The sequence below is a fragment of the uncultured Desulfovibrio sp. genome, assembly GCF_902477725.1.
Lineage (GTDB): Bacteria > Desulfobacterota > Desulfovibrionia > Desulfovibrionales > Desulfovibrionaceae > Desulfovibrio.
In genome coordinates this window covers 1-115,343 of sequence record NZ_CABSIF010000008.1, presented here as the reverse complement: position 1 = coordinate 115,343, position 115,343 = coordinate 1, and the positions used below count along the sequence as shown (strand labels likewise).

92 protein-coding genes, 3 tRNA genes, 1 other RNA gene and 2 pseudogenes (1 of these 98 running past the window's edge) are annotated in these 115,343 nt (G+C 57.0%); 55 read left to right on the top strand and 43 right to left on the bottom strand.

What is annotated here, in order from left to right; all coding sequences use genetic code 11:
- Positions 1-798, top strand: the 3' portion of a protein-coding gene (locus tag RDK48_RS09210) for an NADH-quinone oxidoreductase subunit N (RefSeq protein WP_298997416.1). 627 nt of this gene lie to the left of the window's left edge; the window shows 798 of its 1,425 coding nt (coding positions 628-1,425); the start codon falls outside the window, past its left edge; it ends in the stop codon at positions 796-798.
- An 86-nt stretch (positions 799-884) separates the two neighbouring features.
- On the opposite strand, the gene RDK48_RS09205 is transcribed toward RDK48_RS09210, so the two are convergent.
- The gene (locus RDK48_RS09205) at positions 885-1,712 is read right to left on the bottom strand and encodes a nitroreductase family protein (protein ID WP_298997419.1); all 828 of its coding nucleotides are present in this window, start codon (positions 1,710-1,712) and stop codon (positions 885-887) included.
- A 20-nt stretch (positions 1,713-1,732) separates the two neighbouring features.
- Entirely contained in the window at positions 1,733-2,071 is a 339-nt protein-coding gene (locus tag RDK48_RS09200) for a nuclear transport factor 2 family protein (protein WP_298997420.1), read from the bottom strand.
- 90 nt (positions 2,072-2,161) lie between these two features.
- On the opposite strand from RDK48_RS09200, the gene RDK48_RS09195 reads away from it, so the two are divergent.
- Positions 2,162-3,091 carry a YafY family protein gene (locus RDK48_RS09195; protein ID WP_298997422.1) on the top strand — a complete coding sequence of 310 codons (930 nt, stop codon included), beginning with the start codon at positions 2,162-2,164 and terminating at the stop codon, positions 3,089-3,091.
- A 43-nt stretch (positions 3,092-3,134) separates the two neighbouring features.
- Here RDK48_RS09195 and RDK48_RS09190 read toward each other — a convergent pair whose 3' ends face one another.
- The 6 genes from RDK48_RS09190 to RDK48_RS09165 form a co-directional block, all read right to left on the bottom strand.
- Positions 3,135-4,424, bottom strand: a complete 1,290-nt coding sequence (locus tag RDK48_RS09190) for a type II toxin-antitoxin system HipA family toxin (protein WP_298997425.1) — start codon at positions 4,422-4,424, stop codon at positions 3,135-3,137.
- A gap of 12 nt (positions 4,425-4,436) precedes the next feature.
- Positions 4,437-4,781, bottom strand: a complete 345-nt coding sequence (locus tag RDK48_RS09185; RefSeq protein ID WP_298997429.1) for a helix-turn-helix domain-containing protein — start codon at positions 4,779-4,781, stop codon at positions 4,437-4,439.
- A gap of 84 nt (positions 4,782-4,865) precedes the next feature.
- Entirely contained in the window at positions 4,866-5,516 is a 651-nt protein-coding gene (gene catA / locus RDK48_RS09180; RefSeq protein ID WP_298997432.1) for a type A chloramphenicol O-acetyltransferase, read from the bottom strand.
- 69 nt (positions 5,517-5,585) lie between these two features.
- Positions 5,586-7,652: a DUF2207 domain-containing protein gene (locus RDK48_RS09175; protein ID WP_298997434.1), complete on the bottom strand. Its 2,067-nt coding sequence runs from the start codon at positions 7,650-7,652 to the stop codon at positions 5,586-5,588.
- A gap of 54 nt (positions 7,653-7,706) precedes the next feature.
- The gene (locus RDK48_RS09170; protein ID WP_298997437.1) at positions 7,707-8,003 is read right to left on the bottom strand and encodes a hypothetical protein; all 297 of its coding nucleotides are present in this window, start codon (positions 8,001-8,003) and stop codon (positions 7,707-7,709) included.
- Positions 7,987-8,550: a LemA family protein gene (locus RDK48_RS09165; protein WP_298997439.1), complete on the bottom strand. Its 564-nt coding sequence runs from the start codon at positions 8,548-8,550 to the stop codon at positions 7,987-7,989. The genes RDK48_RS09170 and RDK48_RS09165 overlap by 17 nt, the downstream gene beginning before the upstream one ends.
- 369 nt (positions 8,551-8,919) lie before the next feature.
- Here RDK48_RS09165 and RDK48_RS09160 point away from each other — a divergent pair, with 369 nt between their 5' ends.
- Positions 8,920-9,870 (top strand): hypothetical protein, encoded by a 951-nt coding sequence (locus RDK48_RS09160; protein WP_298997441.1) that lies wholly within the window; start codon positions 8,920-8,922, stop codon positions 9,868-9,870.
- Between the two features lie 64 nt (positions 9,871-9,934).
- Positions 9,935-10,867, top strand: coding sequence for a hypothetical protein (locus tag RDK48_RS09155; protein ID WP_298997443.1), 933 nt, complete (start codon positions 9,935-9,937; stop codon positions 10,865-10,867).
- Between the two features lie 174 nt (positions 10,868-11,041).
- On the opposite strand, the gene RDK48_RS09150 is transcribed toward RDK48_RS09155, so the two are convergent.
- On the bottom strand, positions 11,042-11,209 hold the full coding sequence (locus tag RDK48_RS09150; RefSeq protein ID WP_192111807.1) for a hypothetical protein: 168 nt from the start codon (positions 11,207-11,209) through the stop codon (positions 11,042-11,044).
- Between the two features lie 119 nt (positions 11,210-11,328).
- On the opposite strand from RDK48_RS09150, the gene fabG reads away from it, so the two are divergent.
- From fabG to RDK48_RS09055, 19 genes are all read left to right on the top strand, one after another.
- Positions 11,329-12,057 carry a 3-oxoacyl-ACP reductase FabG gene (gene fabG, locus RDK48_RS09145; RefSeq protein WP_298997446.1) on the top strand — a complete coding sequence of 243 codons (729 nt, stop codon included), beginning with the start codon at positions 11,329-11,331 and terminating at the stop codon, positions 12,055-12,057.
- A 6-nt stretch (positions 12,058-12,063) separates the two neighbouring features.
- Positions 12,064-13,278: a beta-ketoacyl synthase gene (locus tag RDK48_RS09140; RefSeq protein WP_298997448.1), complete on the top strand. Its 1,215-nt coding sequence runs from the start codon at positions 12,064-12,066 to the stop codon at positions 13,276-13,278.
- Complete coding sequence (locus RDK48_RS09135) at positions 13,278-14,735, top strand: NAD(P)/FAD-dependent oxidoreductase (protein WP_298997450.1); 1,458 nt, start codon at positions 13,278-13,280, stop codon at positions 14,733-14,735. Before RDK48_RS09140 ends, RDK48_RS09135 begins: the two co-directional genes overlap by 1 nt.
- Positions 14,717-15,958, top strand: a complete 1,242-nt coding sequence (locus RDK48_RS09130) for a beta-ketoacyl synthase (protein ID WP_298997452.1) — start codon at positions 14,717-14,719, stop codon at positions 15,956-15,958. Before RDK48_RS09135 ends, RDK48_RS09130 begins: the two co-directional genes overlap by 19 nt.
- Positions 15,955-16,224: an acyl carrier protein gene (locus tag RDK48_RS09125; RefSeq protein WP_298997454.1), complete on the top strand. Its 270-nt coding sequence runs from the start codon at positions 15,955-15,957 to the stop codon at positions 16,222-16,224. Before RDK48_RS09130 ends, RDK48_RS09125 begins: the two co-directional genes overlap by 4 nt.
- Positions 16,172-16,960 carry a lysophospholipid acyltransferase family protein gene (locus RDK48_RS09120; protein ID WP_308587904.1) on the top strand — a complete coding sequence of 263 codons (789 nt, stop codon included), beginning with the start codon at positions 16,172-16,174 and terminating at the stop codon, positions 16,958-16,960. Before RDK48_RS09125 ends, RDK48_RS09120 begins: the two co-directional genes overlap by 53 nt.
- Positions 16,961-16,965: 5 nt before the next feature.
- On the top strand, positions 16,966-17,382 hold the full coding sequence (locus RDK48_RS09115) for a hypothetical protein (RefSeq protein ID WP_298997456.1): 417 nt from the start codon (positions 16,966-16,968) through the stop codon (positions 17,380-17,382).
- Entirely contained in the window at positions 17,372-17,809 is a 438-nt protein-coding gene (locus RDK48_RS09110) for a 3-hydroxyacyl-ACP dehydratase (RefSeq protein WP_298997458.1), read from the top strand. The genes RDK48_RS09115 and RDK48_RS09110 overlap by 11 nt, the downstream gene beginning before the upstream one ends.
- Positions 17,809-18,537 (top strand): outer membrane lipoprotein carrier protein LolA, encoded by a 729-nt coding sequence (locus tag RDK48_RS09105; RefSeq protein ID WP_298997461.1) that lies wholly within the window; start codon positions 17,809-17,811, stop codon positions 18,535-18,537. Before RDK48_RS09110 ends, RDK48_RS09105 begins: the two co-directional genes overlap by 1 nt.
- Positions 18,538-18,712: 175 nt before the next feature.
- Entirely contained in the window at positions 18,713-20,896 is a 2,184-nt protein-coding gene (locus RDK48_RS09100; RefSeq protein ID WP_298997464.1) for a hypothetical protein, read from the top strand.
- Positions 20,893-21,444 carry a hypothetical protein gene (locus tag RDK48_RS09095; RefSeq protein WP_298997467.1) on the top strand — a complete coding sequence of 184 codons (552 nt, stop codon included), beginning with the start codon at positions 20,893-20,895 and terminating at the stop codon, positions 21,442-21,444. Before RDK48_RS09100 ends, RDK48_RS09095 begins: the two co-directional genes overlap by 4 nt.
- The gene (locus tag RDK48_RS09090) at positions 21,441-21,806 is read left to right on the top strand and encodes a hypothetical protein (RefSeq protein ID WP_298997470.1); all 366 of its coding nucleotides are present in this window, start codon (positions 21,441-21,443) and stop codon (positions 21,804-21,806) included. Before RDK48_RS09095 ends, RDK48_RS09090 begins: the two co-directional genes overlap by 4 nt.
- A complete protein-coding gene (locus RDK48_RS09085) occupies positions 21,803-22,285 on the top strand; it encodes a thioesterase family protein (RefSeq protein WP_298997473.1) in 483 nt (160 codons plus the stop codon). The genes RDK48_RS09090 and RDK48_RS09085 overlap by 4 nt, the downstream gene beginning before the upstream one ends.
- A complete protein-coding gene (locus RDK48_RS09080) occupies positions 22,273-23,460 on the top strand; it encodes a DUF2062 domain-containing protein (RefSeq protein WP_298997476.1) in 1,188 nt (395 codons plus the stop codon). Before RDK48_RS09085 ends, RDK48_RS09080 begins: the two co-directional genes overlap by 13 nt.
- On the top strand, positions 23,450-24,352 hold the full coding sequence (locus RDK48_RS09075; RefSeq protein ID WP_298997479.1) for a lysophospholipid acyltransferase family protein: 903 nt from the start codon (positions 23,450-23,452) through the stop codon (positions 24,350-24,352). The genes RDK48_RS09080 and RDK48_RS09075 overlap by 11 nt, the downstream gene beginning before the upstream one ends.
- Entirely contained in the window at positions 24,349-24,621 is a 273-nt protein-coding gene (locus tag RDK48_RS09070; protein ID WP_298997482.1) for a phosphopantetheine-binding protein, read from the top strand. Before RDK48_RS09075 ends, RDK48_RS09070 begins: the two co-directional genes overlap by 4 nt.
- Positions 24,622-24,629: 8 nt before the next feature.
- Positions 24,630-25,847, top strand: a complete 1,218-nt coding sequence (locus tag RDK48_RS09065; RefSeq protein WP_298997485.1) for a beta-ketoacyl-[acyl-carrier-protein] synthase family protein — start codon at positions 24,630-24,632, stop codon at positions 25,845-25,847.
- Positions 25,844-26,719 (top strand): beta-ketoacyl synthase chain length factor, encoded by an 876-nt coding sequence (locus RDK48_RS09060; RefSeq protein WP_298997488.1) that lies wholly within the window; start codon positions 25,844-25,846, stop codon positions 26,717-26,719. The genes RDK48_RS09065 and RDK48_RS09060 overlap by 4 nt, the downstream gene beginning before the upstream one ends.
- Positions 26,719-27,930: an AMP-binding protein gene (locus tag RDK48_RS09055; protein WP_298997491.1), complete on the top strand. Its 1,212-nt coding sequence runs from the start codon at positions 26,719-26,721 to the stop codon at positions 27,928-27,930. The genes RDK48_RS09060 and RDK48_RS09055 overlap by 1 nt, the downstream gene beginning before the upstream one ends.
- 78 nt (positions 27,931-28,008) lie before the next feature.
- Here RDK48_RS09055 and RDK48_RS09050 read toward each other — a convergent pair whose 3' ends face one another.
- The 8 genes from RDK48_RS09050 to rdgC form a co-directional block, all read right to left on the bottom strand.
- Positions 28,009-28,995 (bottom strand): hypothetical protein, encoded by a 987-nt coding sequence (locus tag RDK48_RS09050; RefSeq protein ID WP_298997494.1) that lies wholly within the window; start codon positions 28,993-28,995, stop codon positions 28,009-28,011.
- A gap of 179 nt (positions 28,996-29,174) precedes the next feature.
- Positions 29,175-29,554, bottom strand: a transfer-messenger RNA (tmRNA) gene (gene ssrA / locus RDK48_RS09045).
- Between the two features lie 47 nt (positions 29,555-29,601).
- Entirely contained in the window at positions 29,602-30,138 is a 537-nt protein-coding gene (locus RDK48_RS09040; RefSeq protein ID WP_298997497.1) for a hypothetical protein, read from the bottom strand.
- A 229-nt stretch (positions 30,139-30,367) separates the two neighbouring features.
- Positions 30,368-31,972 (bottom strand): DNA repair protein RecN, encoded by a 1,605-nt coding sequence (locus RDK48_RS09035; RefSeq protein ID WP_298997500.1) that lies wholly within the window; start codon positions 31,970-31,972, stop codon positions 30,368-30,370.
- 79 nt (positions 31,973-32,051) lie between these two features.
- Positions 32,052-32,888, bottom strand: coding sequence for an ABC transporter permease (locus tag RDK48_RS09030; protein WP_298997503.1), 837 nt, complete (start codon positions 32,886-32,888; stop codon positions 32,052-32,054).
- Positions 32,888-33,919 carry an ABC transporter permease gene (locus RDK48_RS09025; RefSeq protein ID WP_298997506.1) on the bottom strand — a complete coding sequence of 344 codons (1,032 nt, stop codon included), beginning with the start codon at positions 33,917-33,919 and terminating at the stop codon, positions 32,888-32,890. Before RDK48_RS09025 ends, RDK48_RS09030 begins: the two co-directional genes overlap by 1 nt.
- Before the next feature lie 9 nt (positions 33,920-33,928).
- Complete coding sequence (locus RDK48_RS09020; RefSeq protein WP_298997509.1) at positions 33,929-34,456, bottom strand: hypothetical protein; 528 nt, start codon at positions 34,454-34,456, stop codon at positions 33,929-33,931.
- An 18-nt stretch (positions 34,457-34,474) separates the two neighbouring features.
- Complete coding sequence (rdgC, locus tag RDK48_RS09015) at positions 34,475-35,098, bottom strand: recombination-associated protein RdgC (protein WP_298997511.1); 624 nt, start codon at positions 35,096-35,098, stop codon at positions 34,475-34,477.
- Positions 35,099-35,671: 573 nt separating this feature from the next.
- Between rdgC and RDK48_RS09010 the strand changes: the two genes are divergently transcribed.
- Entirely contained in the window at positions 35,672-36,739 is a 1,068-nt protein-coding gene (locus RDK48_RS09010; protein WP_308587901.1) for a pseudouridine synthase, read from the top strand.
- Positions 36,740-36,956: 217 nt separating this feature from the next.
- Here RDK48_RS09010 and pgm read toward each other — a convergent pair whose 3' ends face one another.
- From pgm to RDK48_RS08990, 4 genes are all read right to left on the bottom strand, one after another.
- Positions 36,957-38,606, bottom strand: a complete 1,650-nt coding sequence (gene pgm / locus RDK48_RS09005; protein ID WP_298997515.1) for a phosphoglucomutase (alpha-D-glucose-1,6-bisphosphate-dependent) — start codon at positions 38,604-38,606, stop codon at positions 36,957-36,959.
- Between the two features lie 105 nt (positions 38,607-38,711).
- Positions 38,712-39,737, bottom strand: a complete 1,026-nt coding sequence (locus RDK48_RS09000) for a glycosyltransferase (RefSeq protein ID WP_298997518.1) — start codon at positions 39,735-39,737, stop codon at positions 38,712-38,714.
- A 52-nt stretch (positions 39,738-39,789) separates the two neighbouring features.
- Positions 39,790-41,217: a DegQ family serine endoprotease gene (locus RDK48_RS08995; protein WP_298997521.1), complete on the bottom strand. Its 1,428-nt coding sequence runs from the start codon at positions 41,215-41,217 to the stop codon at positions 39,790-39,792.
- 14 nt (positions 41,218-41,231) lie between these two features.
- Entirely contained in the window at positions 41,232-42,701 is a 1,470-nt protein-coding gene (locus RDK48_RS08990; RefSeq protein WP_298997527.1) for a 30S ribosomal protein S1, read from the bottom strand.
- 669 nt (positions 42,702-43,370) lie between these two features.
- On the opposite strand from RDK48_RS08990, the gene RDK48_RS08985 reads away from it, so the two are divergent.
- Together RDK48_RS08985 and RDK48_RS08980 are read left to right on the top strand one after the other, a co-directional pair.
- Positions 43,371-44,657 (top strand): dicarboxylate/amino acid:cation symporter, encoded by a 1,287-nt coding sequence (locus tag RDK48_RS08985; RefSeq protein ID WP_298997529.1) that lies wholly within the window; start codon positions 43,371-43,373, stop codon positions 44,655-44,657.
- A 209-nt stretch (positions 44,658-44,866) separates the two neighbouring features.
- The gene (locus RDK48_RS08980; protein ID WP_298997532.1) at positions 44,867-45,694 is read left to right on the top strand and encodes a class I SAM-dependent methyltransferase; all 828 of its coding nucleotides are present in this window, start codon (positions 44,867-44,869) and stop codon (positions 45,692-45,694) included.
- A 68-nt stretch (positions 45,695-45,762) separates the two neighbouring features.
- On the opposite strand, the gene RDK48_RS14965 is transcribed toward RDK48_RS08980, so the two are convergent.
- The 5 genes from RDK48_RS14965 to RDK48_RS08960 form a co-directional block, all read right to left on the bottom strand.
- Positions 45,763-46,122, bottom strand: a complete 360-nt coding sequence (locus tag RDK48_RS14965; protein WP_374042257.1) for a GNAT family N-acetyltransferase — start codon at positions 46,120-46,122, stop codon at positions 45,763-45,765.
- On the bottom strand, positions 46,016-46,765 hold the full coding sequence (locus tag RDK48_RS14960) for a hypothetical protein (protein ID WP_374042256.1): 750 nt from the start codon (positions 46,763-46,765) through the stop codon (positions 46,016-46,018). The genes RDK48_RS14965 and RDK48_RS14960 overlap by 107 nt, the downstream gene beginning before the upstream one ends.
- Positions 46,766-47,224: 459 nt before the next feature.
- Positions 47,225-47,626 (bottom strand): RidA family protein, encoded by a 402-nt coding sequence (locus tag RDK48_RS08970; RefSeq protein WP_298993717.1) that lies wholly within the window; start codon positions 47,624-47,626, stop codon positions 47,225-47,227.
- Positions 47,627-47,897: 271 nt separating this feature from the next.
- Positions 47,898-47,974 (bottom strand) — tRNA-Met (locus RDK48_RS08965).
- A gap of 65 nt (positions 47,975-48,039) precedes the next feature.
- Positions 48,040-48,837 (bottom strand): undecaprenyl-diphosphate phosphatase, encoded by a 798-nt coding sequence (locus tag RDK48_RS08960; RefSeq protein ID WP_291444680.1) that lies wholly within the window; start codon positions 48,835-48,837, stop codon positions 48,040-48,042.
- Positions 48,838-48,950: 113 nt separating this feature from the next.
- Here RDK48_RS08960 and RDK48_RS08955 point away from each other — a divergent pair, with 113 nt between their 5' ends.
- On the top strand, positions 48,951-49,142 hold the full coding sequence (locus tag RDK48_RS08955) for a hypothetical protein (protein ID WP_298993723.1): 192 nt from the start codon (positions 48,951-48,953) through the stop codon (positions 49,140-49,142).
- Between the two features lie 99 nt (positions 49,143-49,241).
- Here RDK48_RS08955 and metG read toward each other — a convergent pair whose 3' ends face one another.
- Positions 49,242-51,239, bottom strand: a complete 1,998-nt coding sequence (gene metG / locus RDK48_RS08950) for a methionine--tRNA ligase (protein WP_298993725.1) — start codon at positions 51,237-51,239, stop codon at positions 49,242-49,244.
- 23 nt (positions 51,240-51,262) lie between these two features.
- Positions 51,263-52,333: a regulatory iron-sulfur-containing complex subunit RicT gene (locus RDK48_RS08945; protein WP_298993727.1), complete on the bottom strand. Its 1,071-nt coding sequence runs from the start codon at positions 52,331-52,333 to the stop codon at positions 51,263-51,265.
- Between the two features lie 183 nt (positions 52,334-52,516).
- On the opposite strand from RDK48_RS08945, the gene RDK48_RS08940 reads away from it, so the two are divergent.
- From RDK48_RS08940 to RDK48_RS08920, 5 genes are all read left to right on the top strand, one after another.
- Complete coding sequence (locus tag RDK48_RS08940; protein ID WP_298993729.1) at positions 52,517-53,077, top strand: HD domain-containing protein; 561 nt, start codon at positions 52,517-52,519, stop codon at positions 53,075-53,077.
- Between the two features lie 24 nt (positions 53,078-53,101).
- Entirely contained in the window at positions 53,102-54,406 is a 1,305-nt protein-coding gene (locus RDK48_RS08935) for an ATP-dependent 6-phosphofructokinase (RefSeq protein ID WP_298993730.1), read from the top strand.
- An 8-nt stretch (positions 54,407-54,414) separates the two neighbouring features.
- Positions 54,415-57,744, top strand: coding sequence for an exodeoxyribonuclease V subunit beta (locus tag RDK48_RS08930; RefSeq protein ID WP_298993732.1), 3,330 nt, complete (start codon positions 54,415-54,417; stop codon positions 57,742-57,744).
- Positions 57,741-60,752 (top strand): PD-(D/E)XK nuclease family protein, encoded by a 3,012-nt coding sequence (locus RDK48_RS08925; RefSeq protein WP_298993734.1) that lies wholly within the window; start codon positions 57,741-57,743, stop codon positions 60,750-60,752. The genes RDK48_RS08930 and RDK48_RS08925 overlap by 4 nt, the downstream gene beginning before the upstream one ends.
- Positions 60,753-60,894: 142 nt before the next feature.
- A complete protein-coding gene (locus tag RDK48_RS08920; protein WP_298993735.1) occupies positions 60,895-62,049 on the top strand; it encodes a nitronate monooxygenase family protein in 1,155 nt (384 codons plus the stop codon).
- A gap of 112 nt (positions 62,050-62,161) precedes the next feature.
- Here the strand turns inward: RDK48_RS08920 and RDK48_RS08915 are convergent, their stop codons facing one another.
- The 4 genes from RDK48_RS08915 to RDK48_RS08900 form a co-directional block, all read right to left on the bottom strand.
- Positions 62,162-62,530, bottom strand: a complete 369-nt coding sequence (locus tag RDK48_RS08915) for a pyrimidine dimer DNA glycosylase/endonuclease V (RefSeq protein ID WP_308587916.1) — start codon at positions 62,528-62,530, stop codon at positions 62,162-62,164.
- 141 nt (positions 62,531-62,671) lie between these two features.
- Positions 62,672-66,247 (bottom strand): PEP/pyruvate-binding domain-containing protein, encoded by a 3,576-nt coding sequence (locus tag RDK48_RS08910; protein WP_298993737.1) that lies wholly within the window; start codon positions 66,245-66,247, stop codon positions 62,672-62,674.
- A 97-nt stretch (positions 66,248-66,344) separates the two neighbouring features.
- Positions 66,345-70,046 (bottom strand): pyruvate carboxylase, encoded by a 3,702-nt coding sequence (locus RDK48_RS08905; protein WP_298993738.1) that lies wholly within the window; start codon positions 70,044-70,046, stop codon positions 66,345-66,347.
- Between the two features lie 132 nt (positions 70,047-70,178).
- Positions 70,179-70,997 carry a biotin--[acetyl-CoA-carboxylase] ligase gene (locus RDK48_RS08900; RefSeq protein WP_298993739.1) on the bottom strand — a complete coding sequence of 273 codons (819 nt, stop codon included), beginning with the start codon at positions 70,995-70,997 and terminating at the stop codon, positions 70,179-70,181.
- A gap of 25 nt (positions 70,998-71,022) precedes the next feature.
- On the opposite strand from RDK48_RS08900, the gene RDK48_RS08895 reads away from it, so the two are divergent.
- Positions 71,023-72,111 carry a polynucleotide adenylyltransferase gene (locus tag RDK48_RS08895; RefSeq protein ID WP_298993740.1) on the top strand — a complete coding sequence of 363 codons (1,089 nt, stop codon included), beginning with the start codon at positions 71,023-71,025 and terminating at the stop codon, positions 72,109-72,111.
- A gap of 35 nt (positions 72,112-72,146) precedes the next feature.
- Here RDK48_RS08895 and ybeY read toward each other — a convergent pair whose 3' ends face one another.
- The 3 genes from ybeY to RDK48_RS08880 are packed head-to-tail and all read right to left on the bottom strand — an operon-like array spanning position 72,147 to position 76,015.
- Positions 72,147-72,608 carry an rRNA maturation RNase YbeY gene (gene ybeY, locus RDK48_RS08890; RefSeq protein ID WP_298993741.1) on the bottom strand — a complete coding sequence of 154 codons (462 nt, stop codon included), beginning with the start codon at positions 72,606-72,608 and terminating at the stop codon, positions 72,147-72,149.
- Between the two features lie 7 nt (positions 72,609-72,615).
- The gene (locus RDK48_RS08885; protein ID WP_374042255.1) at positions 72,616-75,051 is read right to left on the bottom strand and encodes an HD family phosphohydrolase; all 2,436 of its coding nucleotides are present in this window, start codon (positions 75,049-75,051) and stop codon (positions 72,616-72,618) included.
- The gene (locus RDK48_RS08880) at positions 75,017-76,015 is read right to left on the bottom strand and encodes a PhoH family protein (protein ID WP_298993743.1); all 999 of its coding nucleotides are present in this window, start codon (positions 76,013-76,015) and stop codon (positions 75,017-75,019) included. Before RDK48_RS08880 ends, RDK48_RS08885 begins: the two co-directional genes overlap by 35 nt.
- Positions 76,016-76,199: 184 nt before the next feature.
- On the opposite strand from RDK48_RS08880, the gene RDK48_RS08875 reads away from it, so the two are divergent.
- Entirely contained in the window at positions 76,200-77,153 is a 954-nt protein-coding gene (locus RDK48_RS08875; RefSeq protein ID WP_298993744.1) for a hypothetical protein, read from the top strand.
- Between the two features lie 101 nt (positions 77,154-77,254).
- Here the strand turns inward: RDK48_RS08875 and RDK48_RS08870 are convergent, their stop codons facing one another.
- The 4 genes from RDK48_RS08870 to RDK48_RS08855 form a co-directional block, all read right to left on the bottom strand.
- Positions 77,255-78,037, bottom strand: a complete 783-nt coding sequence (locus tag RDK48_RS08870; protein ID WP_298993745.1) for a S26 family signal peptidase — start codon at positions 78,035-78,037, stop codon at positions 77,255-77,257.
- Between the two features lie 208 nt (positions 78,038-78,245).
- Complete coding sequence (gene gatB / locus RDK48_RS08865) at positions 78,246-79,679, bottom strand: Asp-tRNA(Asn)/Glu-tRNA(Gln) amidotransferase subunit GatB (RefSeq protein ID WP_298993746.1); 1,434 nt, start codon at positions 79,677-79,679, stop codon at positions 78,246-78,248.
- 123 nt (positions 79,680-79,802) lie between these two features.
- Positions 79,803-81,545, bottom strand: coding sequence for an ARMT1-like domain-containing protein (locus tag RDK48_RS08860; RefSeq protein ID WP_298993747.1), 1,743 nt, complete (start codon positions 81,543-81,545; stop codon positions 79,803-79,805).
- A complete protein-coding gene (locus tag RDK48_RS08855) occupies positions 81,542-82,417 on the bottom strand; it encodes an NAD(+)/NADH kinase (protein ID WP_298993748.1) in 876 nt (291 codons plus the stop codon). Before RDK48_RS08855 ends, RDK48_RS08860 begins: the two co-directional genes overlap by 4 nt.
- A 117-nt stretch (positions 82,418-82,534) precedes the next feature.
- Here RDK48_RS08855 and RDK48_RS08850 point away from each other — a divergent pair, with 117 nt between their 5' ends.
- The 18 genes from RDK48_RS08850 (at position 82,535) to RDK48_RS08765 (ending at position 107,494) form a co-directional block, all read left to right on the top strand.
- Positions 82,535-83,164, top strand: coding sequence for an SIS domain-containing protein (locus RDK48_RS08850; RefSeq protein ID WP_298993749.1), 630 nt, complete (start codon positions 82,535-82,537; stop codon positions 83,162-83,164).
- Positions 83,165-83,166: 2 nt separating this feature from the next.
- The gene (locus RDK48_RS08845) at positions 83,167-83,400 is read left to right on the top strand and encodes a zinc ribbon domain-containing protein (RefSeq protein WP_298993750.1); all 234 of its coding nucleotides are present in this window, start codon (positions 83,167-83,169) and stop codon (positions 83,398-83,400) included.
- A 9-nt stretch (positions 83,401-83,409) separates the two neighbouring features.
- Positions 83,410-84,339, top strand: a complete 930-nt coding sequence (gene hemC, locus RDK48_RS08840; RefSeq protein ID WP_298993752.1) for a hydroxymethylbilane synthase — start codon at positions 83,410-83,412, stop codon at positions 84,337-84,339.
- 9 nt (positions 84,340-84,348) lie between these two features.
- Positions 84,349-86,781, top strand: coding sequence for a Lon protease family protein (locus RDK48_RS08835; protein ID WP_298993754.1), 2,433 nt, complete (start codon positions 84,349-84,351; stop codon positions 86,779-86,781).
- A gap of 269 nt (positions 86,782-87,050) precedes the next feature.
- A complete protein-coding gene (locus RDK48_RS08830) occupies positions 87,051-87,626 on the top strand; it encodes a TetR/AcrR family transcriptional regulator (protein ID WP_298993805.1) in 576 nt (191 codons plus the stop codon).
- A 230-nt stretch (positions 87,627-87,856) separates the two neighbouring features.
- Complete coding sequence (locus RDK48_RS08825) at positions 87,857-88,819, top strand: hypothetical protein (protein ID WP_298993756.1); 963 nt, start codon at positions 87,857-87,859, stop codon at positions 88,817-88,819.
- A gap of 79 nt (positions 88,820-88,898) precedes the next feature.
- Positions 88,899-90,032, top strand: coding sequence for a S1C family serine protease (locus tag RDK48_RS08820; RefSeq protein WP_298993758.1), 1,134 nt, complete (start codon positions 88,899-88,901; stop codon positions 90,030-90,032).
- The gene (locus RDK48_RS08815) at positions 90,029-91,390 is read left to right on the top strand and encodes an SrfA family protein (RefSeq protein WP_298993760.1); all 1,362 of its coding nucleotides are present in this window, start codon (positions 90,029-90,031) and stop codon (positions 91,388-91,390) included. Before RDK48_RS08820 ends, RDK48_RS08815 begins: the two co-directional genes overlap by 4 nt.
- 2 nt (positions 91,391-91,392) lie before the next feature.
- Entirely contained in the window at positions 91,393-94,542 is a 3,150-nt protein-coding gene (locus tag RDK48_RS08810; protein ID WP_298993762.1) for a virulence factor SrfB, read from the top strand.
- 27 nt (positions 94,543-94,569) lie between these two features.
- Entirely contained in the window at positions 94,570-97,179 is a 2,610-nt protein-coding gene (locus RDK48_RS08805) for a virulence factor SrfC family protein (RefSeq protein ID WP_298993764.1), read from the top strand.
- A gap of 3 nt (positions 97,180-97,182) precedes the next feature.
- Complete coding sequence (locus RDK48_RS08800; RefSeq protein WP_298993767.1) at positions 97,183-98,280, top strand: sel1 repeat family protein; 1,098 nt, start codon at positions 97,183-97,185, stop codon at positions 98,278-98,280.
- Between the two features lie 55 nt (positions 98,281-98,335).
- On the top strand, positions 98,336-100,315 hold the full coding sequence (locus RDK48_RS08795) for a vWA domain-containing protein (protein WP_298993769.1): 1,980 nt from the start codon (positions 98,336-98,338) through the stop codon (positions 100,313-100,315).
- A gap of 198 nt (positions 100,316-100,513) precedes the next feature.
- Positions 100,514-101,329: an ABC transporter ATP-binding protein gene (locus RDK48_RS08790; RefSeq protein WP_298993772.1), complete on the top strand. Its 816-nt coding sequence runs from the start codon at positions 100,514-100,516 to the stop codon at positions 101,327-101,329.
- Between the two features lie 2 nt (positions 101,330-101,331).
- Entirely contained in the window at positions 101,332-102,591 is a 1,260-nt protein-coding gene (locus RDK48_RS08785; RefSeq protein WP_298993775.1) for an FtsX-like permease family protein, read from the top strand.
- Positions 102,581-104,296 carry an SUMF1/EgtB/PvdO family nonheme iron enzyme gene (locus RDK48_RS08780; RefSeq protein ID WP_022660154.1) on the top strand — a complete coding sequence of 572 codons (1,716 nt, stop codon included), beginning with the start codon at positions 102,581-102,583 and terminating at the stop codon, positions 104,294-104,296. The genes RDK48_RS08785 and RDK48_RS08780 overlap by 11 nt, the downstream gene beginning before the upstream one ends.
- A gap of 17 nt (positions 104,297-104,313) precedes the next feature.
- Entirely contained in the window at positions 104,314-105,219 is a 906-nt protein-coding gene (locus RDK48_RS08775) for an NAD(P)-dependent oxidoreductase (RefSeq protein WP_209817353.1), read from the top strand.
- A gap of 116 nt (positions 105,220-105,335) precedes the next feature.
- Complete coding sequence (locus RDK48_RS08770; protein ID WP_298993781.1) at positions 105,336-107,363, top strand: alpha-amylase family glycosyl hydrolase; 2,028 nt, start codon at positions 105,336-105,338, stop codon at positions 107,361-107,363.
- Between the two features lie 54 nt (positions 107,364-107,417).
- A tRNA-Pro gene (locus RDK48_RS08765) sits at positions 107,418-107,494 on the top strand.
- Positions 107,495-107,577: 83 nt separating this feature from the next.
- Here the strand turns inward: RDK48_RS08765 and RDK48_RS08760 are convergent.
- The 3 genes from RDK48_RS08760 to RDK48_RS08750 form a co-directional block, all read right to left on the bottom strand.
- Positions 107,578-108,042: a DinB family protein gene (locus tag RDK48_RS08760; protein WP_298993784.1), complete on the bottom strand. Its 465-nt coding sequence runs from the start codon at positions 108,040-108,042 to the stop codon at positions 107,578-107,580.
- 162 nt (positions 108,043-108,204) lie between these two features.
- Positions 108,205-108,885 carry an outer membrane protein gene (locus RDK48_RS08755; RefSeq protein WP_298993786.1) on the bottom strand — a complete coding sequence of 227 codons (681 nt, stop codon included), beginning with the start codon at positions 108,883-108,885 and terminating at the stop codon, positions 108,205-108,207.
- A gap of 238 nt (positions 108,886-109,123) precedes the next feature.
- Positions 109,124-109,200 (bottom strand) — tRNA-Pro (locus RDK48_RS08750).
- 392 nt (positions 109,201-109,592) lie between these two features.
- Between RDK48_RS08750 and RDK48_RS08745 the strand changes: the two genes are divergently transcribed.
- On the top strand, positions 109,593-109,979 hold the full coding sequence (locus RDK48_RS08745) for a DUF488 domain-containing protein (protein ID WP_298993788.1): 387 nt from the start codon (positions 109,593-109,595) through the stop codon (positions 109,977-109,979).
- 314 nt (positions 109,980-110,293) lie between these two features.
- Here RDK48_RS08745 and RDK48_RS08740 read toward each other — a convergent pair whose 3' ends face one another.
- Positions 110,294-111,895: a diguanylate cyclase gene (locus RDK48_RS08740; RefSeq protein ID WP_374042259.1), complete on the bottom strand. Its 1,602-nt coding sequence runs from the start codon at positions 111,893-111,895 to the stop codon at positions 110,294-110,296.
- A gap of 1,804 nt (positions 111,896-113,699) precedes the next feature.
- Between RDK48_RS08740 and RDK48_RS14955 the strand changes: the two are divergent.
- Both RDK48_RS14955 and RDK48_RS08730 read left to right on the top strand, forming a co-directional pair.
- Positions 113,700-114,476 (top strand): annotated as a pseudogene (locus tag RDK48_RS14955) (methyl-accepting chemotaxis protein); the annotation flags it as partial.
- A 364-nt stretch (positions 114,477-114,840) separates the two neighbouring features.
- Positions 114,841-115,343 (top strand): annotated as a pseudogene (locus tag RDK48_RS08730) (MCP four helix bundle domain-containing protein); the annotation flags it as partial.

Below are 115,343 nucleotides of genomic sequence, written 5' to 3'. Positions count from 1 at the left end.
GGTATGTTCTTCAAGCTGGCGGTGTTTCCCTTCCACTTCTGGGCGCCGGATGTGTACCAGGGCGCATCCAACGACACCACGGCCTTTATCGCCTCCATACCCAAGATTGTGGCCGTGGCCGTGCTGGCGCGGTTCTGCGCCATGGCATATCCGGGCGAGGGGCACGTGGCGCTGCTGCTGACCGGGCTTTCCATAGCGTCCATGTGCTACGGCAACCTCACGGCGCTGGTGCAGACAGACGTCAAGCGTATGCTTAGTTTTTCAGGCATTGCGCATGCCGGGTACATACTTATGGGTATGGCGACCCTGCAAGGCTGGGGCATTGCCACGGCGCTCTATTATGCCACAGGCTATCTGTTTATGATGCTGGCGGCATTTCTGGTGCTGTGCGTGGTTTCGCCCGATGGGCGAAACCTGAGCGTCAAGGATCTGAACGGCCTTTCGCGGCGATCGCCCATGCTGGCCTTTGTGCTGGGCGTGAGCATGTTTGCACTGGCGGGCATTCCGCCCTTTGTGGGCTTTATGGGCAAGTTCATGCTGCTGACGGGCGCGTGGCGGGCTGGGCATACGGCCCTGGTTATCATTGCCGCCATCAACACAGCCATTGGCATCTACTACTATTTGCAGGTGGTGCGCGCCGTGTATACCGAGGCCGCGCAGCATGATGCGGAACCCATTGTGCCGCACGCTGGCGCGCGTATGGCGGGCATATGCCTTGTGGGGCTGGTTCTGGCCCTTGGCATTGCGCCTGAAAGCATGATCCGGCTGGCTACAGAAGCCGTGCTTGCCGCATGGTAGACTAGCAGATAAGCACGTAGCAGTGCAGAAAAACAAAAGTCAGTGCAACCGTTGTGGTCAGCACTGACTTTTGTTTTTCTGCTGCCCTACAAGGAAACGTGCCTGATTTTCGCGGCATCGTCGCGTTGCACCGTGCGGTGATAGCGAACCGCCGGATACCCAAAAAGCATTGCATAAAAAGGTGTTTCTGTATCCAGACCGAGAATGGGACGCAATTCTGGAGCGGCATCAACTGCAAATTTCAGGAATCCGCACCATGTTGTACCCAATCCGCTGCATTGGGCGAGCAATTCAAAATATGCCAGAGCCAGAGAAATATCTTGCAGAGGTGTGCTTGCGGTCGCTGCCGCAGAGACAACAAGCAAGTGCGGCGCGCCTCTAAAAATTTCATCTACTCCCTGTTGCCGATAGGCTGCCACAGCCGCCGATAAAAAATCTGGCATCAACTCATTGCATTCTATTTTGTTCTCAATTGATTCAATCACCCTGATGCGTAGTTTTTGCATTACACTGCGGTCATCTACCACAGCAAAACTCAAGGTGCGATCATTACAGCCTGTTGGTGTATTTGCCAGCGTGGCGAGAAGATCATCAATCATTCTGGCTGGTACATTTTCCGTACTGTACTGGCGCACACTGCGCCGTCCCCGCAACAGTGTGTGCATCTGGATTGCTGCGGGTATTTTTTCTGCGCTCAGTTCAATGCTGTTCTCTGCCTTGAGGCCAAAGATGCTTACAGCCCCCGTCGGGCATACGGCCAGGCAATGCTGACATTCAAGGCAGTTTGCCTCCAGTATGGGCGAAACCCACGGCAAACCGCCAGAGATGGAAATTATATGGCGAGGACAGTCGTCTATGCATGCATTGCACTGGACGCACTTTTGTGGATCAACTGTAAAATGTAACTTTTTCATGGCTATGTCCTTTGATGCGGCTATACTGGCAGGATGTTGATATTTTGTATCAACCCGTGTTCGACAATGAATTCATAAGAAAATTTTTGCGGACTCCCTGGGAAATTGCCTTTTGTCAGCGTTATGACATTTGTGCTTTCTGCGGTGGAAGTTGCATCAATAACAGTGGTGCAAAGATCAAATTTTTCCTTTGAATCTGTAACAAAGGCTTTGATGGCGTTTATTCCGCTAATTTCATTGTTTTCGGCCGGGTCAAAGAGCACAGCCGTGCTGGCAAGGCAACTGTCCAGTTTTTCAGTGTCGGCAGAGTTCATTGTTTCCATAAATATTTCCACGGGTTTTGGCATGCTGGTATTCATAGCAACCTCCATTATTTTGTTGAAATTTATATCTAGCAGAGTAAACATGACAGCGTTATGCCATGTTTTTCGGGCACAATGGAGGCCAGAGTGAAAATTGACCGTCTTTTGTCCATTGTAATGATTTTGCTGGAAAAGAAAAAAGTAAGCGCCTCAGAGCTTGCCCAGACGTTTGAAGTATCTGTGCGAACCATTTATCGCGATGTTGATACAATAAATCAGGCGGGTTTGCCCGTGGTCACGTACCCCGGTGCAAAGGGGGGCATCGGCATTCTTGAAAGCTACAAGGCGGAAAAGCGTTTCTTCACGTCGCAGGATGTGACCATGATCCTGATGGGGCTGGGCAGTATTCGCACGTCTTATTCAAGTGCCGAGGTGGCAGGAGCAATTGCAAAAATTAAAGGGCTTGTTCCTGAGGCAGAGCGCAAGGCAATTGAATTGCAGGCAGGACAGGTATCAATTGATTTGACTCCCTGGAGCAAAAATCATGCTGGTATGGCAGCTCTTGTAAAAATTCAGCAGGCCCTGAAGGATAATAGGCTATTGGAGTTTGGTTATAATGACCGTAAAGGCCAGCGGAGCGCCCGACGCGTAGAACCATACAAACTGATTCTTAAAAGAAGGAGCTGGTATCTTGGGGGATATTGCCTGATGCGTGGGGGCATGCGTCTTTTTAAAGTTTCACGTATGGCTGAAACAAAACTGTGCGAGGAATCGTTCTCTCCGCGCACTGTTACTACAGAAGATTTTATTGTTCGAAATTTTGACGATGCAGAATGTATGGATGGAATAATACGGATATCTGCAAGAGCCAGAGAGACAATTGTGGAACTGTTTGGTGATGCAGCGCTTGAGCAGGAGAATGAAAATACGTGGCTGGCCCGTATTCCATTAACTGACAATGATCAGGGGCACAGTTTTGTTGCCAGCCTTGGCTGCGATGCAGAAGTGCTCGCCCCTGAATGCATCAGGGAAAGAATGAAAGAGTATTTCAGAAAAGCCCTGAGCGTCTATTGTTAACGTAAGCCTTTACCAGCCCGCTCATTTTTATTCCAATGCTGTGTTATGGCGTTGCTGTATCCGGCAGCAGGGCGAGGGCGTAGCAGTTGCGCAGATCGGCAAGGTTGCGCTGCGGCACCCCGGCGCTCAGGAGCAGGGCTTCCCAGTTTTGCCTGATCGTCCCCTTTGTTTCTTCAACAATCATCTGCGCTTCATCGGGAGCAATGCCAAAGTGCCGGGCCGAGGCAAGCACATTGCTCATGGCGGAGCTGCGGCCCTCCGGCCCCACGCTCAGGTGCAAGGCCCGTGGGGCATCGTCCATCACAGGCTGCGGCACCACATCATACGCCGGTGAGAGCCGCCAGCCGGATCGGCCATTATGGTCAGTCATGTGCAGAAAACCGTGGTTCCGCAAATGGTCATCAGAGTTGTTGCAGAGGGTATTGAAGACCATGCGTTGATACAGCTCGCGGATATCATTGCGCGTGGCCTCGGCGCTGTAAAAATCCCGCCGCATGGCAGTGACAATGTCGGCGTAGGCGGCATGCGCCTCCGGCCCTGCTGCGCCGATGAGGGTCATGGCTGAAACAAAGGGCAGGCGGTGCAGGGCGCCGCTGCGAATTTGGCGGTCAAAACGCTCAACCAGAAGGATATCGCGGTTGCCCAGAACCGTAATCCGATTCGTTTCCGGCACGTTGATACCGCACTTTCCTGCAAGGAGCATATTGGCATGCTCTATGCGGCAAGTGGGCCAGGCTTCACGTTCCTTGCTGAATTTTGCAATCCAGAATTTGCCGTCCTGCTCAAACGAGGCCTTGGGCCTTGCCCCGCCGATGGAAGAACCGCGCACAAAAAAGCGTCTGTACTGCGGGTTGAGCTCGTCTGCCTGATCCACATTGTCCGTAGCCAGCAGCATGCCCTGAAGGTCAAGTTCTGCGCCGGGGAGGCTCTGCGCCCAGGGCGGCACATCGGTAAAGGGGGCGGCATCGGGCGCGCTGCTGAAACCGAGCGCGCCGATTCTGTCCGGCCCGGCGTAGAGCATGTAGTCAAATTCGCCAAGGTGGGTGCCTGAGGCTTCGGCGGCGATATCAAGAACGTGACGGCCCCAGTCGTCAGGGCAGGCATCGCGCAGCCCATTAAAGAGCGCACCGCCCAGCGGGCCTTCGTAGGTGTGTTCCCGTTGCAGGGGCAAGGCAACAGGGTCAACGGCTACCGCGTCAGGCCGCTCCAGATAGCGGTTGGAATACTCAAAGAGGCATTGGCTGAACCGGCCATCCTGAACATAGCGCAGGCGTCCGGCAACGACAAAGCTGCCTCCAAGGTGCATATGCACATACGCCACGCGGGTTGTCATGACCAGTCTCCCTTAAAAGTCGTAGGAAATTTTGTCCTTCCCGCCCGTCGCCTTGCCCTCAAGCCGCCTGCGTTCGTGGGCAAGGCCGATCATGTCCGTTTCCATGGCGGCCACGCTGTCCAGGTCGTTTTCAAGCCCGAGGGTGAGCAGGGCAGTCACAAGGGTGCCAAGGCTTGTTCCCGGTGTGCCGCTCTCCAGCCTTTGCAGGGAGCCAACAGAAACCATCATGAGCTTGGCCATTTCGTGCAGTGTCAGACCCCGGCGCTTTCGCGCCAGTTTGATTCTGCGGCCCAGATCTTCAAGTTTTGCCAGAACCTTGGGTGGCAGGGCGGCTGTAGAAGCTGATGATTTACTCATAAATAGTATTTTATTGCCATTTTTTATTAATATATAGACAAATAAAAAATGGTCAAGGAGGAAAATCCGGGTCGTTCAATCTGGTCACAGCCAATCGCTGAAGTTCTGGGACAGGCCTTGCACGGCATCTATAAATTTCCCCACATGATAGCCATCGCATACAGCGTGATGGACTTGGATAGAAAGCGGCATGTGCATTTTCCCGTTTTGTTCCAGATAGCGACCGATTGTAAAAATGGGCGGAAGGTATGTTCCCTCTCCGTAAATATTCAGATTGAAGCCGGTGAAGCTGTGCCAGGGAAAGGATGAAACCGTGAACAGATTTTCAGGCATGTTATTTTGAGGAAAAAGCGTGTCAGAGTTGCCATATTTTTCCATGTCGTGAATGCAGTTGTCATAAAAGTTGCTGAAGTTACTATCAAATGGCGTGAATATGCTGCTGAAAGTTTCAGTTTTTTTGTTTAAAATTGTGTAACTCGGGCTTGTTGATTCCCAGTAACCAAGCTCGCCATGAGTATTTATAGCCATCCTGAATTCTTGAAAATTATTAACTGCCCGCGAAAGTATGTATATTTGAGCAGGGTATGCCTTAATTCCACGAAGCTTCAATTCTTTTACAAATGAATCAATTTCTATATTTACTGTGATGCTGTAAGTGCAGCGGACAGTATGAACGTAGTGCTGATAATAAGATTTTCTTTTCCAGGTGTCCAAATCGATTACAGTAAATGACATGAAAAACAGTCCTTTTGCTATTGCTTGCTCGTCACGAAAGTACGCAAGCCCTGAGTAGTTTTTTGCCGTTCACAGGCCGCCGCCTCCACCCCCGCCAGAGCCGCTGCCCGCGCCGCCCCCGCCGGAGCTGAAACCACTGGCGGATGAAGATTCGGCAGATGCGGAGGAGGCGCTTACGGCGCTGCCAAAACCATTGGAAAAGTCGCTCCAGCCGCCATGCCCGTGCACAAGGGCGACATCAACGCCGGAGTCTTCCAGCGCCGCTGCCTGAAGTTGGTCGGCAAACCTGTTGCACCACGTTTTTTCCAGCCCCAGCACCAGTGCATAGGGCAGCAGACGGCGGAAAACCTCGGGCGTGTCTTCGGGCTTTTCGTCCTGCGCGCTTACCTGCTCCATGCGTGGCAGTTCCGCAGTGCGCATGTACATGGCAAGGCCATCAATTTCGTCCAATACCTGGCGCGCTGCGGGGCTTGGAGCCTTGATGACGGCTGTGAACGCAATGGACGTGATGATCATGAGCAGAAGAAGCAACCACCCAAGATCGTAAAAATAAAACTGAAGACCAACCGCAGTTATCCCGGCCAGGGGCAAAACCATAAGCCCCAGAGTTACCAGCAAGGATTTTGTCTGCTGCCGCATCAGCAGCAGGGGGAGCGCCAGCGCTGCGCAAAAGGCCAAGCAAACCGCGAGCAGCAGCAGAATCAGCGGCATTTGCGAGCCATCAGGGGTAAGCAAGGCAGGGTCAACTTCCCAAAAGCTCGCCGCAAAGGCCAGCGGTAGCACCAAAAACCAGCCAAGCACCGCAACCCAGGTGTTCAGCCGCCATGCGCCCTTAAAGTTTTGCTTAAGGTTTGCCCTGGCGGCGTTGAAAATACTGCGGACATCTTCATCTTTGGGGCGCAGCAAGAGTTTTTCACCCTTACCCGCACAGCGCGCAAGCTCGCGGTACACGGTCTGTTCTTCTGCGGAAAGCTCCCCTTTGCGCCCGTTTGATGCTGCGGTCAGTTCCAGCGCGTAGGTTTTAGCGTCTGCCTTGCTGATGCGGCACAGCCCCTTGAACGCCAGAGCCAGAAACGTGGCGGCAAGCCCCCGGCCAGAGATGCGGGCCGACTTGTAGAAAAACTCCACCGCCAGCGGCGAAAGCACTTGCGGCGTAGCCTCAGCAGCAGATTTTTTGCTCCATTGAGCGGCCTTTGGCGGGTAATAGCGGGGGAATATGGCACCCTTGGGCGGGTCAATGCCAAGGCGCTGCCAAAGCAGAAAATAATAAAGAAACACAGCGCAAAAAGCCAGGCACTGCGCAGGCAGTAAGGGATTATCGTACAGCACTTCAAAGAGCAGCCCTCGCTCCCTGATAGCGAGCTCCTCTTCTTGTCGGGCCAGCTCCAAGGCCTCTTCTTCCCGTTGCTGCTGCAATGCAAGCGGAAACACCGGGTCGGCAATGCTCTGCCTGTCAAAGGCTACAGCCACCGTAAACTGGGTGTCCGGCTCAAGGGTCCTGGCAAGGGTAAAAGCCGCTTCGTTGGCTTGCGTTCTGTCGATTGAAATGCCGTTTGTATCTTTGGAGCCAGCCGGCCCGGCCCACGCGGCGGTTTGCCGCACGGCTACGCCCTTGGGCAGAATGACGCGGCACGAAGCGTTAAGGATCGGGAAGCCCCACACGCCAGTGGCGTTCCAGTTGAGCTCTCCGTTGGATTCGTAAAAGCGCAGGTGCAGGGATGTGTCGTATTCCAGCACAAAGCGGTGCTGCCCCGTGGAGAGCGGCTCCTTGCCGCGCATGAGCACCCGAATGTAATCGCCCCTGATTTCGGTTTCGACCGGGTTGAGGGGCACTCCGTCAATGCTTGCGGATGTAACGGTGAAAGGAACCGTACCACTGTAGTTTGCCGGGCCGGAATAGAGCAGAGGAAGCTCGCGATATATGCCTTTTTTAATCTGATTGCCTTCCGCATGCACAACAATTGCTTCTCGCACGTGCATGCTGCCGTCTTGATGGATTGTAACGGTGGAGGCGAAACTCTCTATGCGTTCCTGCCCGTATGCAGCAAAGCACATGGCATGGATGCAGAGCAGCAGGGCGCATACGGTCAGTACCATGCGGCGTGTAAAACAACTGCTGGCATAGGGCGTATGCATTGGCTTCATCCTTGCGCAGGCGGTTTGTGAGGATTGCCGTGACGTGGACAGTGGTTAAAAAAGCAGGTCTGGCAGGCTCAAGGCCGCCAGACCCACAGAGCCGAGCAAGCCCATGAACGCCAGGGCCATCCGCGCAAAATTGCCGCGTATATAGCACCGCCGCGCATACCACAGCCAGATCAGCCCTGCGGCAAGATTACAGCCAAGCAAGGCATCTGACCGCCGCGCCATTATCAGTACGCCGGAGCACCAAAGCTGCAAGGCCGCCATCAGGGCGGCAGCTATGAAGCACAGGGCCTGCCGCCACAAGCGGACGCCCAGCCCGTCTTGCCTGTTATTGTGCACCAACATCAGGAACCACCCGTTCTGCTGGTGAATCAAGTTCAAAATAAGTGACAGGGGCAAAGTGGAAAAATCCGGCAACCAGATTGCCGGGGAACTGGCGGACGCGGTCGTTCTGTTCCCTTGCTGCGCCGTTGTAGTAGCGGCGGGCCATCTGGATTTCGTCTTCCAGCGTTGCAAGGCTTTGCTGCAACTGGCGATAGTTTTCGCTGGCCTTAAGCTCCGGGTAGGCTTCCGCAATGGCAAAGAGTTTGCCCAGCGCGCCGGAAAGCAGATTCTCCGCCTTGGCCTGTGCCGCAACATCACCCTGTGCGGAGAGGCTGCGGGCGCGCGCAGCGCTCACTTCTTCAAACAGGCCCTTTTCGTGGCTGGCGTACTGCCTGACGGCGCTGACCAGATTGGGCACCAGATCGTGCCGCCGCTTAAGTTGCACATCAATGCTGCTCCAGGCTTCCTCCACCATGTTTTTGCCGCGCACCAGGGCATTGTAAAGGGCTACAATGACCGCAAACACAACCACAGCGGCCCCTATGGCGATCAAAATGCCGGTGCTCATACGAACTCCTTGGATTTGTTGGGTACATGCGCAGGCTCATGAAGCCGCGTGTTGCGCACGGCCTCGGTTTGCATGGCTACGGGCCAGTTAATGCTGTCATAAAAACTGGCATATGTGCGATATTCGGTCAATGCTTCTGCGCCGTCAGCCCTGCAGGATTTTGCGTATTCTGGTGAATTTTGGCCGCCTTGCCGTCTTCAGGCCAAAACATCCAAAGACATTTATGCACAGGTACGTTACGAAGGTAAGGAAGTGGAAAGGGAAAATCAGGCCGAAATCACCAATAAAATTCCGGGGGATTGCGACATGGGTTTTTTGAGGGTTTCCAACGTATGTGCGCATGATGGCTCTGCTTGTGTCGGCTGGGGAATGCCCCGGAGTGCGATTTTTTTTTCATGGTTGCAGGCTGCCGCGAAACCTGCGCTTGTGTTGCTGTGCCTGCTGCTGTGGCCCGGGCTTTCGGCTTATGCGGCTCCCCGTTCTGTGGGGGATTGGGTGGTCGAGGTGCCCGCAGGCTGGAAAACACAGGAGGAGGGGAATCAGGTACTGCTCAGCTCTCCAAAAGAAGACTGCTATGTGACAATGCTTGAAAAGGATTGCTTTAACGGCGATCTGGATCTGCTTGCAAAAGCTTCCGCCAGCACAACCGGCGGCAACGACTTGCGCACTCTGGGTGAAGGCAAGGGGGTTGTTTTTGCGGACAAGATTGCGCGGTACTGGGTTGGCCTTGCGGACGACAAGTATATGGAAGTCTCTGTTGGGCATGCCTGCCGAGGTGCGGGGCCGATTGTAAAAAGCCTGAAAATTTCCCCAAAGGCCAAGACTGCAGCGCCTCTGAGCAAACTGCTGGCAGTAGCGCAAGGTCCTGAAAATACCAAGTGGCTTGTGACTGGCGATCGTCCTGACGATGCAAAGCCCGTGGAACCCGCAGACCCTACAGGCGACAGGCCTGATTTTGCGGCCCTGGCAGACCCTGCTGCCCCCGCCCCAGCTCCGCAGGAAAACCCCATCCCTGAAGGCTGGCGTACTACGCACACCGGCCAGTGGACAATCTACGACAAGCCGGACGAAAAAGTGTGGTACGCTGTTGGCCTGTATCCGCTCAAAAAAGTAGAAAACGGGCAGTGGGGCACATATCTCATTGATCTTGCCCGCAAGCTGAAGGGCATCAATATCACCACTGGCGAAGGCACCGTTGATTTTACTACCCGCGAAGGCGGCATCGGCACTGTGCTGACCAATGACGCCAACACGGTTGTTGAACTGTACTACCCCGAAGACGATGCCAACCTGGCGGAGCTACGCGAAGCGCTGCACTGATAAGCAGGGCATTGAGCGTGTGAGGCAGGCATCAGCTCTTAAATGCATCACAAGGAGTCTTTGCATGTACTTGCTGAAACAATGGGTTGCTGGCGTGGCGGCCCTGCTGTTTTTTTTGCCGTCGACGGGGTTTGCGGCGGGGATAGTGCTGAAAAACAGCATGAGTTCTGACGTCAAGGCCGTTTTTTGCGTGGGCAACAATGGGGATAAAAAGCCTGTTGTTGACGGCTTGGCAAAAAAGTCATCCAAGACGGTAAGCCCGGCCAAATTTCCTGAGCATGATTGCACGCGTATTGGCGTGACCATGCAAAACGGCATGGGCTGGCAGTATTATTACGAGCCGGAACCCGGTTCAGCCAAGGAAATTGAATTTGCAATGGATGCCGCAGGCCGTAACGAAAACCGCAAGTATCCCTCCATGCTCATTACCATGCCCGATGGTGAGGCTTATGTGGCCCCGGCGGGTGTGCCCATGTTCATGCTAGTGCAGCTGATGCGCAAGGGAATGGACGTGGCCCGCTGGAAGGAATTTGCCATGCCCGGCTCTGAAGGGCTTAAAGAGCCTGGCGCTTATGTGGTGTGCTTTGCCGATCAGTCGTGGAGCCTCGCGGGCAAAGGCATGAAGTTTGACGGCAAGGGCGGCGAACTGGAAACGGTAACGCTGTCTGCGCCCTTTGCCAATACAACCATCGGGGCCATGTTTGAAGAACTGAAAAAGAATGAATGGCTGCCGCTGGTTCTTGAAGCCGGAGGCCAGACAAGCGTATTTGGCGTGCAGGGCGCGGCCCTTGCCCCCAAGGGAAAAACTGTGGACTGCCCCCAAACCAGTGACGGCATGTGGCAGGCCCTTGAAATCCTGTTTGTGAGCGGCACAGAAAATGCGGATAAGCCCGTGCGTATCGTGCTTGGCAGCGAAGGGCTGCGGTTTGCCATGAACCTTGATCTGGATGCCGCACTGGCGGAGATAAGCCTTACGCGGGTGCCAGCAGGGAAGTAATGGGCAGATGTTGAAGCTTTGCTTGAAAGAATAAACAAAAGCGTGGCTTATATGTCTGATAAGGGCGTATAAGCCACGTTGATTTTTTTCGATGTTGCCAGCCATGCAGAACGTCATGCTTGCTGAATTATTTTCCTCAACACGTTGTGCGGTGTTGCAAATAAACATAGCAAACTAGTCTGCTTTTTTCTGTTCACCCTTGTAGCCGTCATTATAGCCCTGCTGAACAGCATCAACCTTTCTTTCAATTTTTGCAGATGCTTTGCCAGCAGTTCTGCCAACCCAACTGCATCCGCTGGAAAAGAAAAAAAGCGCAATCAAGGCTGTTGCAAGAATCCGCATGATAAATTCCATCCTAAATTGAGAGTTGTCCTAAAAGAGTCTCTTGTATATTGTGCGGCTGTCCAATCTGGTGCCTTTTTAATAAATAAAGGCATGCAAACATGCAAGCAGGGGAGCAAATGCAAACTTCGCCCATAGCTCTGGTAACGGGCGCAAGCAAGGGAATTGGCAAGGCCATTGCCCTTGGCTTGGCCGCCGATGGTTTTGATATCTGGCTGAACTACCGCAACGACCACGATGCCGCAGAAGCCGTGCGCGATGCCATTGAGGCTCTGGGCCGTCAATGCGCGTTGCTGCCCTTTGACGTGGCGGACAAAGATGCGGTGGGAGCCGCCCTTGATCCACTGCTGGCGGCGGAAACTCCCTTTGCCCTGATCAACAACGCGGGCTTTGCCCGCGATACCGTCTTTGGCCTTATGTCCGAAGAGCAGTGGGATTCCGTCATCGGTGTGCACCTCAACGGATTTTTCCATGTATCGCGCAAGGTTGTGCCGCAGATGCAGCGTGCGCGCGTAGGGCGCGTTATAAATATTGCTTCTACCTCAGGGCAAGCTGGCATGGCCGGGCAGGTGAACTATTCCACAGCCAAGGCTGGTCTTATCGGTGCCACACGCGCCCTTGCCCGCGAGCTTGGGCGCCGCAACGTGCTTGTTAATGCCGTGGCCCCTGGCTTTATCAGCACCGAAATGACGGCCGGGCTGCCAGTGGATGAATATATGAAAAGCGTGCCCCTTGGCAGACCGGGTTTGCCGGAAGAAGTGGCGGGCTGCGTGCGATTTTTGTGTTCCAACTTGTCGTCCTACGTTACCGGACAGGTGCTGTCTGTTAACGGCGGACTGTACATGTGAGACCCGATGCGGCGAGTTGTCATAACTGGCGTGGGGCTTGTATCCGTTCTGGGCGTTAGCCGCGAGCAGATCGCCAATGCGTTGTATAATGGAATTTCGGGCATAGTTGCCGACCCGCAGCGGCTGGAGCATGGCTTTCACAGCCCGCTTACAGGGCGTATAGACGGTTTTGATTGCGCGCGCCATATTAACAAGAAGCAGCGCAAAAGCATGCCGGATTTTGCCATTCAGGCGCATGCGGCAACGCTGGATGCCCTGGATCAGGCCGGGCTGGCACCCGAAGACCTGCGCTCAGACAGGTGCGGCCTTGTTTTTGGCAATGATTCCACGGTGCAGTCTGTAGTTGACCAGCAGGCGGCGCTTCAGGAGGCTGGCTGCACTTCCGGCATGGGCAGCGGCCATGTTTTTCGTTGCATGAATTCCACCATCACCATGAATCTCAACGTGCTGCTTGGCAATACCGGCCCAAGCTGGACGGTAAGCGCCGCCTGCGCCAGCGGGGCATATGCCATCGGTCAGGCGGCAGACCAGATTCGCCTTGGGCGGCTTGACCGTGTGGTCTGCGGCGCTGCGCAAGAAGTGAACTGGCCGTCTGTCTGCTCCTTTGACGGCCTTGGGGCTTTTTCTGCGCGTACCCCCGCGGAGGCGGCCTCCCGCCCTTTTGACAAGGGCAGGGATGGGCTGGTGCCAAGCGGCGGCGCTGCGGCCCTGCTGCTGGAAGATTACGATACGGCCCACAGGCGCAATGCCTGCATTCTGGCAGAAGTGCTGGGCTTTGGTTGCAGCGCGGACGGCGAGACCCTTTCCGTTCCCAGCCGCACAGGGCTTGCGCGCGCCATGCGTATGGCTCTGGCGGAAGGCGGGCTGAGTACTGCTGATGTGGATATTGTCAACGCGCATGCCACATCCACCCCTCAGGGCGATGCGGCGGAGGCAGCCAATCTGCGGGCCGTTTTCGGCGCTGACTGCCCCGATGTCATGGCGCTGAAAAGCCTCACAGGGCATGAACTGTGGATGTCTGGCGCGTCGCAGGTGGCCTACGCCGTCATTATGGCGCAGGCGGGCTTTACGGCTGCTACCATAAATTATGAAGAGCCGGACGAAGATACCGCTGGCATTCCCGTGCTTGTCCGCAGGCTGGAGCAACCCCCGCGCGTCGTGCTGAATAATGCCGCGGGCTTTGGCGGCAGCAACGCCAGTATAGTGTTGAGGCTCGGCTGATGCGCTGCGTGGTCGCAGGCAGCGGCATTACCGGCCTGACTGCCGCCTTGCTGCTGGCGCGTCAGGGCCACGATGTTGCCGTGGTGGAGGCTGGCCCGCGCGTTGCCCCGCTGCTGCGTGGTTTTTGGCGCGAAGGCCTGTATTTTGATACGGGATTTCACTGCGGCGGCGGTCTGCATGCCGGTGGCGTTTTGCGCCGCTGGCTGCGGGCGCTGGGTGTAGAAAAGCATTTGCGGCAGATCACGACCAGCCGCACGGAGGTCTTTCACTTTGCCGACGGCAAGGTGTTTCAGCTCCCGGCAGGGCAAGCGGCGGTAACAGAAGCTGTTGAGCGGCAATTCCCCGGTGCCGGGCCAGCCATGAAGGCTTTTCTGCACCATATGGATACTGAACTGGGGCACTCCCCGTACCTGAATCCTTCTGTGTGGTCAGAACCGTCATTTGCGCTCCACAGCGTGGGCAGCGTGGCCCAGTATGCTGCATCTGCGGGTTTTCCTCCTCACTTGCGGGCCATGCTCGGCACCCGGTGCCTTTTGTACGGCGTGCGGCCCGAAGAATCCTCGCTTGAAGAATATTCCCTTGTGGCGGGGCCGTATTTTCAGTCCAGCGGCTCGTGGCAGGGTGGTGGGCTGGCTCTGGTTGAGGCGCTTCTGACGGGCCTCGGCGAACTTGGGGTCACTGTGCGCTGCAACGCTGCCGTTGCGGGTATAGAGGCGGACAAGGCGCAAGGCGTGCGCGGCGTGGCATTAGGTGATGGTTCCCGCCTTGCCTGCGAGCGCTGCTTCTTTACCGGGCATCCCTCGCAGCTTGAGGGGCTGATTCCCAAGGGCCTCATGCGTCCGGCCTACCTGCACCGCATAAATGAGCTACCGGAAACACGTTCCGCCATGCTGCTGTTTGCAGAAACACGCGATTGCCTGAATGAAAACGAAAGCATCTATCTGCTGCCGGAGCCTTCAGCGGAAGAATTGTTCCCGGGTGTGGAAAGCGCACACCCCAGCGTATACCTCTTTTGCGACAGACCGCAGCCAGATGGCAGAAAGGCCGTGATGGCCGTGGCGCTTATGGACGACAAGGATTTGCCCGGCGGCGATCCGCATCCGCGCCCCAAAAGCTATGTGGAGTGGAAGCGTGAGTCCACTGCCCGGTTGCAGGCCTACATTGAAAAACGGTTACCGGAACTGGCTGGGCGCTGGCGCATCCTGGATGCAGCAAGCCCGTTGACCATGCGGCGCTGGGTTTACGGCGCTACTGGCAGCCTTTATGGCGTGCAGCACCATCTGGACGCCATGCCCATGCTGCCTGTCACACGCCTGCCGGGGTTGTTTTTGGCCGGGCAGAACATTCTGCTGCCCGGTGTGTTGGGTGGCATGGTCAGTGCTGCTCTGGCCGTGGGATTTTCTTTCGGTCATGATAACGTTCTCAAGGAGTTCAGGGAATGCGCGGAAAGCGAGTAGTCGTAACGGGCATGGGCGCAGTTTCGCCATTCGGCGAAGGCGTGGCAGCCATGTACGAAGGTGTGCGCGATAACCGCTGCGCATTGTCCCCCTTGCCAGCCTACAAGCTTGAAGGCTTGTCTTGCCGAGTAGCCGGGCTGGTGCCGCCTTTGCAGGAAAAGCGCATTCCAAGGGAATTGCGGCGTTCCATGTCGCCCATGTCGATTTTTGCCTGCCTGGCTGCCTGGGAGGCTCTGGCCAATGCCGGGCTGAGCAATCGCCCCGAGCAACGCATGGGTGTAGCTGTAGGCTCAACGGTTGGCAGCCCCACCATGCTGCACGAGTTTTTTGAGATGTTTCTGCGCGAGCGCAGCGTGGAGAGCATGCGCAGCACCGTATTTTTTAAGGTCATGAGCCACACGGTTGCCGCCAATGTGGCCCTGGCCTGCGGGTGCGCAGGCCGCACGCTTGCGCCTGCCGCCGCCTGCGCCTCTGGCCTCATGAGCCTGTGTCTCGGGTTTGAGGCTATCGCGGCAGGGCGGGAAGAAATGATGCTCTGTGGCGGCGCGGATGAATTTCACCTGTTGACCTCCGCCACCTTTGACCGTCTTGGCGCTGCCTCGCACACAGAAGACCCGGATTGCGCCTCGCGTCCCTTTGATGCGGAGCGCACAGGCATTGTTTGCGGCGAGGGTGCGGGCATCCTGCTGCTGGAGAGTCTGGAAAGCGCTCAGGCCCGCAATGCGCCCATACTGGCGGAAATACGCGGCGCTGCCATATCTTCATCGCCCGGCAGCATCGCCCAGCCCGACGCGGCTGCCATTGCCGACTGCATGCGCAGAACATTGGAAGATGCAGGCGCGCAAGCTCAGGATGTTGCCTATGTTAACGCCCATGCCACCGCTACCGAATTCGGTGATATTGCAGAAGGGCAGGCCATTGAAGCCGTTTTTGGCTCTGCAACACCTGTCAGCAGCTTCAAAGGGCACCTGGGGCATACCATGGCGGCCAGCGGTGCGCTGGAAAGCATTTTGTGTATAGAAATGTTGCAGTCCTCCACCTATTTTCCAACGCGCGGCTTGCGTAAGCCTGATGCCAGATGCGGAAATTTGAATCATATGAACGGGCAGCTGCATAAACCAAGTGGTTTGGTATTGAAAAATAGTTTTGCGCTTGGCGGTTGCAATTGCACTATCTTATTTGATAGGTTGAGTGAAAATTCAATCAGTGTTGGGAAAGAATGAACGATAATAAAATTAGAGAGACGATTGACGCGGCCTTGAGTGAAGAATTTGAATTGTCCCCGGATCAGCTTGTTCCTGCAGCGTATATCAAGGAAGACCTCGGGCTTGATAGCCTTGATATCGTAGATATGGTCATAGTGCTGGAAAAGGCCTTCAACTTCAAATTGCAAAACAAAGAGTCCCTGGTAAAAATTCAGACACTTGGGGACATTTATGCATTCATCGAGGCCTTGCGCGATGAAGGAACCGTCAAGGCGGAACAGTAATATTGTGTCAAACATTGCCATAAGTGCAATTTTTGTTTGCTGGACAATTATTATTTTGCCTTTAACTCTGTGCATTGCTGCGTTGCACACGGTTTTCCCCGGTGTTATGTGCGTGGTTAATCGGCGGTACATCTGGCTTTATGGCCGTTCTACGCTGTTTTTTTTGCGGCCCTGGCTGCCGGTGCGTATTCGCAACGCACATATGGCAGTGGAGTATCCTGGGTCGGTTGTTGTGTGCAACCATCAGTCTTTTTTGGATATATACCTGCTTGCGGCGCAGGATCAGGCCAATGTGTGCCTGATAACCAAAAGTTGGCCCTTCCGGTTGCTCTTTTTCTTTGCGCCCACCATGCGCAGCGCGGAATATATTGATGCGGAGAGTTTGTCCGCAGAACAGGTCGAGGCCTTATGCCTTGAGCGTCTGCGTGATGGGGTTACGCTGGTGATTTTCCCCGAGGGCAGCCGTACCCGTACTGGTGCTCTGGGCAAGTTCAGGGCTGGCGCTTTCCACGTTGCTGTTAAGGCCGGTCGCCCTGTACTCCCCTTGCTTATCCACAACAGCTTCCAGGTGTTTCCTCCTGGTGCCAGGGGCTTTCATCCTGCTACCATCCATATGGAGTTTCTTGATCCGGTATGGCCACAGGCCTTTGCCGGAGAACTTTTACCGCATCGCGCCATGATGCGGCATGTCAGAAATCTTTATGTAAAACATCTAACGTGTGTGACAGGAGAGTAAGTGTAATGAAAAAATATTTTTTGCTTACCGTGCTGGTGATGGCTCTTGCGGCCATTGGTTGCCGTTTTGGCCAGCCTGTTGGCACCTTTGCCTATGACTTCCCCTCTGCTGAAGCCAGCAAGAATATTTCTGAAAAAAAGATGCACGATGCTATCGTCAAATCCTGCGCTGATACCGGCTGGCGCGTTTCTGAACCTTCCGCCAACACTATTGAAGCTACAATCATGGTGCGCAACAAGCACACTGTGGTAGTGTCCATCCCCTATACGGCCACGCATTACAGCATCAACTACAAGGCCAGCACCAACATGGAATACAAGGCCAAAAGCGATGGCAGTGCCTCGATCCATCCCAATTACAACAAGTGGGTCGGCATTCTTGACAAGGCTATCCGCAAGAATGTGGCGAGCAGTGAATACTGATTTGCAGCAGCCTCTTACGGCCATTGTGCCGCACCGTGCCCCCATGCTTCTTCTGAGCGGGCTTGAAAGTTTTAGCTCGGAAGAAGCGCGGGCAACGGCGGCAGTGCGGGAAGATAATCCCTTTCTGCGGCCCGATGGCAAACTTGAGCGCGTGGCCTATGCGGAAATCATGGCGCAGTGTTTTGCCGCCGGGGCCGGGGCCAGCCTGCTTGCAGCAGGCGGTGCCTGCGCGGGCTGGGGCTACCTTGCCGCCCTGCGCGATGTAACCGTGCGTGCAGATGCGTGCGTGGGGCAGTGCCTGGACGTCTTTGTGCGCGTCTCAGCCAGACTTGGCGAAATTGCGGTGGTTGACGGCGAGGTGCATGCCGAGGGTCAGCTACTGGCCACCGCGCAGTTCAAGATATTTATGCCGGAGGAAACGGCCTGATGCGTTCATCTGTGGGCCTGCTGCTCTTGGCTGGGCTTTTTATTGCTTTTATCGTGTTGCCGGCTTCTGCGGTTGCGCAGGAGCAGCCGCTTGCAAACGCCGAGGCTCTGCTTGATGCTGCCGCAAAGCAAAGTGCTGGCATTACCAGCCTGAGCGCTGATTTTGTGCAGGAAAAGTCCATGGCCGTGTTGGCCCGCCCCATGACCTCGCAAGGCTATTTTTGCCTGCGCCGTGCTGCCCAGGCGGCCAATGCCCAGGCGCGTGCAACCAGCAAGGATGACAACGGCTTTGAAACCGCCGACAGCCTGCTTTGGGCTTATACCCGTCCTCTTGCCTCTGGCTTCATTTACAAGAATGGAAGAGGCGCACTGTGGGAAGGCTCGCCGGAAGCAACGCGCCCTGCCAATGAGCGGGAATCCACTGTCATTACAGCTATAATCCGGAATATTCTGGACTGGATCAGCATTGATCCGGCGGCTCTACGCGCCACCTACAGGCTCGAGCGCCCGCAGGCCGACAAACCCATGCTTCTGCTGTACCCCCTTCGACAGTCTTTTTTTGCAAGGCTTGAAGTAACCTTCGCCGATGATCTCAAGAGCGTACGCCAGTTGACCTTTGCGGAACGTAACGGCGATACGGTGCGCATTGCCTTTAACCAAACTCGGGTCAACGAGGCCTTGCCAGCGCCCTGCGCCGTGCTTGAGGCAGCGGGGAGCGGTGGTCAGTAGGCCTATGGGCAAGCCTTTCATTGTCAGGCTTCATTGCTGGATACGCTCACACAAGATTCTGGGATTCAGCCTGGTCCTCTTGTGCTGGGCGGTTTTTGCCTTGTTGGCTGCCCGGATACAGCCAGATTCCAGTAGCTTGGCCTTTTTTCCCGACGATGTGCCGCAGGTGCGCCGCATGGCCAAAGCCCTGGATGTTTCCCCGGCTTCTGGCCTGCTGTTTATTGATCTTTCCACAGAGCGTCATGGCGGAAAGTACGCGCTTGCAGGCGCTGCCGATGCTATCGTGGGCGATCTGCCGCCGGATGTGGCTGAAAGAGTGGGGGCCTTGGGCATGCCCGATGCCCAGGCGCTCATGGCTCTGCTGCCGTATTTTATGGATGATGCCACGTTGGGCCAGCTACAACAGGCAGCCGATGCCCCGCAGATTGATGCCGCAGTGCGCTCGGCTCACAACAATCTGAACAGCCTTCTTGCCGCTGGCCCCGCCCAGGAATGGCTGCGGGCCGATCCACTGAGCTTGCGCCGGTTTGTGCTTTCACGCCTGCCAGCAGAGCATGCCGGGGCCATGCCTGACCCTGTGCTGGGTTATCCTGTGAGCGCGGACGGCAAACACCTGTTGCTGGTGCTGCGGCCAGCCCATTCCCTGCACGATGTCAGCGCCGCGGCTCAGTTGATGGACGCCATCCATGCCGCCATGCAGAAACACCTCGCGCCGGATATGCAGGGTCTTGTGGTGGGCGGGCACAGGCACAGCGCCGTCAATGCGCAGGTTATCCAGCGCGACGTGACCAATATCGTCTTTTTTTCCATGCTGGGGTTTGTGCTGGTGTACGCCTTGCTGGTGCGCTCGCGCGGTGCCCTGTGGCTTATGCTGGTGCCCGCATTTGCCGCCAGCTTCGCCCTGGGCGGCATGACCCTGCTCACGCCAGCACTCTCCGGGTTGGCCTTGGGTTTTGGCGCGTCCGTACTTGGCGTGGCGGAAGACTACGCCGTGCATATGCATTTTGCCCTGCGTAGCGGCGACTCAACAGAGAGTGTGCTGGAGCATATTACGCCGCCTCTGTTTCAGGGGTATCTGGTCAATGCTTCCGGCTTTGCCGTATTGCTGCTTTCGGGCATTCCGGCTGTACGCCAGCTGGCCCTTTTTGCCCTGCTTACCTTGAGCGCGGGCTTTGCGCTGGCGGTTGTTGTGCTTCCCGTGTGCCCCTGGTTCAATACGCCGCCCCTGCCTGTGCGCAAAGAAAATACAGCGCCGCGTCAGCCAGTGCCCCTACGTGTCTTTGCGTGTGTTTTTGGATTGTTGCTGTTGTGCTACGCCTTGTTTTCCATCGTACGGGTGGATGTTTCACCCCGCACCATGGGGGCGGACATGGCGCAATTGCAGCAGGACGGCGAGAAGCTTAAAGCCATTTGGGGATCGCGCGACAGTAACATCCTCGTGGTTGAAGGGCCGACAACGGATGCGGCCCTTGCCAATGGCCGTGCTGTAGCGCAGGCCCTGCGCGTTCTTGAACCGGAAAACAAGATCGGCACCCTTACCGATGTGTGGCCTTCGCCAGAGCAGACTCAGGCCAACGTGCAACGGTGGGAAGCCTTTGCAAAAATGGAGGGGCCGCGTGTTCAGGCCCTTTTGACAACCGCAGCGCAGCGTTACGGATTCACCGCTGAAGCCTTTACCCCCTTTGTGGAGCTGCTTGAACGCCCGGTGGCGGACTTTGACCCGGCAGTGCTACGCGCCGCAGGCCTTGGCGAGATGGTCGATATATTTTTGCATGCGCCGCAAGCTGATGACCACACAGCTCGGCTTTTGCTCTTTACCAGCAAAAAGGCGGATGTGAGCCGTCTGGAACCTGTCCTCGCCGCGCAGACAATGGCGCTGGCCCCCGGCGAACTTGAAACTACGCTGTTGCAGCAGCTTGATATGGAAAAACGGCTTGTGCCTCTGGCCTGGATGGCCTGTCTGGCTCTTCTGTTTTTATACTTTCGCGATGCGCGGCGAACCTTGCTTGCATCTTTGCCACCGTTGTGTTCCGTTGCTTGTATACTTGCGTGGATGTCCATTACCAGCCACCCCCTGACATTGGCAGGCATGGCGGCAATGCCGCTGGTGCTGGGCCTTGCGGCGGATCACGGTATTGTGGTCACGCATGACCTTGTCAGCGGGGTGAAAATGGGTGTGGAGCGGGCGGTTGTTGTGTCTTCACTCACCACATTCACAGGTATGGGCCTTCTGGCTCTTGCGCAACACCCGGCCCTTAAAGCTATGGGTGAAGTAATTTTCTGGGGTTTGATTGTGGAGGTTCCTGTGGCCTTGTGGCTTTTGCCCAGACTCTGCCGGGTGCAAGGAAAACAGGCATGAAGGCCCTACGATACGCAGGCTTGCTGCTGATTTTGGGGCTTGTTGCCGCTTGCGGCGCGCAAAAGCGCGCCGTGCTGTTGCCGCCGCTTCAGGCAAGCCAGCAGAGCGGTTCTCTGGTGGCGCAGTTTGGCGCGCGGCTGACTATTGCCGGGCAGAAGGCACCAGTGCAGGGCGAAGTGCAAATGACTGAATCCGGCGGGAGTCTGGCGCTTATCCTTCCACATGGCAGAACTCTGGGCGTATGCACGTACAGCGCCGATGTTGAGCCAGACAGTGGGCTTAAAGGCGCAACAAGTGCGCAGTCTGTAAAAATGCAATGCACCACGGCGGAAGGTATGGGCAGGGAGGCAACCAGCCTGTTGTTCCGTACTGGCGTGGCCGTATACAGAATATTGCCTGCTCTCGGTCAGGATGCTGTGCAGCCGAACCTTGAGGGCAAAGGCTGGAAGGCTCGGTTCAGCCCGACAGCGGATGGCTTGAATGGCGTGTACAGTGAGCAGGACGGAATGACCATGGATATGTATTTTGTGGAGATTTCGCATTTATGAGCGTGATGCGTCGTGCCGTGCTACATGCGGTCAGCCAGTTGGAACATTCGCCCGAGCAGGGCGCGTGGCGGCAGAGCTTTTGTTTTGCGGCGGACAGTGCAGTGTTCGCCGGGCATTTTCCGGGGCATCCTGTGCTGCCCGCTGTCGTTCAGGTGCTCATGGCTCAGGTTGCACTTGAAGCAATGGGGCAATCCGCGGATCTGGCATGTGTGCCGCAGGCCAAATTTCTTGCGCCGCTTGGGCCGGATGTGGATATTTTGCTGACCCTGAGCAAGGGACGTCGTGAGGGGCGCTGGGAATGCACCCTGCATAGCGGCGAAACGCTGGCAGCCCGCATACAGGTGGAGGTGCCAGCGCTATGAGCCTGCACCGCGCTTCACGTCCCCGCCGCCGTAGCGCGCCGGAGGTACCTTCTCTCTGCGTCAGCGTCCAGCGCACGGTGCGCTTTGAAGAGGTGGATGCCGTGCGTTTTATGTGGCATGGCCGCTATGCCAGCTGGCTTGAGGATGGCCGGGAGGCCATGGGCCGTGCCTATGGCATCAGCTATCTGGATTTTCGTGATAATGGCGTTGTGGTGCCGCTCAAGCTCTTTCATCTGGATTTTCACCATCCGCTGCTGTACGGCCAGACATACACCATCCACGCGGAGCTGTTCTGGAATGAGGCTGCAGTGCTGGATTTTGAATACCGCATTGAAGACGCGGCAGGCCTTGTGACCACCACAGCCAGTACAACTCAGCTTATGCTTGATCTGAACGGCAACCTGCTCATGGAGCCGCCAGCCTTTTACCGCGAATTCTGCGCGCAGTGGCGGCAGGGCAAGGTCGTATGCCGCCAGTAATTGCCGTGGTCATTCCGGTGTACAACCACCGTGAAGGCCTGCGCGATGTGGTGCAGCGGGCCCTGAACCAGTGCGGCACGATCATCGTGGTGGACGACGGCTCCACAGACGGCAGTGCTGATAGCCTGGAGGGCCTGCCCATCACGCTTGTGCGCCTGCCCCGCAACGGCGGCAAGGGCGCGGCCCTGCTGGCTGGCGCGGCTGAGGCCGCACGGCTTGGCGCAACGCACATGATTACGCTGGATGCCGACGGACAGCACTACCCGGAAGACATCCCCCTTTTTTTGCAGGCCATTGCGCAGCACCCCGGCGCAATTATTGTGGGCTGCCGCGATTTCAACGTGCCGCACGTGCCTGGCTCGTCCCGTTTCGGCAGGGCGTTTTCCGCCTTCTGGATGCGTGTGCAGACAGGGGAGCGGGTGCGCGACATGCAGAGCGGGTTCCGCGCTTATCCCTTGCGTGTGCTGGACTGCCTGAAATTCACGGAACCGGGCTACGCCTTTGAGGTTGAAGTGCTGGTGCGCGCCGCATGGGCCGGATTTGACGTGCGCGAAATTGGCATTCGGGTGTATTATCCGCCGAGGGAAGAGCGCGTTTCGCATTTCAAGGCGCTCAAGGACAATATCCGTATTTCTCTGCTGAACACGCGGCTGACTATCCGCGCCCTGGTGCCTGTGCCCTTTCGCCAGCACAGCGTGGACGGACAGGGCCGCATTTCTCTGCTGCGCCCTATGGATTCCCTGCGCCGTCTGCTTGCGGACAGAGCCACGCCGTGGCAATTGGGGCGCTCGGCGGCAGTTGCCATAGCTGTTTCCACACTGCCCTTGCCGGGTTTACAGAGTATTCTGCTCCTGCTGTGCATTGGCTGGCTGCGGCTGAACAGGCTCTGCGCTCTGGCAATGATCCCGCTCACGTGGCCCCCATTTGTGCCGGGCCTTGGGGTTTTGCTTGGTTACAGGCTGCGCAATGGCAGATGGCTGACGGAATTTTCTGTGCAGACCCTCGGCTATGAAGCTCCACAGCGCATATTCGACTGGTTTGTGGGTGCGCTTGTTCTTGCACCGCTGCTGGGCCTGCTTGCAGGGGCCGTAGTGGGCGCGCTGGCCTATCTTGCGGCGCGCGGCATGACGCGCATGCGGCAGGGGGGCGGCAAAGGGAGCGACCTTGCAGACTAAACGTCCCATAACAGCCGTACTTGGCTCCCGGCTTCAGTACGGTTTTTTTGAGGTTCTGGTGCGCTGCCGGATGCTCTTTGCAGCGCGAATTGTACTGGCCTTTGTTGTTCTGTACTATGCCATGCTGCCCCATGTGCGCCAGCGCTGCGCGGCCTATATTGACCGCCGCTTTCCCCGCGCCGGAGTCTTGGGCAGATTTGTGCATGCCTACCGCCTGTATCTGAATTTCGGGCAAGTGCTGCTGGACAGGATGATTGCCGGGGTCACCGGGCGGTTTCCTTTTTGCGAAACTGACCAGCATGTGCGGCAGCGATTTGCCGAGGCAGGGGCCAACCCACATGGCTGCATTGTGCTGACGGCGCACATTGGCGCTTGGCAGGTTGGCATTGCGGGGCTGGAGCAGTTTGACCGCCCGGTGAACGTGGTGCAGTTGCACAATCCCGAGGATCAGGGCAAACACTACTTCCAGCACGGCAGGGGCAGGCCGTTCAAGATTATTGATTCGGCGGATCCTGTAGGTTCAATGGTAGAAGCCGCCGCAGCGCTGCGGCGCGGCGAAGTTGTCTGCATGATGGGCGACCGGATGCACGGTACGCGTCTGGCGGGGCAGGGCGTTGATGTGGCCTTCATGGGCGGGAGCATCCGCATCCCTGCCAGCGCCTACGCGCTTGCCTCCATCACGGGGGCGGAACTGCTCATGCTCTTTACCGTGCGTGAAAAAGGCGTCACCAGAGTTTTTATGGCTGAGCGGCTGGCGGTGCCCGCTGGTTTGCCGCGCCGTGATGTTTCTGTTTTTCAGCCGTATGCGCAACAGTTTGCCGCAGCAATGGAAACCGTTGTGGAACGGCACCCGTACCAGTTCTTTAATTTTTACGATATGTGGTCGCAATGATGACAAAAAACGAAATGGAATCCGCCCTGAAAGTGGCGATTATTGATGGCCTGCGCCTCGAAGACGTTACCGTGGAAGACATTGATTCCTCGGCCCCGCTGTTTGGAGATTCCGGCCTTATGCTGGACTCGCTGGACGCGGTGGAACTTGTGGTCGTGGTTGAAAAGCATTTTGGCGTAGCTATTGCTGATGCCGAGGAAGCCCGCAAGGCTTTTACCTCAGTGAGTGGCCTTGCAGACTTTATCTGCACCCGCAAAGCGCAGGCGTGAGAAAAGCAATGCAGCACGGTTCAGGCGTTGTTGTAACAGGCATGGCCTGCCTGTGCGCGGCGGGTGACAGCCCGGCTGCGGTTCTGGATGGCCTGCAAAGCGGGCGGGGCGGGCTTGTTTCGGCCAGTGTGCTGGACAGCCGGGCCTTGCCATATCCGTTTTTCGGGCTTGCTGAAAAGCACTTTCCCGGAGGGCGCAAGCACTCCGCGCAGGATACCCTCACGCTCGCAAGGGCCGCGTGCCGCAGCGCGTTGGCTGAGGCCGCACTGCCCCAGCATCTGTTGCGTGAGGCGGGCATTGTGCTTGGCACAACCGCCGGGAGCGCGTCGCACTTTCTGGAGTCTTACGCCGCCAGCCGTGGAACCACGCCAGAGCAGGCTGCTGCATCGGCACCGCCTGCATGCTCCTGCGGGCAGGGGGCCGACCGTGACGACTACTTTAGCGCCAATCTTGCGCTGGAGATGGACGTGGAGGCCCACGGGCCGCGCCTGACCGTCACCGATGCCTGCACATCCGGCGCAGACGCCATTGGGCTGGCAATGGATCTCATCACCACAGGCCAGTGCCAGTGCGTGCTGTGCGGCGGCGCAGATGCCCTGAGCCTCGTGCCGCATACGGGCTTTGCGCGGTTGATGATATATTCCGACCAGCCGTGCCGCCCTTTTGACCGTGACCGCAAAGGCCTGAACCTTGGCGAAGGCGCAGCCGCGCTGGTTCTGGAAAGCGCCGAGCATGCCCGCGAGCGCAATGCCGCCGTGCTCGGGCATGTGCTGGGCTACGGCAACGCCTCTGACGCGCACCATTTTACCGCGCCGCATCCCGAAGGGCGGGGCCTGGCATTCGCCATCGGCTCGGCCTTGGATCAGGCAGGCCTCACAGCGGCGGACATGGCTTTTGTGAACGCGCATGGCACGTCTACCCGTGAGAACGACAAGGTTGAAGGACGGCTTTTGCGCACCCTGCTGCCGGGGGTGCCCGTATGGGCCAGCAAGGGCGGCACTGGGCACACACTTGGGGCCGCTGGCGCGCTGGAAGCCGTGCTGACGCTCGCGGCCCTGCGCAACGGCACGGTTCCGGCCTCGCCGGGGTTTTTCACCATTGACCCTGAAATAGGTTTTGCGCCCACGCAGAGCGCCCTTGCGGCATCGTCGCCATTTGCGCTTTCAACCTCGCTGGGTTTTGGCGGCGGCAATGCCGCTCTGGTTCTGGGGAGGGTGAAGCCGTGAGCAGTGCAGCGCTTTCTGTGACGGGAACCGGGCTTGTGCACAGCATCGGCGGCAAGGATGCCCTTGCTGCCATACAGTCAGGGCAAACGCCTACCATATCTGCCCCCGATATTTCTTCACTCGCGGCATTGTTGCCGGGCGTGTCGCTGCGCCGCATTCCCCGGTATGCGCGTATGGCGCTTCTGGCCTCCGTGCAGGCACTGGACGCGGCGGGCTGGCGACAAAAAGAAGTCCTGCACCGGACAGCTCTTGTTTTTGGCACTGCCTACAGCAGCTCGCAAATGAGCATGGATTTTATGGATTCCATTCTGGACAACGGGCCGCATCTTTCTTCGCCAACGGCCTTTTCGCATGCCGTCAACAATATGGGCGCAGGCCTGCTCAGCCTGCTGCTTGGCATTGAGGGGCCGTGTTTTACCATCTCGCAGTTTGAGCTTTCTTTTGCCGGTGCTGTGAGCACGGCGGCAGCCCTGTTGGGTGCGGGGCGGGCCGAGAGGGTGCTGCTGTGCGCGGTGGACGAAACCGACAGCCGTTTTTCCCGCTGCTGCCCGGAATATTTAAGCAGCAGGCACCCCCAGACGGAAGGGGCCGTTGCCCTGTGTCTGGGCAGGCAAGCTGCGGGTGCGCCCTCGCTGCGAGTGCGGTGGGGGCAACAGCCGGAGGCGGACGGCCCTGTCTTTGCTTCGGGTGTCGCATCCGGGCCGGGCTGGGCAAATCATGAACATCTGTACGGTCATGGGCCACTGGCGCAGGCTCTGGATGTGATGCTGGCCCTGAACATGCCGCAGACGGACAGGGCCGAAGCTGTTAACTGCGTCTGCGCTGCTGCTGCAAGCGGCAGACAGGCTTTAATCGAAGTGCGGGGTGCGTAATGGAGTCCTGGCCGCTTGAGCGGATTGCAATTCTTGATTTCAGGGCTGTTACGGCGATAGTGCAATCCGTGGCGCAGGCAGAGTTGAGCCAGCGCAATCCGCTGAGCTTTGAGGCGCGCGCGCCGCACGAGTTTGCATCCATGCGCTGGGAATCGCTTGGGCTTGATGCAACTGCGCTGGAAAATATGGCGCAGCGGTGCAATGCCATGTTTCACACCACTGCAGCCGCGCCCGAGGTTGGCGGGCTGTGTGGCGATTTTTCGCAACGGGTTTTGCAGCAGTGGGAACACAGCGACCGCTCACTCACGTTTTTTACTTCCGGCTCAACGGGAAAGCCCAAGCCCTGCACGCATAAGGAAAGCCACATCCGGCAGGAAGTGACCAGTCTGGCCCCCATTGTGGCGGACAGAACCTCGGCGCTGATTACCGTCCCCATGCATCACATGTACGGCTTTACGTTTGGCTTGCTGCTGCCACTGAGCCTCGGGGTGCCCATCCGTAGCGTGCCGCCCCTGCCAACAATGGTTGAGGCGCAAATGCGCCCCGGCGATCTTGTTATCAGCATACCGCTGTTGCTGTCGCGCCTTGTGGATATGCGCGGATGGCAGGCCTCCAGCTCGGAGGCGGGGCAGGGGATTACCCTGCTGACCGGCACTTCGCCCACGCCGCCCGAGGTGATGCATGCGCTGGAGCGGCAGGACTTTCGTGTAATGGAATTTTTTGGCTCGTCCGAGATGGGTGTGGTTTGCTGCCGCTTTGCGCCGGAAGCCGATTATGAACTGCTGCCGCATGTGGCGCGGGGAGAAGGGGAGCACTGCAACGCGCTGGTGCGCTGCTTGCCGGATGGTGTGGTGCAGCACTACCCGCTGATGGATAACGTAACCTGGACAGGCCAGCGGCACCTGCGACCGGGCGCGCGCATCGACAAAGCCGTGCAGGTGGGCGGCATCAATGTGTTTCCCCAGTATGTGGCTTCGGTAATCGAGCGCCACGAAGGGGTAAAACAGTGCCTTGTGCGGCTGATGCGGCAGGACGAAGGCTACAGACTCAAAGCCTTTGTGGTGCCGCAACCGGGCTATGACGTGTCAGCGCTACACAAGGATCTGATTCTGCATGCCCGCCGTGAACTGAGCGACGTGCAACGCCCCGGTGCCTATACCTTTGGCCCGGACATCCCGCGTGGCCCGCTTGGCAAGCCCATGGATTGGTAACAGAACAACGTTGTTGGAAAGTTACCGTCTGAAATATAATTATAAATATTTAAATAATGTTTTTTCCATAATTCCATTTTAGAATGGAAGTTCATCCAGAGTGTCAGATGATTGCTTTTCATTTGGCAACGGTAGGTTGGTTACAATAAAAAGATTAAGCAAATCTTCCCTGTCCATAAATATGATTTGACTTCTTTTTGAAATATCAAGTTTTTCGCCCAACCAGTTTTTTGCCTGTTTAGTTATTTCACTTCCAGATATTATGTATGCATGGTCAACCAACACACGCCTGCTTGTATCATGGTCAAATATTTCATGACCAAGCATCATGAGGGCTTGATTGTGTATTTCTGCAATATTCGTATTTTTTGAACGGCTATCACCAGAGGCATCAATTTTTGTCTTTTTGACTTGGATGCCAAAATATAAGGTATGCCGTGTGGGTAATGTGTATTTCATCCATAGATCTTTACCGTATTCAAGTGATTTATCTTTATGTCCAGATACTGTGACCCTGTGAAATCCCAGTTGGCGAAAAAGTGGCAATAGAATTGTTTCAATAAGACCATCTTCCGATATACTATCAAAATATTTTACAAGTTTTTCTCTGCGAAGAATTTCATGTTGGGAAAAAGGTCTATTAGGGTTTGGTTGGCTATTAATTATTGTGCTGGTTTCTATATGGCGTAAATAACATCTGTTATCTTCTGCGTAAAAAGCTTCATATCCTTCTCTCGCCAGGGTTATATTTAATTTTTCTAATGCGAGAACGCGTTCACTACTTTCATTAATTGCATCTTCTTTATCCATTAATACGTCAATTATACGAGAAAAAATTTCAGGAGGTGTAAACTCATTAGAGTGGGATTCAGATAAAATTTCTTCAAGTACTCCTGCAACCCATTTGTCGCGCGTTGACCCGTCATGGCGATAATCGGTATCACAGTGTCGAAAAAAACGTGTTAACTGAGAACTACTACGGTAGATGAAAAATGTTTCATCATGTGGAAAGTTTCCACAAATCATTTCGGAAAGAGAATCAATGGTGCGCGGCTTAAAATTCATAGGCTTTATTACCTCTATGCGATAATGATAATTTGTACATTATAATAGTTTTTGCTTCAATGCTGTGTGGTTGCCTTTCAAAGAAATGAGTGGAAATTGAACGGAAAAAAGAATTAGCCAAACAAAAAGTGGCTTATACGTCTTATCCAGATCGTATAAGCCACTTTAATTTGTGGGGGTGGTGGAGGCGGGGGGAGTTGAACCCCCGTCCGCGAACTGTCCACACGAAGCATCTACAGGTTTATGTCAGGTATTAATTTCACCGTGGTGGTAGCCCCTGACCGGGCGCATCACGGCAATCCCGCCGGTAAACTCCTCGCGGAAAACCCCGGTGAGCACCGATTTCCGCCAGCCTGATAAGTGTCGCCATTCAGGGTTATCAGACATGGCCCAGAATGACGTGACCGCCTAAGCGGTCGTTGCCTCGCTGTTTTTAGGCAGCGTAAGCGTAGTCGTAATCGTTGTTGGCAATTACTTTTGTTGCCGCTTTTTACGAGGCCAGCGGCGCCTCGACCTGCCGCTAAGGCTTCCACGTCCCCGTCGAAACCAGTGCGCCCCCATTTGGTCAAGCATTACAATAAGTCGCTTGCTCGACTTTGGCAAGCTCTAACGGATATAGAAATGCGAGAGCGGCCCCTTAAGGCACATATGATAGTGCCTAAGCAGGGGATTGGCGTCTTCAACCTGATCGATAATATCGTTATGGATCTGGGTTGCCAGTTCTACACCGTGCGAGAGCATGGCCACCTGGGCCATTTCCTTAAAGTTTTTTTGCAAGTCCGGCTTGCGCGTGATGATATCGCACAGCAGGTTGGCGTCGTTGTCGTTGCCTTCAACCACCAGTGTTCCCTCGGGCGAAACATACAGATGCAGGCGGTCTTCGGGCCGGAGGTGGCGTTCTTCAAGCTGGCTGTTCAGCATGTCCATAAAGGCTTCCTGAAGCGAATCAAGCCGCGCTTCAAGTGCCGTAACAAGCCCTTCGCCATCCTTTGCCAGGCATCTCAAGGCCCTGGCCGATGCTTCGTCCAGGCCCGAAAGCGGTTGCCCCGCAATCTGCCCGTGCCGTGCATGCGAGGCGGCTCCTGGAGCGCCAGTTTGCATATGGAGCATGGCGCTTATGCAATTATTATTTTCGTTAGTCACATGCTCCCCCTGTGGCTATGGTCAAATTTGCCTTTCCGTTATCTGGAGAAGGTATAAGCAAGATAAGTGCCAGTTCTCATTGCAGGCCTGAAAAAGGGCAAAAAGTTTAGAGAAAGTCAAAAAATTGTCAGAAAGATACGTAGATACTGGCCGCAGCACGATAATGTCGCGGCAAGTATGAAAGAAAAATGCCGCATGGTCTAAACCACACGGCAAATTTTGCAGAGTGCTATTTTTCCAGGCTGCGGGCCAGCGCCTCGCCCTGTTCGCCGCCGCCTGCCATGCGCGCAAGCTCGGCGTGGCGATCTTCTTTGTTAAGGGGGGAGCAGAGGGTAAAGGTTTCCCCATCGCGCACCATCTTAACAATCTGAAAATGCCTGCGGGCGCGGGCCGCCAGTTGCGGCCAGTGGGTGATGAGCAGCATCTGGCGCGTTTCGGCCAGTGCATAGAGCTTTTCGGCCAGCTTGTTCAGGGTCATGCCGCCAACTCCGGCATCGACCTCGTCAAATATGAATGTAGCGCCTTCGTCGTCCTGCTGCACGCTGGCCAGCGCCAGCAAAAAGCGCGAAAGCTCGCCGCCCGAGGCGATTTTATCCAGCGGTTGCGGGGGCTGGCCGGGGTTGGGTGCCCAAAGGATGCGCCCTCGCTCGTCTGTAACGCCGGGCCAGATTTCCTGCACGGCAAAATCTGGCAATACCCGTACCTGATCTGAAAAGCCCAACTGGCGCAGTTCGTTTTCCAGCTTGGTCGCAATGGCGGCTGCCGCTTCGCGGCGCGCCGGGATGATGCGGGCGGTCACAGCGGCCAGCTCTGCGGCAAGAGCTGCCGCTTCCTTGTCCAGCCGGGTGATGTCCAGCGCGCATACATCAAGGAAGGAAAGGTTCTCGGAAATTTCTTCGCGCAGGGCCAGAATCTCCGGCAGGGTTCTGTGCAGCTTGCGCTTGAGCTGCGCAAGGGCAAACAGGCGCTCTTCCAGATGATCCATGTCGGGCATTTCGTCCAGCCCAGGCAGGGCAGGCGGGCGGCGAAGCCTGCCGCCAAGGTGGGCAAGCTGCTGGCGCAGGGCGGCCACGGCGTCGGCATCGGCCTGGAGGGATTCGTCCTCCCGGCACATGCGCTGCAAGAGCTTTTCCAACTGGCCCAGCTGGTCGATCACGCCTTCTTGATCATCGCCTTGCAGCAAAATGAGCGCCTGCTCGTAATTCTCCTGCTGGTGCTCCATGGAACGGGCCAGCGCGCGAATTTCTTCCAGCTTTTCTTCTTCGCCTTCTTCGGGAGAAACCTTGTCGATCTCCTGCTGCTGCATTTCAAGCAGCTCGCGCCGTTCGCCCAACCCGGCCTGACGCTCAAGCAGGGCAGAGCGCTGGGCCGCATTGGCCTGAAGGCGCGCAAGCAGGGCGTCCCGCTGGTGCAGAAGCTCGGGGCAGCTTAGGCCGCTTTCCAGCAGCCTGGCCTGAAATGAAGATTGAAGCAGTTTTTGCTGGGCGTGTTGGCTGGTGTGGGCCACAAGGCGGTTGCGCAGGTCGCGCAGACTGTCTTGCGAGCGCAGCTCATCGTTGATGTACAGGCGGCTGCGGCCTGTCTCCGCCACAATTTCGCGCCGCAGAACCATGTCCGCATCTTTTGTGCTGAACAGGGCCTCTACCTGTGCGCGCTCAGCACCCGCGCGAACCATATCCGCCGAAAGTTTGTCGCCAAGCAGAAAGCCCAGCGCTTTAAGGATAAAGCTCTTCCCCGCCCCGGTTTCACCCGTCAGCACGTTCATGCCGGGCGAAAATTCCAGTTCCATGTCCTCAATGAGGGCCAGATTGCGAATGCGCAGGTATTCAAGCATGGCTTTAACGTATCTTTATGGCAGTTTATTTTTGCTTAATGTAAAACTTTAACTATCTTGGATGCCCTTACATTTCAAACTATTGGCGAAGGCGCGGATCAAAGATATCCCGCAGGCTTTCACCCAGAAGGTTATAGCCCAATACCGTTACCAGGATGGCCAAGCCGGGATATACCGACAGCCAGGGTGCGGTTTCAATCACGGCTTTGCCGTCCATGAGCATGTTGCCCCAGCTGGCTGCGGGGGGCTGCACGCCAAGCCCCAGGAAGCTGAGACTTGATTCTACCAGTATGGCCCCGGCAACACCCAGTGTAGCTGTTATCAGCACGGGCGCAAGGGCATTGGGCAGTATGTGCCGAAACAGTATGCCCGCTGTGGATGTGCCAGCCAGCCGCGCGGCGTCGACAAATTCACGCTCGCGCAGGGTAAGCGCCTCTGCGCGCACAAGGCGGGTAACGCCCATCCACGAGGTAAGCCCAATAACCACCATGATATTGGTAAGATTGGGTTCAAGAAAAGCAATCACCGCCAGAATAAGAAAAAATGACGGAAAGCAGAGCATGATATCAACCACGCGCATGATGCACTCGTCCACCCAGCGGCGAAAATAGCCGCTCACAAGGCCAAGAACAGTCCCGATGCTGACCGATATGCCCACAGCCACAAAGCCTACCCAAAGAGAAACCCTGCCGCCGTAAAGCAGGCGCGAAAAAACATCGCGTCCAAGGCGGTCTGTGCCGAGCAGAAAGCGGGAGGAGGGCGGCTCCAGAATATTGTCCAGGTGCAGGGCATTAGGGTCAAAGGGCGCAATCCATGGGGCAAGGAGCGCGGCCAGCGACATGGCAAGCACAATAACAAGCCCGAACGCGAGCATGAAGTTGCGGCCAAGCAGCTTTTTGAGGGCGCGGGGCAGCATCAGGCGTTGTCCTTAGCGTTGCGGATGCGCGGATCCGCGATTCCGTAGCAGAAATCCGCCAGCAGGTTGCCCGCGAGCGTGAGCACCGCCCCAAGAACCAGATTGCCCATGATCATGGTGTAATCGCGCGCCATAACTGCGCCGTAAAACAGCTGGCCCAGCCCCGGCAGGGCAAAGATGGACTCAATGATGACGCTGCCGCCGATAAGCCCCGGCACCGAAAGGCCCAGCAGAGTAATGACGGGCAGCAGAGCGTTGCGCAGGGCATGCCGCCAGATAACCGCGCCAGCGCTCAATCCCTTGGCCTGTGCCGTGAGAATATAATCCTGCCGCAGCACCTCAAGCATGCAGGCGCGCATGTAGCGCGACATGCCCGCCAGCCCGCCCACGGTATACACCAGTGTGGGCAGGGCCAAGTGCCGCGCCAGATCGCAAAACTTGCCCCAGGCGCTCAACTGCTCGTAATTCATGGATGTAAGGCCGGAAATGGGCAGCCATTGCAGCTCAATGCCAAAAAACATCATGAGCAGCAGGGCCAGCCAGAAGGACGGCATGGCAAAACCCAGAAAAACCAGCACGGTAACGGACTTGTCCAGCAGCGAGTTCTGCCGGCAGGCGGAAACAATACCCACCGGAATGGCAATGAGCAGGGTGAGCACCAGTGAAATAACGTTCATGCCCACGGTGAGGGGCAGGCGCTCAAGAATTTTGCTCAGCACCGGGCGGGAATCGGCAGACATGGAATTGCCGAAATCCAGATGCACGATGCGGGTCAGCCAGTCCCAGTACTGCACATAGAGGGGGCGATCCAGCCCGTAAAGCACCTCAAGCCGCTGACGCGCCGCAGCGCCAGCCAGCGGATTGAGCGTGGTTTCCATATCTGTGGGCGAGCCGGGGGCCAGATGGATGACCCAAAAGCTGATGATGGTGATGCCCCACAGCACAAGCAGCATCCACAACGTTTTGCGTAAAACGTGCAGTAGCGGGCCGGAAAAACGGCCTTTTGCGGCAGATGCGGGCAGGGTGCTCATGAAAAAAGTTTACTCCGTGCGGGTCATCCACTGGCGCATGTCGTCCACTTCCTTCTGCCAGCCAGACGAGAGGCGCAGCTTCAGAAAGCGGGCGTACAGGGCATCCAGCAGACCGGTGCACACTTCCATAAGATAGAACTTTTCCAGCAGCAGGGCGTCCGGGTCGTCATCATTGTCGCCCTTGTCGAGCTTGGGGGTCTTGAGGCTGTTGAGGCAGAAATCCTCAGCTTTTAGGCTGACCTGAAAGGCAAGCTCTTCTTTTTCAAGGCGCAGCAGGGCGCGGCTGACCTGTTTGCCGTTGCCGAGGCCAAAACGGGCTTCGCGGAGAGGGGAGAGCGAGCCGGAAACAGAGGCTGTTTCGCGGGCATCGCCTTCGCCGCCTTCTACCACAATGCGCTGTTCCATGGAAACGGCAAAGGGCGCACCGTCTTTGTCAGTGAACGCGCCGGGGGCGGTGTCGCTCTGATACCAGAGCCAGGTCAGAAATTCCTTGCCGAGAATGCTGTCAGTGGATTCGCCAAGATAAGGCATGTTCATGGGGTCTCCGTGCCGTCATCAGGAAAGGGGAGCGAACTGCGTGGGTTCCAGCTTGTCCAGGCGGATCAGGCTTTCTTCGTCCAGCATGGAGACCGCCAGATTGTAGGGCGTCAGTTGCTCCAGATGCAGCTCAAATGTTTTGAGAAACTCTTCCAGGAAGAGATCAATCATCTTGTTCTGGGTGGACGCAAACCAGACTTCGTTCTTGTCTGTGGCCCAGAGCACGTTGAATTCGCCGGGAACAGGCAAAAAACGGGAACGCAGGCGCAGCAGCACCTGCTCCTTGAGTTCTTTTTTGCGCTCGCGGGCAATGTAGTTCTTGCCCTGTTCGCCCATGCGCTTTTTTTCTTCCTTGAGGGCAAGAGCAACGTGCTTTTTGACCACGCCAGCGGGTATGCGCCGCATATCCAGCCGCAGAGAAAACACGAGGTACGCGCCTTTCTGGGGCGGGGCCGTGACCCAGTCGGTATCGAGCATGTCCTCAAAACAGGCCCATCCCTGGCCCTGCATTTCAGGAATATCGTCAATGTCGCGCATGGCGAACTGTTTCAGTTTGTCCAGTATCTGCGGCCAGAGCGTGGCCGGAACAGGATCAAGAATGCGGAACCGTGTAAAGCTGCAAGAGCTGTTGGCAAAGCCCATGGAAACTCCTTGCTGAAAACCTGTGTTGGCAGTGTTGTACGTCAGAGCCGCTTCGGGAGCAAGTGCAAGGCTGCCACTGGTTTTGCGCCGTTCAAAAAGCCAATGCTGGCGCAGCAATGAATCTGTAGGATGCGCCATTCGGCCATATTGGGGTGGTCGATCTGGACGGGATTCATGAGTGGCAATCAGGGGCTTCTTATATAAGGAAAGGATGAAATGGCTACGGGTAAAAACTGGACTCACGGGTTTAAGTAAATTCGAATCCTCAAAATTCAAGGAACGGCGGGAAAATTCATGGCGGCTTGTCCATTTTACATTGTTCAGACCTCTGCGCATGGATGGTTTGGCGGTGGTGCCGCCAATGGCATTCTAAGCAGACTTTCGTGCTGGTTTTGAACCCCGGCCCACCCCGCATCCAGTATTTATAAATGTCCCATAATGATAATTATGTAAACTTTTGAATATTGGAACCAGCCGTAAGGTCGGTTCAGTGCTGTATGCCCTTCTTGCTTGCCCTTGACGGCATGCCCCACTTCACGCACCATGAGCGCATCTTTCCAAGGAGAAATCACCGTGCCGCCCAAACATTCCGGCAATCCCGGATCATCCGCCAGAAACCGCAGCAAAAACAGTTCGTCCACCAGCTCCCATGAAAAGGAACAGCCTGCGGGCGCGCGCAAGAATCATGCCCCCCGTTCTGATAGCTGGTCTGCCAATGGGCCAAATGGCCGTTATGATTCGCGGGCAGATTCACGTTCAGGTACTCAGCCGAACGCCCGTGATGCCCGAGACGGTTTTTCGCAACGCAAACCCGCCCAGCCCCAGGCAGTCAACTCTGACGCCAATCATTCTTCACGACCTGGCCCCTCAAAGCCTCAACCTTCTGCTGACGCCAACGGCGATGAAGGCATACGCCTTAACAAGGCCATTGCCGCAACGGGGCTTTGCTCGCGCCGTAAGGCAGACGAGCTTATTCTTGCCGGACGCGTCAGTGTTGACGGCAAGCCGGAGCCCAACCCCGGGCGTCAGGTATTGCCCTTTGAGAGCATTGCTGTCGATGGCCGCGTGTTGTCGGCCCCGCAGTCCTATACCTACCTCATGCTCAACAAGCCCGTGCATGTGGTCTGCACAGTGAGCGACCCCGAAGGCAGACCCACAGTGCTGGATTGCCTTGCGCCTGAATACAAGACGCTCAGATTGTATCCTGTTGGCAGGCTTGACTATTTTTCTGAAGGATTGCTGCTGCTGACCAACGATGGTCAGCTGGCTCAGCGCCTCACCCATCCCCGACATCACCAGCCCAAGACCTATGAGGTGCTTGTGCGCGGCACTGCGTCTGAAGGGGCGCTCAAGACCATGCGGCGCGGCATGCACCTTGCCGAAGGTGAAGATATTATGCCTGTGGACGTGCTTGCCCAGCAGGTTGGCGGCAATACCCAGTTGCAGATGGTGCTGCGCCAGGGGCTGAACCGCCAGATTCGCCGTATGTGCCGCGATCTGGGGCTGACCATCCTGCGCCTGTGCCGCGTCGCCCAAGGCTCATTGCGCCTTGGGGATCTGGCCAGCGGCAAAGCCCGGCCTCTTACGGATGCCGAGGTTGCCAGCCTGCGTGAAAGCGCCGGCTTGCCCGCCTCGCGGTAGGCCCTTGCAGGCAATCTGCCTATCGGCAGCCAGTGCAAGCCCGTTGGAAAAAAAGTATATTTAAACAGAATTGCTGATAAAAAGCGCAGCCTCAATGACCGAATACCCGGCACTGAGGCTGCGCTTTGCTGACTGAACAGCATCATACCTTTTATTGAACCGTAAAAAATTGCCGCGCGCTACGCGCGCTTAGCAATGAAAGCTTGCCTTTACTTCATCAGGCATTGCCTTTCAACAAATGCTCGAGAAAATCGATGGCATCCTTTTGCACGGCTTGCAGATGGTCTTCTCCCTTGAAGCTTTCCGTATATACTTTGCAGATGGCTTCCGTGCCAGAGGGACGCACGGCAAACCAGCCGTCATCGCTGACCACCTTCACCCCGCCGATGGGGGCATCATTGCCGGGCGCGCGGGTAAGCACACTGGTAACAGGCGAACCTGCCAGAGTTTTAAGGCTCACACTTTCAGGCGTCAGCGCCGCAAGCTTTGCGCGCACATTGTCGTCCGCCGGGGCATCAAGCCGCTGGTAGGCTGGCGCGCCAAGCCGTTCGGTCAGTCTGGTGTAGAGCTGGTCGGGTGATGATTGCTCCACCGCCATCATTTCAGCCGCCAGCAGGCACATGAGGGGGCCGTCCTTGTCTGTGCTCCAGGGCGTGCCGTCAAAACACAGGAAGGAAGCGCCCGCGCTTTCCTCGCAGCCAAAGCCGCAACGGCCATTGAGCAAATAGGGCACAAACCATTTAAAGCCCACAGGCACCTCAACAACCGGGCGGCCAAGGTCCTTCCCTACCCTGTCGAGCATGGCGCTTGTCACAAGGGTTTTGCCTATGCCGCTCTGCGCTGGCCATTCCCTGCGGGTGCGGAACAGATACCAGGCGGCAATGCTCAGGTAATGATTGGGGTTCATCAGTTCGTTGCGCGTCACAATGCCGTGGCGGTCGGAATCCGGGTCGCAGGCGAAGCTCAGGTCAAAATGGTCGCGCAGATCCAGCAGGCGGCTCATGGCATAGGGCGAGGAGCAATCCATGCGGATTTTGCCGTCCTTGTCGCAAGGAACAAAGCGGAATGTCGGATCCACTGCCCTGTTCACCACTTCAAGATCAATGCCGTAGGCTTCAGCAATGGGTTCCCACATGGGCAGGCTTGCGCCGCCAAGGGGGTCAACACCGATGCGCAGGCCCGACGAGGCAATGGCCTTCATGTCCAGCACGCCGGCCAGATCCTGCACATAGCTGCCGATGAAATCGTATTCCTCCACCAGCGAAGAGGCGCGTGCCGCCCGCAGGTGGGTGAGCTTTACGCCCTTGTTGCCGTTTTCAAGGTAGGCATTGGCGCATTTTTCAATCTGGCTGGTGACTTCGGCTTCTGCCGGGCCGCCGTGGGGGGGATTGTACTTGAAGCCGCCGTCACGCGGGGGATTGTGTGAAGGCGTAATGACAATGCCATCGGCCAGACCGTTAACGCGGCCCGCATTCCATTTGAGCACGGCATGGGAGATCGCCGGAGTGGCTGTGTAGGCCCCGCCAGCAGAAATGCGCACATTTACGTTGTTGGCTACCAGCACTTCCAGCGCGGAGCGAAAAGCGGCTTCAGACAGCGCATGGGTATCGCCGCCAAGAAACAGCGGCCCGTCAATACCCTTGGCGGCGCGGTAGTCGCACACCGCCTGAGTGATGGCGTAGATGTGCTCCTCGTTAAAGCTGCACAGCACTGATGTGCCGCGATGCCCCGAGGTGCCAAAGGCAACACGCTGGGCTGCAAGCGCCGGATTGGGAAATTCGGTGTAATACGCGCTCATGAGAGCGGGGATGTTCTCCAGCTTTTCCAGCCCAGGCAGATGCCCGGCATCGCTATGCACAACTGGCATTGATATTCCTCCAAAAAGTGGTGCTCTGCCAACTATATGCCCTATCGCGCATGCCTGCAATGCAGGATGCATCTCTTGATATATTATTACCAGGTACTTATGGCGCTATGGCAGACGAAGGCACATTTTTTCAAAAAAATCGCGGTGTTCTTCCAGCTGCGGGTCAAAAAGCTCGCTGGAAAGCATACCATAAGCTCCGCGCACAAGAGCCGTGCGTTTTTCAAGCGACTGTTCAAGCCGCTCACGGTGTGCCTGAGTGGCGCACATCTCTGCCAGCATCTGCGTCAGGCTGACCGCGCGCGCGGTGTCTGTATGACGTCGGGCCACTGCCCTGCCCCCAGCTTGGGCGATTTCCGCGAGTTTTTCGGGGTTTGCGAGCGCTTCTGCGGCAATGGCCGCAGCTGCCTGCGCATCGTTGCGTTGGTACGTGGGCAGAATTTCCTCGCCGGGGGCAAAGAGCTCGTTCAGGCCGTTGCCGCAGGTTTCCATCAACAGGGCCGCGCCGCAGGCAATGGCCTCAAAACAGCGGAAATTCACTTCTGAAGCCGCAGTCTGGTTAAGAACAATGCGGCTGCGCGTAAAGATGGGCTTGTAATCGCCAGAAATTGCCACCAGTGGCTGTCTGGCGCGGAAGGCCTTGAGAAATGGCGCGCGATCCGGGTTATTTTTGTGCCCGAGGGTTCCCACAAAGGCTACTGGGATATCGCGCAATGTAAAATCCCCCACTGGCTCAAGAAGCTGGGGATAAAACAGCGGAAACCAGCGCGCCGGTATGCCCTCGTGCGAAAATACTTCCACATAGTCTTTCTGCGCCACAAGGGTTGCGTCAAAGCCGTTGGAATACGGGATGTGCCAGGGGTTGCAGTAGGTATCAATGGAATAACGCACCGAAGGCCAGGGGGCATTTTCCGGATCAAGCAGCTCTGGCATGTTGCCGTCATCGCAATAGAAGAGTGCGTCAGGCGCAAAACCGAGCGCATCAAGGCGGTTCAGGAGTTGCCGCACAGAGTACGGGTGCGGTGAGGGAATGTCGGCGTCAACTGCCGGATGCGCCGTGATGACGTGGTGCCCAAGGCGTTTGAGGGCAGAGGCCAGATACGGCCCGCCAATGTTGAGTATGCGTAAGCTCATGGATAAAAAAAGGGCTGCCCCGGTTAAGAGGCAGCCCGTGTAGTTGTGCCTGCTACTTGCTCAGACTTACAGTTCGGAAGTACACATCGCCTCGCCGTGAAATCTGCAACATGACGGCCCCGCGGGCAACGCCTTCATCGTTGACGATTTTCGACAGATCCGCAGCGCTGCGAACGGGTTTGAGGTTGGCCTTGAGAATCACGTCGCCGGGGCGCAGATCGGCTTCGGCAGCGGGCTTGTCAGGATTGACGTCAATGATGACCAGCCCTTCGTTTTTCTCAATCTTGAGGTCGCGGCGTTCTTCATCCGTCAGCGGACGAACGGAAATGCCGAGCAACCCTTCATCCTTCTGCTTCTGGTCCTTGCCGTTCTGGTCGCCAGCCTGCGAGGTTTTGCGCTCGCCAAGCGTTACGGAAAGGTCAATGGTTTTGCCATCGCGCCACACCGCTATTGCAGCCTTGCTGCCGGGGGTTTTGTCGGCAATCACGCGCAGCAGGGCCGCAGCGTCTTCAATGGCCTTGCCGTCAACGGAAACAATGATGTCGCCGTCTTTCATGCCAGCCTTGGCAGCAGGTTCGCCTTCCATAACGCTGCCCACAAGCGCGCCCTTGGCGTCCTTGAGGCCCAGCGCCTTGGCGGTATTTTCTTCAACATCCTGAATACCAACGCCAATCCAGCCACGGCTGATCTTTTTGCCGGACTTGATCTGGTCGATGATCTTGGCGGCCATGTTGCTCGGAATGGCAAAGCCAATGCCCTGCCCGCTCGCAATAATGGCCGTGTTGATGCCAATCACCTGCCCGGCCATGTTCAGCAGCGGGCCGCCGCTGTTGCCGGGGTTGATGGAGGCATCCGTCTGCAGAAAGTTGTCAAAGGGGCCGGCGTGTATGTTGCGGTTTTTGGCCGAAAGAATACCCGCCGTCACCGAGTGGTCGAGCCCAAAGGGGTTGCCGATGGCCAGCAGCCACTCACCGATCCGCAGTTCATCCGAATTGCCGAACGCAAGGTAGGGCAAGGTTTTTTTGGTTTCAATTTTCAGCAGGGCGAGGTCGGTTTCTTCATCTGCGCCAACCAGCTTGGCCGTGATGGCTTCGCTTTTGCCATTGCTCTGATCAAGGGTCACACGGATAACATCCGCATCGGCAACCACATGATTGTTGGTAACAATATAGCCGTCAGCGGAGACAATAAAGCCGGATCCCAGAGACTTCTGTTTCATCTGGGGGCGCTTGCCACCGCGCTTGCCGCCGAACTGGTCAAAGAATTTGTCAAATCCTGGCGGCATATTGCGGAACATTTCCCCCATGAGATCGTCCTGGCTGTTACCGCTGGCCTTCCGTTCCGTACCGATGTTTACGACTGCCGGGCCGCTTTTGGCCGCCAGTTCGCTGAAGTCGGGCAGATTGGCTGCCTGGGCAAGCTGCGATGCCGCAAGAAAGGTCACGGCAAGCATGGCTGCAAGACATTTTTTTATCATCATGGAATAGCTCCTGGTTACTTATTTTTCAGAGCCTTCTGCAAAGCCTGTGCCATGATGTTCATTCCAGACCCGCTGTTGGAGCTTGCTGCGGATGCATGCTGCTTCCATGCCTTGTCTTCGGCGGGTGCGGCAGTTTGTTCACCCTCAGGGGCAAGGCTGATGCGTCTGGCGCTGGTGTCCAAATTTTGTACAGTAAGGGTAACGGCGTCGCCCTTGTCCAATTTGCTGTACTGTTTGCCCTGCTTGGAGTTTTTGATAACGCCAGCAGGCAGCAAACCGGTGATGCCGGGGGCCAGCGTAATAAAGAGGCCATAGGGGGTGCGGCTCTCAACCGTGCCGCTTACCGTTGAACCAACGGCAAACTGCTGGGCGGCTTCTTTCCAGGGGTCGCCTTCCGCATCGCGCAGGCTCAGGGAAATACGGTGGCTTTCAAGGTTGATTTCCTTGATTTTAACCGAAACGACTTCGCCCGCCGCAAGCACGTCTTCGGCCTTGGCCACGCGCTTTGTCCACGACAGTTCAGAAATATGCACAAGGCCTTCAATGCCGGGCAGAAGCTCCACAAACGCGCCAAAGGGCGCGAGGCGCACAACCTTGCCGGAAACGACCGTGCCGGGCTCAAGCCTGGTGGTCACATCCTGCCAGGGATCACCCTCGGCCTGCTTGCGCGAAAGCGAAATGCGCACGTGGCCCTTGCTGTCCTTGCTGATGGAGATAACCTTGGCGCGCACGGTGTCGCCAAGCGACACGGCTTCGTCAGGAGCGCCCACGCGCGACCAGGAAAGTTCGGAAAGGTGGATCATGCCTTCAACAGAAGGAGCAAGCTCCATGAATGCGCCAAAAGCGGCGAAACGCGTGATCTTGCCTTCAACCATGTCGCCGGGCTTGAGGCTTTCAAGCAGGGTGTCGAGCTGTTCGGCGCGTTCACGCTCAACAATGGCGCGGTGCGAAACCACAACATTTCTGCCGCGATTTTCAACGCGGATAACCAGAAACGGCATGCTGCGGCCCACAACCTCGGCGGCGTCTTCAGACGTGGCAACGCCAAGCTGGCTGCCGGGGCAGAAGGCCTGCTTGCCAAGCACGTCAACCGTGTAGCCGCCCTTGCACACTGCGGTTATGCGGCCGTCAACCGGCACCGCCGCATCGCGGGCTTCTTCAAGCGCGGCAACACCGCTGCCGCTCATGGAGCGGGAAAGGCGAATCTCTTGCGAGGAAACACCAGTAACCCACGCTTCGAGGCTGTCGCCGGGCTTAACGCTTTCATTGCCCTCGGCATCAAGAATGTCTTTGCGGTCAATGATGCCGTCAACCTTTATGCCCACGTCCACAAAAACGCTGTCGCCAGTGATGGCAATTACAGTCCCGGTCACTTTCTGGCCGGGCTGCAGGCGGTTTGAAGCGGTTTCGTGGGCCGCCAGCATGGCGGCAAAATCCTCAGCGCCTTCCTCCGACATGGAGGTTGCGAACTTATCCTCGGTCATAGTTTTCCTGCTCCTTACAAGCTGGGCTTATTGCTCAAGTCCGCCATATTACGCCATCCGCACAAGGAAAACAATTGTCTTTTTAGTCCTGATTTTTCCGGGCCTTTTGGTGGGTACTGAATCAAATTTATACAGGTGGATATTTTTTAAGCATGCTGCTCTCTCAAGTGGCAAGCAAAAACGAAAATTTAGGACAGGCCGAGAAATAATAATTGGGGGAAATGATACTTATTTATTTGTACTAAAAATTAAAACTGTATTGTTTGATCAAACAATAACTTTTGTTATGCAACAAGTTAAAAAAATATTTTGATTGCATTTTTATTGTGTGCAGTGTTAATGGTAGACAGCTTTTACCTACGTATGGTTCATCAAAGTGTTGTTGGAATGATCAAACAGTTTTGCAAATGAAACGAGATTGTGTATGGCAATATTGAATACACTGAGCATCCCTTTAATATATGTTTTTAGTATTTCTTATTTAGTTGTTGAAAAAAATGAAAATGATTTTTTTTCTGTTTCAAAAATGAATAATTCAATTTTATATCTATATGACAAAACGTTGCCGCCCTAGTGACCTTGAATAAAAACTATGTGGATAGCGTATTATTGCTGTATCAGGAGCTGAGAAACCAGACTTACATCAGGCCATAAGCCAGGATTCCCGCCATGAAATACTTGAAAATTTTGTATGTGCAGGTTCTCATTGCCATATTTATTGGCATTCTTTTGGGTCACTTTTATCCTGAACTGGCCGTCAAGATGCAGCCCTTGGGCAAGGGCTTCATCAACCTTATTAAAATGATCATCGCTCCCTTGATTTTTTCAACCGTTGTTACCGGCATAGCCGGCATGAAAGATATCAAGGCGGTGGGCAAAACTGGCGGCATAGCGCTTGTCTATTTTACCATCATCACGCTTACGGCCCTTGCCATCGGCCTTGTGGTGGTCAACCTGGCCCAACCCGGCGCTGGCATGAACGTTGACGTAAGCACCTTCAATGCTGCGGACAAAAACATTGCCGCCCAGTATGCTGGCAAGGCAAAAGACAACAACATCATTAACTTCTTCCTCAACATCATCCCCAATACCTTTGTTTCTGCCTTTACCAGCGGCGAAATCCTTCAGGTACTGCTGGTGGCCATGCTGTTTGCCTTTGCACTGAACTACAGCGGCGAAAAGGGCAAGCTGTGCTTTGACCTCATCAAGAGCCTTTCTGAAGTGTTGTTCAAGGTTATCGGCATTATCATGCACGTGGCCCCCATCGGTGCGTTCGGCGCAATGGCTTTTACCATTGGCAAGGAGGGTATCGGCTCTGTGCTTGTGCTTGGCGAGCTCATTGTGTGCTTCTATGTTACAAGCATTCTTTTTGTCGTGTTCATTCTGGGGACCATCTCCTTTAGCTGCGGGTTCAGCATCTTCAAGTTTGTGCGGTATATTCGCGAAGAACTGTTTATCGTGCTTGGCACGTCTTCTTCCGAATCCGTACTGCCAAACATGTTGCGCAAGATGGAAAAAGCTGGCTGCAACAAAAGCGTGGTAGACCTTGTAATCCCCGCTGGATATTCGTTTAACCTTGATGGAACAGCCATTTACCTGACAATGGCGGCCATATTCCTTGCCCAGGCCACCAATACGCCCATGCCGCTGGGTGATCAGCTTGTGCTCTTGGGTATTCTGCTGATTTCTTCCAAGGGCGCGGCGGCTGTTACCGGCGGCGGCTTTATTGTGCTGGCCGGTACGCTGAGCTCTGTTGGCAGCATCCCGCCCGAGAGCATTGCCGTTATCTTCGGCATCGACCGTTTCATGTCTGAAGCCCGCGCGCTCACCAACCTTGTGGGCAATGGTGTTGCAACCATCTTTGTTTCAAGGGTTACAGGCAACCTGGATGTGGAAAAGCTGCATGCAGAGCTTGACCGTAAAAAAGTGGTAGGCCAGCCCGTCCCCACAGTTTAACCTTCACAGTCTGCCTCTGTCCGGCTGAACATTGACCGGGCAGGGGCAGACTCCCCTGCTCCACCGATTTTCAAAACCCACCATTGAATGTTTGTCAGCCCGCAGAAACAGCGGGCTGATTTTTCTTTATTCCCACGTCGTCTCCTTGTACCGTTATAGAACATCGCTGGAATACGGCGCAGTATTGCGCGCAAACAAAGGTTTTGAACATGGACATAAAAGAATTTGAAGCATACTGGGCAGACAGGCAGCCGGATCGGTCAGATCTGGCGGAGTTCTGGAGCCGCCGCGCCCAGTCGTTCAACACCCATTCTGCCGAAGCAGACTCCAGCGCGTACCGTCGAGATCTGGTTGCCAAGGTTGCAGCACGCGCCAAGGTTGGCAAGGCTGATGCAGTGCTGGACATCGGCTGTGGGCCGGGCAGGCACGCCCTGATTTTTGCTGGGTTGGCAGGCAGCGTAGAGGGCTTTGATATCGCGCCCGGCATGATCGAATACGCAAATGAAAATGCGCAGCGTGTGGGGATGGAGAACGCCCGTTTTCACGTGCTTGACTGGGATACTGCGGATCTGAAGCAGCTTGGTTGGCAAAAACGGTTTCAGCTTGTCTTTGCCTCGCGCACGCCTGCCGTGTATGACCGTGCTACCCTTGAAAAAATGACAGAAGCCTCGCGGGGCTACTGCTGCCTCATCACACAGGTGACGGGCGATAATTCTGTGCGCAGGGAGCTTGCGCCGGTTGTTGGCGCTGAAAATCACGATGACTATACCCGGCGGGGGCTGCACAGCGCCTTCAATATCCTGTGGTTGCAGGGCTATTATCCCGAAGTGGAATACCTTGAGCGCTCGTGGGATTCTGAATGCCCACTGGAAGAAGCCATTGTGATGTACACGCGGCATTTTAACAGCAGAGGACAGCTCGCAGAAGCGCAAGAGGTCGCCCTGGCAGACAAACTGTGCGCCATGAGCAAAAACGGCATGGTGCACGAAACCGGCAGCTCGCGGGTGGGCATGCTTTTCTGGAACGCCAGCCTGTGAGGCTCTGCGGGGGTGCAGGGGGGGCTGCGCACATCTGTCTCACCTGCGGCCCCTGCTTTTGACGGTATTCAGGCCTTTTCTATCAGCCATGTCCTGATGGGAAAGGCCGTTTCTGTCCAGTGCGTCTTATATTGCATCTTGGGGCCATCAAGAGGCCCCATGTCGTAGCGTTGCACACCTTCCTCGCAGAGCCAGCGGATTTTTTCAATCTGCATAAGGTTGCCCAGTGAGAGTTCATGACAATCCTGCGCATAGCTGAACTGCTGCCCCCGATAGATATCCCCGGCCAGGCCGCCAAAAATAAAGCCCACGTCCGTATTTTCACGGCGGGCAAAAAATGACGCGCCCCCCTTTTTCCGGCGCGAGCCGCTGGAGCAGGAATGCGTAAAAATCGCATATGCCCGGCTCCGCCATGCCGCAGTGACCAATCCCCTTCCAGCTTGTGCGCTCAACGGCGATCATGCGGGTAAACGCCGCCTTTGCTTCATCCTCAGTTGAAGGCAGCACGCGTTCATAATAGATGCCCAGTTCGTGCGCCTTTTTTGCCGAACGCTTTAGATTGCGGCGCAGATTGGCCGAACGGCGCGAAAGATAGCCGTCAAGCCCGCCAGCAAGCGAAGCCGACCCCTGAATGCCCGCTTTTACGAGGTGCGCCTGGAGGGGCATGCCTGTTTTGTTGAGCATGTTCTGCACATAATCCAGGCCAGGGCCAAGCCCGCCCACAAGAATTTTAGGAAATCTGGGTGCATAAGTTCTGGAAAAAAAGCGCAAGGCTTCGGCAAAAAGCTGCGGGGCGTTGCTGCCCAGAAGCGGGCAGCCGAAAAACCACGAAGGTTCAAGAGGCGTGATAAAGATCTCTTCTTCCGAAACAAGGCCTTCCGCAAGGGCAATAACGCTGCCGTCGGCTTCTGCAAAAAGTAAACGCCGTTTGGGGCCAAAGGCGTCATGAAAGGCAAGTTGCCATGCTGGCGTGCAACTGAACGGGTCGGCTTGAGCACTGTGCAGCGCTGCGCTATGCCACGTTGCGTATTGTTCGGGTTTGGCGTTGTGGGGCAAATGTATAAACTGCATGGCGGCACCGGAGTAAAAGGCAAGGCGTTTATGCCCCATGCGCTGTTGCGCACACCAAGGCATAAACGCCGTCTATATTGGTTGTACGGGCCTGATTAGCTGCATGGCAGGATCAGACTATTTGTCTGTTGCAGCGTTGTCCTGTTTCTTTTTTTCGGCTACGTATGCTTCTTCATGTATAAGCGTACTACCGCATCGTGGGCAGGACAGTAGTCTGAAAAGCAGCCGAAGTTTAAAGATAAATTCATCCACGAGGCCCGTTGGGCAGTAAAACACATCACCACAGCGCTTGCATCGGTAGACAGTTTTTTCTTTCATAATGCCCCCAGGGTCGCCAATAAATAACTATTAATGAATTACCATGGATGATGGGGGTTATCAATTACCCTGCCCCATGCCATTGTGCCAGCTATCCAATCGGTGCCTGGGCGCCCTCATGTCCATGAAGGGCGCCCGGAATTATCCCTGGGGTTGCTTTGCAGCCCAGATATCAATTTCTATGCTGATTTCCGGCAGACCCAATGCCGATACATACGCAATCGTCATCGATGGGTGTTTGCTATCAAAAAGCTTATCCCACTCACTGTCGAAATAGTCCCAGTCGATTTCTTTCACAGACCAAATATTAACCTTGGTAATATCTGTTCCAGACAGTCCCTCAGTATCAAGCAATGTTTTAATATTTTTAAAAAGTTGCTGCACTTCATCGTTAAAATCCGCAGGAAAAGCGCCATCGCCCCTGATGCCGATTTGCCCTGAAAACACATAAGTGTCCATGCCAGCAGGTATAATGGTTGTGTGCGAATATTTTCCAACAGGCTGATACATGGTCTTTGGTGTTTTTCTTATAATGGTCTTCATGGTGCTCTCTTTGTTTTGATTGGTGCCGAGTGTATGTGCCACAGGTGTGGAAACGGCATCTGGATGATCTTCCTGGAAGCTGAGCAGGACTTTTAGCGTAACAGCATCATAGCAATTTTGAAAGCATCTTGTTGCAGCTGTGAAAAATAGTATGACTGAAGCGTGCTTGAGCAGGGATTACTGGGCTTGTCTGCCCTGTCCAATGAATCTGCATAGTCTGCCGCAAAACAAAAAACCCGGAAGTCTCGTAAGACTTCCGGGTATGAAATTCTGGTAGCAAGGGAGGGATTTGAACCCCCGACACTGCGGGTATGAACCGCATGCTCTGACCAACTGAGCTACCTTGCCGTGTCAGCGCCTCGTTAGCGCGACGATCTATTTATAAAAATTGCCGCCCCTTGGCAAGCATTTTTTTAATTCACCATGAAATAATAAATAAATGGGGCGATCAGCAGGCGGTACACAGCAAAAGGCACCAGGGTAACGCGGCCCATGAGGGCGATGAACACCTTGACTGCCAGCAATGCCGAGAGGAACGAGCCAATCATGCCCACGGCAAAAAAGGGAATATCCGCAGCACTGAACAAATGCCAGCTTTTCAGCATGTCGTAGCCGGTGGCGGCAACCATGATGGGCACTGCGGCAATGAACGAATACTCCGCCGCCAGCGAGCGCTTGCCGCCAAGCAGCATGCCCCCCATGATGGTCGAGGCCGAGCGCGAAAAACCGGGCCACAGGGCAAGGCACTGAAAGCAGCCAATGCCAAGGGCCAGCTTGGGCGTCATGTCGTCCAGTGTGATATATGAGGGTTTGAACTTGCGGCGCTCAACCACTATCATCATCACAGCGCCCACAACCAGCGCAATGAGCACGGTCAAGGGACGGAACAGATAGGTCTTGATGGTCGAGTGCAGCAAAAGCCCGAGCACGCTGGCGGGCAGTGATGTAAGGATAAGCAGCATGATGCCGCGCATGCCCGCAAAACGCACATAGGGCTGGGGGCGCACGAGGCCCCAGAAGCGCTTCCAGTACAGCACCACCACGGCCATGATGGCGCCAAGCTGAATAACCACCTCAAAGGTGGCGGCCTTTTCGCCCATGAAGTTGAGCAGATCGCCCACCAGAATGAGGTGGCCGGATGAGGAAACAGGCAGAAATTCCGTCAGCCCCTCGACAATGCTCAAAATTACCGCAGTAAACAGATTATCCATAAAAACCCTCTGGCGCGAAATCCTGTCGCCTAGTGTGGGATGTGTCGTCCTGCGGGCAGAGCATTGCCAAAAGGCGGCACAACGGCTATGGGTGAATAAAAAAGGATATCTCCATGACAACCATTATGCCGCAAGGTGAACTTGTTCGTAAGGCTGCGGCCTATCTGGCGGAACAGCGTGCCCTGCATACTGGCAAGAGCCTGTCTGCCCTTCTGGACGAAGCGGGTATGCGTTTCAACCTTACGCCGCTTGATGCCGCCGCCCTTGAGCGCCTGTTCCGTGAAGAAGAGGCCAAGGTCCACTAGAGCATTTCCGCCAATTATTCTGTATTGCAGTTAACTGGTGCTGGTTGCAGACGTCGCGCCCATTTGAACCACGGGTGCGACGCCGCTCACCATACCTAATTATGCTATTTCGCTGCCGTCAGGCACGTCGCGGTCTACAGCAAGCAGACCGAGCGCGCTGTCGGTTCCGGCCGTAAGCACCATGCCGTGCGAAACCAAGCCGCGTATCTTGCGCGGGGCAAGGTTCAGCACTGCGCACACGCGTTTACCTACTATATCTTCCGGCGCATAGTGCTCTGCCAGGCCGGAAAGAATCTGACGCAGTTCTCCTTCGCCAAAGTCAATTTCAAGCCGCAGAATGCGGTCGGCATTGGGATGCTTTTCCGCCACCTTCACCGTGCCTACACGCAGATCCAGAGCCTTGAACTGGTCAAATTCCACATTGGGCTTGGCCACGGGGGCTTCTGCCCCGCCCTGCTCTGCTGCAGCCTGCTTGGGCGCGGCTTTTTCCTGCGCTTTTTCCGCCTGCTTGTCCTTCTTTTGAGCCTTGGGTTCCTTGCTGTCCGCGCCTTCTTTTTTCACTTCAATGCGCGGGAACAGGTTGGAGCCTTCCGCCACCTGAATGCCGGGTTCAAGGCCTTCAAAATGGGCAATTTCGTCTTCCACATTGGCAACCGGGGGCTGTCCGTCCTGCACCTGCTGCCCGAGCTGGGCCAGCATTTTGCCAGAGGCTACGGGCATGACGGGCCAGAGGCAGAGCGCGGTTTTGCGCATGGCCGCCAGCATGACGTACATGACGGTTGCGAGGCGCTCCATGTTGCCCTGCTTGTAGAGCGCCCAGGGGGCCTGGGTGTCCACATATTTGTTCAGGGCGCGCACGAGCTCCCACAGGGATTCAAGCCCCTGGGCAAACTGCACGTTGCCAAAAAGCTGCACAAAGTTGCGCATGGAGTTGGCGCACAGGTCGGCAATGGCCTTGTCGTCCTCCTGAAGCGCCTTGGGCATGGGAACGCGGCTGCCGAAATACTTGGCCGTCATGGAAAGCACGCGGCTGAACAGGTTGCCAAGGTCATTGGCAAGGTCGGCGTTGATGCGGCCCACAAGGGCGTCTTCGCTAAAGCTGGCGTCAGAACCAAAGTGCATTTCGCGCAGCAGGAAATAGCGGAATGCGTCCGGCCCGAAGCGATGGGCCATATCGCTCGGTTCCACAACATTGCCAAGCGACTTTGACATCTTGGTGTCGCGCACAAGCCAGTAGCCGTGGACATTCAGATGCTCATACAGCGGCAGGCCCGCAGATTTGAGCATGGTGGGCCAGAATACGGCGTGGGGCTTGAGGATATCTTTGGCAACCAGATGTTCGCCGGGCCAGAACTTTTTAAAATCTTCGCCATCGGGCCAGTTCAGCGCGCTGATGTAGTTGAGCAGCGCGTCAAACCACACGTAGCAGACGTAATCCTTGTCAAAGGGCAGCTCAATGCCCCATGTCAGGCGCGATTTGGGGCGCGAGATGCACAGGTCTTCCAGCGCGCCGGATTCGAGCATGGCCAGCACTTCGCTGCGGTAGCGCTCGGGCCGGATAAACGAAGGATTGGCCTCGATGTGCTCCTTGAGCCAGGGCAGATACTTGGACATGCGGAAGAAGTAGTTCTTCTCGCTGATAAATTCCGGCTTGGTCAGGTGCTGGGGGCAGAGGCCGTTTTCCAGTTCTTTTTCGGTATAGAACCGCTCGCAGCCGTAGCAGTAATGCCCGCCAAACTCGCCAAAATAGATGTCGCCCGCGTCATAGACCTTTTGCAAAAAGGCCTGCACGGCGCTGATGTGCTCGGGATCGGTGGTGCGCACAAAACGGTCGTTGGCAACGTCAAGCTTGGGCCACAGCGCGCGGAAGCGACCGCTGATATCGTCCACAAACTCCTTGGGAGTCTGGCCTTGTTTTTCCGCCGCCTGAACAATCTTGTCGCCGTGCTCGTCTGTACCGGTGAGGAACATGGTGTCCTCGCCAATCAGCTTGTGGTAGCGGGCCATGGCATCGGCAACCACAGTGGTATAGGCATGCCCCAGATGGGGCTTGGCATTGACGTAATAGATGGGCGTTGTGATGAAAAAGCTGTTCACTCAAGGCTCCGTAAGCTTAATTGCTAGTCGTGGTCGGGCCGCTGCGACTTGTTGCGGCGGCGTTTGCGGCGATTCTTGCCCGGTTCGGCCTGCGCCTCCACACCGGGAGCGCGTTCGCCGGATTCGGCGGGGGCGGATTCCTCGGCGGGGGTATCGCGCTCGTCCTGACGGAATTCATCCATAAAATCAAGAGAGTCAAGAGTATCCGGCGTAGCGGAAACCACAAGCAGGCTGTTGTCGTTCATGGGGCCTTTGGGCGGCTGCTTTGGCTGTACGCCCTGGGGGGCCTCCGGCCTGTGGGGCGAAAGCGCCTGCCAATCGTCCAGGCTCAGTTCGACTTCTTCATTGTTTTCCGTCAGCACAGAAAGGGAATTGCGGAACATATTGGCCCGCAGAACCTTCATGGGGCCTTTGTCCGTCTGGTATTTCTTGCCGAGCCGCGGGCACATGCGGTGAAAATGGTCGTAGTTGTCCTGCTCGTAAGAAAGGCAGCAGAGCAGGCGGCCGCAAATACCCGAAATTTTGGCAGGGTTCAGAAAGAGATTCTGCTCTTTTGCCATACGGATGGTCACGGGCGCAAACTTGCGCAGATACCTTCGGCAGCAGCAGACCATGCCGCAGTTGCCCACAGCGCCCACCATCTGCGTTTCGTGGCGCACGCCTATCTGCCGCAGCTCGATGCGCGCCCGGTATTCGCGCACAAGGTCTTTGACCAGATCGCGAAAATCAATGCGGGAGGGCGCGGTGAAGTAAAAGATGAGCTTGCTGCGGTCAAAAAAGACCTCCACATCCACAAGCTTCATATCAAGGTTGCGGTCGCGGATGCACTGGCGGCAGAACTGCTGCGCTTCGCGCGCCATCTGCTCGTTGGCTTCACCACGGAGGATGTCTTCTGAACCGGCATGACGCAGAATGGAGGGCAGTTCCTGCTCCATTTGTCCGGGCAAATGCTCTGCGGGGCCGGATACTATTTCGGCGAGGGTCTGGCCCTGTTCTGCCTCAATAAGTACATGATCCCCCCGTTTGAAGCCGGAGGGGCCGGTATAATAGCTTGTTTGTCCAAGCGTTCTGAAACGGAGACCGTATATGGGCATAAATTGTCGCTTCGGCAAAGGTAGTGGAATATGTATTCCGAAAAGATTCTTTTCCGTCATTAATGCCGTGCTGTCAACTGGGCTGCGGGTCGGGCCACGGCTGCGCATCGGCCGTTCACCCTCGCGCGGCTTGCAAAGCCGGGTTGCCTGATTTACATTTTTAAACATAAGGGAGTACTTGCCATGATAGAACGTCAATCGGCCCTCACCCTGCTGGCCGAGCAAAAAACACCGCCTTCCCTGTTGCAGCATGCCCTGGCCTCCGAGGCCATAATGCGCGCCCTTGCCCAACATTTTGGCGAAGATGAAGACCTCTGGGGCCTCACGGGCCTTTTGCACGACCTCGACTACCCCGCCACGGCGGAAAACGCCGCGCGGCACGGGCTGGACACAGCAGAAATGCTGGCTGGCCAGTTGCCGGATGAGGCCCTTACGGCCATTCGCGCCCATAATGCGGAAATGAACGGCGCGGCTGGCCCAGCCTCGCGCTTTGATTACGCCCTGCGCTGCGGCGAAACCGTCACCGGGCTTATCTCTGCCGCTGCGCTCATGCGCCCCACGGGCATGGAAGGCATGGAAGTTAAAAGTATAAAGAAAAAGATGAAGGATAAAGCCTTTGCGGCCAGCGTGTGCCGCGACAACATCCGCCAGTGCGCCGAGGCCGGGCTTGAGCTTGATGCTTTTCTGGCTCTGTCCATCGAAGCCATGCGCGCCAATGCGGCGGAACTTGGTTTAAGCAAATAGCTCCAAAACAGCCGAGGCTGCACCATGCAAGAATGTTCGCTCGAAACGGAAATCCGCACGCTTGGCCCCTGCAAGCTTGATTCTGTGCTGCCCTACCGCACATGGGCAGACAACAAGACCGTGCAGATTGTTGTGGATGAAGAACTGTCGGAAGAAGTGAACGCGCCCTTCAGCGTATGCCTTGAGGCCGCTGGCCCGCGCAAAAAACTCTATTTTGACACCACCCGCGCCAAGTGCGCCATCGTGACCTGCGGCGGGCTTTGCCCCGGCATCAACGATGTCATCCGCGCCATTGTGATGGAGGCCTTCCACGCCTACAACGTGCCCTCCATTCTGGGCATCGCCTACGGGCTTGAGGGTTTTATTCCCAAGTACGGGCATGCTCCCTTTGAGCTTACGCCTTCAAGCGTGGCGGATATTCACCGTTTTGGCGGCACCATGCTTGGTTCCTCACGCGGGCCGCAGCCTGCCGAGGAAATTGTGGATAACCTTGAACGCAGCAACGTCAACGCTCTCTTTGTCATTGGCGGCGACGGCACCATGAAGGCCGCTCTTGCCATCAGTAGCGAGGTGCAGGCGCGCGGGCTCAAGATATCCGTCATCGGCATCCCCAAAACCATTGATAACGACATCAACTTCATTCCCCAGTCGTTCGGCTTTGAAACAGCCGCCTTCAAGGCCACGGAGGCCATTGAATGCGCACATACCGAGGCCTGCGGCGTGCCCAACGGCATTGGCCTTGTCAAGCTGATGGGGCGGGAATCGGGCTTTATCGCCGCGCGCGCGGCTCTGGCCCTCAAAGAAGTGAACTTTGTGCTCATTCCCGAGGCTCCCTTTGCCCTTGAGGGCGAGGGCGGGCTTTTGCCCGCGCTGGAAGAACGCCTGCGCTCGCGCGGGCATGCCGTGATTGTGGCAGCCGAGGGCGCAGGCCAGCACCTTATGGAAAATCACGCCGCCAAGGATGTCTCGGGCAACCCCGTGCTTGGTGATGTGGCCGACCTGCTGCGCAAGAATATCAGTTCCTATCTTGGCGCGCGCGGCATTGAGCATTCGCTGAAATACATTGACCCGAGCTATATTATCCGCTCCATCCCGGCCAACGCCAACGACAAGGTCTATTGCGGATTTTTGGGCCAGTACGCAGTGCATGCCGCCATGGCCGGACGCACAGACATGGTGGTGGGCAAAATTCAGGATCGTTACGTGCATCTGCCGCTGGAGCTTGTGACCCGCAAGCGCCGCAAGCTCAACATCTATTCAGACCTGTGGCGGGCTGTGCTTGAATCCACCGGTCAGGGCATGCTGAAGGGCATGCTGCCCCCGGCGTAACCGGCAGCATGAAGCATCTCCGACAGGTCAAGGCCTCTGCCGGTTCTGGCAAGACCTATGAATTGACACATTGTTTTCTGCAAAGGCTGGTGCAGAGCGGGCCGCCCGCGAGTGCTTCTGCCTCCTCGGCCTGCGTGCTTTTGCCGGGGGGCCGCTGCGGCTGGGGCGACATCCTCGCCATTACCTTTACCAATGCCGCTGCTACCGAAATGCGCGACCGCGTTATCCGGCAGCTCAAGAGCGCGGCCCTTGGGCAGCCCTTGGGCGGGCTTGCGCTTTCGCCCGATCAGGCCTCCCGCTGGGTGGATGTGATCATGCGCGATATGGGCGCGCTGAACATCCGCACTATTGACAGCCTGCTGCACCTCATTGTGCGCGCGGCAGCGCTGGAACTTGATCTGCATCCGGATTTTCAGCCTGTTTTTGCCACGGAAGAAGTGCTCACCCCCTACCTTGATGTATTGCTTGAACGTGCATGGCAGGGCGATGAAACCATGCGCTCCCTGCTGCGCGAGGTCTATCGGGCCATGGCCTGGCGGGAGAACAGTACGGGCTTTCTTGCGGGCGAAAAGCTGCTCAACCAGTTGCGCGGCCTGTTGGATGACGTGCTGCTCGGGCGCTTTGAAGACATTTCGCCCACAGAAACCCTGCACAAACGGCTGAGCGAAGTGGAGAGCATGGCCGTTACCCATGCCAATATTTTTCTGGCCGCTGCGGCTGCCAGCGGGCTCAATTTCAGCAAAAACGCCCTCGCGGCTGTAGAAGCCATTGCCGCCGGGCAGTGCAAGACTTCGGCATACCTTAGCAAGGCCAGCGCGTCCGACCTGTTTTTGAAAAAACCCGTGGTCAGCGACGAAGTGCAAAAAGCCTACGAGGCCTTTGCCCGAGCAGCCGGGATTCTGGCGGATACCGCTCCCCTACTGCGTCAGGCTGTGGGGCTTGCCCCCGTGCTCTTGCTGGCGCGTACCCTTGTGCAGGCCTTTGTGCAAAACCAGCGGCAGGAAGGCAGCCTGCCGGGCCTGCTGATTCCGCACATGGCGCGGCAGGTGCTTGAAAGCGACAACGGCGTGCCCGAAGCCCTGTGCCGCATGGGCTCGCGCCTCACGCATTTTCTGGTGGATGAATTTCAGGATACCAGCCGCGAGCAATGGTACGCGCTGCGTCCCCTTGTAGAAGAAGCGCTCTCGCGCGGCGGCTCCCTCACCTGGGTGGGTGACGTCAAGCAGTCCATTTACGGCTGGCGTGGTGGCGAGCCGGAACTTTTTGACGGCGTGTTTGACGATGCGGGCCTCACAGCCCTCGCGCCTGACGGCCAGCGCGACAATCTGCCCTATAACTGGCGCAGCCGCCGCGAAATCGTGCAGCACAACAACGGCATTTTCGGCCCCTTGGCGCAGCCGGCCATGGCCGCAAAGGTCATGGCCGCCCTTTTGCCCTCGGGCACCCCGCCGGAAATCTGCGGGCAGGCCGCTCAGGGCCTTGTGCGCGCCTTTGCGGGCACGGAGCAGCAATGCCCTGAAAATGCCCGCGAGGGCGGCTTTGTACGCGTGGAGACCATCCTTTCCGTGGATGCCGAGGCTCTGGGCGAAGATGTGCTTGAACGCCTCTGCACACTGTTGCATGAGGATATTGAGCCGCACCATCCCTGGGCCGATGTGCTCATTCTCGTGCGCAGCAACGGCAAGGCCACCCTTGTGGCCGACAGGCTGATCCGTGAAAATATTCCCGTGATTACAGAAAACAGCCTGCGGCTTGCCGCGCATCCGCTGGTGGTGCAGGCCGTGGCCCTGCTCTCCTTTCTTGATAACCCAGAGGACGACATCGCCTTTATGAGCCTTGTGTGCGGCAGCATATTCAGGGAGCATCCCGAAGCTGCGGCTCTCGTGCACGAGGACATTGCTGGCTGGTGCGCCGCATCCAAAGGCGGGCCGCTGTTCCAGCGGTTCAAAAGGCGCTGGCCAGAAATCTGGCAGCGGCTGCTTGCTCCGTTCCACAGTCAATCCGGCCTCATGACGCCCTATGACATGACGCTTGAATGGTTTGCCCGGCTGGATGTGGAGCGGCGCTATCCCGAGGCGGAGACCTTTTTGCGGCGCTTCATGGAAGTGCTGCACAGCGCGGAAGAAAAGGGCCTTGCCACCCTGCCCACATTTCTGGAGCACTGGCACGCCAAAAGCGGCGAAGAAAAGGTGCCCATGCCCGAAAACATGGATGCAGTGCGCGTCATGACCATCCACAAATCCAAAGGCCTGGAAGCCCCGGTGGTCATTGTGCCGTGGACAGACCTGCGCGCCCGCATGGGCAATGAAACCGTGATGGTCGAGCGCGAGGGCCTGCGCCTTGCCGTGGGCAACAGAAAGCATCTGGGTGCGCCCTATCATCAGGAGCTTGCCCGCCAGTGCCGCGAAAACGTCCACCTGCTCTATGTGGCCTTTACCCGTGCGCGCGATGCGCTCTACGTGCTGCGCACCAGCACCGTGGGCGGGCGCGGCTCTACCAGTGACGTGCTGGATATGCTTATGGAACAGGCCGGGTTCACAGCCCCCTACACCGTGGGCGAGGAGCCAGCCGCGCACGATGCCGCCCCGGTTGCAAGTGCTGCGAGGACTTCTGCCGCGGCCCCCTGGGGCAGCAAGCCGGATGTTGCGGAAAGCCCGGAAGGCAAGGAAAACGCTGCCAATTCCCCTGTGGATATTGCCCCAAGCGATGCAATGGCTCCATATGCTGGAGATTCCGCTGGCTTTGCCGACCCCGCCTGGCGGCCCATGCAGTGGCTGCCGCGCCTCAAAATTTTTCGTAATCCTCTGGCAGGATTCAGTTTTCGCGCAGAAGACAGGGGCAGTTTCCTGCATCTGTGCCTTGAACATCTTCACATAACAGGCAATCCGCAGGCGGACGCGCAGGCGGCGCTGAACTTCGGCCTTGGGCATTTTTCCCTGCCTGTGCCGGACGAGGCCGCGTTGCGGGAAAATGCCGTTGCGGCGCTGCAATGGTTTGCCTCGCAGCCGCAGGCGGCTCGCTGGCTGCAAGCGGGCTGGCCCGAACATTCGCTCATGGACGCCGAGGGGCGCTTGCTGCGCATGGATTTGCTGGTGCATGAGCCGTGGGGACCGCTGGTGCTTGATTATAAAAGCGGCCAGCCGGAAGCAGATCACGTGGCGCAGCTACAGACCTACCTTGCCTGCCTGGAAGCCGGAAACGACTGCGCCCCCGGCAGTGCGCGCGGCCTGCTGGTGTACCTTGATTTACGGCGGTTTCAGCTTGTGGAAGCGCACGGCGTTTCGGCCTTTGCCGAGCGTTGCAGCGATCTTTTGCCCGCCACGGAGGCTCAGGCATGAGCTTATCGCCGATTCTCGTTTTTCCCTGGCAACGTCCCTTCCTGCCCGACCTCAAAGCCTTTCTGACCAGGATTGGCAAGGGGCGGGCAGGCGCAACCCTGCTGATCGTGCCCCACAACCGGCCCTGGCGGTACCTCACCAAGCTCTACGCGGAAGAAGGTTATCAGGGCTTGCTGCCCAAGGTCATGACCCTGGCGGATGTTATTTCGGCATGGCGCTCGCAAACCAGCGCAGACCCTCTGCACACTGCCAACGTGCTGGACAGGGTCGCCCTGCTGCACGAGTGCGTTATGGGCCTCGCGCAGGATGACGAGGGCCTTGCCGCACGTTTTGCCCGCATGGACATGGCGCACTTTCTGCCCTGGGGCTTGCGGCTCTCAAACCTGCTGGAAGAAATGCTGGGCCAGCGTGTGGCTGCTGTGGATCTCAGCCATGTGGAACAGGAGGTTTCCGGCCCTGCGGCTGCCCTGCTGGGCGCTCTGGGGCGCATCGGCAAGGCCTATGTGGCCGCGCTGGAGGCTCGCCGCTGGACGACACCGGGATTGGACGCCTTTACCGTCAGCGGAGACGGACTTGCCCTGCCCCGCTTTTTTACGCCCGCAGATGACCGCCCCGTTGTGATGGCCGGATTTTCGCTGCTCACCGGCAGTGAGGAAGCCCTGCTGCACAGGCTCTGGCATGCGGGCGGGCAGATTTGCCTGCATGCAGACCCGGCGCTGGCTTTGGGCACCGCACCGCACTGGGCGTGCGAAGCGCAGGCCGTCTGGCTGCGCCGCTGGAAGGCCACGGCGCGCCTTGCCGTGGAACCCACGGACGCCGAGGCCACGCACAAGCCGCGCATATCTTTTTTTGCCGGGTACGATTGCCATTCACAACTTAAAGCATTGCATGAAGAACTGTCCGTGCCACATAGCGATGCCAGCAGGGCCAGCAATGGGGCAGAAAACGGGGACAGTGGCATATCCGCGTCTGACGGGCTTTCTACGGCGGTTGTGCTCACAGATAGCGCCCTGCTCATGCCCGTTCTGCACCATTTGCCCAACAAGGATGTCAACGTTTCCATGGGCTATCCGCTGGAACGTTCGCCCCTCAACCGTCTGCTTGAGGCTTTACTGCAATTGCAGGAAAACAGGACGGAAGATGGCCGCTATTACTGGCGCAACCTGCTCCAGTGCCTGCGGCACCCCTACCTGAACCTGCTGCGCGTGGATGACGGCAGCGCAACGCCCCTTTATTTGCGCGAGGTCTTGCGCCGCATTGAGGGCATGATTCGCGGCGGGGCGCGGTTTGTGGATATGGACGAGGTTGCCCGGGAGTGCGCCCCGGGCATGCATCCTGCGCTTTTTGAGCTTTTTGAAGCCACGCTCAATGTGCTGGTGCGCCAGCCGGGGCAGGTGGACACTACCGAGGGCATGGCCCTGTGTCTGCAAAACATCTGCGATTTTCTGCTGCGCAACGGCGGCGACATGTGGCGGCATTTTCCGCTGGATGCGGAAGCCATGTACCGACTTGCCCGCCATGCGGCCCCTGTGTTGCGGCAAAACTGCCTCGCGCAGACGCCCTTTCCCACCAGCGTGTTGCACGGCATAGTGCGCGAGGTGCTGCAACAGGAGCGGGTACCGTTTGAGGCGGAGCCGCTCACAGGCTTGCAGGTGCTGGGCATGCTTGAAACGCGCCTGCTGCACTTTGACAGGGTGCTTATTGTGGACGCCACGGACGACAAGCTGCCCGGCAACCCTGCGCAGGATCCCCTGCTGCCTGATTCCCTGCGGCAGGTGCTTGGCCTGCCCGATGCTCGCAGGCGCGAACGCGCCACAGCCCACACGCTGTACCGGCTCTGCGCCGGGGCGAAGGAGGTACGCTTTTTCTGGCAGGAGGGCATCAGCCGCTCTGCGCTCTTTGACGGCAAAAAAAGCCGCAGTCGCTTTGTGGAGCAACTGCTGTGGGAAGAAGAACAGCGCCGTGGCGAGCTGCTTGTGCCCGGTCAGGAGCCGCTGGGGGTGGCTCGTTGCGTGGTGCGCAGCACCCCTGCCGCGCCCAAAAGCCTGCCCCGCACAGAGGCCCTGCACGAGGCCATGCTGGCCCTTCTGCAAAAACCGCTTTCACCTACCCGGCTGGATGTTTACCAGCAGTGCCCTCTGCGCTTTGCCTGGCAGTACCTCTGCGGCTTGCAGCCACCGAAGGAAGTCAACGAAGGCGACGACCCCGCAGCCGTGGGCACCTGCATTCACGATACGCTGCACGCACTGTATGAACCGTATCTCAATAAAGAGGTGCGCCGGGGCGATATCAGCCGCGACACCATGCTTGCGCGTTTTCATGAGGAGCTTGAAAAGGCCGACCTGCGCCGCCTTTTGCCGCCGGACAGCTGCCTCATGCTGGAAGAAGCCGCCCCTGTGCGTTTGAATCGTTTTCTGGACAATCAGCCCGACAGCACAATCATTGTTGCGCTGGAGGAAGAACTCAAGGCCACGCTGTCGCTGGCTGGCGGTGAATATTCCTTCAGGGGCATAATGGATCGCATTGACCGGCGCGATGACCTGCTGCACATCCTTGACTACAAGACAGGCAGCCTTAAATTACATGATGGAAGCTTGTGGGGTGACATCCTTTATTTCAGGCGTACTGAGAGCCTTTTTGAGGCCTTGCGCCAGACGCAGGTGGGCGGCGAATATGAGCCGGACCCCCAGATGCTTGAAGATATGGATACCCTCTTTGAAGAGTTGCGGCCCCGGCTGCCCAGCCTGCAATTGCCCTGCTATGTGAGCATGGCTGTGGGCAGCGGCCTTGGCCCGGTTGGCGACGCCGCGCTGGTTGAACTGCGCGATGCTGGCAGGGAGTATCCCCTTTTTGGCGGGCTGGTGGATGAAGACCTGGCGGAGGCCATTGGATACTGCCATGCGGCGCTTTCTCTTGTATTGCTGCACATGCGCCATGCGCCGTCGTTTACGGCGCGTCCAGACCGCCATTGCGACTGGTGCCCCTATGCTTCATTGTGTGCAGGATAACGGGCCGGAATACATATTATAAAGATGATTGTTGCGTCTTGTGAAATTACCAGCTATGCTTCCCGGCAAACATAGGTATGTCGTTTGAAATCGAAACGATGCAAAATGACACCCTGCTTACGGACAGGACGGAGGTCTTGCAATGTCTTTTCCCGCACTCAAGATAGGTGATCTCACGGCTAAAATCCCTGTAGTTCAGGGTGGCATGGGCGTGGGCATTTCGCTTTCCGGGCTGGCGTCGGCTGTTGCCAATCAGGGTGGTATCGGCGTCATCGCCGGGGCCATGATCGGCATGAAAGAACCCGATGTGGCCAAGGATCCCCTTACAGCCAATCTGCGCGCCCTGCGCAATGAAATATTGAAAGCCCGCGAACTCAGCAACGGTATTATTGGCGTCAACCTGATGGTGGCGCTTACCACGTTCAGCCAGATGGTACGCACCGCCGTTGAAAACAAGGTGGACATCATCTTTTCAGGCGCTGGCCTTCCCCTCGACATGCCGCATCACCTGTTGCAGGTGTGCGAGGAAAAGAAAGAAGAATTCAAAACCAAACTGGTTCCCATTGTTTCTTCAGCCAGAGCGGCCACGGTAATCGCCAAAAAATGGGCTTCGCGCTTTGGTTACACGCCTGACGCCTTTGTGGTTGAAGGCCCCAAGGCTGGCGGCCACCTCGGCTTCAAGGCTGAAGAGTTGCAGGATCCCGGTCACTCGCTTGAAGTTTTGGTGCCGCAGGTGGTGGATGCCGCCAAGGCTATGGAAGACAAGTGCGGTCGAGCCGTGCCTGTTATTGCCGCTGGCGGCGTCTATTCCGGCGCGGACATCATGAAGTTCCTTGATCTTGGCGCTTCCGGCGTGCAGATGGGTACCCGCTTTGTGGCCACCCACGAATGCGATGCTGATGACCGCTTCAAGCAGAGCTACCTCACGGCGCGCGATGAAGACATCACCATTATCAAAAGCCCGGTGGGCATGCCTGGCCGTGCTCTTGGCAATGAATTCATCACGGCCTCGCGCGAGGGCAAGAAAAAGCCTTTCAAGTGCGTGTTCCACTGTGTGCATACCTGCGAACAGGAAAAAACGCCCTATTGCATCGCCCAGGCGCTCATCAACGCCATGAGGGGCAATCTTGAACGCGGTTTTGCCTTTTGCGGTGCCAACGTGGCGCGCGTGAACAAGATTATCTCGGTGCATGAACTCATGGACAGCCTGCAAAAGGAATTTGACGACGCCATGAGCACCCTGAGCAAGAGCGTGCAGAACATGCAGAGCAAGCTCAATTTCAGCATCAAGAGCTAACGCTCTACCCTGCCTGAAAATGCAAAGCCGGGTCTGGATTTCCAGGCCCGGCTTTTTCGTGCGCTGCAGTAAAATATTGCGCTGATGGCGCGCGCGATATCTGTCCCGTAAATCATCCGACTGGAATTGTGTTTTTTGATTGTGTTGGGGCGTTTTTCGCTTGCATCAGGTGGGCGCAGTCAGGGCACCTACGGCGTAATTCAGCGGCATTGGCAGCAATGTTGATGGAGGTGCGGCCTGCATACTGGGCAGCCAGAGAAGCACATTCACACGCATCAATGGATGATGTGTGTTTGAATCTACGCCGGGTCATCTCTGTTACAAGTTCATCATGCCTCGCAAAAAGTTGCTGCGGGTCAACCAATCCGCCAGAAAGAAAACCCTCAATACTCTTGCCGCGCCGCATGCTGCCAAGAAGCATATGCAGTTCCACGTGTTCGCCCAGCAAATGTTTGCGGCACATGCCTTCAGGGGGTAACATCCACATGCGCATACGATTCTCCTGCAAGCAGAAAAAGTTTTTTTGAAGCCAGAGATTGCGTCACCCACTCCGCTGTATGCGAAAAGGCCCGAATCCTGAGATCCGGGCCTTGGTGTATCAGTCGGCAGTGACCGGCTTGCGCTAGTCGTTGACCGTGCGGGAGTATTCCAAAGCCTTGGCCTGCTCCTCGAAGTTCTGGAAGCCGGCGTGATGCAGGGCATCCTCAACCGTTTCGTTCCAGTTCCAGGTGGCGTAGATCACGGGCTTGTGGAAAGTGGAACGGAAGCTCTGCAATTCAGCGCGGTAAAAGGCTTCCTTGGGGGTGTCGAGGTGCTCGCGGAACTGTTCGTGCCGACGCTGCAACTCGCCCTCGTACCATTCCTGAATATCCTGCGGTTCCTTGTACTTCTTGAGGATATGACCGTAACCGGTCTTTTCCATCAGATCGGCAAGGCGCTTGTGGTGTTGGGCGGCAAGCCACTTGCCGAGGTCGGCGGCAGAATGGTTTTCCCCTTCCACAGAGGCGATGTCGAACACGGTCTGGTAGTAGGTATCGGGCACCACCGAGGCGGAGGTAATACCCGCAATGGCGACCAGGCCGCGCAGGATGATGCTGTTGGACACGCCCTGACCGCAGAAGCCCACCTTCTTGGCGTACTTCTGCCCGGTGAATATACTGACAAGGATGGCCCAGATAACAGCGGGATCTTCCTCGTCATAGATGTGGGACAGGCGCGAGTTGTCGCGGTCTGTCGCCAGCACCATCTGGGTCATGTCGTTGGAGCCGATGGAGAAGCCGTCAAACTCGGAGATGAACTGCTTGGCCAGAATGGCGTTGGAAGGCAGCTCGGACATGAGGATGATCTTCAGGCCGTCCTGACCGCTCTTGAGCTTGTGAACCTGCTCAAGGTAGCTGCGCATGGAGCGGGCTTCTTCCAGAGTGCGCACAAAGGGCAGCATCATGCGCAGGTTGGAGCCGCCGTATACGCCGCGGGCCAGCTTGAAGGCTTCAATTTCCCAATCATGGATATTACGGGAAACGCCGCGATAGCCAAGCATGGGGTTGTCTTCGGTATGTTCAAAGAGGCTGCCGCCCAGCAGATTGCGGTATTCGTTGCTCTTGAAGTCGGTTGTGCGGTACGTGATGGGCTTGCCGTAGAAGGCCATGGCAAAGAGGGCCAGGTTTTGGGCCAGGGTCTGAACGTAATGCTCCTTGCCGGTACGGAAGCCGCGGGACTTGATGATGCCGCGAATTTTGTCCGTCAGGTTGCGCAGGTCGTCCATTTCCTTTTTCAGGCCGGAGCGCAGGCTCACTTCTTCACGCAGATGGTTGATGTTGTCCATCAACTTGGTGACTGCGGGCAGATCCTTGATGCGGCGCACATGTTCTTCAACAGTGGCTTCGATTTCGGCAACACGCTTGGCGGATTCGGGGTCAGCCGGATTCAGCAGGGCCAGAGCGTCATCGTAACCCATGATGATGCGAACATGGTCGGCCAGATCATTGGAGGTCTTGAGCACTTCAATACGGCGCGAGGCCATTTCGAGGTGCTGGTCAACCTTGTGATCCAGTTCGCGCATTTTGCGGTGCTGCATCAGCACTTCTTCCGCATTCAGGCTCTTGCTCGCTTCGGCAAAGGCTTCAACCTCTGCGGCAAGGCCGGTCACTTCGCCCACGTATTCGCGCAGGTTAAAGTTGAACACGATCAGCCCGGCAGCCATCTGCTCGCGCAGCACCTTGGAAAGGCGGTTTTCAAGCTCTTTCAGCTTGCTGTGCACCACATTTTCCAGTTCGCCGTTGTCAAAGGCTTCCAGTGCCTGCGGATGGATGCTGATGTTGCCAAGCATGAATTCCGCGCGCAGCAGGCCCACTTCAAACTGGGGGAAGTTGCGCAGACGGGAGAGGAACAGCGCCTGACCCACATCGGCCAGCACAAGGCCGACCTTGGTCTTGGTAAGGGGCAGCTTGGAGAGATCCATTTCGCCGCCCACAAGGTGCAGGGGCAAAAGGCCGCGATAGACCTTGCCGCGTGTGCCGTCAACGGTCACTTCCGCGCCGTCGAGCGCACGCAGTATGTCAAGGCGCTGAATGCCAATAATGGCGGCAATGCCAAGCTCGCGCGAGGTAATGGCCGCGTGGCTCGTGTCGCCGCCCACATCGGCCATAATGGCCGAGGCCACACGCATGCCCGGCACCATGTCCGGGTCGGTGCGTTCGGCGGCAAGCACATCGCCCTTGGCGATCTTGTTCAGTTCAAGGGCAGAACGCAAAAAGCGCACGGTACCCTGACCAGCCCCGCGTGAAGCGCCATTGCCTTCCACCAGCACTTCGGCTTCGGCGGCGGCTTTGGCATCTACCTCGCGGCGGCGCATGAAGATGGTATGGGGGTGCAGCTCAAGGTCATCGTTCCAGCGGGTTTCGGGCCGCGCCTGGACGAACCAGAGCTTGTCGTTGGCGTCAATGCAGAATTCCGTATCCATGATGATGCCGCCGTAAGCCTTGCTGACGGAGCGCACACCCTGGGCTACGCGTTCGGCCTGGCTGAGCGAAAGCGCCCAGCGCAGAGCCTCAAGCTCGGAAACTTCCACTTCACGGGTGCCGCCACGTTCGTCATAGACGATCTTCATGTCCTTGCAGCCCATCTGGCGGATCACAACTTCGCCGCCGTCATCGCGCTGGAAGACATAAAGCTTGTCAGGCGTCACCTTGCCGCCTACCACAGCCTCGCCGAGGCCGTAGCTGGCATCAATGCTGACCAGTTCGCGGCGGTCGGTGCCGCGGCAACCCGTGGCAGTATCGGCAGAAAAGGCCGTACCGGAGATCACGGGATTGATCATCTGCATCATGCAGACAGAAAGCGAGGTGTGCTCAATGGCCCACTCAAGCTTGGCGTTTTCAGCAATGCTCTCATCGCCGGTTTCTTCGGCCTTGGCCAGAGCATCAAGGATGGCCTCGCGTCGGTAGGTCATGGAGCGCAGATTATAGGCAGAGGAGCAGTCCCAATGGTAGGCTTCCACTACTTTGTCTTCACCCACCATGTTCAGGTAGGTATCCTGCAGACCGGCAAAGGCCTTCTTGCGCGAGTCTTCGCCTGCAGCGGAAGAACGCACGGCCACGGGGGTCATGTCGTCTTCGTTTTCGCGGCAGATGTCGCGGTATGCGCCGCGCACGGCTTCCGCAACATCGTGCGGCACTTCAACAGACAAAATGGCTGCCTGCACCATGACCGAGCGCTTGCGCAACTGGTCGATGCCCTCGGGGGAGGTGGCGAAGCCTTCGACTATATTATTGATAAAGGTGCGCAGCTTGGTATTGGTCTGCTCGCCTTCCGCCAGCGCGGCCTGATGAATCTGCTTGCCGAGCTGGCGCACGAACTTCTGCAAGAAGTCCGGATCCTGGTTGATTTCGGGGTCGTTCCAGTCAATGCGCCCGTATTCACGGTCCACCACGCTGCGTACCACACGCCCATTAACCTTTGTTTCATCAAGCAGATGATGAAAGGCAATGGATGAGATGGCGCGAAAATGGGGCGCCTGAATGCCCTGGATCTGACTGATCAGGGCAGTGTTGTAGTTCTTACCACCAACAAGCAACTCCGCTTCGGGACCAATCTGCACAATTTCGGCACCATCAAGCACCAGTTTTTTCTGAACTGCCTCGGGCGCGGCGCCCTTGGGTTTGTTCTGCGCAGGTTTGGCGGCGGGAATCTTAGCCATGTCTTCCTCCGGTTTGGGAAACAGAAGCTTTACAACCTTGGAAATTGTATATCGCCATTAAGGAACTGTCCACAAATTCCAGTAGTGAGCGTAGTAATTAACTTACGCGCACACCGCAATAGGGGCAGAATGCGATGTTATCCATAGGAATGGGCTGGCCGCAGGCCTCATTGCCGCATATGCGCGGCACAGGCCCCAGCTCCACAATAAGCTCACCTTCTCTGACCGAAACCATTTGCTTGTTTTCTTTAAAGTCGGCGGTTTTGAGCACACGTTTCACCATGCCGTCAATGGGGGCCAGAACGGCCTTTTCCTGCTTCATGATGGAAACGTTAAAGAGCTCTTCGCCCGCTTTGACCACATCACCGGGATGCACATACATGACCCACAAGTCGCCGTTGCTCGGCGCGGCCACGTGATACTTGTTGGCCGTATCGGCCATGAGCGTGCTCTTTGCACCGTTGCCCGAAGGCTGACGAACCTGAACCTCGCAGCTCATGAATTCGGAGTCGAGCACGTAACGGCAGATGGAGATGCCCGCCTCGTTGGGGTTGGATATGCTGAGCAGCAAGAGGTGGTGGGGCTTGCCGCTGCTGTCGTTGAAGTACAGATCCTGGCCGACTTTCAGCCCCTCGAACCATACGTGCAAAGGCAGGTTGTTGGGGTCGCCGAATTTGGACTTGAACTGGATGGTCTTGAGCGCGTCCGCCGGATGGTTAAGGTACAGCACGAATTCTTCATCGTTGGGCTTACGCTTCAGAATTTCGGTGCAGGCCTTTTCTTCGGCTGCAAGGTTCACTTCTGCCAGCGATTCAAGGGGCGAAGTCTCGGTGCGGGCCGCCATGGCGCTCTTCCAGTCAGAGCCGAAAGCACTCTGATAGACCCAGTCAGCCGGGAAGCCGAGCGGCAGTTTGCCGAACTTGCCCTGAAGCAGGTTGCGGAAGGCGTCGTTGCAGTCCTGATAGATGTTCAGACGTGCGCGGCGCATTTCGTCCGTAAGTTCTTTTTCAGGGGTGCGGGTGACCTGACCCAGCACTTCCAGCAGGTAGCGCACTTCGTCTTCGCCACCCCGCTTCCATGCGCCTGTAACGGCCAGAAACGCCGTGTTCCAGGTGATCTGCGAGCCGGGCGTAACATCGTGATAGCGCACGATCTGGCGGGTGCCTTCAAGGAACTTGAGCATGTAGGGCAGCAGGTGAATGTACCCCTGCTTCATGGCGCCTTCCTGCGAGGAGGAAGTGGCCCCGCCGGGCATGCCGTGGCGCGTTACGTCATAGTCAATACCCTGGAAGTACGGCGCACAGTAGCGGTCGTAATAGGGCATGATCTGCTTGCAGACGAAATTGGCGTCACGAATGGCGTTTTTATCAAGGCTGCACTTGAGGCCCAGTTCGTCTTCAATATAGGCCATGGTGGCGAGCACATCGCCCTGACCATAAGAACGCACCGAAGAGCCGAGGCCCACGTCGATGATGTGCGCGCCGGCCTTGGCCGCAGCACCGCACGAGGGCACGAACAAGCCGTCTGTATAGTGCCTGTGGTAGTGCAGCACAAGTTCGGGCCAGGCTTTGCGCAGGGCTTTGACCAGTTCATCCATGAAGCGCGGCGGGCAAACGCCGGCCATGTCCTTGAGGCCCAGAATGATGTGGCGCGAGGCTTCCTTGGGGCTTGCGCCCATGATGTCGCCCACCATGCGCAGCATGGCTTCGGTAACGCCCAGGTAGTGCTTGACGTCAAAACCCTTGGCCCACGACATGGAAATGGCGGGCTGGAAGATAATGTCCTTGCGATCCATGACCACTTCGGCAATGGGGCGCATGTTTTCCACATGGTTCAAAAAGTCGAAGCAACGTACGACCTGATAGTGGTCGCAAATCATTTCGCCCGTTTTGAGCATGAGGTTGCGCGGCTGCGGCGTATACCCAAGCACGTTGGTGGAGCGCACCAGCAGCTGCTTGAGGGTTTTGGGCGCAAAGCGGTTCCATTCCTTGGCTTCGGTGAAGGGGTAGGTCATGTTGGCCAGCATGGCCACATGGAAGTGCGCCCCGCCGCCGTTTTCGAGCGAGAAAAAGCCCGCATTGTCAAGGTAGGGACCCATGAGTCTGTCCTCGGCAAGGCGCAGGCGGTTGCCGGAGTTGGACTGCGTGAGGTCGCGGGTAGTGGTGTCGGTAAAGTGCACCAGTCCAGAATCACGGATGTAATCCAGCGTGGCCATGCGGTCGCCCTGCGGATAGGGCGAAGGCTGACGGCGCGCAGCCGTGCTTATGGGTGGCAGCACAGGCTCAAAGGGTCCAAGACAGGGCGTGGAGCTTGAACGGTATTCGCCAAGCTGCACGTAGGGGTTGAAGCCCTTGGCCGAAATTTCGGCCACCAGCTTGGCAAGACGCTCGCCTTCGGGCGCAAGGTCGGTGTAGACCATGAGCTCGGGATGCGTGGCGATGAAGTTGGTATTAATGTTGCCCTGTTTGAACAGCGGGTGCTTGATGACCTGACGGAAGAAGGGAATGGTGGTTTTGATGCCGCCAATCACATATTCGCTCAAAGCGCGTTCAGTGATGCCCAGAATCTTTTCCCAGTCGGTTGCGTACGAAATAAGCAGAGCGCCCGCAGAGTCGTAGTTGGCGGGGAACTCGTAGCCTGCGCTGATATTGGAATCAAGGCGCACGCCAGGGCCGCCGGGCGACACATAGCGCGAAATGAGGCCGGAATTGGGGGCGAAGTTGTCCTGCGGGTTTTCGCAGTTGATACGCACCTGCATGGCCCAGTACGAAGGACGCTGGCTTTCTTCGCGGTAGCGCAGTTCCGCGCCAAAGGCCACGGCGATCTGCTCTTCCACAAGGTCAATGCCATAGCGGCATTCGGTGATGCCGTGCTCAACCTGCAAACGGGTGTTAACTTCAATAAGGTACGGCGTACCGTCAGGCGTAACGAGGAATTCGACCGTGGCAAGCGAATGGTAGCCCACGGCGCGAACCAGGCGGCGGGAATAATCCTTGAGCCTGTCGCGCAGGGCCTTGGTCATACCCGGCCAGGGCGAAGGCGTGATTTCAATGAGTTTCTGGTGGTTGCGCTGCACGGTGCAATCGCGTTCGTCAAAGGCGAACACGTTGCCGTACATATCGGCAATGACCTGAATTTCAATGTGGCGCACATCGGCAAGGAACTTTTCCACAAACAGGCGCGGATTGCCAAACGAAGCCTGAGCCATGGTGGAAGCCTTGAAAAAGGCATCTTCCAGGTCAGCCTCGTTATGGATGGCAAAAATACCGCGTCCACCGCCGCCCCCTTCTGCCTTAAGCATGATGGGCAGCCCGATCTCGTTGATAAGCTGGCGGGCGGTAGGAATATCCACGGCTCCTTCAGAGCCGGGCACAACAGGAATGCCCAATTTGCGAGCCACTTCTCGAGCCTGAACCTTGTTGCCCAACAGGTTCATGGCCTCGGCTGTCGCGCCGATAAAGGTGATGCCCGCCTCTTTGCAGCGCTGCGGAAAGCGCGTGTCCTCGGAAGCAAACCCCCAGCCTGGGTGAATGCCGACTACGCCACGTTGTTTGGCTTTGTCGATAATGCGGTCAATATCCAGATACGCGCGGGGGTCTGTCCCGAGCAGCATCAGTTCCTGCGCCGTTGAGGCCGCAGGGGCCGTTTTGTCCACATCAGTCGCAGTCATTGCCGCTACCGCGTCAAAACGTTCGCGGATGGAACGACAAATGCGACGGGCCGGAATACCGCGGTTAGCTACCAGTATTACCTTGCCCTTCAAAAAATCCTGAACTTCCGAGAATGTCTTGTTGGCCATGCCTTTCAGCCCTTTTCTACCGGCGCATTTCTGCCCACGCACCGGCGTTAGACGGCGAAAACACGCTTAGTGCTTCGCATTGGGCGGCGATGCCCCCAGGCCCAACCATGCCGGAATGACCATAATCCCGCGTCATTCCCGCGCAGGGCTCAGCCGGAGACTACCGCAAATGAATTCCTCAAGCCGTCCGTTGATGTTAAGACACAGGCCGCCTGACGTTCCTAGGCCCGCCAGCCAGCCGCGTACGATGCGGTCATCGTCACGCAGCTCCACGTTCTCGCCGCGCCAGAGCAAAAGAGACTCCGCACGGGCTCTCCACCCCTCGGGAAAAGAGTGGCAGTTAATATAAGCTGAAAACATGCGCTTTACAAGGGTTTGCCACAAGGCTTCGGCCATTGGAGGTGCAAAAGTGGCGGATTTATACTGGGTGGCAAGGCTGGTTGCCTCTAGAGCGGCGTCCGCCCGCATCTGCTCCACCGGTGGCGACCAGCACACATTTATGCCAATGCCAGCCAGCAGCACCCCGCCCCGCTCTTCCAGCAGTATGCCTGCCAGTTTTCTGGGTTCGTCTTCCGACGTACACAGCACAAGATCATTGGGCCATTTCAGGCGCACCTGCCAACCGTCCATTGCCAGGGCTTCGGCCAGCAGGGCACCCACTGCCGGGGCCGCCGCCGTGCCGTCAAAAGGAGGCGCAAGCGGCAGACGCAGGGCCGCATACACGTTGCCCGCAGGCGAATGCCACTGACGCCGCAACTGCCCGCGCCCCGCTGTCTGGCTGACAACCTGAACACTGTCCCACGGATCAAGCCAGCCCCGCGCCGCAAGGTTTGCAGCGGTATCAAGGCAGGAGCCCACCTCGCCAAAGCGCCAGATACGCGGAACAAAATTTTTGTCAGCACCAGTGGGGGAGCTTCCCTCAAACGGTTGGCTGTGACATACTGGGGGCATGGAACTCTACCTCGTCGGCGGCGCAATGCGCGACCTTTTGCTTGGGCGTATGCCCACGGAGCTGGATTTTTCCTTTTCAGGAAGCATGGACGATTTTTTGGCCGCGCATCCCGATGCGGTCTGCGTGGGTAAAAGCGTCAATGTCTGCCTGTGGCGCGGGCGCGAATGCATGCCCCTCCGGGGCGGCACCCTGGAGTCTGACCTTGCAGCGCGAGATATCACCATCAATGCCCTTGCGCTCGACAGCGCGGGGCGGCTGTACATGCACCCCAAGGCGGTTGACGACCTGCGCAATAAAATGATGCGCCCGGCTTCGTCCACGGCCTTTGCGGATGACCCCACCAGAATTTTTCGTCTGGCGCGCTTTGCCTCCCGCTGGCCCGACTGGCGCATCGCCCGCGAGGCTTTTGAGCAGATGCGCGCCACGCCCAAGGCTTTGCTGGCGGCCATTCCGGCGGAGCGTGTGGCCAAGGAAATGCTCAAGGCGCTGGCCTTGCCGCGCCCGGCGCGATTTTTTCGCGTTTTGGCGCAGGGGGATTGTTTATCGCCCTGGTTTGAAGAACACGAGCGCGCACGATACATTCCGGCAGGCCCCGTGAAGTGGCATGCCAACAGCGTGTTGGGCCACAGCCTGCGACTGATGGACGAACTCGCGGGCGATGCCATGGCCGTGTGGATGGCCTTGTGCCATGACCTTGGAAAAATCTGCACTGACCCTGCCCTGCTGCCCCATCATTATGGACACGAAGCGCGCGGCGTGCCGCTTGCACTGGCCTTTGCCAAAAGGTTACGGCTGCCGGCAGTTTATGCGCGGGCTGGCGCGCTTGCTGCAGAAGAACACATGAAGGCTGGCATGTTTGCCACCCTGCGCACCGGAACGCGCCGCGACCTGCTGTGGCGGGTTAACCAGCTCGGGCTTTCGCGCCCTTTCTGGAAGCTGGCGGATGCCGACAGCAATTCACCTATCAGCAGTTTGGCCTACCAGAGCCTGAAGGCTATAAACGCCGTGCGTCTGCCCGAAGAATGGCACAACCGGGGCGAAGAATCAGCCCGCAAGCTGCGCGAAATGCAATGCATGGCCTTGGCGGCACTGAACAGAAAGCGGGCCGCCTAGCCGATTTTGTGCAATCAGACCGAGACTTCGGTGCATCAAGCCATTGCTTCGGCGGCGACTACCATGAAATAGTCACTCACCGCATCCATCTGCGCGCTGTGGTCAAGCCCGCACAGGTGGGCCATTCCGTGGGCCAGCAGGCGTAGCGCGTGCTCGCCCGGCTCCTGCCCGTACAGCAGGCATTCCCTGCGCAGCGTATCCAGTGAAAACAGAAGAGTGCCGGGGCTGTCACTGCCACCGGGGAAGGAAAGCACATTGGTAGGGCCCTGACAGCCCATACTGTGCCTGTTGGCTGCGCTCATGGCGGCATCATCGACCAGATGCAGTTCCACAGCCGGGGGCACAACAGGCACGTTGGCCTGTTCTGCGGCGGTAAGCATGGCCGCAAGAGCAGCGCGCTGCTGCCTGCGGTCAAGAGGCAGAATCCATGCTGTGGCCGGATAGCGGCAAAAAATGCGCACGGTTGCCTGTTTCTGCCTGTCCCTGACTGCGCCCATGATTCCTCTATGCCTGTCCCTTTTCTTCAGGGATGGCCGGTATGCCAGCCTGCCTGGCGCTCTCCGGCTGGTTCGTCAGGGCTTTGACTTCGGGCGATTGCGCTGCAGCGGGTTTGTCTCCGTTACAAGGCTTGTCGCCGCACGGTTTGCCATGCCCCGTGGGGGTAAGGGCCGTTGCGCCATGCGTTGCAGGGGCAGATCCATTTTTGCCGTTGGGCTTGTTTTCAGCCCGGGCGGCATCATTGATTCTGGCGTCAGGATAGGCAATGCGCTGATGGAAAATACCAGTCAGGATGCGCTGGAAGTTTTCGCTCAGGAAGTGCAGATCCTTAAAAGTCAGTTCCGATTCGTCCAGCTGCCCTTCCGAGAAGATGCCCTTGATGATGGTGTCAATGTGCGACTTGATGCGCGCGGGCGTAGGATCGTTGAGCGTGCGGCTGGATGCCTCAACGGAGTCGGCCAGCATGAGGATGGCGGCTTCCTTGGTTTGCGGGCGCGGCCCCACATAACTGAAATCAGATTCACGCGGCTTTTCGCCCTGGTTCAGGGCCTTCTGGTAGAAAAAGCGTATGAGCCTTGTGCCGTGGTGCTGACTTATAATGTCGGCAATATCCTGCCCGAGCTTGTACCGCTCTGCCAGTTCCGTGCCTTTTTTGACATGCGAAAGCAGAATGAGCGCACTCATGGACGGGGCCAGTTTGTCGTGCTTGTTGGGCCCGCCAAACTGGTTTTCGATGAAATATTCGGGATACGAGAGCTTGCCCACGTCATGATACAGTGCCGCCACCTTGCACAGCAGGCTGTTGGCGCCGATGGCCTTGGCCCCGGCTTCAACCATGTTGGCGACCACAAGGGAGTGATGGTAGGTGCCGGGCACAGTTACCATAAGCTCCTGCATGAGGGGTTGCTCAAGGCTCATAAGTTCCATGAGGCGGAAGCGCGTACTGTACCCAAAGCTGATTTCAAGCACCGGGCTCACGGCGAAAAGCAGAATGAGCGAAAGCACGCTGTTGATAAACACGGCCAGCAACTGCGTGGGCATGACGCCGGGGGCGCTTTGGGCCAGCAGGGTTGCGCCAAGCCAGATGATGGATTGCCCGATGGTCAGCGGCACTATGCTCCACACCACGTCCTGCCGATTCTGGGCATTGGTCACAAGCCATGTGGCCAGCATGCCGCCGAGAAAATGGAGTAGGAACAGGGAAAACTGCGCCTGAAACATGAGCATGGTAAAGAACGAGATCAACAGGGCCATTGTGCAGTAGCGCCGGGCCGCAAAAACCATGGCGACCAGCCCCACTGCCCCTGCCACAGGGTAGCCCACGGCCAGCGTATTGATGAACGAATGGCTGTCGATGCGCATGCCAAGCACGTACACAGCCTTTGCCCCGGCGCTGAAAAGCAGCAGAAGCAAGGAAATGAGCAGCATGTCCTTGCAGCGCAGGGGGGTGCCGGGTTTGCCGCTGGGGGCAACAAAAAAGCCGATGGAAAGCACCAGCGAGCACAAAAAGGCGCCAGCGGCTATATCCCAGTGCATGGGGTCAGAAGCGGATTTATAAAGCGTTTGCAGCTTGATCTGCTGCTCGCGGCTGACCCTTTCGCCCTTGCGCAATACGATCTCGCCCTTCTGTATCTGATAATAGACGGGCTCAACCATGGACATGACGGCAGAGCTGCGCTTTTGGGTGGATTCCCGGTTCAGCGTCAGCGAGGAAGGCATGGTTGCGGAAAGCAGGATATTGATGGCGCGCCGCGACTGCGGGTTTAGCGTGGAAACCTGACGTATCTGGGCTGAAATTTCCGCCAGATACGATTGCACGTCGGGCAGATTAACCACGTCCGGGCGCAGTATTTCTGTATTTGTATCCAGATTGCGCACTATAACGCCAGAACGGTCAACCCTGGCCGAGCGTATGTCGCCCACAAGGCCTTCTGCCATATGGTCGCGAATCTGGGGCAGCAGCACCTTGAGCAGATACGTCTGCGCCTCGGGCTGGGCGAGTTCCGGCAAAATTTCGTCAGCAACGGTGGGTGTCAGTTCATCCACCAGCCTGTGCAGCGGGCCTTCGACCCCGACATGGTAATCGATGCCGTTGTTCAGGCTGCGCATGATCTCCACAATACGGTTCTGAAAGGCCGTAAAGGGTTCAAGACTCAGATCATAGACAGGCGGTTGCAGAAGCTGCACCTGTTTGCGCCGGGCCTTGGTGGCCTGCACGTCTTCAACAAGGATGTCGCGGTCGGCAATGACGTCAGAATCCGCCACTTGCCCGGCAACGTACACGCGAGGCACCGCCTCAAAATTGGCCCCTGCAAGCAGGCTGATGAAAAGCAGGGTGAGCACAAGTACCGAAAGCCCCAGGCCACAATGGTGGCGGGCCCGCAACATGCGAAAGAGTGCGAGGATGCTAGCTGGACGTGCCGCTTTTTTCTGCATTATCATAGGCGTTTACAATTGCTCCCACCAAGGGATGACGCACTACGTCGGCCTTGGTGAAGTGATGCACTGCGATGGTTGGAACTTTGGCAAGGATATTCAGCGCGTGGATAAGGCCCGAGCGCGGACGCTGGCCGCCGGGCTGCATGGGCAGGTCGATCTGGGTGGTGTCGCCCGTTACAACCATGCGCGAGCCAAAGCCCATGCGGGTGAGGAACATCTTCATCTGTTCCTGCGTGGTGTTCTGCGCTTCGTCAAGAATGATAAAGGCATCGTTAAGGGTGCGCCCGCGCATGAAGGCCAGGGGCGCAACTTCAATGGAGCCTACTTCAAGCATGGACGCCACCTTGGGCTGGGGCATCATGTCGTGCAGGGCGTCATAGAGCGGGCGCAGATAGGGGTTGACCTTGTCGGCCAGATCGCCGGGCAAAAAGCCAAGGCGTTCTCCCGCTTCCACTGCGGGGCGCGTCAGCACAATGCGTTTAACCCTGTGCTGCTGAAACATGGACAGCGCCATGGCGACAGCAAGATAGGTTTTGCCCGTACCTGCCGGGCCAACCGCAAAAACAAGCTCATTGCGCCGCAGCAGGTCAAGGTAGGTGCGCTGGGCAACATTGCGGGCAGTGACCGTTTTGCGCGGGGTGTTGACGAAAACGGCATCCTTGAAAATCTTTTCCAAATTCAGGCCGGGATCCGCGCGCAGCATCTCGTAACTACGGGCGATATCCTGCTGGCTCAGCGACAATCCGCCGCGCAGCAGCTCGTACAACTGCACAAAAACATTGCACAGCACCTGCCGCGTGTTCATGTCTGGGCTTTCAATAAGAATGCTGGCGCCACGGCTGCCTATGGAGGCCCCGCTGGCTGCGGCCAACAGCTCAAGATGCGCATTGTGAGGGCCAAATAGCTGATTGGCTAAAGCGGGATCGTCGAATTCGACGGTCTCAAGCATGGAGGAATGTACTGCCATAGCCGCTCTCTAGCCTATTTCAGTTAGCCTGTCCATTATTGGATTCGGGACCTGTATATTTTTAATGGGCGAGCCGACCCAGCCTGACCTCACCCGTAAAATATAGCTGGCCTGGAATATGCATAAGTGAACAATACGGCACCCCCAAGCCCCAAAATCGGGCAAAAACTGCCGAGGAGTGATTATGAGCAACGTATCGGGCGTAAACAGCTATACAAGCGGACTGTACCAGTGGCAGAACCAGAAGCTGAGTACCTCCACTTCCGGCAGCTCATCGTCTTCGGGTTCCAAAAGTTCTTCAAGTTCGTTGAGTCAGATGCTCAGCGGCAGCAGCATAACCAGTCAGCTTTCCAGCATGGTTGATCTGACAAAGTATGCCATGGATGCCATGGGCCTTGAAAGCGGCAGCCGCGTTACTTTCAGCCAGATTACCAAGTATCGCGAGCAGTTGAATAATGAATTCAACACCGCCGTCAAGGATGGCCTGTCCAAGCTCGGCGTCACAGATCCTTCAAGTGTAACTTTCACTTTGGCTGCGGATGGTTCCCTCACGGCTACCAGCGCCAATGCCACAGACCAGACCAATGTGCAGAACTGGCTTAAGAGCAATACGACTATTGGCAAGGATCTGCGTACGGCCCTTACCGCTGCTGGCGTCAGTTCCAGCACTTCCGTGGCCATGACCGTTGACAGCAGCGGCAAGCTGACCGCTGCCAGCAGCACGGACAGCGCCAACAAGGCCGCCATTCAGGCAGTGCTGGATAATTCCAAACTCGGTCAGACGCTGAACAGCGGCATGAGCAGCCTTGCTGTGAGCAGCGATGCAAAATTTACCCTGCAAACAAAGTCTGATGGCAGCATTGTGGTTGAAAGCAGCGATGCCGCCACCAAGGCAGCTGTGCAGAAGTTCTTTGACAACAATCCCGCACTGGTCAAAAAGTTTGGCCAGATTCAGGCCCTTTCTGGTCTTGATGATGCGCGCAAGGCATTGCAGGTTTCGCCTTCTGACCTGCGCAAGCGCATTGAGGTGGAATCCATGGCCGCATGGTGGTCCGGCTCGGGCGACGCCACCAATTCTTTTGGCAGTTATTCCAATAGCAGCCTTTCCATGCTTTCGGGCCTGAACCTGAACGTTTAGCTTTTACGCATGCATGCTGTGTGCTGATGCTGTCAGCGCATTAAGGGGCCGCGAGGCCCCTTAATGCGTATTGAAGTTGGTAATTTACAGATCAGATTTTGTCAGTCAGAGATGCCCGATACCCCGGTTACCCTTCCTGCACGTGAAAGCGGCCAGTAAACATATGCCACGCGGCCAACAACGCTGGTCAGGGGGGCTAAAAATGCCGTGGGGCTTGTAGGGTTGATGCTCGCCAGATAGATATTTCCTTCGTCCACCAAACATTCTCGATATCCCTGCCCTTCCCAGCCCGGATTTTGCTGCCCTGCTGGAACAGGCACGCGCACCCGTTCGCCAGCAAGGCCTGCAACGCGGCTTATTATGTGCGGCCCTCCCCCCTTCCCTTCTGCAATGTGCCGGGTGGAAATCACAATGATATCGCCCTTCTCCGGCTTGGCCGTATGATAAGCCTGTTTGTCCACGAGCAAGCGGGAATCCGGCGTGATCAGGGGAAGCAGAGTGCGGGTGCCGTTCATGGAGTATGCCTTGATGGCAGGTTCAGGCGCGGGCAGCGCCATCAAGGCCAGCACAAGGACGGTGAAGGCAAGCCCCCTGGCGACCATACTCCGCTGGCGGGCGCGTTGTGATCCGGCCTGTGAACGTTGGCGAAAAACTGCATCGATTGCCGAGCCAAGTCGAAGCAGGACTTCACAGGCAAGGGCCGCAAAGTAAGCCGCATGCCTGCCATCCGCATCAAGACTGCTGCCCAAAGCAACCAGCGTGTGAGCAGAAGCAAGCCACAGAGCAAAAAAGATCACGCCAGGTGTGAAAAAGCCCGAGAGTATCTGCCCGCTACCCGGCAAAACCAGAGAAGCGATAGGCTTAAAAATAGCGGAAAACTTCATAAATACGCCTCAACTAAAAATGAATTGCCACACATTATTGAAAATGATTTTATATTTCAATTAAAAAGACTGCTAATCTATGATTGCAATGCTCGCGGTTCAGTCCTGTCTAAAAGAATGTCGTTGTGGCAGCTTCTCCGCGCACAAAAAAGCGGGGATCCCGGCATGACCGAAATCCCCGCTTGGGCGTTTATTTACTGACGAGAGTTTACAGTTTTTTGGCAAGCAGTTCGTTCACCAGAGCAGGATTGGCCTTGCCCTTGGTGGCGCGCATGATCTGCCCAACAAAGAAGCTGATCAGTTTGGTTTTGCCGCCGCGATAGGCCTCCACCTCAGCGGGATTGGCCGCAATGACTTCATCCACGGCGGCTTCGAGCGCTGAAGTGTCGGAAATCTGCACCAAGCCTTTTTCCTTCACGTAGGCTTCAGGCATGACGCCCTGCTCAAAGATGTCGCCAAAAATATCATTGGCGATCTTGGCGCTGATGGTGCCGCCGTCAACCAGCCGCACCAGTTCGGCCAGAGCCTCGGGCTTCATGGCCCAGGCGGAGGGGTCAGCGGCAGAAAGCCCACGGGCATTGCATTCACGCAGCAGCGGCCCAAGCACAAAGTTGGCAACCTTCTTGGGGTCGGCCTTGGCGGCGGCAGCTTCAAAAAAGTCGGCCAGCCCCTTGCTCTGCACCAGCACTTCTGCCTCGGCTTCGGGCAGTCCCGCCATAGCCACAAAACGGGCCACGCGAACCTGGGGCAGCTCCGGCATTTCGGCGCGCCAGCGGGTCATTTCTTCTTCCGTAATATCTATGGGCAGAATGTCCGGGTCAGGGAAGTAGCGGTAATCGTGCGCTTCTTCCTTGCTGCGCATGGAGGCAGTGGTGTTCTTGACGGCATCATACAGGCGGGTTTCCTGCACGACCTTGTCGCCGTCGTCCAGCACGTCCTGCTGGCGGGAAATTTCGTATTCAATGGCGCGCTGTACGTTGCGGAAAGAGTTGAGGTTTTTCAGTTCTGTGCGGGTGCCGAAGGGCTCGGTTCCCACAGGGCGCAACGAGACGTTGGCGTCGCACCTGAAGCTGCCCTCTTCCATATTGCCGTCGCACACACCAAGATAGGTCACAATGCTGTACAGGGCCTTGAGGTAGGCCACGGCCTCGGCGGCGGAGCGCATGTCCGGCTCGGAAACAATTTCCACCAGCGGCGTGCCCGCGCGGTTGAGGTCCACATAGCTCAGGTTTTCGCCCTGAGCATGAATATTCTTGCCAGCATCGTTTTCCATATGGATGCGCGTAATGCCGACGCGCTTGCGCCGCCCGTCCACGTCCACCTCAAGGTGCCCGTGTTCGCAGATGGGCAGCTCGAACTGCGAAATCTGATATCCGGAGGGCAGGTCAGGATAAAAATAGTTTTTGCGGGCAAAAATGGACCGTGTATTGATGGCGCAATTGGTGGCAAGGCCGACCAGAGCCGCAAAGTGAACAGCCTGGCGGTTGGGCACGGGCAAAGCGCCGGGCATGCCGGAGCAGACTTCGCAAACATTGGCGTTGGCGGGCTGCCCAAAGGTCGTGGGGCAGGAACAGAACAGTTTGGAGGCCGTGGCAAGTTGCACATGCACTTCAAGGCCAATCACGGCTTCATAGGCGGCCATAGATCAAATTACTCCCTCAACGGGGTTCACCCCGTAGTTGCGCGGCAAAAGCGCCGCTTTGCGCATAAGCGCCCGCTAACCTGGCATCCGGCGGCTTGCGCCGCCCATTTTGACGCAAAAGCATCAATGGGGGATGCTGGCATCGAAATATTTGCCCACACCGTACTCTCCCCTGCGGAAAAACCGCTGTGGGTCGGGGCCGATGATCTGCATTTCCCTGTTTTTGGCCTGCACGTCCAGCGCGATACGCATTTCCTTGGTGCAGCCGGTAGAAAAGGTGGAATCCTTGCCCGACCATTGCGGCGGCACCTTGCGACCAAGCAGGGCAAAGCTTTCCTCAATGTCCTCAACGGTCTGAAACCGCCACACATCAATAAAGCCGCTGCGCTGCACCTGCTCCCACATATACATGAGGTCGTCGCCGTCCATGCCTTCAATAAAATGCTCGGCAGGATTAATTATCAGGATATTATCCATTTTTTTACGCAGATTGTCTACAAAGGCGCGCACGATCTCGGTAGCGGTACCAGTCTCGCCGGGGATGCTGCCAATCACGCAGCTGTAAAACATGACCGTGCGGCCCTGCATGCGGGCCTCGCGCATGCTTGCGATGATGTTTGCCGATTGGGCGGCAATGTCGCTCTCGCTGAATTTATGGGCGCTCTCGGCATGCTGGCGCAGCTTGATGTGAAAGCCCTGATCATCCTGCCAGTAGCAGATCACATCGCGCGTATACTGGTGGCTGCTGCCCATGAGCACATCGGTCACGCGCCAGCCCTTGCCCAGAATAAGGTCGGCTTCCTTCCACGCGCGGGAGAATGTCACCGAGACCCTGTACAGGTTGAGCCGTTCCCGCGTGCCATCGCCAATAACCATGAGGCGGTATTCGCGCAAGTGGCGCAGCAGTTCGTTCTTGCTCATGCGCGGCTCGTGCTGCACGGTGCCGCCGCCGATCATCTGCCGGATGGAGGGGTCAATCTCCATGTCTTCCAATGTGGGCGAATAAAAGAAAAAGCCTGATTTGACCGCAAAAATAACCTTGTGCCCCATGCGAATAAGGCTGTTGGCAACAGCCAGATCAAACACAACGCCGCCATCGGCGTCGCACAAAAAGAGCACCGTGCCCGATCTGACCGCGCTGGCCTCAAAATAATGCCGCAAGTGGGCGCAGGTTTCGCGCGCGGTATCCATGGCCTGGCGCACTGTTTCGGCATCCGGCGGCGTCTCCACCCAAGGGCGGGACATGGCCGAAAGGCACAGCAGGCGCGAAAGCTCCACATAGTTGAGCATGCGTCTGACAGAGGCGATGGAATTGGCCGCCACGGCATCCGCAGGCACTGCGGCGAGATTGTCACGCACAGATGCTTCATCCAGCATTTCAAGCTGGCGTTTGGTGGAAACCCTGCGCAGCTGCCTCCAGGGGTCGTCCAGCTGGTTTCCCTGGGCAAGCACAAGATCAGTCATGCGCTTGACCAGCCGCGAAGGTATCAGGGTATGCTGGGCAACATACTGCTTGAAGCGGAAACGACAGAACTGCAAAATGCGCCTGCGTTTCTGCCCTTCGGGCGTGAAGGAGCGCACAAGGCGCATGATTATGCGCCAGGAGCGGTTGTACTGGCGGCGAAGTTCTTCGGGTGCGGACTGCTGGCACAACAGTTTGAACGTGTCGTCAGAACAGGGCAAATACACCTGATCGCGTGCAAGGCTGACCATAAAGGCCATCTGTTCCTGGCTGGCCACAATGTCGGGGTTCATGCCATAGGCGATGTTGTTGTCCATCAGCATGCTGTAAAGCCATGCGTCAAAGCGGACACTCTCCCCAAAATGAAACTCGCGAACCGAATTAACAGAAATCGCGTTGCTCATGCATTTTCCCCGCACCTGACGCATTCAGTGCCTTGCAGGGCAAAGCCGCGCGAACGCAAACGCTCGAAAAAGGTTGTTCCTTTGCCAAGAAAATGCACGGCACCGGGCAAACCGTTGACGGTCACGGTATCGCCCAGTTCCAGCTGTTGCCCTTCCTGCCCATCGACAGTAAGGTAGCAATCTGTGGAGCCCTGCAAAATCTGGAACCGGCACTCGGTATCACCGGGGAACACCATGGGCGAAATAGTATTGAGGAAAGGGCAAATGGGCGTGACGGCCACGGCTTCCATAGAAGGATGCAGCAGCGAGCCGCCAGCCGAAACACTGTAGCCGGAGCTGCCCACAGGCGTGGCAATGATCATTCCATCGCCGCGCAATGAGCCAAGGCGCTCACCAGCGATATAGACATCAAACAGAACAAGCCGCGACAAAGACCCCCGGCTCAGGACAACATCGTTGACCGCGCAGCCGCTGGCAATCTGCTGGTCCTTGCGGGTGAGCGTCCACTGCAAGGCCATACAGGAGCGTACAGGCTCCATGCCGGTGAGGGATTCTTCGAGTTTTTCGCGCCACTGCTCCGGCTGGGCATCGGTTAAAAAACCGATCCGGCCAAAATTGATGCCCAGCACAGGCACGTTGCGCCCCACAAGGCGGCGGGCTACTCCGAGCATGGTGCCGTCGCCGCCAAAAACAACCACAAAGTCAAGGGGAGTCGTTGCGTAGGCCAGGGTGTCCGTGCCAGCGCAGATCACACCCGCAACTTCGTGCCCTTTTTGGCGCAGCCACTGGGCGGCTTCTTGGGCAAGAGCCGCAGCCTTTTCGTGCCGGGCCTTGTAAACCAGAAGTATGTGTCGGCTTGTTGCGTTTTGCATACCTGCGCAAGTTACGTTATCAAGTCTGTTACCGCAAGCCTGTGGGCGCTTGTCAGTTGCAGGGCTTTGCCTTAAATAAGAAGGCTTCCATGTCACGTTTCGGCAATTGTGAGCGCCATGCACGATACAGCCCTTGATATTATTGAACAGCACGCCAGCGAAGGCGCGCGCCTGCGCGAAGATTTTTTTCGCTCGCAGGCAGATTTTCTTCGCCAGGCGGCCTTGCGCGCGGCCACGTGCCTTGCAGGCGGCGGTAAAATACTGCTCTGCGGCAATGGCGGCAGTGCGGCATTGGCCCAGCACATGGCTGCCGAGTTTGTGAACAGATTTTTTATGGACAGGCCCGCCCTGCCCGCTCTGGCGTTGTCTGCCGATGCGACTTCGCTTACGGCCATTGGCAGCGACCTTGATTTCAGCCAGGTATTTTCGCGCCAGATTGAAGCTCTGGGGCGGCCAGGCGACATGCTGGTGGCAATTTTTTCCACCGGCAGCAGCGCCAATATTATCGCCGCCCTTGAGGCGGCACGTCGCGGCGGGCAGTTTGCCGTGTGCCTGTGCGGGCACGGCAGCGAAATGGCCCTGTACAGCGACATGGCTCTTGAAGCGCCGCAGGCTGAACCCGCGCTGGTTCAGGAACTGCACCTTGCAGCCGGGCACCTATTTTGCCGGCTGACGGATTATTATCTTTTTGAAAATGCTGTCGCACTGACCCCCTATTTGCAAGGGCGACACACAACCGAGGTTTGACCATGCCCATCTACGAGTATTCTTGCCAGAAATGCGGTCGGGATTTTGAAGAACTGGTGTTTGACGAAACCCCGCCCACTTGCCCGTATTGCGGCTCCAATGATACCCAGAAGCTCATGTCCTGCTGCGCGCGTCGCAGAAACGGCGCAGAAGGCGGCGAGTACGCGGCTTCAACAGGCGGTGGCGGCGGCTGCGCCGGATGTTCTGGCGGCAACTGCGCAAGTTGCGGGCATTAGGCGGCAGGCATGCGTAAATCCTTAGTTATCGCTACCCGTGGCAGTCAGTTGGCCCTCTGGCAGGCAGAACACGTCAAAAGCCGTTTGCAGTCGCTTGACCCGGAACTGGCCGTTGACCTTGTCATCATCAAGACCAAGGGCGACATCATTCAGGATGTTCCCCTGGCTCAGGTGGGCGGCAAGGGCCTTTTTGTAAAAGAAATTGAAGAAGCCCTGCTTGATAACCGGGCCGACCTTGCCGTGCACAGCATCAAGGACGTGCCCATGGAATTGCCCGATGGGCTCATACTGGGTTGCATTCCCAAGCGTGAAGCGCCTACAGACTGTATGCTTTCGTGCAAGTATGCCGACCTTGTGGCCCTGCCCCAGGGCGCATGCGTTGGCACCAGCAGCCTGCGGCGTCAGGCCCAGTTGCTGGCTCTGCGCCCTGACCTGCGCATTGAAAGCCTGCGCGGCAATGTGGACACGCGCCTGCGCAAACTGCGTGAAGGCGTGTACGATGCCATTATTCTTGCATCCGCAGGCATGAACCGCCTTGGCTTGAGCGCGCCCTACATGCATGCTCTTGATCCGCAGACCTTTTTGCCCGCAGTGGGCCAGGGCGCCATTGGCATTGAATGCCGCGAGGACGATTACGATCTTTTTGCCCTGCTTGCAGAGATTGAAGACACCCCCACCCGCGTATGCGTAGAGGCCGAACGAGGCTTTCTTGCCGGGCTTGAGGGCGGGTGTCAGGTGCCCATTGCCGGGCATGCCCGCCTTGAAAATGACGAAACCTTCGTGCTCGAAGGGTTGGTGGCAGAGGTTGATGGCAGCCTCATTCTGCGCGAGGCGCAGCGGGGCCACACCTCCAAGGCCCGTCAGGTGGGGCTTGAACTTGCAGAAACACTTCTTGCCAGAGGCGGCCGCGCCATTCTGGAAAAACTTTACCAACAATAACGATTTCCTATGCCAACTATCGCTCCCCTGCCCGCGTCACGACTGCACGCCACGTTAGACCCTGCCCGTATTCCCTGGGAAACGAGCAAGGATATCCCGCTGCCGCGCAACGGACGCCAGAATCCATTCCAGCCCCGTGCCATGCAGGCGCTGGACCTTGCCCTGCAAATCAAGAATCAGGGCTACAACATCTACCTGTCTGGCGAGGCCGATCTTGGCCGCAGCCACATGCTGCTGAATTACCTTGGCCCTCAGGCCAAAAAGGCCCAGACGCCTGACGATCTCGTATACGTGCATAATTTTGCCGATCCTGACCGTCCCTGCCTTTTTGCCCTGCCCACAGGTATGGGTAAAAAGTTAAAGCAGCACCTTAAGGAATTGATTGAGCATATACGTGAGGAGCTGCCACGCCGTTTTGAGGCCAGCACATACGTAAAGCGCCGCGCCAAGATTGTGGACAACTTCCAGAACGCCCGCATGGGCCTGCTGCGCAAGATGAATTCCGTTGCCGTAGACAAGGGATTTAATCTTGATATGGACGAGAGCGGCGGTCTGACCCTGTATCCTCTGGTGGAAGGCAAGCGCCTGAGCGAGGAAGAGTTCGACAGGCTGGACACAACCCTTCGCCTCAGCCTCAAAAGCCGGGGCGACAACCTCGTGCAGGCCATGTCTGGCTACATGCGGCAGCTGAACAAGGCGGAAGAAAGCTTTCAGGACGACGAGCGCGGCCTGGAGCGCGAAGCCATGACCCAGGTGCTGACAACCTTCTTCAACCCCATTGAACAGCGCATACTCAAGACCTGCCCGGTCAAGGGGCTGGATGCCTACTTTACGGCCCTGCGTGAAGACATCCTTAAAAATACCGATGCCTTTTTGCAAAGGGACGGCGGTCCCATGGGCGACCCGCACGGCGCACCGGTGGAGGCTGTGCTCTACCGCTACGAAGTCAACCTGCTGGTGGACAACAGCGAGCTTGATGGCGCACCCATCATTGTGGAAGATCACCCCACCGCCGTGAACCTGCTTGGCTGTGTGGAGCGCGAATCTGAAATGGGCGCGCTGGTCACGGATTTCACCCTTATCCGCGCGGGCAGCATCCACAAGGCCAACGGTGGTTTTCTGGTGCTGCATATTGAGGATCTTCTGCAACATCCCAATGCCTGGGAAGGCCTGTTGCGCGCACTGCGTTCCAATATGGCCCGCATTGAAGATTCCGGCGAAGGCCCGGATACGCCCATCCGCACCAAGGGCATCAATCCCGAGCCGCTGCCCCTGAACCTCAAGGTGGTGCTGATCGGCGACGAAGAACTGTATGAAGGTCTGCTTGTCAATGACGACAGATTCTCAAAGCTCTTCCGCATCAAGGCCCACATGGCCGACACTACCGAGCGTAATGCCGCCAATGTGCGCGCCTACCTTGGGCACATTGCCACCATTATCAAGGAAACAGAGCTCCCCTGTTTTGACCGCACGGCTCTGGCGTGGCTCATCGACCTCGGGTCGCACATCTGCGAAGACCAGCGCCGTCTTTCGCTGCGATTCCCTGAACTGCGCGAGCTCATGATCGAGGCTTCGGCCTTGGCCCGCGTGCGCAAGCAGGATGTGGTCACCGCGCCAGTGCTGGAAGAAGCCCACGCGGCGCGCATCTACCGGGCCAACCTGGTGGAAGAGATTTATATGGAGGAATACGACCGCAACATGATCAAGGTGCAGACCTCGGGTCAGGCCATTGGTCAGGTTAACGGTCTTTCCGTCACATGGCACGGCGACTTTGAATTCGGTCTGCCGCACAGGATTTCATGTACTGTGGGCGTGGGGCACGAGGGCATCATCGACCTTGAGCGCGAGGCCGAACTGGGTGGCCCCATCCACACCAAGGCCATGATGATCCTGAAAAGCTACCTCACTGATCTTTTTGCGCGCAAAAAGCCCCTGGTGCTCTCCGGTTCGCTCTATTTTGAGCAGAGCTACGCTGGCATTGAGGGCGACAGCGCCTCTGGCGCGGAACTGGCCGCCCTGCTCTCGGCCCTTGCCGATGTGCCGGTGCGCCTTGATCTGGCCTTTACCGGGGCTGTGAGCCAGACGGGGCAGATCATGGCTGTGGGCGGCGTTACCCGCAAGATTGAGGGCTTTTATAATGTTTGCGCCAGCCAGGGACTCACGGGTACACAAGGGGTTATCATGCCCTTTGACAACGTGGACCACCTCATGCTTGCGCCCAATGTTATTGAAGCGGTTGAGAAAGGTCAGTTCGCCGTTTATCCTGTGCGGCGCATTGAAGAAGCCCTTGCACTCTTGACTGGTCTTTCAATCGGTCGCAGACTGAAACAAGGCGGCTTTACGAAAAACAGCCTGTACGACATGGTTGACCGCAGGTTGGAGCGTCTGGGCGATTACGCGCAGAATGCCTTTCGCCGCACCAGAAAATCCAAAGAGGGATAATTCCGCGCTGCCCGTGGCAGCTGCAAAATAACCCTCTGTGTATTTTCACATTGAAATGTTTGCCTTAGGGCGGCGACGCTTGCCGTGATGGCACTATGTGGTGCGGTTTTTTACAAAAATCCGCGTTGGTCAGGCAAACAGTTTGCTGTCGGCCTGCTCACGAGAACAAGCAATAACCTCACGCATACCTTGACTTTACGGGTTTTATGTGTAATGGGGTCAACGCAAGGAAAAACCTTATGCCTCACTCTAACCCAGCAAAAGCCGTGATGAACAAAAACAAGAAAGAAGCGTTGCTTCAGGCCGCCAAAGAACTTTTTGGCGAATGCGGGTATGTAGAAACCACATTCAAAAAAATATCCGACAAAGCTGGCGTTGCCCTCGGGTTGCTGACCCACCACTATGGCAACAAGGAAAAGCTGTTTCTTGCCTCTGGGCTTGATGTTCTGGAACGCTTTCTCGTAAGGCTGCGCGCAGCCACCGCCGAAGCCACCTGTGGTTACGATGGCGTCATGCGTTTTTGCAAGGCATACCTTGATTTTTCAATCGACAAGGATTCCAACTGGCTGGTGCTTGTGCGCTGCTCGCCCTACAGCGACATGAAAACCAAGACCGACCGCGATATTATGGATTCCATGTTTTCGCAGGTACACAACGAGCTTGAGCGAGTTATCGCCAAGGGCGTGGAAGATGGCAGCCTTGTGAAGGTTGACAGCAAAAGCACTGCCCAGGTGATCATTTCCCTCATGGTCGGTTCCAACCGTACTCGAGTGCTGACCCCTTATGCGATGCCCACCCTGTACGAAGATGTCCTTGATTTCATTTCCCGCTCCATCAAGGCATAGAGCTTGTTAGCAACACATAGTTGGGCCGTCGGTCGTAAAGATCGGCGGCTTTTTTGCATCTCTTGTTGACCGGCTGGTGTGTGCAGCAATGGAAAACATAAACGTTTTGCGCCCTGACCTGCATTTGCGTGACAATCTTGTGCATGCTCGGTGCTCCAGCAGGGCAATAAGGCTTGCCGAGCCACAGCGCTTTGAAGTAAATTCAAAATGTTCAGGGTACATTATTGCGAGTGAACAGTTCTATCCGCTCCATTATTCTGTGCGGATTGCCGGGAGCTCTGGGCAGACATGCCGTGGCGCTCGTAGACTCAACCCTTATTGAGGAGACGGTTTTTATGCAAAGGCTTGCCAGCATACCCTTGTGCCTTTTTCTTGCTGCAGGATTGTTGATCTCGGGCTGCACCAGCAAATATGGCGACCAGAAAACCAAGGTCAATTATTATCCGCAGTGCTATCAGCCTGTTAACCAGTTGCGACAGGACGAAAACAGCACGGGTAAAAGCACTGCCGCTGGCGCGGTTGGCGGCGCTCTGCTTGGCGCGCTTATTGGCGGTCTTGCCACGGGCAAGGCCAGCGGCGCTGTGGCGGGTGCGGTTGCAGGCGGCGCTGCGGGCGCTGTGGCGGGCAACGTCTACGGCAAGTCCAAAGCTCAGGATCGCGACGCCGCATATCTGCACCAGTACAGCCAGCAGCTTGGCAGCGAGGCTGCCAGCATGAACCGCTCCACCGCAGCAGCCAAGGTTGCGGCCAAGTGCTATGACGAACAGTTCAAGCTTGCCGCCGGGCAGTTCAAGGCCGGGCAGATCACCCGCATGGAATTTCAGGACAGGTATAATGAAATCCGTAGCGGCCTTGAGGAAACCTCGTTTATCCTGAATGATACCGCCACCACCATGGCCAAGAAGGACAGCGATTATCAGCAGGCTCTGGCCGAACCTTACACTTCTGCGCAGCCCAAGAGCACTCCTACGGCTTCGTCTTCCAGTTCTGGCGCTACCAAGTTCAAAAAGGGCGCAGCCGCGCAGCCCAAGAGCACTCCTGCAGCCAGCGCTTCGCGCACGCCGGAGCAGAACAACGTTGCCGCGCAGGCCGCGGAGTGGAAATCTTCGCGCGAGGATCTTGAAACCACGCGGCGCGATGTGAACGCGCGCATGTCCAGCTACGAAGAAACTGTCAATAACCTGCTGGGATAACACTGCTGCCGCGCAGCCGCTATTTCTATGGCGGTTGCGCGGCTTTTTACTGCGCCGCATATACCGCGCGGAGCCATAGATGAACGAAAGCCAACACCCTGTACCGCATGAAACACCGCCAAGCGCCGCTCCTGCCGAAGGTGTCGCACCTGCTGCGGTTGTCCTGCCCTGGTATCGCCGCCCTTTTTTCTGGGGTGTGCTGCTGTTTCTGGGGCTTTTGCTGCTGACCGCATGGCTGTTCTGGAAAGAATGGCAGCAGGCCGAGGCTTCCAAGGCTGCTGTTGCCGCTCAGACAGAGCAGTGGCGCGAGCACAACGCGGCGCTTGAAACGTTTATGCAGCAATTGCGCGCCCTGCTTGCCAAGGACCCTTGCGAAGTAAAGCAGGGGCTTGGGCTTGTCACCCCGCCTGCGGGTGTCATGTGGCCTCCTTTGGGTTCAGGCTCCGGAGCTGCGAGTTCAAACTCTGCCCGCGCGGATGCAGCCACCCTGCCGCCCACGGCAGACGCCAAAACGCAGGTTCCGCCCACGCCCATGCAGCAGCAGACGCCCAAAAATGTTTCCGAGCTGATGGAACAGGGCACAGTGCTTGTGCTGGCCATGCGGGAAGAAGGCCTTTCCATGGGTTCCGGTTTTTTTGTGGCCCCGGGCTACGTGGTTACCAATGCCCATGTGGTGGGTAACGCCGCGCAGGCAGTCGTTGTGAACAAAGCCCTGGGCAGACCCTTTGAGGCAACTGTGCGTCAGGTAACTCACAACAACGGGCAGGATTTTGCCGTGCTTGGCGTAAACGGCGCATCGGGTGTTGTGCCGCTCAAGTTTGCGCCGAGCGTGAGCCGCACCGAACGCGTGAGCGCCTGGGGCTTCCCCGGCGCCGTCACCACTGATGATCCAAAATTTGCGGCCCTGCTCAAGGGCGATGAAGCCGCCGCCCCCGAAGTGGTGTACACCGAGGGCGTTGTGAGCGTTATTCTTGAGCGCAAGCCGCCGCTTATTGTGCACACGGCCACAGTCTCGCAAGGCAACAGCGGCGGGCCGCTTGTCAACGACAAGGGCGATGTGGTGGGCATCAACACCTTTATCAAACTGGACGATGCCTCCTACAGACAATCCAGCCTCGCCATTGTCAGCACGAGCCTGGCAGCGTTTTTGCGCTCGGCGGGCGTTCCCGTAACTATGGCCCAGAGCAGTGAATCCGCCGGAGGCAAGCCATGAGTACCCGCATTGCGGTCAGTCTGCGCGGTCAGATGCGCGCGCTTGCCAGCCAGGGCATCTTTGCCACCGACTGCTATGAACAGCTGAAATCAATCCTGCTGCAAAAGCTTGGGCCGGATCATGCCGCCCTGCTTGCCGAACCGCAGCATAATGCCGAGGGCAACAGCGTGGACTGGTATGCCGAAGGCAATGGCCCGGCGGTTCCCCTTGCGGAACTTTCCGAGCAGGATGCTCAGGCTCTGCGCGCCCGTGCGGGCACGCTGGCTTCCGATATTGCCGGGTTGTCCAGCGACCTCACAGCTGACGCGCAGGCGCGGCAGGCCCTTTCGGGCCAGTTGCTGCGGCTTGCCCTGCAACACCCGGCGGACGAAGACATCTGGTCTGTGGATGGCCGCCCTGTTCTCATTAACTGGGGTTTTGCCCCTGGCAGCGTGGGCGCGCAACCGCAGGACCTCACCCGGCTTGGCGGCGTGCTGCCGCCTCCCCCGCCGCCCGCGCCTGTAGCTGCTGTTCCCGTGGCTGTGCCGCCGCGCAGCGGTTGCCTGCCGTGGCTGTTGCCACTCCTGCTCTTGCTGCTCCTGCTCTGGCTTTTGGGCGCGGCGCTGGGGCTTTTGCCTTCTCCTCTGCCTTCGGGCTGCATGCCCGTTGACCGCAGCGCTCTGGAGGCCGAAAAACAGAAAGCCGCCGCCAACGAAGATCAGCTTGCCCTCCTGTGGCGTCAGTTGCAGGAGCGTGCGGCCCTGTGCAAGCCTGTTGCGCCTCCGGTAACGCCAACGCCCCCCAAGGTTGAGGAAAAGAAGGAAGAGCCCAAGCCCGACCCTGAAGTGGTGGAACCCTTCCTTGGCGAAACGCCTGTAGAGCCGCCCAAGGTGGCGGAAGCTCCCAAGCCCAAGCCAAAGCCTGAACCCAAACAGGAACCCAAGCCCCTGCCCAAGGAAGAACCAAAGCCGCAGGAGCCGCCCAAACCCGCGCCCAAGAAGAATGACAACCTTACCATTCCTGAAGACGCGGCCAAAAAGAACGATCTGACTTTTCTTGAGGGCTGCTGGACAAGCGAAACCGGCCTGTATTCGCACCCCTCCAACGAGCCGATCATTGCAGAATACTGCTTTGACAAAAGCGGCAAGGGCCGCCGCCTTGTGCGCGAACGCAATGGTCAGGTATGCAGCGGTTCGGCCTCGGCGCGGTTTCAGGGCAACCAGTTGCAGTTTGATTCCAGTCAGGCCCGTTGCCCGCGTGGCGGCACCTATGTTCCGCAAAAGGTTGAATGTACCGGACAGGAAAACACCACCCAGTGCAAGGGCAGAGAGCTTGGCGGGGCCAATCTCAAGTGGGATGCCCGTTTCAAAAGGAAATAATGATGGATGCCATACCCCGTTACCTTTCGCCGGTCAGCATTATTCCCGGCGGCTGCCCGCAGTTTCTTGATTTCTCCATGCCCGAAGATGCCGTCAAAAGACTGCGGCGGTATTTTCGCGAAGAAAAAAAGAAAGAATCCGACGAGCAGACGCGCTACACCCACTATCTGCGCTGTCTGACAGAAACGGAAAACGGCTTTATCGACCAGTTGAGCGGCCTGCCCTGCGATGAGGACTACAGCATCGAAGCCCGCCGCGCGCTGGATGCATGGGAAGGCCACTGGCTGCCCATTCCCTTTTTGCGCACGCTCGACCAGCCCTGGCCGGACGGCGGCAAGCGCTTTGAATGCGGCCCTTCCAACTGGGCGAGGGCGCGGGTTATGCGCTCCGACAGGGATGACAGTCTGCTTCGCGTTGTGCTCATGTTTGACACCAATGTGGAAGACCGACCCGCTCAGGGCGAACAGTACCATGCGCTTTCGCCGCAGGATGTGACGGCCCACGGGCATTTTATGCTGGCCCACCTCGTGCGCGACAATTCGTGGTTTCTCAACGCGGCATGGGTGGATGAATGGCTCCACGGCCTCTACGATGCGTGGAAGCAGTCGCAACACCGTGGGCGCGGCGCATGGCACGATGGCTACCCCTATGTGCTGGAGCATCTGGCCTCCTACCTCACCTGGCTTGACGTGGTGCGCCTTGCGCTCAACGATCTGGCGGCACAGGTCATCAATCCTGACCGCGATACCCCGGTGGATGTGGATCTGGTGCTGGATATCGGCAATTCGCGTACCACGGGCATCTTGGTGGAAACCCTGCCCCAACGCATTACCAACCTCAACGACAGTTACCTGCTTGAACTGCGCGATCTGAGCCAGCCGGAGCACATCTATTCCGACCCCTTTGAAACGCGTGTGGAATTTGCGGATGCGGCCTTTGGCAATGATGCGCTTTCGCGCCGCTCGGGCCGCCAGACTCCGGCCTTTGCCTGGCCTTCTGCCGTTCGCATCGGGCCGGAAGCCGCCCGCCTCGCCACGCAGGCCGTGTGCGCCGAGGGCACGACAGGCATGTCCAGCCCCAAGCGTTACCTGTGGGACGAGCGCCCATGGCAGCAGAGCTGGCGCTACAACACTGGCGGCAAGTCAGAACCCATGGTCAGCCGGGGGCTGTTTCCGCGCCAGTTGAACCCGCAGGGCACGCCGCTTTCGTGCTTTGACGACCCCATGTTCAAAAAAAGTCCCGCCCTGCAAAAGCAACAGCCTGAGCCGATTTTTGAATCGCTGTTTACGCGCTCGTCGCTCATGCTCTTCATGCTGGGCGAAATCCTGACTCAGGCCCTTGTGACCATCAATTCGCCAGCCACGCGCGCGCGCCGTGAACTGCCCAACCTGCCCCGCAGGCTCAGAAGGCTCATTTTTACGGTGCCTACGGCCATGCCCGTTGCGGAAAAACGTATTTTTCGCCGCTGGGTCACGTGGGCCGTGCGTGTGGTGTGGGATGCACTGGGCTGGAGCCAGTGGTATACGCCCCGCCTGCAAACCCGCAGCCTTACGGGCGATTACCGCCAAAGCCCGCAGGTGCGCTGCGACTGGGACGAAGCCAGTTGCTCGCAGCTTGTGCTGCTCTACAACGAGCTTGCCGTCAAACAGCATGGCGACGCGCATCATCTTTTCCGACTCATGGGCAAGCCGCGCGAGGCCTGCGGTAACCATCCGTGCATCCGCATGGCTTCCATTGATATTGGCGGCGGCACAACCGACCTTTCCATCACCACCTTCGAGCTTGCCAGCGGCGAGGGCGACACCGCGCGCATCAAGCCGCATACGGAATTCAGGGACGGCTTCAACATTGCGGGCGATGAAGTGCTGCGCGAAGTGGTGGCCAACCATGTGATTCCGGCCATTGGCCAGGCTCTGGCCCGCGAGGGACTTGCAGAGCCGCGCTCGCTTCTGGGGCAGCTTTTTGGGCGCGATTCCATCGGCATGTCGCAGGAAGACCGAAACACCCGTCTGCGTCTGGTGCGGCAGATAGCCGTGCCCGTTGCCCTCGGGCTGCTGGCAACCTGCGAAAATCCCGACCTGCGCGGCAGTGTCTTTAACTGCACGCTGGGCGACTTTTTTGAGCCTGACCCTGTGGGCAGCGGAGAAACGGCTGATGCTGCGGCAGACACGGCGGCGGATGCCGCACCAGCTGCGGCAAAGTCTGCAGCGGATTCGCCCCGGATCAGCCCGGCAGTCCTCGCGCCACGTCCTCAGCCTGCAACCCTGCGGGATGTAAAGGCAATAGTGCGGCGTTCCGCATCCTTCATCCAGAACTTCAACATTCTTGATGTGCCCATCAGCGTCAATCAGGCCGCAGTGGAAGAAACCATCCGCAGCACGCTTGGCTCAACGCTTTCCGCCCTGTGCGAAGTGGTGCACATGTACGATTGCGATGTGCTGCTGCTCACCGGGCGGCCCAGTTCGTGGAACGGCGTTATCGCCACAGTGCTTGCCAAGCTGCCCGTGCCGCCAGACAGGATCATTCCCATGCGGCGCTATCACGCTGGCTCGTGGTATCCCTTTGCCGATGCGCAGGGCCGCATTACCGACCCCAAAACCACGGTTGTGGTGGGGGCCATCCTCTGTGCGCTGGCCGACGGGCATCTGGAAGGATTCTCCTTTGATTCCGGCGCGCTCAAGCTTACGTCCACCGCGCGCTATATCGGCGAGATGGATATTAACAGCCAGCTCAAGCGCCCCAAGGTCTGGTTTACCGTGGATGTGGACAGCAAGGACGGCACGGACAAAACCCGGGCCGTGGCCTTCAGCGGGCCGCTTTCCATCGGCTACAGGCAGCTGGATGCAGAGCGCTGGCCCACTACCCGCTACCATCTGCTGACCTTTGCCACGGAGGAAGCCCGCTCCCGCGCTTCGGGCCGTCTTCCCTACCGGGTTGAGGTCAGCCTGAGCGTTGCCGATGCCCTGGATGAGGAAGATATCCGCAGCGAGACGGACAAGGATCGCCGCAGCGAAGGCGAGTTCCGCATTGATTCCATCGTGGATTGCCAGGAGCGCAGCGTTGACCGCCGCGATCTTGAAATCCGCCTGCAAACCCTGAAACTGGACGAAGGCTACTGGCTGGATACGGGCATTGTCACCGACGCCGGATAATTGAGGATGGTTATGCAGCAGCAGGATATGGATTTAGCGCGGCACTGCCGCGAACTGGCGGAAACTTCGCGTTCCGCAGGGGCATGGCTTCAGGACAATGCCGAGCTTGTGGGCAACGAACGCGCGGCCCTGCAAAAGGATCTGCGCCATGCGGCCCGCTTTTTCGGCAAGTGCGAGCAGGCGGCCCGCCGCAAGATGTGCGTAGGCGTGTTTGGCCCCAGCCAGTCGGGCAAGTCCTACCTTATCTCGGCCCTTGCCAGTGATGCGGACAAGGTGCTTCTGGCCGATTTTTGCGGTCAAACCTTCAATTTTATCAAGGATATCAACCCAGAGGGCGGCAAGGAATCCACGGGGCTGGTCACGCGTTTTACCACCACGCCGCCTGAGGGTATTACCGAGGCCTACCCCATCCGTCTGCGTCTGCTTTCAGAAACTGACGTGGCCCGGGTGCTCGCCAATACGTACTATGCGGACTGCGACCACAAGGACGCACCCAATGCCGAAGCCCTCGCCAAGGAGCTGGAGAGCCTTCAGGGCCGCGCCCAGTCTGCGCCCGTGCCCGGCGGCATGAGTTTGGACGATGTGGAAGAGCTGCGCGATTATGTGAATAAAAACTTCATTTCGCGCCCCAGAGTGCAGATGCTCCAGAACGGTTACTGGGTGCGGGCCATGGAACTGGCCCCCCGTCTGGAGCTGGAAGACCGCGCCCGCCTTGTGGGCCTGATCTGGGACAGCGTGCCTGAATTTCAGGCAGTGTATATACAGCTTGGCGCGGCTCTACGCCAGCTTGGCAACGCTGCCGAGGCATGTTGCGCCATTGACGCGCTCATACCCCGCAGCAACAGTATTATTGACGTGGCGCGGTTGCAGGGCCTCAACGAGCCGCTCGCAGACATGCTGACCCTTGTGGGCGCGGAGGGCCGCAAGGCTGACCTGCCGCGCGCGCTGGTGACGGCCCTTACGGCCGAAATCACCATCTACATGCGTGAAAAGCCGGATGATTTCTTTGACCACACCGACCTGCTGGACTTCCCCGGCTACCGCGCGCGCTACAAGTTCAGCGATCTGCGCGCCGCGCTGGACAGCCGCAAGGACATGCTCAAGGAACTCTTTCTGCGCGGCAAGGTGGCTTACCTCTTTGAGCGCTATCGCGAAGAAAAAGAACTCACCAGCATGCTGCTCTGCATCGGACCCAGCACCCAGGAGGTGCAGGATCTGCCGCAGGCCGTGTATGAATGGATATGCTCCACCCACGGCGAAACACCGGAAATGCGTGCCAGCAAAGCGCCAGCGCTCTTTTTTGTGCTTACCAAGATGGACATGGAGTTTGAAAAAAAGGCCGGATCGCCCTCTGTGGAAACCCGCTGGACAACCCGGCTGGAATCCTCGCTGGTGAACTTTTTCGGTCAGGTGCACGACTGGCCGCAAAACTGGGACGGCACGCACCCCTTCAACAATGTCTTTTTGCTGCGCAATCCCAACTTTTTGTGCGAGGCCATTTTTGATTACGCCGACAGGCGTGAAACCGGCATCCGGCAGGAACAGCAGGCCTTTGTGGAAGAGGTGCGTCAGTCCTTCATGCAATCGCCACTGGTGCAGAAACATGTTGCTGACCCGGAACGGGCCTGGCAGGCGGCCATGACGCTCAACGACGGCGGCGTTGGCCTGCTGCGTCAGAGCCTGAGGCCCCTGTGCAACCCCGAACTCAAGCGGCAGCAGATCAGCGGCAGCCTTGTTGAAAAATGCGAGCGCCTGCGCACCGGGCTTGCGCCCTTCTACCGCACGGACGACAGGGAAGAACTGCGCAGGCAAAAGGAGCAACTCACGCGCCTGCTGGTTTCGCAGATGGCCAAGGTTGCGGAAAAGCAACTGTTCGGCGAATTTTTGCGCCGCCTTCAGGTGCGCGATTTTGACCTGTACGAAATCTGTCTCAACGCCCGCCAAAGCCCGGATGAAGGCCAGACCGCAGCGCCTGCGCAGGTTGTGGGCGCGCGCGTTTCCGCCAACGACATTCTGGGCGACATCTTTGGCGACGACGCTCCCGTGGCCGCGCCAGCGGCAGACGCCGTTGATGCAGAAGTAAAGGACAGCGCCCAGGTCTTTGCCGGAATGGTCATGGATCACTGGACAGGGCGGCTGCGCGACCTCTGCAACGATGTGGAAGTCAGGGGCCAGCTTGGCCTGCCAGCCAAGGAACTTGACCAGTTCTGTCACGAGCTAGTGCAGGCCGCAGCGCGCTGCAAGCTGCGCGAAAATCTGGAGGCTGAGCTGCGCCGCTCATCGGCATTCAGCAACATGGCCCGCGAGCGCCTCATGTGGAAGCAGGTGAGCCTTGCTGCGGACGCCATCAACGCCTTTGTGGACTGGTGGGGCTTTGACCCACGCTTCAAGGATCAGACGCGGCGCACCGTTGTTGTTGGCGGCAAAAGCGTGCCCCTGTTTAACCCACCGCAGGAAATCAAGGGCGAACCCCGCATCGGCGAGGAAGAATCGCCCTATGACCGCCTGTGGTATACCGACTGGCTGCGCGCCATGGCCTACAGCGTTATGGCCAATGTGGATTTTGACGGCCAGCAGAGCGTCAACCCCGAACAGAACAACCGCCTGCGCGAACTTTTGCAGGCGTTCAAAGGATAAATCATGCGCGCCAGCATTTCAGCCGATACCGGGCGCGGCCCCGGCAACGGAATCATCGAGATTTTTGACGCAGGCGATGTGAGTGAACCCGGCTTTACCCTGCTGCGGGCATCTGACGGCAAATGTCTTGGCCCCCGTGGCTGGCAGGAGAGCGAAACCCTGCTCACCCCCGAGGCCTGGGACAATGACGGCGGCAGCCTGCGGCTGGCGGTCGGCCCTGCGGTGGTGGACGAAGTGGACAACCTCGATGCCTACCGCATCAGCCTGCGCGGCGTGGGCAGCTGCGCCCTTGCCGTAAAATCGCTCATATATTCCAACATTGCGGGCGGGCATGGCATGGGCGCTGGCGCTCCGCAAACTCCCCCGCCTGTCGTGCAGCCTGCTCCCGAACCGGAGCCGGAACCAGTGCTGGAATCGCCGGAGCCGCCTCTGGCTTTTGAGGAGCCGCAAGCGCCCCAGCAACACGAAGCTCCGCTTGAAATGGCAAGCAAGGAGGAAGGCAAATCCGGCGGCAAGGCCGGGCTTGTGATCCTGCTGGTGCTTGCAGCCATTGCCGCAGGCGTGGCCGCGTGGTGGTTCTTGCTGCGCGAGCCGGAAAAGGCCCCCCTGCCCACGCCTCCTGAGCAGACGCAGAATGCGGACAAGCCCCAAAACCCGGATCAGGCGCAGCCCAAGCCAGCAGATGCCGGGCAGCAAGGAGCGGATGCCGCCAAGCAGCCGCTTTCTCCGCTTGCCTCGGCGCGTGAGCAGTTGCGCGGGCAGGCATTGCCCGACGTGAGCCTTGCCATGGCAAAGCCATTGCGCAAGGCCGACGCCAAGCCGGAAGAAAGCGATGCCGCATTCTTGCTGCTGGAAGATGCCGCGCAGAAAGGCGATGCCGAAGCCATGTTCCTTGTGGGTCAGTTTTACGACCCTGCCAGCACCCTGCCGCGCGGCAGCATCCCCGCCGACCTCACGCAGGCCAAGCGCTGGTATGAGCAGGCCCTGCAAAAGGGCCAGCCTCAGGCCAAGGCGGCACTGGACACGCTGAAAGAACACGCCCGCGCCCTTGAGGCCAAGGGTGATGCCGAGGCGCGCTCCCTGCTGCAAAACTGGCAATAAACGCGGCCCCCGAGCAGTTTGACCTAGAATTGCTGTATTCCGCGAGGAGTTCACTATGCATTGCATGCCCATGTTTCGCCGTTGCTGCCTTGTAGCCCTGCTGGTGCTGGGCCTTGGCGTCTGCCTTGCTGGCACTGTTTCCACCTCTTCTGCCGCGCCCCTGTTGCAGCAGGGTAAAAAAACGCTGTTCCAGCGGGTGGTCAGCCATCCCGGCGCGGCCCTGCTGGCCGAGCCAAAGGCCGATGGCGCCGTGGTGCGCAAAAGCGTGGTGCCCTTTACGGTTATGTACGTCTATGACCGCAAGGACGCGTACCTTCAGGTTGGCGCTTCCACCGCGCAGCCCGAGGGCTGGATGGAGGTCGCCAAGGCTACGGACTGGAACCAGTCGCTCACCCTGCTGTTCACGCCCCGCACCGGGCGCGATCCTGTGCTGTTTTTCAAGACGGAAACAGGCCTGAACGAACTTTGCGCCGCACCAGACATGGAAAAAAGGCTCGATGCTCTTGAAGCACAGGCCGCAAGCCTGCGCCAGAGCAACCAGCCCGCACCGGAAACCATGCCCATCCTTGCCAGCGAACCGACGGACGCGCAGGGCGCAGTGTCTGAAAAGCGCTTTTATCTCATGCCCATACTGGACATGAAAGACCCCTTTGACGGCGTCAAGTTTCTGCGGGTGGCCTCCATCGACCCAGGCAACGGCAAGAACAAGGACGGCAAGAACGGCCCGCCCAAGACCGGCATTGCCCTTGTCATCGACACCACCATTTCCATGAAGCCCTATATCGACCAGAGCCTGAATGTGGTTCGGCAGATATACGACAAGATTGAAAAAGATCACATGACCGACAACGTGGGCTTTGCCGTTGTGGCCTTTCGTAGCAGCACCAAGGCTACGCCCGGTCTGGAATACACCACCGAAGTTGTGAGCGATTTTGCCACGGCAAAAGACCGCAAAAGCCTTGAAGAAAAGCTTTCAAAAGTACAGGAAGCCAAGGTTTCCAGCCACGATTTCAACGAGGATTCGCTGGCTGGCGTGTACAAGGCCGTTGAAGGTCTGAACTGGAGCGACTATTCCTCGCGCCTGATCCTGCTGATTACCGATGCAGGCCCGCTCAAAAGCGGCGACAAGTTTGCCTCGGTGGCAATGGGCCCAAGCGAAGTCAACGATTTTGCCCGCCAGAAGGGCATCTGGATTACCGCCCTGCACCTCAAAAGCCCCGGCGGCAACGCCAACCACGCCTATGCGGAGCAGAGCTACCGCGCGCTGAGCAAGCTTTCGGGCAACCGTTCCAACTATCTGGTGGTGTCTGCCCCCACGCCTGCCAAGGGTGCGGAGCAGTTTGCCGCCATCACCAAGACTCTGGCAACTGGCATGCTCGATATGGTCAAGAACACCGCCGAAGGCAAAATCATGACCAAGCCCAAGGACGAGAAGCCGCAGACTGCCTCGGCGGAGGATCAGGCCGCCAATCTGGCAGCGACCCTCGGCTATGCCATGCAGCTTGAATACCTTGGCAAGACGCGTGAAAACGCCGCGCCTTCCGTGGTTAACTCCTGGATTGCAGACATGGATCTGAGCCAGCTTGCCAAAAGCAGGCAGACTCCCAGTGTTGACGTGGCAGTGCTGCTGACCAAGAACCAGCTCAACGATCTGAGCGCCCAGCTCAAGGCCATTATCGACAATGCCGAGCGCACCAAAAAGACTGACGCGCGCGACTTTTTCCAGGGTGTGCTTTCTGCTTCCACCCGCATGGCCCGCGACCCCAACATGCCCACGCAGGGCAAGAATCTGGCCGAGCTTGGCGTGCTTTCCGAATTTCTGGACGGCCTGCCCTACAAGAGCGACGTCATGCTGCTGCGCGAGGAAGACTGGTACCGCATGAGCGTGGGCGAACAGACGGCCTTTATCAACCGCCTCAAATCCCGGCTTGCCCGGTATGAGGAATATGACCGCGACCGCGCCAACTGGGAAAGCTTCGGTCAGCCCAACCCCGGCGACTGGGTTTATCGTGTGCCGCTGAGCATGCTGCCCTAGGGCTTTTTGTCCCCTGCCCGCGTCAGGATGCTTTTTTATTCAGGTCGAGTAGCAACAGCGTACACGTCCTTGATAAATAGGCCCCTTCCCTGGCAGGGAACACAATTTCTCACAATTTTTGCCCCAACGGGCACGGCAATGGGTCAGGAAACCGGCAACAGCAAAAGCCTGCGGCACGCCGCAATGCTGGGAGTTTTAATGTCCGACATGGTTTTCAGCCTGCGCAATATTGGCAAAACCCGTCCCGGTGACGAAGGCTTTCGCCTGCGCATAGAGCAGCTTGACGTGCCGCGTGGCAGTCTGCTGGCTCTGGTTGGCCCCAGCGGTTGCGGCAAAAGCACGGCACTGGATATGCTGGCCTGCGCCCTCAGCCCGGATATGACGCCCGAGGGCTTTGCCCTGCCGCACAATCCCGTGGGGTCACGGCAAGACGACCTGCCCCATCCCGCCAGTGCCGCCGCCAGTTTTATGTTCAGCCCGCAGGCTGGTGCCACCACGGATATTCTGGCCGCGTGGCGCAGTGGCGGCACCGATGCTCTGGCCCTGCTGCGTCTGCACTATCTTGGCTATGTGCTGCAAACAGGCGGCCTGCTGCCTTTTTTGAGCGCGCGCGAAAATATCGTGCTACGCTGCAAGAGCCTTGGCACCCTTGCCACGCGGCAGGAGGCCATCACAATCGTGGTTGATCGGCTAGGCATCGGGCACTTGCTGGGGCATTACCCGGCAACGCTCTCCGTGGGCGAACGCCAGCGGGTCGCCATAGCTTCGGCGCTGGCGCACGGGCCATCGGTCGTGCTGGCGGACGAACCAACTGCTGCGCTTGATCCTGGTCATGCGGCCAACGTGCTGCGGCTTTTTGCGGAGTTGGCGCGCCAGTTAAGCATCACAGTGGTCATGGTCACGCACAACCTTGAGCAGGCGCGTCAGGCTGGCTTTGTGCTCGCGCCGGTGCGTGTGGAACAGGACAAGGGCGGCAGCGCGTCCATCCTCCACTGGACAGGGAGGACGGCCTGATCATGGCGGCGAATACCTGGACAACCATGCTGCGGCTGGCCTGCAAGGACTACTGGCACGAATTTCTGCTCTCGGCCTGCGCCGTGCTAGGGCTGGCTGCTGTGCTCACTCCCCTGCTGGTGCTCTACGGCGTAAAATTCGGCGTGGTGCAAACCCTCACCGAACGGTTGCGCAACGATCCCCGCAATCTTGAAATTTCACCCGTCATAAGCGGCAGATACACGCCCGAATATCTTGCCAAACTGGCAGCCCACCCGGATGTGGCCTTTGTGCTGCCGCGTACGCGCTCCATTGCCGCCACCATGGATCTGAGCGCGGGCAATGGCGATGCCCGCTCTGTGCTGGTGGCCTCGCTGGAGCCAACAGCCGAGGGCGACCCCCTGTTGCTGCGCTTTGACGCTGCGGTGCCGACCATGCCGCAATCGCCCGACACAGAAGCCATTGGCGTAACCCTGTCGTCCTCAGCAGCGGAAAAGCTGCACCTTAAACAGGGCGACACCCTCAATGGAAAGGTTGAACGGCGCTTTCAGGGCAAGGTGCAGACTGCCCGCGTGGCCCTGCGCGTGGCGGCAGTGCTGCCCCTTGCCGCCCAGCAAAAGGATGTGGCCTACGTGCCGCTGCCTCTCATGGAAGCTACGGAAGACTACCGCGATGGTCGCGCCGTGCCGGAGCTGGGCGCGCAGAATGGCTGGACAGGTGAGCCACGCCCTCAGGGCGAGCGTATCTATCCAGGATTCCGCCTGTACGCCCGCGGCCTTGACCATGTGATGCCACTGCGGGAGGCCTTTGCCGCCCAAAAACTTGATGTGTACACCCATGCGGAAGAAATCGAGCAGGTTACGGCGCTTGCGCGCGCCCTCAACCTGATATTTGCCCTCATCTGCGCAGCAACAGGCATTGGTTTTCTGGCGTCCACCGCCAGCAACGTACTGGCTGGCATCAAACGCAAGGAGCGCATCCTCGGCCTGCTGCGGCTCCACGGCTTCACCACGGGCAAGCTTATGCTGTTTCCGCTGGCGCAATCGTTGCTCACAGCCCTTGCGGGCACGGCGCTGGCCTCCGGCGTGTACGGGGTGGCGGCCTTTGCCATCAACAGACTTTTCAGCGCCAGCGTTATCGGCATGGAGCAGGTATGCCTCCTGCTGCCAGAGCATTTTGCGCTGGCCTTTGCCGCAGTTTCGGGGCTTGCCCTGCTGGCCGCCCTTGCCCCTGCTTTGCGGGCTGCCCGCGTTGAACCCTCGGAGGTTATCCGTGAAATCTGATCTGCGCATCCGCAATCTCGCGCCCTTGCAGTGGGGTTTTGCCGCCGCTGTGTGCTGCGCCCTGCTTCTTGCCCCCTGCGCCTCGCAATCCGTGCTGGCGGCCCTGGCCCGCAAGGCCGATGTGAGTACGGCTGACGCCTATAATCCCAAACCGGCGGATAACGACATCATCCTGCCCATGCCCTGCGGCCTGAGCATGGTTTTCAAGCTGGTGGCAGTGCCCGCCAAAGGCTTGCTGTGGGATATGCCCATGCGCCCCGGTGTGGACGACAGTGCCCATCAGGATCGAGCCTTCTACGACCGGCGCTACAATACCGCGCTTTCCGGGGCTTTTACGCTTGAAGACCTGCCCGCAGCCTGGCGCAAACAGGCTCCGCAGGGGCAGAACTACTTTTATCTTGTGGCTAAGTACGAAGTCAGCAACCTGCAATGGCATGCCGTGATGGACAATGCCTGCCCGGATACTGCAAACCCTGGCGCGGAAGCGGCCCGCCCCGCTACAGATATGAGCTGGTACGATGCCGTGGACTTTACCCGCCGTTACACCACATGGCTTTTGCAGAACGCGCCCGATTCGCTGCCGCGCTTTGCTGGCGACCAGCGCAACGTAGGCTTTGTGCGCCTGCCCACTGAAACGGAATGGGAATACGCCGCGCGCGGCGGGCAGACTGCTGGCAGCCAGCTGCTGTTGCAGGAGGATTTTTTTGCCCTGCCCACCGGGGAGAGCAAGGCCGACTACGCCGTTTACAGGCCGGAGCAAGGCGCAAGGGCCGAGGGCATGGCAAACATAGGTTCGCGCAAGCCCAATCCGCTTGGCATTTACGACACCGCTGGCAATGCGGCGGAAATGGTGCTGGATGCCTTTCGCTTTTCAATGGCTGGCCGTTTGCACGGCTCTGCTGGCGGCTTTGTGCGCAAGGGCGGCTCCTTCCTCTCTGGCGATGCGGAGATTCTGCCTGGCCGCAGGGAAGAAATGCCATTTTTTCTCACAGACGGCCCCGCACACGCCCGCGATCTGGGCTTTCGCCCTGTGATATCGGGTATCAACACTCCCGGCGGCGGGCGTCCGCAGGAACTGACCGCAGAATGGAACAAGGCTGGCGAAAAACTGGCCCCGCTGGCGCAGGACGGCCAGACCGCCCGTAATCCTCTTGATGAGCTCGACCGTCTGCTGGCGGCCGCGCCGGATGAGGCATCCCGCAAGAATCTTCAGGATCTGCGCAATACCATCAAGGAAAACAATATCATGCTGGAACGTCAGAAGCAGCTTGAAGCGCAATCGCTGCTGCGTACTGGCGTATATATGATCGAAACCATAAGAAATTACTCCAGCAGACGTAACAGTTTGAAAACGCAAATTGAAAGTATGGAGCGTGAAAAAGCTTCTGCCAAGGGTGCGGCCCTTGAAAAGCTCAAGCAGATATTGGATACTGCCAACCGGGGCCTTGTGATGCTTGATACGAGCATTGAAAAGTCCCTCACCTTCTACCGCAGCAAGGTAGAAGAAAGCGCGTTGCTTGCTCCCGAAGTTCTTGCCGCCGCAGATGCATCCCTTGCAAAAGATTTCAGCGGCAATGACCCCTTCAATGAGAACATGCATCGAAACCTTGAACTGTATCGGCTCCACGTGGACGCGGTGCGCAAAAACAAAACCGTTTCGCGCGAGGCCATGCAGAAAGCAATTCTTGAACGCCGTTTTCAGTAGACAAAAGGAGAGAATCAATGGCTGACAAAATGCGTATTGGCTGGATTGGCACGGGTGTTATGGGCCTTTCGATGGCTGGACACCTTCAGGCAGCCGGCTGGCCGCTGACCGTATATAACCGCACCAAGGCCAAAACCGAACCCCTGCTCGCCAAGGGCGCCAAGTGGGCCGATACCCCCCGCGCCGTCGCCGAAGCCTCTGACGTGGTCTTTACCATTGTGGGCTACCCCCATGATGTGGAAGAAGTGACGCTGGGCGAAAACGGCGTGCTGCGCGGCCTGGCCGCTGGCGGCATTGTGTGCGACATGAGCACCTCCAGCCCCGTGCTGGCCGAGCGCATTGCCGCTGCCGCCAAAAAGCAGGGCTGCGAATCACTGGACGCCCCTGTTACCGGCGGCGATGTGGGCGCGCGCGATGCCAAGCTCTCCATCTTTGTGGGCGGCGACAACGCGGCTTACGAGCGCGTACTGCCCTGCTTCAACAAGATGGGCACCAACATTCTGCACTGCGGCGGCGCTGGCTTTGGCCAGAAGGGCAAGCTTGCCAATCAGGCCGCCATTGCTGGCGTGATGATCAGCACCTGCGAATCCTTCCTCTTTGCGCAGGAAGCAGGCCTTGACGTTGCCAAGTGGATGGAACTTGTGGTTGCCGGTTCCGGCGGCAGCTTTGCCATGAACACCCTTGGCCGCCGCATGCTCAAGGGCGACTTTGCCCCCGGCTTCTTCATCGACCACTTCATCAAGGATCTGGGCCTCTGCCTTGACGAATGCCGCCGCATGAAGCTTGTGCTGCCCGGCATCACCCTGGCTGACCAGCTTTACCGCATCCTGCAGGCCAAGGGCCAGGGCAGCAAGGGCACTCAGGCTCTGGTGGAATGCCTTGCCGAACTTTCGGCCAAGGATTGGCGCGCCTGCTGCAAATAACTGACGCTTCTGGGCCAGCAATGGCCCTTGTGCCCGTCCGGCTTCCGGGCCGGACGGGCAATGCATGACGAGCCTGCGCCCGCCACTTTCGGGCAACCATAAACAGGAGATCCGCCATGCCTTCCGCTTCTCCCGGCAGTCCTTTGGATGACCCTGCCCTGGAGCAGTACCGCCCCTTCATTCAACGCCGCACCCAAGCCTGTATGGCTGAAATTGAGCGCATACGCACCCTCTACGGTTCGCTGAGCGCCTACGCTGGTCAGCATCTCACCTTTGGCGCTCACCGCCTCACAACGCCCGCAGGCAACATCTGGCGCTGGCGCGAATACATGCCCAATGCCGAAAGCCTGTGGCTCACCACCGACAAACTGAACTTTCAGCGCCACGCCAAATATCGCTTTGAGCGCTGTGCAGACGGCATTTTTGAACTGGAACTGCCCGGCGATGCCCTGCAACACGGCACCTACGTGGAGTTGCGGCTGGTTCCCGCGCATGCGCAGGACGCGCAGCACCCCGGCAAGGCCCTCAAGCGCGTGCCAGCCTTTGCCAACTGGGTGGAACAGAACGCGGCTGTGCCGGAGCAATGGTGCGCCCGCCTGTGGCTGCCGGATGAACCCTACCGCGTCAAGCATCACCGCCCTGCCCGGCAGGCCTTTCCACGTATTTACGAGGCTCATGTGGGCATGGCGCAATCAGCGCAGGCGCACAAGGGCGACAGCGTGGGCAGCTATGCGGATTTTTGCCGCGACATCCTGCCCCACATCAAGGCTTGCGGCTACACGGCGGTGCAGCTCATGGGCATACTGGAGCACCCGCTGTACAAATCCTTTGGCTATCAGGTGGGCAGCTATTTTGCGCCGTCCTCTCGCTACGGCACCCCGGACGGCTTTAAGGAGCTTGTGGACACCGCGCACGGCCTGGGGCTGGCGGTGATACTTGATGTGCCCCACGGCCACGCCAGCGCCAACACGGAGCAAGGGCTGGCGCAGTACGATGGCAGCAGGTATTTTTTTACCGAGCAGCAAAACCAGTGGGGAACGCCATCTTTTGACTTCAGTCAGGAGGCAACGCGGCGTTTTCTGCTCTCCAATTGCCGCTACTGGCTGGAAGAATTCCACGTGGACGGCTTCCGCTTTGATGCCGTGGGCAACATGCTCTATGCGGATTTTGGCGAGGATGACGACTTTTCTCATGTGGGGCGCTGCTTTTACGGCAAAAACGGCCTGCCCCGCGCAGATGTGAACGGGGAGCTGTATCTCAACCTTGCCAATGCCCTCACGCATGAGCTTGCCCCATCAGCCATGACCATTGCCGAAGAATTTTCCGGCATGCCGGGGCTGACCTGCCCGCCAGAGCAAGGCGGCCTTGGCTTTGATTACCGCTTTGCAATGGGTATTCCCGATTACTGGGCCAAGTGCATTGAAGAGCCGCGCGACATGGGCAGCCTGTGGTATGAAATGACCAACCATCGGCCCTACGACCGCACAATCAGCTATGTGGAATGCCACGACCAGCACATCAACGGCAGCGATGCCATGATCTGGCGGTTGCTGGGCGATGCCATGTACGGCCATATGGGCAACAAGGCCGAGAGCTGGAACATATCGCGCGGGCTGGCCTTTTATCGGCTCATGCGGCTTATAACGCTGGCAACGGCAGATGCGGGCTATCTGAACTTTATGGGTTGCGAATTCGGGCATCCCGAATGGCTGGATGCGGAAAAAAAAGCGCACCGTCAATGGCGGCTGGCGGACGACCCGGGGCTGAAATATCACTCCCTGGCCTCATGGGACAGGCAGATGCTCGCCCTTGTGCAAAGCCACCTTGAGGACTTTGCCCAGCCGCCCATGTTCCGCTTTATACATGAAGAAAAACGCCTGCTGGCCTTTGAGCGAGGGCAACTGCTCTTTGCCTTCAACTTTCACGAGCTTGTGGCGCAAAAAGGCCTGCGCTTTGCTGTAAGCCCCGGCAAGTATGCGGAGCTGCTTTCGTCTGACGAAATCCGCTTTGCCGGGCATGGCAATCTGGCAGTAAAAAGCCCGCCAACAGAGCATTTTACTGCTCCCCTGCCGGGTCGGTATGAGGGGGATATCACCCTGTATCTTCCGCCGCTTGTGGGATTAGTCTTAAAAAACGCAAAATAATGTTGCAAAAATGTTGACAGGCAGGGCTGTTCCGCGTAGTTACTCTTTTCGCGTCGGGATGTAGCGCAGCCTGGGAGCGCACTTGAATGGGGTTCAAGGGGTCGAAGGTTCAAATCCTTTCATCCCGACCAGAGATTTAAAGGGAATTCATGGAAACATGAATTCCCTTTTCTCGTTTGTATTTTTTTGCCATTTCAATATTGAAGATAAGGCGTCAGATGTGCGCTAGATCCTGTATTTGCTGCATGCGCTCGCGATACTGGTCTGTGTGCATCTGTATATGCTCAAAATAGCCTTCAACAAGAGTCCGTAGCGACTTTGCCCCATCCGGGCGCTGCCACATATTCTCAAGAGCTGTGGCTGGTATTGCCCGCATTATGTGCATGAGCATCCAGTTATACTGCCGCCAGAACTTTGCCATTTCTGCAAAATCACAGCCGTCATACTGCTGAACCGCTACAAAAGTTTCCGCTTCATACGGGGGAAACTGCTCAAGATTGCCCGATATCAAGCGAGCAAACCGTTGATGGTTGTTGGCAGCAGAATCTACAAGATGGCCGACAATTTCCGTAAGCGTCCATGCGTCTGCCGCCACCCGCACATGCGCGAGGGCTGGATCTGTAGACTGTAACAGCGCGTCAAAGCCATCAATTATGTCTTGTCCTTTTTTCAGGTCCATAACATCTCCAGTGACAGGGTGGCGACAAGATACTTTATATTATTTATCTATCGATATGGTCAACCGTAGCCAAGCGCGGTTATTGCGGCAATAACACACAAAAAAAGGGCCGGAGAAATCCCCGGCCCACTGATCTAGCTGACAGTTTGTCGTTTCCTATGCCTAGAACGTAAAGCGCAGGCCAAGGCTGAATTCATTGGCATACGGAGTATTGCCGATGGAAACCTTGTTGTCGTCAACGCGCTTGCTGATGTCGGTATAGCCCAGCCCCACAAAGCGGTAGGCCAGATCTGCCGAGATGTTTTCCGTAAAGGCATAGGAACAGCCCGCGCCCAGATTCCATGCAAAAACGGTATCATACTGCGTCAGGCTGCCGGAATCCCCATCGCCGTCAACGTCTGCAGTGTACTTGGTCTTGATGAATCCCATGCCAAGGCCACCGCCGAGGTAAGGAGTAAAGGCCGTGGAGTTGTGGAAGTCCCAATATGCGTTGGCAAACAGCGTCTGCACGCCCCACTCGCCCTTAAACGAGGCCGTTCCGCCATTTACCTTCTGATCCCAGGTTTTGGTCATATTGCTTCGTATCGCGTATTCCAGTTCTGTGCGCATGGGCACCTGAAACTGCGGGTAAAAGTCGTACCCCACAAAAATGCCGCCCCCAACGGTGTTTTGCGAATACTGACCTACGCCAAGCCCCTTCACATCCCCGCTCAAAGAGAACGGGCCAGTGCTTTGAATGGAATCAATAAATTTTAGACCGCCATAAACGCCGGTGTTTTCCGCAGCCGCAGGAGCCGCGAGTGCAAGGGACAGAACCAATGCAAGCATAAGACGCTTAAACATGATGACCCTCCTTGGTTTTGCCGAAAAAACAGGTTTGCTTTCTGCATATTCCTTTTTTTTCTTGACGACAACAGTCAGGCAACTGTTTTTGGCACAAATTATGCGTGGTGAGGTAAAAAAACAGATTTTTTGAACTTGCAGACAGGGAAATCTGGTTTTTTGTCGATTGAAAGCGGAAAAACAGCCGTTAAAAACGAGAAAAGGGAATCCATGTTTCCATGAATTCCCTTTAAATCTCTGGTCGGGATGAAAGGATTTGAACCTTCGACCCCTTGAACCCCATTCAAGTGCGCTCCCAGGCTGCGCTACATCCCGACGCGAAAGGTGTATCTACGCGGAACTGCCGAGCCTGTCAACTTATATAATCATTCCAGGATTTTTCCTTTAAGCGGGCGCTACACGGCGCAAATCCGCAGCACGCCGCTATAATCTCCCTACCATATCTCCCAATGCGGGCCGCCGTGCTTAAACCTCTTTCCATCCATCTGATTGCGGGCGAAGAAATCTGCCGGGTAAGTCACTCGGCTATTTTGACTTGCATTGTCCATCACGCTGCGCAATTTTAGAAAAGCTGCCCCGGCCTGTAGGCTCTCGCGCACAGACTGCCCAGCCTTTGCTGCGGCGCATCGGCTATAAAGGCTGATCCCGTGCCCTACTGGCCGCAGAAGTGCCCCCAGTATGCCTCGCCCCAAACAGGGTTAACTGCCATGAACATTATTTTGCGCCGCGTATACGCACACGATGCCGAGCCAGCAGGAATACGGGTTCTTGTGGACAGGCTGTGGCCCCGCGGGATTTCCAAAAGCGCCGCCCTGTGGGATGTGTGGCTAAAAGATATCGCCCCATCAAACAACCTGCGAAAGTGGTTCGCACACGATGAAACCAAATGGCCAGAATTCAAGGAGCGCTATTTCGCCGAGCTTGATGCCGCCCCGGCTGCTGTTGCGCAACTGCAAACCATCCTTCGCCAGAATCCGATAGTGATACTGCTCTACGCCGCCAAAGCTACAGAAATGAATAATGCCGTGGCATTAAGAGAATACGTTGAGGCAATGGCACGAGAGAACACGGATGCAACAAGACAGCCGAATTAGTATAGTAACAACAATTTCTTTATCTTGGGCATTACGAACATACATTAGATGTTTTGACAGTATGACTAAAGCAGATAAGCAGAAATTATTGATAACAACATTTCAATCTCAGAATGACATACGTGATCCATAACAGCATGAGTTTCAGTCTGTAGCCAATCGAACGCGTACGACAAGAAAAGAAAGGTGGCAGGCCGTGCGCACAATTCTGCACAAAGGCTCCCTGCCACCTTCTATCGCTCAAGGCTAACAGATAACCGCTTTTGCGGGCTGTTACTGATTTAGGTGTAACATGGCATGATGCGGTCGCCGCTTCAGGCTGCAACTACCACGGCATCACGCCCCGCTTCCTTGGCTGCATACAGGGCTTTATCTGCCCGGATCAGCATGACGGCCAACGCCGCCTCGGCGGATTCTGGCGATTCCACCATGTCTGCCATATCTGCGCATACCGCCACCCCAATGCTTATTGTTACCGAAAGCGAGTTGTCGTCATGCAGCAAGGGGTTCGCTGCCACCGCATGCCGTATGCGGTGGGCAAGCTCTTCGCCTTGCCGGGCATCCGTACAGGCAACAAGAACCACAAACTCCTCGCCTCCATAGCGCACTAGGAGGTCCGCACTACGCACGCTGGCATTGATTATCCGCGCAGTGTGCTGCAACACCATATCGCCCGCATTGTGCCCAAAGGTGTCGTTGATAGTTTTAAAGTGGTCGATATCAAGCATCAGGCAGGCGCACTGCTGGCCTGATGAATGCGTTTTTTTAAGAAATTCCGTACCCATAACCTGCAAAAAACGACGGTTATGCAGGCCTGTCAGCGCGTCTTTCAGGCTCACGGCCTCGGCCTTTTTAATCTGCCTGGCGACCCTGAAACTCATTACGGTAAACGCATCAAACAGAATTTTGAGTTCGCTGGGCATATCTTTCTGGTCACACAATTGCCCTGTTGCCTCATAATTATTTTTACGCAGCTCAAGCGCATAGGCCGTAAGCTCCTCAAGCGGGGCTTCAATGCTGCGACAAAAGCGCCGCATCAGTGGCATCATGAACAATATGGCGCACAGCGATCCAAGGCCGACAAAAATTGTAAGCCAGCGGTACCCTGTCAGAATTTCGTCTACTGACCGAAAATACACCAGCCGCCAACCGCCGTTCCCAACAGCAACGGAAGCGCCGAGCATGCTCACGCCCTGATCGTTCACGAATACCTGACCATGTTCATCAAGTTGCATAAGCTGCAAGGGAATTTGCTTTGCTGCATCGTCTGCGTTGCTTGCAACCACCCTGTGGGGTGCGAGTATGTTTCCCTGCGCATCGCACAGTATCAACCCCTGCTTGTCCGGCACAAAAGATCCGTGCAGCCATGCGTCAAGCTCGCCCACGAGAATGGACAAAAATACGACTCCGTCAAATTCCCCATCCTGATTAGTCACTGGCATTGAAAACATGCACACGGGCTTGCCAGAAACACGCCCGTTGATTCCTGTAGTAATTGCGCGGCGGCCCATCATTGCTTGTTTAAAGTAATACCTGTCCCCCCCGTACAAACCAGGTTTGCCCATAGAGTCAATTTCTGAAATGCCCTGTGCATTAACAAATACCGCTGCTGCAATGCCTGTATGGCTTTCATCGTAATCGCTAAATTCTTTTGCAGCACTTTTCATATCTGATCTGTGCGCTTTAATAATTTTTGTCAAAAATGAAACATCCTGAAAGCACACGTCCACATAAGCTTCAATTGTATTTTTATTTTGGCCCAGAGTTTCAGCAAGTTGCTTTTTTTCATGCTGGATAAGGCGTTCTTGCTGAAAGAAAATAAAAAAAAGAGCTGCAATGATAATTGGAATACAGACAATGGCAATTGTATAAGCGCGGATACGCCCCCTGATCGTATCAAACCGAAAAATATTCATAAGCCTGTGTCTGTTCATGACCATCTCACTTACTTCCAGATTTTACTTTTTTTCCTGCCTGAAATCATTAGCAATATCTGTTCCAGTACGTTTTTGTTTCCTGTCAAAACATTGGTAACAAATCATATATTCAGTGCATACGATCAATAATAAGGAAATGGAGATAGTTTTTCAGAATACAAATTGTGTTGTAAGTAATATATTTATGCTGGATAAAACTATAGAGAATGTCTTGAAACATGATATATGGACAATTAATTATGACCGTCCCAAGGGTCTACACTTATCGGATAATTTTTTTTCATGTTTATGCCGAATCATACATTTCAAAAAAATAGTGAGTTCAAAAAGATTATTGAGCGGCATCTGCTCCTCAAAATACTATAAAAATATGAACAAAAAATTTGTGAGCGATTTTTAGCCCATCAAGACATATAAATACCACCAATACAGCAGTAGTCAGTTCATAAATTAGATAACTCAATTGTAATAATAGCACACCGCCCTGTCCAAAAAAATAACATCAACATTACTACAGCAAGTCATAAAAATATTTCTAAGCAAATATTATCGAATATAGTATTTTTAGGCATTTGTTTTTCGCATAAGCCACAGCATGTGAAAAAAATATTTATATTTATGAAACATAAACATTATAACATAAATTCCGAAAATAAAATTGCAGCATCACTACTATTGATACCAACGCATGACGCGGCTTGATAAACAGCAAACAGTTTCTGCCGATGCGGCTTGTTAGCAATATTGCGCTGTAAATCGTCCATCATGATATTAAATTGCCTGCGGAGGAACTGTTTTGATCAGCCAGATACTGCATACGTTACGTGGAAAATTTATCCTTACTATTTCTGTTGGGGCCATTGCCATGGCCGGGCTATTTTGTTTTTCGTTACAGGCAATTAACAATATTGAAATCAAATATGCCCACACCCGCGATACCGCCATCGCAGGCAGAATTATTGCCCTGGAAGTAACTAAAAATATAAATTATTTTAGTCGGTTAACAAGAAATATCATGCTTGGCAGCAATATTGACAAAGACCTCAAGCAAATAGACACAGCCATTGCCGCCGTTAAAAAGCACTTTGCCACGCTCTCCTCCCTCAAGCTGCCCGCAGACTCCAAAGCCTTGACGGATAAAGCTCACGAGGCGGCCATTGCATTCATGAACAACGGCCAGAGCCTTGTTGCTCCCTTAAAGGATATCCCCGCAGACCAGCGCTACCTCACCTACAAGACCTATGAAAAGGAAGCCACGCCCTATGCCGTGGCATTTCGCGAACATTTTGAAAAATTTGACGCAAATATTACCGCCCTTGCTGAAACAGCCATGGCCGAAATGAATGATGACATCGCATCGCGGCGCACCCTGATGTGGATTGAGTTTATTTTTGCCATATGTCTGGTGTATTGCGCAGGATATTTCCTGACCAACAGGGATCTGCGCGCCATGCGCCAGTGTGTGTCTTTTGCCTCTACCCTTGGCACCCAGCAGTCAGATGAACGCCTCGCTGCCGGAAGTTTTGCCAGCCTGAGCACTCTGGCTCTGGCGCTAAACAGCACGGCAGACAATCTGGCAAACTACCGCAAGGCTTCTTCCACCGCACAGGCTGAAGCGGAGCATGACCGCGAAGAAGCCAGAAAAGCCCTTGCGGAAGCCCAAAAAGCGCAATCTCTTGCAGAGAGCGCCAAAAGCGAAGGGATGCTCCACGCAGCCAGCCAACTGGAACATGTGGTTGAAATTGTCTCCAGCGCTTCGCAGGATCTTGCGGTCAAGATAGACCAATCCCGCAGCGGGGCTGACGATCAGTCTGGCCGCGTGCGCGAAACAGCCACGGCAATGGAGCAAATGAACGCCACCGTGCGCGAAGTTGCCCAAAACGCGCAGCAGGCCGCCGGCATTGCAGACCAGACCCGGCAACAGGCTCTGGAAGGCGCGCAAATTGTCAACGATGCGGTCAAGGGCATTGAGTCGGTGCACACGCAATCCCTTGCCATCCGGCAGGATATGGACGTGCTGGGCAAACAGGCCGAAAGCATCGGGCAAGTTATGAGTGTTATTGCCGACATTGCCGACCAGACCAACCTGCTTGCGCTTAACGCCGCCATAGAAGCTGCCCGGGCGGGCGATGCCGGGCGCGGCTTTGCCGTTGTTGCTGATGAGGTGCGCAAACTGGCGGAAAAAACCATGTCTGCCACTCAGGAGGTGGGCCGGGCCATTGGTGATATTCAGGCCGGGACACGAAAAAATATTGTGAATGTGGAACAGAGCGCCAGCGCCATTGAAGAGGCGACCAAACTTTCCATCCGCTCCGGCGGTTCGCTCAAACAGATTCTTGAGCTTGTTCACCTGGTGAATGATCAGGTTCAGGCTATTGCCGCTGCAAGCGAGCAGCAGTCTGCCGCCAGCGAGGAGATCAACAAATCCGTTGAGCAGGTTGCAACCATTTCTGCCGAAACGGCTCAGACAATGGAAAATGCCGCGCATGCCGTTGATGGCCTTGCGCAGCAGGCGCAGGTGTTGCAAGGGCTTATCCGCGACATGAAAAATCAGGGCTGAAGCTCCTGAGCGCAATTGTTCTTTGCAAAAGGCCGTCCATCACCGGGCGGCTTTTTTGCGTCAGTGCAGCAAATATTGCGCACGCGCGCCCCGCAGTTCCTGAAATCAATAAGCAATATTTTTTTGCCGCAGTGTATGGACACAGTCCGCAAGGCGCATTAGGCTGATTATAACCAAAATGCTTGGAATGGCTGCATCTGCATACCAAGCCGATTTTCGGGGTATCACATACTCTGTGGTTCATAGTAGATGCTAGAATTATTCCCACGTTTAACATATAAATTTCAACTTGTTATATCTGTGTAATACTTTTGTCCGCACTTGTTGCGGCCATTCAACCTGATGCTTTTGGGGGAGGCGCGACATGCAGTTCAAAGTAGCAACCCGGCTTTGGTTGGGTTTTGGTTCCATTTTTTTTCTGATGCTGCTCAGCGCCTTGATCATGCGCCACAATCTGAGCCAGGCCGACAGCCTTGCCGACACAACAAGCAATGAAAGCATGCCGCTGGCCATGCTGGCTGCAGATATGAAACTGCAAACCGTGCAGGTGCAGCAATACCTGTCTGACGTTTCCGCAACGCACAACCCTGATGGTTACAAAGACGCGCAGGAAGTGGCAAATACCTTCCATGAGCATGCAGAGAAATTCAAAAACAAATTTGTTCTTGAGAACAACAAAAAATCACAGGAAAGGCTTGCCGCACTGGTCAAATCGTTTGACGCCATGTACGCGCTGGGCCGCAAGATGGCCGATACTTACATCAACCAGGGCATAGAGGCTGGCAACGAAATCATGGAAGATTTCGACAATGCCACAGAGGCCCTCACAGCGGCTCTGGAACCGTTTATTGAAGAACAGACCGGCTT

Excerpts from the sequence above, each read along its gene's own strand:
- RDK48_RS09070 (WP_298997482.1), top strand. The coding sequence starts at position 24,349 with ATGATGACAAAAAACGAAATGGAATCCGCCCTGAAAGTGGCGATTATT.
- RDK48_RS08745 (WP_298993788.1), top strand. The coding sequence starts at position 109,593 with ATGAACATTATTTTGCGCCGCGTATACGCACACGATGCCGAGCCAGCA.
- RDK48_RS08995 (WP_298997521.1), bottom strand. The coding sequence starts at position 41,217 with ATGATGATAAAAAAATGTCTTGCAGCCATGCTTGCCGTGACCTTTCTT.
- RDK48_RS08790 (WP_298993772.1), top strand. The coding sequence starts at position 100,514 with ATGTCCGACATGGTTTTCAGCCTGCGCAATATTGGCAAAACCCGTCCC.
- RDK48_RS08915 (WP_308587916.1), bottom strand. The coding sequence starts at position 62,530 with ATGTTACCCCCTGAAGGCATGTGCCGCAAACATTTGCTGGGCGAACAC.
- RDK48_RS09105 (WP_298997461.1), top strand. The coding sequence starts at position 17,809 with ATGCGTTCATCTGTGGGCCTGCTGCTCTTGGCTGGGCTTTTTATTGCT.
- RDK48_RS08925 (WP_298993734.1), top strand. The coding sequence starts at position 57,741 with ATGAGCTTATCGCCGATTCTCGTTTTTCCCTGGCAACGTCCCTTCCTG.
- RDK48_RS08970 (WP_298993717.1), bottom strand. The coding sequence starts at position 47,626 with ATGAAGACCATTATAAGAAAAACACCAAAGACCATGTATCAGCCTGTT.
- RDK48_RS09175 (WP_298997434.1), bottom strand. The coding sequence starts at position 7,652 with ATGCATACGCCCTATGCCAGCAGTTGTTTTACACGCCGCATGGTACTG.
- RDK48_RS09205 (WP_298997419.1), bottom strand. The coding sequence starts at position 1,712 with ATGAAAAAGTTACATTTTACAGTTGATCCACAAAAGTGCGTCCAGTGC.
- RDK48_RS08940 (WP_298993729.1), top strand. The coding sequence starts at position 52,517 with ATGATAGAACGTCAATCGGCCCTCACCCTGCTGGCCGAGCAAAAAACA.
- RDK48_RS08875 (WP_298993744.1), top strand. The coding sequence starts at position 76,200 with ATGAGCAACGTATCGGGCGTAAACAGCTATACAAGCGGACTGTACCAG.
- RDK48_RS08815 (WP_298993760.1), top strand. The coding sequence starts at position 90,029 with ATGAGTACCCGCATTGCGGTCAGTCTGCGCGGTCAGATGCGCGCGCTT.
- RDK48_RS08960 (WP_291444680.1), bottom strand. The coding sequence starts at position 48,837 with ATGGATAATCTGTTTACTGCGGTAATTTTGAGCATTGTCGAGGGGCTG.
- RDK48_RS09055 (WP_298997491.1), top strand. The coding sequence starts at position 26,719 with ATGGAGTCCTGGCCGCTTGAGCGGATTGCAATTCTTGATTTCAGGGCT.
- RDK48_RS09115 (WP_298997456.1), top strand. The coding sequence starts at position 16,966 with ATGAAAAAATATTTTTTGCTTACCGTGCTGGTGATGGCTCTTGCGGCC.
- RDK48_RS08760 (WP_298993784.1), bottom strand. The coding sequence starts at position 108,042 with ATGGACCTGAAAAAAGGACAAGACATAATTGATGGCTTTGACGCGCTG.
- RDK48_RS09030 (WP_298997503.1), bottom strand. The coding sequence starts at position 32,888 with ATGCTGCCCCGCGCCCTCAAAAAGCTGCTTGGCCGCAACTTCATGCTC.
- RDK48_RS08795 (WP_298993769.1), top strand. The coding sequence starts at position 98,336 with ATGCATTGCATGCCCATGTTTCGCCGTTGCTGCCTTGTAGCCCTGCTG.
- RDK48_RS14960 (WP_374042256.1), bottom strand. The coding sequence starts at position 46,765 with ATGCAGTTTATACATTTGCCCCACAACGCCAAACCCGAACAATACGCA.
- RDK48_RS09190 (WP_298997425.1), bottom strand. The coding sequence starts at position 4,424 with ATGACAACCCGCGTGGCGTATGTGCATATGCACCTTGGAGGCAGCTTT.
- RDK48_RS08855 (WP_298993748.1), bottom strand. The coding sequence starts at position 82,417 with ATGCAAAACGCAACAAGCCGACACATACTTCTGGTTTACAAGGCCCGG.
- RDK48_RS08775 (WP_209817353.1), top strand. The coding sequence starts at position 104,314 with ATGGCTGACAAAATGCGTATTGGCTGGATTGGCACGGGTGTTATGGGC.
- RDK48_RS09025 (WP_298997506.1), bottom strand. The coding sequence starts at position 33,919 with ATGAGCACCCTGCCCGCATCTGCCGCAAAAGGCCGTTTTTCCGGCCCG.
- rdgC (WP_298997511.1), bottom strand. The coding sequence starts at position 35,098 with ATGGGCTTTGCCAACAGCTCTTGCAGCTTTACACGGTTCCGCATTCTT.
- RDK48_RS09135 (WP_298997450.1), top strand. The coding sequence starts at position 13,278 with ATGCGCTGCGTGGTCGCAGGCAGCGGCATTACCGGCCTGACTGCCGCC.
- RDK48_RS09065 (WP_298997485.1), top strand. The coding sequence starts at position 24,630 with ATGCAGCACGGTTCAGGCGTTGTTGTAACAGGCATGGCCTGCCTGTGC.
- gatB (WP_298993746.1), bottom strand. The coding sequence starts at position 79,679 with ATGGCCGCCTATGAAGCCGTGATTGGCCTTGAAGTGCATGTGCAACTT.
- RDK48_RS08885 (WP_374042255.1), bottom strand. The coding sequence starts at position 75,051 with ATGATAATGCAGAAAAAAGCGGCACGTCCAGCTAGCATCCTCGCACTC.
- RDK48_RS08880 (WP_298993743.1), bottom strand. The coding sequence starts at position 76,015 with ATGGCAGTACATTCCTCCATGCTTGAGACCGTCGAATTCGACGATCCC.
- RDK48_RS09155 (WP_298997443.1), top strand. The coding sequence starts at position 9,935 with ATGTACTTGCTGAAACAATGGGTTGCTGGCGTGGCGGCCCTGCTGTTT.
- RDK48_RS09130 (WP_298997452.1), top strand. The coding sequence starts at position 14,717 with ATGCGCGGAAAGCGAGTAGTCGTAACGGGCATGGGCGCAGTTTCGCCA.
- RDK48_RS08810 (WP_298993762.1), top strand. The coding sequence starts at position 91,393 with ATGGATGCCATACCCCGTTACCTTTCGCCGGTCAGCATTATTCCCGGC.
- RDK48_RS09140 (WP_298997448.1), top strand. The coding sequence starts at position 12,064 with ATGCGGCGAGTTGTCATAACTGGCGTGGGGCTTGTATCCGTTCTGGGC.
- RDK48_RS09100 (WP_298997464.1), top strand. The coding sequence starts at position 18,713 with ATGGCCAAAGCCCTGGATGTTTCCCCGGCTTCTGGCCTGCTGTTTATT.
- RDK48_RS08860 (WP_298993747.1), bottom strand. The coding sequence starts at position 81,545 with ATGAGCAACGCGATTTCTGTTAATTCGGTTCGCGAGTTTCATTTTGGG.
- RDK48_RS09000 (WP_298997518.1), bottom strand. The coding sequence starts at position 39,737 with ATGAGCTTACGCATACTCAACATTGGCGGGCCGTATCTGGCCTCTGCC.
- RDK48_RS08935 (WP_298993730.1), top strand. The coding sequence starts at position 53,102 with ATGCAAGAATGTTCGCTCGAAACGGAAATCCGCACGCTTGGCCCCTGC.
- RDK48_RS08830 (WP_298993805.1), top strand. The coding sequence starts at position 87,051 with ATGAACAAAAACAAGAAAGAAGCGTTGCTTCAGGCCGCCAAAGAACTT.
- RDK48_RS09160 (WP_298997441.1), top strand. The coding sequence starts at position 8,920 with ATGCCCCGGAGTGCGATTTTTTTTTCATGGTTGCAGGCTGCCGCGAAA.
- RDK48_RS08900 (WP_298993739.1), bottom strand. The coding sequence starts at position 70,997 with ATGCCCCCAGTATGTCACAGCCAACCGTTTGAGGGAAGCTCCCCCACT.
- RDK48_RS09170 (WP_298997437.1), bottom strand. The coding sequence starts at position 8,003 with ATGTTGGTGCACAATAACAGGCAAGACGGGCTGGGCGTCCGCTTGTGG.
- RDK48_RS08905 (WP_298993738.1), bottom strand. The coding sequence starts at position 70,046 with ATGGCCAACAAGACATTCTCGGAAGTTCAGGATTTTTTGAAGGGCAAG.
- RDK48_RS08930 (WP_298993732.1), top strand. The coding sequence starts at position 54,415 with ATGAAGCATCTCCGACAGGTCAAGGCCTCTGCCGGTTCTGGCAAGACC.
- RDK48_RS08985 (WP_298997529.1), top strand. The coding sequence starts at position 43,371 with ATGAAATACTTGAAAATTTTGTATGTGCAGGTTCTCATTGCCATATTT.
- RDK48_RS09020 (WP_298997509.1), bottom strand. The coding sequence starts at position 34,456 with ATGAACATGCCTTATCTTGGCGAATCCACTGACAGCATTCTCGGCAAG.
- RDK48_RS09050 (WP_298997494.1), bottom strand. The coding sequence starts at position 28,995 with ATGAATTTTAAGCCGCGCACCATTGATTCTCTTTCCGAAATGATTTGT.
- catA (WP_298997432.1), bottom strand. The coding sequence starts at position 5,516 with ATGTCATTTACTGTAATCGATTTGGACACCTGGAAAAGAAAATCTTAT.
- RDK48_RS09185 (WP_298997429.1), bottom strand. The coding sequence starts at position 4,781 with ATGAGTAAATCATCAGCTTCTACAGCCGCCCTGCCACCCAAGGTTCTG.
- RDK48_RS08850 (WP_298993749.1), top strand. The coding sequence starts at position 82,535 with ATGCACGATACAGCCCTTGATATTATTGAACAGCACGCCAGCGAAGGC.
- RDK48_RS09080 (WP_298997476.1), top strand. The coding sequence starts at position 22,273 with ATGCCGCCAGTAATTGCCGTGGTCATTCCGGTGTACAACCACCGTGAA.
- RDK48_RS08870 (WP_298993745.1), bottom strand. The coding sequence starts at position 78,037 with ATGAAGTTTTCCGCTATTTTTAAGCCTATCGCTTCTCTGGTTTTGCCG.
- RDK48_RS08920 (WP_298993735.1), top strand. The coding sequence starts at position 60,895 with ATGTCTTTTCCCGCACTCAAGATAGGTGATCTCACGGCTAAAATCCCT.
- RDK48_RS08770 (WP_298993781.1), top strand. The coding sequence starts at position 105,336 with ATGCCTTCCGCTTCTCCCGGCAGTCCTTTGGATGACCCTGCCCTGGAG.
- RDK48_RS08945 (WP_298993727.1), bottom strand. The coding sequence starts at position 52,333 with ATGCCCATATACGGTCTCCGTTTCAGAACGCTTGGACAAACAAGCTAT.
- RDK48_RS08955 (WP_298993723.1), top strand. The coding sequence starts at position 48,951 with ATGACAACCATTATGCCGCAAGGTGAACTTGTTCGTAAGGCTGCGGCC.
- RDK48_RS08740 (WP_374042259.1), bottom strand. The coding sequence starts at position 111,895 with ATGAATATTTTTCGGTTTGATACGATCAGGGGGCGTATCCGCGCTTAT.
- RDK48_RS09085 (WP_298997473.1), top strand. The coding sequence starts at position 21,803 with ATGAGCCTGCACCGCGCTTCACGTCCCCGCCGCCGTAGCGCGCCGGAG.
- RDK48_RS08895 (WP_298993740.1), top strand. The coding sequence starts at position 71,023 with ATGCGCGACCTTTTGCTTGGGCGTATGCCCACGGAGCTGGATTTTTCC.
- RDK48_RS08835 (WP_298993754.1), top strand. The coding sequence starts at position 84,349 with ATGCCAACTATCGCTCCCCTGCCCGCGTCACGACTGCACGCCACGTTA.
- RDK48_RS08785 (WP_298993775.1), top strand. The coding sequence starts at position 101,332 with ATGGCGGCGAATACCTGGACAACCATGCTGCGGCTGGCCTGCAAGGAC.
- RDK48_RS08800 (WP_298993767.1), top strand. The coding sequence starts at position 97,183 with ATGCGCGCCAGCATTTCAGCCGATACCGGGCGCGGCCCCGGCAACGGA.
- RDK48_RS08820 (WP_298993758.1), top strand. The coding sequence starts at position 88,899 with ATGAACGAAAGCCAACACCCTGTACCGCATGAAACACCGCCAAGCGCC.
- RDK48_RS09090 (WP_298997470.1), top strand. The coding sequence starts at position 21,441 with ATGAGCGTGATGCGTCGTGCCGTGCTACATGCGGTCAGCCAGTTGGAA.
- RDK48_RS08845 (WP_298993750.1), top strand. The coding sequence starts at position 83,167 with ATGCCCATCTACGAGTATTCTTGCCAGAAATGCGGTCGGGATTTTGAA.
- RDK48_RS08980 (WP_298997532.1), top strand. The coding sequence starts at position 44,867 with ATGGACATAAAAGAATTTGAAGCATACTGGGCAGACAGGCAGCCGGAT.
- RDK48_RS08910 (WP_298993737.1), bottom strand. The coding sequence starts at position 66,247 with ATGGCTAAGATTCCCGCCGCCAAACCTGCGCAGAACAAACCCAAGGGC.
- hemC (WP_298993752.1), top strand. The coding sequence starts at position 83,410 with ATGCGTAAATCCTTAGTTATCGCTACCCGTGGCAGTCAGTTGGCCCTC.
- RDK48_RS09165 (WP_298997439.1), bottom strand. The coding sequence starts at position 8,550 with ATGAGCACCGGCATTTTGATCGCCATAGGGGCCGCTGTGGTTGTGTTT.
- RDK48_RS08805 (WP_298993764.1), top strand. The coding sequence starts at position 94,570 with ATGGATTTAGCGCGGCACTGCCGCGAACTGGCGGAAACTTCGCGTTCC.
- RDK48_RS08755 (WP_298993786.1), bottom strand. The coding sequence starts at position 108,885 with ATGTTTAAGCGTCTTATGCTTGCATTGGTTCTGTCCCTTGCACTCGCG.
- pgm (WP_298997515.1), bottom strand. The coding sequence starts at position 38,606 with ATGCCAGTTGTGCATAGCGATGCCGGGCATCTGCCTGGGCTGGAAAAG.
- RDK48_RS09200 (WP_298997420.1), bottom strand. The coding sequence starts at position 2,071 with ATGAATACCAGCATGCCAAAACCCGTGGAAATATTTATGGAAACAATG.
- fabG (WP_298997446.1), top strand. The coding sequence starts at position 11,329 with ATGCAAACTTCGCCCATAGCTCTGGTAACGGGCGCAAGCAAGGGAATT.
- RDK48_RS09150 (WP_192111807.1), bottom strand. The coding sequence starts at position 11,209 with ATGCGGATTCTTGCAACAGCCTTGATTGCGCTTTTTTTCTTTTCCAGC.
- RDK48_RS09125 (WP_298997454.1), top strand. The coding sequence starts at position 15,955 with ATGAACGATAATAAAATTAGAGAGACGATTGACGCGGCCTTGAGTGAA.
- ybeY (WP_298993741.1), bottom strand. The coding sequence starts at position 72,608 with ATGGGCGCAGTCAGGGACAGGCAGAAACAGGCAACCGTGCGCATTTTT.
- RDK48_RS08990 (WP_298997527.1), bottom strand. The coding sequence starts at position 42,701 with ATGACCGAGGATAAGTTCGCAACCTCCATGTCGGAGGAAGGCGCTGAG.
- RDK48_RS09120 (WP_308587904.1), top strand. The coding sequence starts at position 16,172 with ATGCATTCATCGAGGCCTTGCGCGATGAAGGAACCGTCAAGGCGGAAC.
- RDK48_RS09035 (WP_298997500.1), bottom strand. The coding sequence starts at position 31,972 with ATGCTTGAATACCTGCGCATTCGCAATCTGGCCCTCATTGAGGACATG.
- RDK48_RS09095 (WP_298997467.1), top strand. The coding sequence starts at position 20,893 with ATGAAGGCCCTACGATACGCAGGCTTGCTGCTGATTTTGGGGCTTGTT.